The organism is Streptomyces sp. NPDC007971, assembly GCF_042958635.1.
Classification (GTDB): Bacteria; Actinomycetota; Actinomycetes; order Streptomycetales; family Streptomycetaceae; genus Streptomyces.
The window spans coordinates 1-115,343 of record NZ_JBIBJK010000012.1 but is presented as its reverse complement, the minus strand read 5'-3'; the positions used below and the strand labels follow the sequence as shown (position 1 = coordinate 115,343).

At 71.9% G+C, this 115,343-nt stretch carries 88 protein-coding genes, 1 tRNA gene, 1 other RNA gene and 1 pseudogene; 33 read left to right on the top strand and 58 right to left on the bottom strand.

The genetic code is table 11. From position 1 onward, the window contains the following. The first annotated feature begins 9 nt into the window (after window positions 1-9). On the top strand, window positions 10-492 hold the full coding sequence (locus ACFZCP_RS25390; RefSeq protein ID WP_391430229.1) for an Lrp/AsnC ligand binding domain-containing protein: 483 nt from the start codon (window positions 10-12) through the stop codon (window positions 490-492). Window positions 493-579: 87 nt separating this feature from the next. On the opposite strand, the gene ACFZCP_RS25385 is transcribed toward ACFZCP_RS25390, so the two are convergent. Genes ACFZCP_RS25385 through ACFZCP_RS25375 form a run of 3 tightly spaced genes read right to left on the bottom strand, consistent with a single transcriptional unit; the run spans window position 580 to window position 3,353 of the window. After that, complete coding sequence (locus ACFZCP_RS25385) at window positions 580-1,371, bottom strand: S16 family serine protease (RefSeq protein ID WP_391430226.1); 792 nt, start codon at window positions 1,369-1,371, stop codon at window positions 580-582. Between the two features lie 42 nt (window positions 1,372-1,413). Next, a complete protein-coding gene (gene menC, locus ACFZCP_RS25380; protein ID WP_391430223.1) occupies window positions 1,414-2,523 on the bottom strand; it encodes an o-succinylbenzoate synthase in 1,110 nt (369 codons plus the stop codon). Continuing rightward, window positions 2,520-3,353 carry a chorismate synthase gene (locus ACFZCP_RS25375; RefSeq protein WP_391430221.1) on the bottom strand — a complete coding sequence of 278 codons (834 nt, stop codon included), beginning with the start codon at window positions 3,351-3,353 and terminating at the stop codon, window positions 2,520-2,522. The genes menC and ACFZCP_RS25375 overlap by 4 nt, the downstream gene beginning before the upstream one ends. A 195-nt stretch (window positions 3,354-3,548) precedes the next feature. Here ACFZCP_RS25375 and ACFZCP_RS25370 point away from each other — a divergent pair, with 195 nt between their 5' ends. Further along, on the top strand, window positions 3,549-5,102 hold the full coding sequence (locus ACFZCP_RS25370; RefSeq protein ID WP_391430219.1) for a helix-turn-helix domain-containing protein: 1,554 nt from the start codon (window positions 3,549-3,551) through the stop codon (window positions 5,100-5,102). Between the two features lie 16 nt (window positions 5,103-5,118). On the opposite strand, the gene dapE is transcribed toward ACFZCP_RS25370, so the two are convergent. The 4 genes and pseudogenes from dapE to ACFZCP_RS25350 form a co-directional block, all read right to left on the bottom strand. Further along, entirely contained in the window at window positions 5,119-6,183 is a 1,065-nt protein-coding gene (dapE, locus tag ACFZCP_RS25365) for a succinyl-diaminopimelate desuccinylase (RefSeq protein ID WP_391430217.1), read from the bottom strand. A gap of 352 nt (window positions 6,184-6,535) precedes the next feature. After that, window positions 6,536-7,177, bottom strand: coding sequence for a helix-turn-helix domain-containing protein (locus ACFZCP_RS25360; RefSeq protein WP_362693249.1), 642 nt, complete (start codon window positions 7,175-7,177; stop codon window positions 6,536-6,538). Window positions 7,178-7,838: 661 nt separating this feature from the next. After that, window positions 7,839-9,632 (bottom strand): DEAD/DEAH box helicase family protein, encoded by a 1,794-nt coding sequence (locus ACFZCP_RS25355; RefSeq protein WP_391430215.1) that lies wholly within the window; start codon window positions 9,630-9,632, stop codon window positions 7,839-7,841. Window positions 9,633-9,968: 336 nt separating this feature from the next. Beyond that, window positions 9,969-10,625 (bottom strand): annotated as a pseudogene (locus tag ACFZCP_RS25350) (MFS transporter); the annotation flags it as partial. Between the two features lie 92 nt (window positions 10,626-10,717). Between ACFZCP_RS25350 and ACFZCP_RS25345 the strand changes: the two are divergent. Continuing rightward, a tRNA-Cys gene (locus tag ACFZCP_RS25345) sits at window positions 10,718-10,789 on the top strand. A gap of 387 nt (window positions 10,790-11,176) precedes the next feature. Here the strand turns inward: ACFZCP_RS25345 and ACFZCP_RS25340 are convergent. The 11 genes from ACFZCP_RS25340 to ACFZCP_RS25290 form a co-directional block, all read right to left on the bottom strand. Continuing rightward, window positions 11,177-12,337: an SUKH-4 family immunity protein gene (locus tag ACFZCP_RS25340; RefSeq protein ID WP_391430213.1), complete on the bottom strand. Its 1,161-nt coding sequence runs from the start codon at window positions 12,335-12,337 to the stop codon at window positions 11,177-11,179. A gap of 301 nt (window positions 12,338-12,638) precedes the next feature. Next, window positions 12,639-12,764: a hypothetical protein gene (locus ACFZCP_RS25335; RefSeq protein ID WP_362693228.1), complete on the bottom strand. Its 126-nt coding sequence runs from the start codon at window positions 12,762-12,764 to the stop codon at window positions 12,639-12,641. After that, window positions 12,761-15,070, bottom strand: a complete 2,310-nt coding sequence (locus ACFZCP_RS25330) for a molybdopterin cofactor-binding domain-containing protein (protein WP_391430211.1) — start codon at window positions 15,068-15,070, stop codon at window positions 12,761-12,763. The genes ACFZCP_RS25335 and ACFZCP_RS25330 overlap by 4 nt, the downstream gene beginning before the upstream one ends. Continuing rightward, window positions 15,067-16,797, bottom strand: coding sequence for a 2Fe-2S iron-sulfur cluster-binding protein (locus tag ACFZCP_RS25325; RefSeq protein ID WP_391430208.1), 1,731 nt, complete (start codon window positions 16,795-16,797; stop codon window positions 15,067-15,069). The genes ACFZCP_RS25330 and ACFZCP_RS25325 overlap by 4 nt, the downstream gene beginning before the upstream one ends. Then, window positions 16,794-17,687 carry an FAD binding domain-containing protein gene (locus tag ACFZCP_RS25320; protein ID WP_391430206.1) on the bottom strand — a complete coding sequence of 298 codons (894 nt, stop codon included), beginning with the start codon at window positions 17,685-17,687 and terminating at the stop codon, window positions 16,794-16,796. Before ACFZCP_RS25320 ends, ACFZCP_RS25325 begins: the two co-directional genes overlap by 4 nt. 415 nt (window positions 17,688-18,102) lie before the next feature. Then, window positions 18,103-19,791, bottom strand: coding sequence for a family 20 glycosylhydrolase (locus ACFZCP_RS25315; RefSeq protein ID WP_391430204.1), 1,689 nt, complete (start codon window positions 19,789-19,791; stop codon window positions 18,103-18,105). Between the two features lie 4 nt (window positions 19,792-19,795). Then, complete coding sequence (locus tag ACFZCP_RS25310; protein ID WP_391430201.1) at window positions 19,796-20,641, bottom strand: ABC transporter permease subunit; 846 nt, start codon at window positions 20,639-20,641, stop codon at window positions 19,796-19,798. Continuing rightward, window positions 20,638-21,576, bottom strand: coding sequence for an ABC transporter permease subunit (locus ACFZCP_RS25305; RefSeq protein WP_391430821.1), 939 nt, complete (start codon window positions 21,574-21,576; stop codon window positions 20,638-20,640). The genes ACFZCP_RS25310 and ACFZCP_RS25305 overlap by 4 nt, the downstream gene beginning before the upstream one ends. A 38-nt stretch (window positions 21,577-21,614) precedes the next feature. Then, the gene (locus ACFZCP_RS25300; protein WP_391430199.1) at window positions 21,615-22,907 is read right to left on the bottom strand and encodes an extracellular solute-binding protein; all 1,293 of its coding nucleotides are present in this window, start codon (window positions 22,905-22,907) and stop codon (window positions 21,615-21,617) included. 200 nt (window positions 22,908-23,107) lie between these two features. Then, a complete protein-coding gene (locus ACFZCP_RS25295) occupies window positions 23,108-23,395 on the bottom strand; it encodes a DUF3039 domain-containing protein (protein WP_031478284.1) in 288 nt (95 codons plus the stop codon). Window positions 23,396-23,424: 29 nt separating this feature from the next. Further along, window positions 23,425-23,997, bottom strand: a complete 573-nt coding sequence (locus ACFZCP_RS25290; RefSeq protein ID WP_362693203.1) for a YqgE/AlgH family protein — start codon at window positions 23,995-23,997, stop codon at window positions 23,425-23,427. A gap of 323 nt (window positions 23,998-24,320) precedes the next feature. On the opposite strand from ACFZCP_RS25290, the gene murA reads away from it, so the two are divergent. Then, window positions 24,321-25,661 (top strand): UDP-N-acetylglucosamine 1-carboxyvinyltransferase, encoded by a 1,341-nt coding sequence (gene murA / locus ACFZCP_RS25285; protein WP_391430196.1) that lies wholly within the window; start codon window positions 24,321-24,323, stop codon window positions 25,659-25,661. A gap of 168 nt (window positions 25,662-25,829) precedes the next feature. On the opposite strand, the gene ACFZCP_RS25280 is transcribed toward murA, so the two are convergent. From ACFZCP_RS25280 to ACFZCP_RS25255, 6 genes are all read right to left on the bottom strand, one after another. Further along, window positions 25,830-26,111 carry an HU family DNA-binding protein gene (locus tag ACFZCP_RS25280; protein WP_217784782.1) on the bottom strand — a complete coding sequence of 94 codons (282 nt, stop codon included), beginning with the start codon at window positions 26,109-26,111 and terminating at the stop codon, window positions 25,830-25,832. A 271-nt stretch (window positions 26,112-26,382) separates the two neighbouring features. After that, window positions 26,383-27,798 (bottom strand): malic enzyme-like NAD(P)-binding protein, encoded by a 1,416-nt coding sequence (locus ACFZCP_RS25275; RefSeq protein ID WP_391430193.1) that lies wholly within the window; start codon window positions 27,796-27,798, stop codon window positions 26,383-26,385. 376 nt (window positions 27,799-28,174) lie between these two features. After that, window positions 28,175-30,532 carry a UvrD-helicase domain-containing protein gene (locus tag ACFZCP_RS25270; protein ID WP_391430191.1) on the bottom strand — a complete coding sequence of 786 codons (2,358 nt, stop codon included), beginning with the start codon at window positions 30,530-30,532 and terminating at the stop codon, window positions 28,175-28,177. 60 nt (window positions 30,533-30,592) lie between these two features. Further along, entirely contained in the window at window positions 30,593-31,414 is an 822-nt protein-coding gene (locus ACFZCP_RS25265) for a zf-HC2 domain-containing protein (protein WP_391430189.1), read from the bottom strand. After that, window positions 31,414-31,998 (bottom strand): sigma-70 family RNA polymerase sigma factor, encoded by a 585-nt coding sequence (locus ACFZCP_RS25260; RefSeq protein ID WP_079071569.1) that lies wholly within the window; start codon window positions 31,996-31,998, stop codon window positions 31,414-31,416. The genes ACFZCP_RS25265 and ACFZCP_RS25260 overlap by 1 nt, the downstream gene beginning before the upstream one ends. 270 nt (window positions 31,999-32,268) lie before the next feature. Then, complete coding sequence (locus tag ACFZCP_RS25255) at window positions 32,269-32,862, bottom strand: ABATE domain-containing protein (protein ID WP_391430187.1); 594 nt, start codon at window positions 32,860-32,862, stop codon at window positions 32,269-32,271. Between the two features lie 419 nt (window positions 32,863-33,281). Between ACFZCP_RS25255 and ACFZCP_RS25250 the strand changes: the two genes are divergently transcribed. Next, a complete protein-coding gene (locus ACFZCP_RS25250; protein WP_391430185.1) occupies window positions 33,282-33,716 on the top strand; it encodes an anthrone oxygenase family protein in 435 nt (144 codons plus the stop codon). A 78-nt stretch (window positions 33,717-33,794) separates the two neighbouring features. On the opposite strand, the gene ACFZCP_RS25245 is transcribed toward ACFZCP_RS25250, so the two are convergent. From ACFZCP_RS25245 to ACFZCP_RS25230, 4 genes are all read right to left on the bottom strand, one after another. Then, window positions 33,795-34,106, bottom strand: a complete 312-nt coding sequence (locus tag ACFZCP_RS25245) for a HAMP domain-containing protein (RefSeq protein ID WP_362693181.1) — start codon at window positions 34,104-34,106, stop codon at window positions 33,795-33,797. Beyond that, window positions 34,103-34,465 (bottom strand): hypothetical protein, encoded by a 363-nt coding sequence (locus ACFZCP_RS25240; protein ID WP_362693178.1) that lies wholly within the window; start codon window positions 34,463-34,465, stop codon window positions 34,103-34,105. Before ACFZCP_RS25240 ends, ACFZCP_RS25245 begins: the two co-directional genes overlap by 4 nt. Window positions 34,466-34,769: 304 nt before the next feature. Beyond that, window positions 34,770-34,952, bottom strand: a complete 183-nt coding sequence (locus ACFZCP_RS25235) for a DUF397 domain-containing protein (protein WP_362693175.1) — start codon at window positions 34,950-34,952, stop codon at window positions 34,770-34,772. A gap of 11 nt (window positions 34,953-34,963) precedes the next feature. Beyond that, entirely contained in the window at window positions 34,964-35,767 is an 804-nt protein-coding gene (locus ACFZCP_RS25230; RefSeq protein ID WP_391430182.1) for a Scr1 family TA system antitoxin-like transcriptional regulator, read from the bottom strand. 18 nt (window positions 35,768-35,785) lie between these two features. Here ACFZCP_RS25230 and ACFZCP_RS25225 point away from each other — a divergent pair, with 18 nt between their 5' ends. Continuing rightward, on the top strand, window positions 35,786-36,031 hold the full coding sequence (locus ACFZCP_RS25225; RefSeq protein WP_391430180.1) for an ATP-binding protein: 246 nt from the start codon (window positions 35,786-35,788) through the stop codon (window positions 36,029-36,031). A gap of 18 nt (window positions 36,032-36,049) precedes the next feature. Here the strand turns inward: ACFZCP_RS25225 and ACFZCP_RS25220 are convergent, their stop codons facing one another. From ACFZCP_RS25220 to ACFZCP_RS25205, 4 genes are all read right to left on the bottom strand, one after another. After that, window positions 36,050-36,628 (bottom strand): YciI family protein, encoded by a 579-nt coding sequence (locus ACFZCP_RS25220; protein ID WP_391430817.1) that lies wholly within the window; start codon window positions 36,626-36,628, stop codon window positions 36,050-36,052. 54 nt (window positions 36,629-36,682) lie between these two features. Continuing rightward, window positions 36,683-37,834 carry a uroporphyrinogen-III synthase gene (locus tag ACFZCP_RS25215; RefSeq protein WP_391430178.1) on the bottom strand — a complete coding sequence of 384 codons (1,152 nt, stop codon included), beginning with the start codon at window positions 37,832-37,834 and terminating at the stop codon, window positions 36,683-36,685. A gap of 94 nt (window positions 37,835-37,928) precedes the next feature. Continuing rightward, window positions 37,929-39,302 carry a NarK family nitrate/nitrite MFS transporter gene (locus tag ACFZCP_RS25210; RefSeq protein ID WP_391430176.1) on the bottom strand — a complete coding sequence of 458 codons (1,374 nt, stop codon included), beginning with the start codon at window positions 39,300-39,302 and terminating at the stop codon, window positions 37,929-37,931. A 302-nt stretch (window positions 39,303-39,604) separates the two neighbouring features. Further along, window positions 39,605-40,576, bottom strand: a complete 972-nt coding sequence (locus ACFZCP_RS25205; RefSeq protein ID WP_362693160.1) for a LysR family transcriptional regulator — start codon at window positions 40,574-40,576, stop codon at window positions 39,605-39,607. An 84-nt stretch (window positions 40,577-40,660) separates the two neighbouring features. Here ACFZCP_RS25205 and ACFZCP_RS25200 point away from each other — a divergent pair, with 84 nt between their 5' ends. After that, on the top strand, window positions 40,661-41,911 hold the full coding sequence (locus ACFZCP_RS25200) for an MFS transporter (protein WP_391430173.1): 1,251 nt from the start codon (window positions 40,661-40,663) through the stop codon (window positions 41,909-41,911). A 60-nt stretch (window positions 41,912-41,971) separates the two neighbouring features. On the opposite strand, the gene ACFZCP_RS25195 is transcribed toward ACFZCP_RS25200, so the two are convergent. From ACFZCP_RS25195 to ftsE, 6 genes are all read right to left on the bottom strand, one after another. Then, entirely contained in the window at window positions 41,972-42,658 is a 687-nt protein-coding gene (locus ACFZCP_RS25195) for a hypothetical protein (RefSeq protein WP_391430171.1), read from the bottom strand. 123 nt (window positions 42,659-42,781) lie between these two features. Next, window positions 42,782-43,150, bottom strand: a transfer-messenger RNA (tmRNA) gene (ssrA, locus tag ACFZCP_RS25190). A 109-nt stretch (window positions 43,151-43,259) separates the two neighbouring features. Then, window positions 43,260-43,802, bottom strand: a complete 543-nt coding sequence (gene smpB, locus ACFZCP_RS25185) for an SsrA-binding protein SmpB (RefSeq protein WP_094217738.1) — start codon at window positions 43,800-43,802, stop codon at window positions 43,260-43,262. A 59-nt stretch (window positions 43,803-43,861) separates the two neighbouring features. Further along, window positions 43,862-45,052: a S41 family peptidase gene (locus tag ACFZCP_RS25180; RefSeq protein WP_391430169.1), complete on the bottom strand. Its 1,191-nt coding sequence runs from the start codon at window positions 45,050-45,052 to the stop codon at window positions 43,862-43,864. A 67-nt stretch (window positions 45,053-45,119) separates the two neighbouring features. Beyond that, on the bottom strand, window positions 45,120-46,037 hold the full coding sequence (ftsX, locus tag ACFZCP_RS25175; protein ID WP_362693148.1) for a permease-like cell division protein FtsX: 918 nt from the start codon (window positions 46,035-46,037) through the stop codon (window positions 45,120-45,122). 43 nt (window positions 46,038-46,080) lie between these two features. Continuing rightward, window positions 46,081-46,770: a cell division ATP-binding protein FtsE gene (gene ftsE / locus ACFZCP_RS25170; RefSeq protein ID WP_031159396.1), complete on the bottom strand. Its 690-nt coding sequence runs from the start codon at window positions 46,768-46,770 to the stop codon at window positions 46,081-46,083. Between the two features lie 242 nt (window positions 46,771-47,012). Here ftsE and ACFZCP_RS25165 point away from each other — a divergent pair, with 242 nt between their 5' ends. Continuing rightward, a complete protein-coding gene (locus ACFZCP_RS25165; RefSeq protein WP_362693144.1) occupies window positions 47,013-47,207 on the top strand; it encodes a hypothetical protein in 195 nt (64 codons plus the stop codon). Between the two features lie 106 nt (window positions 47,208-47,313). On the opposite strand, the gene ACFZCP_RS25160 is transcribed toward ACFZCP_RS25165, so the two are convergent. From ACFZCP_RS25160 to ACFZCP_RS25145, 4 genes are all read right to left on the bottom strand, one after another. Then, on the bottom strand, window positions 47,314-48,237 hold the full coding sequence (locus tag ACFZCP_RS25160) for a hypothetical protein (RefSeq protein WP_391430166.1): 924 nt from the start codon (window positions 48,235-48,237) through the stop codon (window positions 47,314-47,316). 306 nt (window positions 48,238-48,543) lie between these two features. Continuing rightward, window positions 48,544-49,650 carry a peptide chain release factor 2 gene (gene prfB / locus ACFZCP_RS25155; RefSeq protein WP_391430164.1) on the bottom strand — a complete coding sequence of 369 codons (1,107 nt, stop codon included), beginning with the start codon at window positions 49,648-49,650 and terminating at the stop codon, window positions 48,544-48,546. Window positions 49,651-49,988: 338 nt separating this feature from the next. After that, complete coding sequence (locus tag ACFZCP_RS25150; protein ID WP_391430162.1) at window positions 49,989-51,224, bottom strand: protein kinase; 1,236 nt, start codon at window positions 51,222-51,224, stop codon at window positions 49,989-49,991. Between the two features lie 313 nt (window positions 51,225-51,537). After that, window positions 51,538-53,238 (bottom strand): protein kinase, encoded by a 1,701-nt coding sequence (locus ACFZCP_RS25145; protein ID WP_391430160.1) that lies wholly within the window; start codon window positions 53,236-53,238, stop codon window positions 51,538-51,540. A gap of 408 nt (window positions 53,239-53,646) precedes the next feature. Between ACFZCP_RS25145 and ACFZCP_RS25140 the strand changes: the two genes are divergently transcribed. The 7 genes from ACFZCP_RS25140 to ACFZCP_RS25110 all read left to right on the top strand — a co-directional run bounded on the left by ACFZCP_RS25140 (window position 53,647) and on the right by ACFZCP_RS25110 (window position 68,194). Beyond that, on the top strand, window positions 53,647-57,405 hold the full coding sequence (locus ACFZCP_RS25140) for an FHA domain-containing protein (protein ID WP_391430812.1): 3,759 nt from the start codon (window positions 53,647-53,649) through the stop codon (window positions 57,403-57,405). 163 nt (window positions 57,406-57,568) lie between these two features. Beyond that, entirely contained in the window at window positions 57,569-58,951 is a 1,383-nt protein-coding gene (locus tag ACFZCP_RS25135; RefSeq protein ID WP_391430157.1) for an extracellular solute-binding protein, read from the top strand. A 7-nt stretch (window positions 58,952-58,958) separates the two neighbouring features. Next, window positions 58,959-60,299: an ABC transporter permease subunit gene (locus tag ACFZCP_RS25130; RefSeq protein WP_391430155.1), complete on the top strand. Its 1,341-nt coding sequence runs from the start codon at window positions 58,959-58,961 to the stop codon at window positions 60,297-60,299. Beyond that, window positions 60,299-61,210 carry an ABC transporter permease subunit gene (locus ACFZCP_RS25125; RefSeq protein ID WP_391430153.1) on the top strand — a complete coding sequence of 304 codons (912 nt, stop codon included), beginning with the start codon at window positions 60,299-60,301 and terminating at the stop codon, window positions 61,208-61,210. The genes ACFZCP_RS25130 and ACFZCP_RS25125 overlap by 1 nt, the downstream gene beginning before the upstream one ends. Before the next feature lie 154 nt (window positions 61,211-61,364). Continuing rightward, complete coding sequence (locus tag ACFZCP_RS25120; protein ID WP_391430151.1) at window positions 61,365-63,629, top strand: CDP-glycerol glycerophosphotransferase family protein; 2,265 nt, start codon at window positions 61,365-61,367, stop codon at window positions 63,627-63,629. Between the two features lie 125 nt (window positions 63,630-63,754). After that, a complete protein-coding gene (locus tag ACFZCP_RS25115) occupies window positions 63,755-65,965 on the top strand; it encodes a CDP-glycerol glycerophosphotransferase family protein (RefSeq protein ID WP_391430149.1) in 2,211 nt (736 codons plus the stop codon). 6 nt (window positions 65,966-65,971) lie between these two features. Further along, window positions 65,972-68,194 (top strand): CDP-glycerol glycerophosphotransferase family protein, encoded by a 2,223-nt coding sequence (locus ACFZCP_RS25110; RefSeq protein WP_391430147.1) that lies wholly within the window; start codon window positions 65,972-65,974, stop codon window positions 68,192-68,194. 161 nt (window positions 68,195-68,355) lie between these two features. Here the strand turns inward: ACFZCP_RS25110 and ACFZCP_RS25105 are convergent, their stop codons facing one another. Then, window positions 68,356-68,769 carry an Ohr family peroxiredoxin gene (locus tag ACFZCP_RS25105; RefSeq protein ID WP_391430145.1) on the bottom strand — a complete coding sequence of 138 codons (414 nt, stop codon included), beginning with the start codon at window positions 68,767-68,769 and terminating at the stop codon, window positions 68,356-68,358. Between the two features lie 127 nt (window positions 68,770-68,896). On the opposite strand from ACFZCP_RS25105, the gene ACFZCP_RS25100 reads away from it, so the two are divergent. Then, on the top strand, window positions 68,897-69,394 hold the full coding sequence (locus ACFZCP_RS25100) for a MarR family transcriptional regulator (RefSeq protein ID WP_391430143.1): 498 nt from the start codon (window positions 68,897-68,899) through the stop codon (window positions 69,392-69,394). Here ACFZCP_RS25100 and ACFZCP_RS25095 read toward each other — a convergent pair. Next, window positions 69,342-70,976, bottom strand: coding sequence for a glycosyltransferase family 39 protein (locus tag ACFZCP_RS25095; protein WP_391430141.1), 1,635 nt, complete (start codon window positions 70,974-70,976; stop codon window positions 69,342-69,344). The two genes, ACFZCP_RS25100 and ACFZCP_RS25095, sit on opposite strands and share 53 nt — an antisense overlap. A 251-nt stretch (window positions 70,977-71,227) precedes the next feature. Between ACFZCP_RS25095 and ACFZCP_RS25090 the strand changes: the two genes are divergently transcribed. The 4 genes from ACFZCP_RS25090 to ACFZCP_RS25075 all read left to right on the top strand — a co-directional run bounded on the left by ACFZCP_RS25090 (window position 71,228) and on the right by ACFZCP_RS25075 (window position 76,230). Then, entirely contained in the window at window positions 71,228-72,499 is a 1,272-nt protein-coding gene (locus ACFZCP_RS25090; RefSeq protein ID WP_391430138.1) for a glycosyltransferase 87 family protein, read from the top strand. Window positions 72,500-72,543: 44 nt separating this feature from the next. Beyond that, the gene (locus tag ACFZCP_RS25085; protein WP_391430807.1) at window positions 72,544-74,154 is read left to right on the top strand and encodes a glycosyltransferase; all 1,611 of its coding nucleotides are present in this window, start codon (window positions 72,544-72,546) and stop codon (window positions 74,152-74,154) included. A gap of 77 nt (window positions 74,155-74,231) precedes the next feature. After that, a complete protein-coding gene (gene galE / locus ACFZCP_RS25080) occupies window positions 74,232-75,212 on the top strand; it encodes a UDP-glucose 4-epimerase GalE (RefSeq protein WP_391430136.1) in 981 nt (326 codons plus the stop codon). 10 nt (window positions 75,213-75,222) lie between these two features. After that, window positions 75,223-76,230, top strand: a complete 1,008-nt coding sequence (locus tag ACFZCP_RS25075) for an ADP-ribosylglycohydrolase family protein (RefSeq protein ID WP_391430134.1) — start codon at window positions 75,223-75,225, stop codon at window positions 76,228-76,230. Between the two features lie 223 nt (window positions 76,231-76,453). On the opposite strand, the gene ACFZCP_RS25070 is transcribed toward ACFZCP_RS25075, so the two are convergent. Next, window positions 76,454-77,080: a TetR/AcrR family transcriptional regulator C-terminal ligand-binding domain-containing protein gene (locus ACFZCP_RS25070; RefSeq protein WP_391430132.1), complete on the bottom strand. Its 627-nt coding sequence runs from the start codon at window positions 77,078-77,080 to the stop codon at window positions 76,454-76,456. Between the two features lie 201 nt (window positions 77,081-77,281). Between ACFZCP_RS25070 and ACFZCP_RS25065 the strand changes: the two genes are divergently transcribed. The 4 genes from ACFZCP_RS25065 to ACFZCP_RS25050 all read left to right on the top strand — a co-directional run bounded on the left by ACFZCP_RS25065 (window position 77,282) and on the right by ACFZCP_RS25050 (window position 83,029). Then, window positions 77,282-78,196, top strand: coding sequence for an ABC transporter permease (locus ACFZCP_RS25065; RefSeq protein WP_391430130.1), 915 nt, complete (start codon window positions 77,282-77,284; stop codon window positions 78,194-78,196). After that, window positions 78,189-79,061, top strand: a complete 873-nt coding sequence (locus tag ACFZCP_RS25060; RefSeq protein WP_362693093.1) for an ABC transporter ATP-binding protein — start codon at window positions 78,189-78,191, stop codon at window positions 79,059-79,061. The genes ACFZCP_RS25065 and ACFZCP_RS25060 overlap by 8 nt, the downstream gene beginning before the upstream one ends. A 102-nt stretch (window positions 79,062-79,163) precedes the next feature. Continuing rightward, complete coding sequence (locus ACFZCP_RS25055) at window positions 79,164-81,368, top strand: CDP-glycerol glycerophosphotransferase family protein (RefSeq protein WP_391430127.1); 2,205 nt, start codon at window positions 79,164-79,166, stop codon at window positions 81,366-81,368. Then, window positions 81,365-83,029, top strand: coding sequence for a glycosyltransferase (locus ACFZCP_RS25050; protein WP_391430125.1), 1,665 nt, complete (start codon window positions 81,365-81,367; stop codon window positions 83,027-83,029). The genes ACFZCP_RS25055 and ACFZCP_RS25050 overlap by 4 nt, the downstream gene beginning before the upstream one ends. A gap of 236 nt (window positions 83,030-83,265) precedes the next feature. On the opposite strand, the gene ACFZCP_RS25045 is transcribed toward ACFZCP_RS25050, so the two are convergent. The 3 genes from ACFZCP_RS25045 to ACFZCP_RS25035 all read right to left on the bottom strand — a co-directional run bounded on the left by ACFZCP_RS25045 (window position 83,266) and on the right by ACFZCP_RS25035 (window position 90,345). Further along, window positions 83,266-84,741, bottom strand: a complete 1,476-nt coding sequence (locus tag ACFZCP_RS25045) for a hypothetical protein (protein ID WP_391430123.1) — start codon at window positions 84,739-84,741, stop codon at window positions 83,266-83,268. After that, a complete protein-coding gene (locus tag ACFZCP_RS25040) occupies window positions 84,722-85,189 on the bottom strand; it encodes a GtrA family protein (RefSeq protein WP_391430121.1) in 468 nt (155 codons plus the stop codon). The genes ACFZCP_RS25045 and ACFZCP_RS25040 overlap by 20 nt, the downstream gene beginning before the upstream one ends. A 197-nt stretch (window positions 85,190-85,386) precedes the next feature. Continuing rightward, window positions 85,387-90,345: an NAD-glutamate dehydrogenase domain-containing protein gene (locus ACFZCP_RS25035; protein WP_391430119.1), complete on the bottom strand. Its 4,959-nt coding sequence runs from the start codon at window positions 90,343-90,345 to the stop codon at window positions 85,387-85,389. 829 nt (window positions 90,346-91,174) lie between these two features. Between ACFZCP_RS25035 and ACFZCP_RS25030 the strand changes: the two genes are divergently transcribed. Next, a complete protein-coding gene (locus ACFZCP_RS25030) occupies window positions 91,175-91,741 on the top strand; it encodes a DJ-1/PfpI family protein (protein ID WP_362700966.1) in 567 nt (188 codons plus the stop codon). Between the two features lie 79 nt (window positions 91,742-91,820). Here the strand turns inward: ACFZCP_RS25030 and ACFZCP_RS25025 are convergent, their stop codons facing one another. Both ACFZCP_RS25025 and ACFZCP_RS25020 read right to left on the bottom strand, forming a co-directional pair. Next, the gene (locus ACFZCP_RS25025; RefSeq protein ID WP_391430117.1) at window positions 91,821-92,489 is read right to left on the bottom strand and encodes an HAD family hydrolase; all 669 of its coding nucleotides are present in this window, start codon (window positions 92,487-92,489) and stop codon (window positions 91,821-91,823) included. Window positions 92,490-92,781: 292 nt separating this feature from the next. Further along, window positions 92,782-93,294 (bottom strand): DUF6912 family protein, encoded by a 513-nt coding sequence (locus tag ACFZCP_RS25020; RefSeq protein WP_391430115.1) that lies wholly within the window; start codon window positions 93,292-93,294, stop codon window positions 92,782-92,784. Between the two features lie 331 nt (window positions 93,295-93,625). Here ACFZCP_RS25020 and ACFZCP_RS25015 point away from each other — a divergent pair, with 331 nt between their 5' ends. Next, a complete protein-coding gene (locus ACFZCP_RS25015; protein ID WP_391430113.1) occupies window positions 93,626-94,126 on the top strand; it encodes an Rv3235 family protein in 501 nt (166 codons plus the stop codon). A gap of 337 nt (window positions 94,127-94,463) precedes the next feature. On the opposite strand, the gene secA is transcribed toward ACFZCP_RS25015, so the two are convergent. Continuing rightward, window positions 94,464-97,274: a preprotein translocase subunit SecA gene (secA, locus tag ACFZCP_RS25010; protein WP_362700976.1), complete on the bottom strand. Its 2,811-nt coding sequence runs from the start codon at window positions 97,272-97,274 to the stop codon at window positions 94,464-94,466. Between the two features lie 253 nt (window positions 97,275-97,527). On the opposite strand from secA, the gene ACFZCP_RS25005 reads away from it, so the two are divergent. Both ACFZCP_RS25005 and ACFZCP_RS25000 read left to right on the top strand, forming a co-directional pair. Beyond that, the gene (locus ACFZCP_RS25005; protein WP_391430110.1) at window positions 97,528-98,100 is read left to right on the top strand and encodes a GNAT family N-acetyltransferase; all 573 of its coding nucleotides are present in this window, start codon (window positions 97,528-97,530) and stop codon (window positions 98,098-98,100) included. Window positions 98,101-98,201: 101 nt separating this feature from the next. Next, window positions 98,202-99,404: a DNA glycosylase AlkZ-like family protein gene (locus ACFZCP_RS25000; protein ID WP_391430108.1), complete on the top strand. Its 1,203-nt coding sequence runs from the start codon at window positions 98,202-98,204 to the stop codon at window positions 99,402-99,404. 4 nt (window positions 99,405-99,408) lie between these two features. Here ACFZCP_RS25000 and ACFZCP_RS24995 read toward each other — a convergent pair whose 3' ends face one another. The 7 genes from ACFZCP_RS24995 to mtnA form a co-directional block, all read right to left on the bottom strand. Then, entirely contained in the window at window positions 99,409-100,155 is a 747-nt protein-coding gene (locus ACFZCP_RS24995) for a response regulator transcription factor (RefSeq protein ID WP_361117909.1), read from the bottom strand. Between the two features lie 204 nt (window positions 100,156-100,359). Next, the gene (hpf, locus tag ACFZCP_RS24990; protein WP_391430804.1) at window positions 100,360-101,052 is read right to left on the bottom strand and encodes a ribosome hibernation-promoting factor, HPF/YfiA family; all 693 of its coding nucleotides are present in this window, start codon (window positions 101,050-101,052) and stop codon (window positions 100,360-100,362) included. 313 nt (window positions 101,053-101,365) lie between these two features. Further along, a complete protein-coding gene (locus tag ACFZCP_RS24985; protein WP_391430105.1) occupies window positions 101,366-102,235 on the bottom strand; it encodes a ComF family protein in 870 nt (289 codons plus the stop codon). A gap of 423 nt (window positions 102,236-102,658) precedes the next feature. Continuing rightward, window positions 102,659-104,500, bottom strand: coding sequence for an LpqB family beta-propeller domain-containing protein (locus ACFZCP_RS24980; protein ID WP_391430103.1), 1,842 nt, complete (start codon window positions 104,498-104,500; stop codon window positions 102,659-102,661). After that, window positions 104,490-106,694, bottom strand: a complete 2,205-nt coding sequence (gene mtrB, locus ACFZCP_RS24975; RefSeq protein ID WP_391430101.1) for an MtrAB system histidine kinase MtrB — start codon at window positions 106,692-106,694, stop codon at window positions 104,490-104,492. Before mtrB ends, ACFZCP_RS24980 begins: the two co-directional genes overlap by 11 nt. 1 nt (window position 106,695) lies before the next feature. Next, window positions 106,696-107,385: a two-component system response regulator MtrA gene (gene mtrA, locus ACFZCP_RS24970; RefSeq protein WP_391430099.1), complete on the bottom strand. Its 690-nt coding sequence runs from the start codon at window positions 107,383-107,385 to the stop codon at window positions 106,696-106,698. 898 nt (window positions 107,386-108,283) lie between these two features. Then, window positions 108,284-109,426, bottom strand: a complete 1,143-nt coding sequence (gene mtnA, locus ACFZCP_RS24965; protein ID WP_391430096.1) for an S-methyl-5-thioribose-1-phosphate isomerase — start codon at window positions 109,424-109,426, stop codon at window positions 108,284-108,286. Between the two features lie 140 nt (window positions 109,427-109,566). Between mtnA and ACFZCP_RS24960 the strand changes: the two genes are divergently transcribed. From ACFZCP_RS24960 to ACFZCP_RS24940, 5 genes are read left to right on the top strand one after another with little or no spacing between them, the layout of a single operon-like run. Then, window positions 109,567-110,922, top strand: a complete 1,356-nt coding sequence (locus tag ACFZCP_RS24960) for a hypothetical protein (protein WP_391430094.1) — start codon at window positions 109,567-109,569, stop codon at window positions 110,920-110,922. Window positions 110,923-110,926: 4 nt separating this feature from the next. After that, on the top strand, window positions 110,927-111,709 hold the full coding sequence (locus ACFZCP_RS24955; protein WP_391430092.1) for a DUF4129 domain-containing protein: 783 nt from the start codon (window positions 110,927-110,929) through the stop codon (window positions 111,707-111,709). Continuing rightward, entirely contained in the window at window positions 111,706-112,902 is a 1,197-nt protein-coding gene (locus ACFZCP_RS24950; protein ID WP_391430090.1) for a DUF4350 domain-containing protein, read from the top strand. The genes ACFZCP_RS24955 and ACFZCP_RS24950 overlap by 4 nt, the downstream gene beginning before the upstream one ends. After that, the gene (locus ACFZCP_RS24945) at window positions 112,902-113,891 is read left to right on the top strand and encodes an AAA family ATPase (RefSeq protein WP_391430801.1); all 990 of its coding nucleotides are present in this window, start codon (window positions 112,902-112,904) and stop codon (window positions 113,889-113,891) included. The genes ACFZCP_RS24950 and ACFZCP_RS24945 overlap by 1 nt, the downstream gene beginning before the upstream one ends. Next, a complete protein-coding gene (locus tag ACFZCP_RS24940; protein WP_391430088.1) occupies window positions 113,891-115,201 on the top strand; it encodes a DUF58 domain-containing protein in 1,311 nt (436 codons plus the stop codon). The genes ACFZCP_RS24945 and ACFZCP_RS24940 overlap by 1 nt, the downstream gene beginning before the upstream one ends. The last annotated feature ends 142 nt before the right edge of the window (window positions 115,202-115,343 follow it).

Sequence of the window (115,343 nt, the reverse complement as noted above, 5' to 3'; positions counted from 1 at the left end):
GAGGCGGGCGTGGCGATCGATCGACTGGACGGGCGCATCATCGTGCTGCTGGCGCGTGAGCCCCGTATCGGCGTGCTGGAGATGTCGCGGCGGCTCGGGGTCGCCCGGGGGACGGTCCAGGCGCGGCTGGACCGGCTTCAGTCGAATGGGGTCATCCGGGGATTCGGGCCCCAGGTGGACCCGGCGGCCCTCGGCTACCCGGTCACCGCGTTCGCGACGCTGCAGATCCGGCAGGGTCAAGGCCCCGATGTCCGGGCGCACTTGGCGACCGTGCCGGAGATGCTGGAGCTGCTGACCACCACGGGCAGCGGGGACATGCTGTGCCGGCTGGTGGCCCGCTCCAACGCGGATCTCCAGCGGGTGATCGACCGGGTCGTCGGCTTCGACGGCATCGTCCGGGCCTCCACGGCGATCGTCATGGAGAACCCCGTTCCGCTGCGGGTCATCCCGCTGGTGGAACAGGCCGCCGCGGATGCCGGCGAAGGAACCTGACCGACCCGGGGGACGCGCGCGTGCCCTTCCGGGAGTACCCGGGAGCACCTGGGAGTACCTGGGAGTACCTCTGCAGCCGGTGGTCGGCTAGCAGCTCGGGACCGGGCCCTTGCCCTTCTCCAGGGCCGTCAGGGCGTTCACCGCGCCCTTCAGCGTGGTCACAGGGACCAGTCGCAGGCCCTTGGGCAGCTCGGTCTTCGCGTCGGCGCACTCGTCCTTCGGCACCAGGAAGACGGTGGCCCCGTCGCGCTTCGCGGCCTGCGTCTTCAGGGCCACGCCGCCGACCGCGCCGACCTTCCCGGCGGCGTCGATCGTGCCCGTACCGGCGATGGTGCGCCCGCCGGTGAGGTCGCCGCCGCTGCCGTCGCCGTCCAGCTTGTCGATGATCCCCAGGGTGAACAGGAGCCCCGCGCTGGGCCCGCCGACATCGGCGAGCTTCAGGTCGGCCTTCACCTTGTCCGGGCTCAGGCCCAGGTACTTCAGCGCCGCCTCGGTCGCCGCGTCCTGGGACTGCTGCATCTGCTCCGTGTTGTGCTTCTCGATCTCCTTGATGCTGTTGCCGCTCGGGTAGACCGCGTCGCGGGGCATCACGGCCCGGTCGGTGCGGAACCAGTTGTCGACCACGTCCCGGAGGGAGACCCGGGCGTCCGGGCCGGTCGCCTCGATGGTCGTCATCCGCAACTGCCCGCCCGTCCTGCGGGTGGGCGCGCCGGAGACCGTGATCACCGGGGTGCCCTGGTTCTCGCCGAGCACGTTCGCCGTCATCCCCGGCTGTGCCACCGAGAACGGCAGCGGTGCGAACGCGGCCGTGGCGAGCAGGGCCACGACGGGCAGGGCACAGACGGCGACGGCCTGGGGACGCGTGAGACGTGAGAGCACGGAGTCAATCTAACGCGACGGCCCGTTCCGGCCACCGGCCCCTCACCCGGCGTACAGGTCCCGTCGCGCCCGGGTGAAACGCCGCAGCGCTTCCGGCAGCGGCTCGGTGCCGATGCCGGGCGTGGCCGGGACCGGGAGGTGGCCATCCTGAAGGACGAAGGGCTCGGTGATGTCCTCGGCGAAGTAACGCGAGGAGGCCGAGGTGTCCCCCGGGAGGGTGCAGCCGGGCAGGGCGGCCAGGGCCAGATTGGGGGCGCGGCCGATGCCCGTCTCCAGCATGCCGCCGCACCACACCGGGACCCCGTGCGCACGGGCCACGTCGTGGACGCGGCGGGCCTCCAGGTAGCCGCCGACCCGGGCGGGCTTGACGTTCACCACCCGGCAGGCGTCCATGGCGATCGCGGACGCGGTGTCGCGCGCGTGGTGCAGGGACTCGTCCAGGCAGACGGGGGTCGTCAGGCGCCGCTGGAGCTGTGCGTGGGCGTGGAGGTTGTTCTCCTCCAGCGGTTCCTCGATCAGCAGCAGCCCGAACTCGTCCAGCCGCGCGAGGTGCCGGGCGTCGGCGAGCGTGTAGGCGGTGTTGGCGTCGACCTGGAGGGGCAGATCGGCGCCGAAGCGCTCGCGGACCGCCCGGACCGGCTCGACGTCCCAGCCGGGCTCGATCTTCAGCTTGATGCGGACGTACCCCTCGGCGAGGTAGCGCTCCACGTCGTCCAGCAGTTCGGGCACGGAGTTCTTGATGCCGACGGAGACCCCGGCGGGCACCCGGTCCCGTACGGCGCCCAGATAGGTCGCGAGCGGCATGCCGTGGGAGCGCAGCTCCGCGTCCAGGACCGCCGTCTCCAGGGCCGCCTTGGCCAGCTCGTGCCCCTTGATCTTCGCCGTCGCGGGGGCCAGCGCCGCCGTGGTCAGGTGCGGGAGGGCAGCCACCCGGGGCAGCAGGAAGTCGCGCAGCACGATCTCGGCGCCGGCCACGAACTCCGGGCAGTACAGCGGCTCGGGGTCGGCGGCGAACTCCGACCAGCCCTCGGCCACGTCCGTGACGACGTGCACCAGGAAGGTGTCCTTCGTCGTCATCGTGCCGAAGGACGTACGGAACGGGGTGACCAGCGGGATCGCCACGTGCACGATCTCGACGCGCTCCAGCTTCACGCGCTCGTCTCCGTCCGGGTGAGCGTGTACCAGCCGTCACGGGACATGCCCGTGGCCCGGAAGCCCTCCGCGAAGGCCTCCGAGAAGACCTCGCGCACGGCGTGGCGCCAGCGCAGCGCGAGGCCGGGGTCGGCGGCGCGCAGCTCCACGATGTCGTCGGGGACGCGGCAGAAGACCTGCCGTTCGGCGAGATCGCGGCGGGCCAGGAAGCCGCCGTCGGGGGCGGTGTGGGTCGCGGGCGCCAGGTCCCGGTCCTGCGTGCCCCAGGAGGCGGAGGGTGCGGTGCCGGACGCGGTGGAGGGTACGGTGCCGGACGCGATGGCGGGTGCCGTCCCCTGCGAGGCCGCGGGCGCCGTGAGGTCCCAGGTCACCGTCAGCCGGTCGCTCTCGTCGCCGTCGTTCACGCCGTCGGCCATGGGGCCGTAGAAGTCGATGAGGTACTCCGTGCCGACGGCGCCCAGCTTGGCCAGGTTGAAGCGGGCGTTGCGGCCCACCAGCGGATCGAAGGTCCAGCGCATGCTGCGCGCGCCGCGACCGAGGGCCCACGCGCGCTGGGCCTGCTTCACCGCGTGCCCGATGCCCCGGTCGGCGGCGGCCACCAGGGAGTACGTGCTGTGCCCGGGCCCGAGCACGGCGACCGACGCCCCGGCGAGGCGCTGCCCGTCGTAGGCGGCGTGCACGGCGCCGCCCGCGTGCACCAGGCTGTGCAGCACCTCGGCCGGATAGGGCGGGGCGGTGCGCGGGGTCTGCCACACGTCGGAGAAGTGGTCGGCCACGGCCGCGAGCCCGGCCACGTCGTGGACAGTGCAGACGTCGACTCCCGCTGTCATGACTCCCGCCCTCATAACACCTGCCGTCGTGACACCTGCCGTCGGGACACCTGCTGTCGGGACACCTGCTGTCGTGACTCCTGCTGTCATGCAGACGAGTCTCGGAGGCCGCCAGGGGGTGTGGGTTGTGCAGGCGGCCAAGGAGTGCGTACGTTCGTTGCACCATCAGCCAAGCCGTCCCTGTCGAGGACTCCCATGGACGCGTGCACTCTCGGCGATCTCCTGGACGTCGTCGGCAGCCCCGCGCTGCGCCTGCACACCGCCCCCGCCGGGCCCGGCGTACCGGTCACCGAGGCGGTGCTCCACGACGGCCGCACCCCGCTGCCCCGGACGCCGGGCGGGCTGCTGCTGGCGGTCGGGGTGCCGGCCGCCGAGGCGGGACCGCTGCTGCGGGCGGCGGCGCAGGCCGGGCTGGCCGGTGTCGTGGTGCGGGGCGCGGACGGGCCCGTCGAGGAGGCGGATGCGTACGGCGTGGCGCTGCTGTCGGTCGCCGAGGACGCGGCCTGGCACCAGGTGCACCTGCTGCTGGCCTCGGCCATCGGGGCGCGGCCCGCCGCCGCCTCCGACACCGGCCTGGGCGATCTGTTCGCGCTGGCCGACGCGATTGCGGCGGGGACCGGCGGGGCGACCGCCATCGAGGACCCGCGGCAGCGGATCCTCGCCTACTCGACCGTCCCCGGGCAGCCGGTGGACGAGGACCGGCGCCAGGGCATCCTCGGCCTGCAGGTGCCGGCCAGCCCGGAGAACACCGAGCAGTACCGGCGGCTGTTCGCGGCCGACCGGCCGGTGCGGCTGCCCGCGCTGACCGGCTCGGGCCTGCCCCGCCTGGCGATGCCGGTGCGGGCCGGCGGGGAGACGCTCGGTTCCGTCTGGGTGGTCGACGACGGCTCGCTCGCCCCGGACGCCGAGGACACCCTCGCCCAGGGCGCCTCCACGGCCGCCCTGCTCCTGCTGCGCGCCCGCGCGGCCCGCGAACTGGCCCGGCACCGCGGCACCGATCTGCTGCGCCGCCTGCTGGACGGCACGGCGGACGCGGCGACGGCCGCCGAGCGCCTCGGGGTCGCGGGCCCGGCCAGGGTGGCCGCCTTCGTCCTGGACTCCGCCGCGAGCGTCCCGGACACCGAGCGCACCGCGCTGCGCCTGCTGGACGTCGTCCGCCTGCAGTGCGAGGCGCGGTACGGGCGGCACGCGTGCGTGCTGGTGGACGGCGTGGTGTACGCGGTGCTGCCGGGCGACGGAGAGCGGCACCGGGGGCTCGCCGAGGACATCGTCGCGCGGGCCGGGCAGGCGCTGCGGGTGCCGGTGCGGGCGGCGCTCGGTGAGGTGGCGCCGGGCGCGGGCGGCCTCGCGGACTCCCGTGCGGACGCGGATCTGGTGCTGCGGGTCCTGGACGCCGCTCTGCCCCTCGCCACGGTGGACGAGGTGCGCCCGCGCGTGACGCTGCTGCGGCTGTCCGAGGTGATGCGGGAGCGGCGGGAGCTGAACGCCGGCGCCTGGCACAGGGTCCTCGCGTACGACGCCGCGAACGGTACGGAGTACGCCCGCACGCTCGTGTGCTGGTTCGACGCGGGCTGCGACATGGCGGGCGCGGCCAGGTCGCTCGCCGTGCACCCCAACACCTGCCGCTACCGCCTCAAGCAGCTGCAGCAGCACGCCGGGGTCGACCTGGACGACCCCGACGAACGGCTGGTGCTGTGGCTTCAGCTGAGAACGCTCGCCGGGCTCGGGCCGGCCACCACCCCCGCCTGAACCGGGCCGAGCACGCTCACCGGGCTCGGCCCAGCCACCGCCCGAGCCGCTCCTCGCACCGCTCCAGGTGCTCGACGGGGACGTACTCCCCCGCCGTGTGGGCGAGCGACGGATCGCCGGGTCCGTAGTTGAGCGCGGGTACGCCGAGCGCCGCGAACCGGGCCACGTCCGTCCAGCCGAACTTGGGCCGGGGCTCGGCCCCCAGCGCGCGTACCAGCCCGCCGACCCGGTCGAGATGAGGCGGCGCACCCGCGACGACCTCGGTGACGCGGACCTCGTACTCCGGGAAGAGCCCGCGCACGTACGCCTCCGCCTCCTCGGCGGAACGACTGGGCGCGAAACGGCAGTTGACCGTGACGACGCACTCGTCGGGCACGACGTTCCCGGCGACCCCGGCCCGCACGGCGACCGCGCTCAGCCCCTCCCGGTACTCCAGCCCGTCCACGACGATCCGCTCGGGCGTGTGCTCGTCGAGCCGCTGGAGCACCCGGGCGGCCTTGTGCGCGGCGTTGACGCCCTGCCAGGCGCGGGCGGTGTGCGCGCGGGCCCCCTCGACGACGACGTCGGCGGTGAGGATGCCCTGGCAGCCGGCCTCGACACCGGCGCCGGAGGGCTCCATCAGGATCGCCAGACCTGCCTCTTCGAGCAGCCCCGGCCGCGCGGCCGCGATCCGGGCCAGCCCGTTCCGGTCGCCTTCGACCTCCTCGCACTCGTAGAAGACATAGGTGAGGTCGCGGACGGGCTCGGGCACGGTGGCCGCGAGCCTGAGGCCCACCGCCACCCCGCCCTTCATGTCACAGGCGCCGAGCCCGTGGACCCGGCCGTCGGCGAGCCGGGAGGGCAGGTTCCCGGCGGCCGGAACGGTGTCCAGATGACCGGCCAGCAGCGCGCGTTCAGGGCGGCCGAGGGCGGTACGGGCGACGACGGAGTTGCCGATGCGCTCGACGGCCAGGTGGGGCAGCCCGCGCAGGGCCGCCTCGACGGCGTCCGCGATCCGCCGCTCCGCTCCGCTCTCGGAGGGGAGGTCGACGAGGGCGCGGGTGAGGGCGACGACGTCGGAGGTGAGATCGAGGGCGGTCACGCGGGGTCCTTGTGCGGTGCGTCGCGCTTGTTCTCCGGCCTCCGGCCGGCTGTCCACTCTCTCCACCGTGCCGCTCCTCCGCATCGGGCTTGTACGGCCTTCGATGATGCGGAGGGGAATCCGGCACGGGGTGGGGGGAACGGCCAAAGGCCGGAGGCACTCATTGGCGAGACGGCCAAGGACGTGTTTGCGACGGCACCTTGGTGGCGGGGGGAGCGAGAACACCACAAGGCACAAAGCACAAAGCGCAAAGCAAAGGCCACAGGCCACAAGGCACCCGCAAACGCACCCGCACCCGCGCTGGGCAAACGGCGCCCCTCGCCCCTAACAGAACGCCCCTGACACAACGCCCCTAACGCAACGCCTCCGCGACCTCCCTCGCGGCATCCACCACCCGTGGCCCCACCCTCTCCGGCACGGAGTCCGCAAGCATGACCACCCCCACGCTGCCCTCGACCCCGGTGACCCCGACGAGCGGCGCCGCCGCCCCGCTCGCCCCGGCCTCCAGCTCTCCGTGCGTGAGCGTGTAGCCGGGATCGGTCGACGGCGACAGCCGCGCGGCGAGGATCGCCCTGCCCGCCGCGCCCCGGTCCAGCGGGTGCCGGAAACCGGCCCGGTAGGCGACGTGATAGTCCGTCCACGTCGGTTCGACCACGGCGACGGCCAGTGCCTCGGTCCCGTCCACCAGCGTCAGATGCGCCGTCGCCCCTATGTCCTCGGCCAGCGAACGCAGCGCGGGCAGTGCGGCCTCGCGCACCAGCGGGTGCACCTGGCGGCCGAGGCGCAGCACCCCGAGCCCGACCCTGGCTCGTCCGCCCAGGTCACGCCGTACGAGCGCGTGCTGCTCCAGCGTGGCGAGCAACCGGTACACCACAGTCCGGTTCACGCCCAGTTTGTTGGAAAGCTCGGTGACGGTCAGCCCGTGGTCCGTGTCGGCCAGCAGCTTGAGGACGCGCAGTCCCCGGTCGAGCGTCTGAGAGGTCTCCGCGGTCACGACGCCCACTCCTTTGGTGGTGAGGTCGGCGTCCCCTGAGCGGCAGATGCGTCACCGAGTCCCGTCGGCGACGCGCTTCAGAGGCCGCCGATCGGCAGGACGGCCCGGCGGCTCCGGGCCTTGTCGCTTCACGGCTGCGCTCCGCGGCGGCGCTGCCACGGGGCGTGTGCGTAGCGGGACAGTAGCGAAGGCGGTTCGCTGAGCGGAAGTCTTCGTCCAGAATCCGGGCAAGGCCAGATCCGGCCTGCCTGCATTCGTCCGATTAAACACGCCCCCAAGAACATGAAGCCCCAGGATCATGGGGGGGTCTGGAGCAAAGCCAGACATGACGGAATCCGACCCGCAGGACACCCCACCAGGACCGAAACGGAAGACGCCCCACCGAGGCCGGACCGCAGGACACCCCACTCGGGTCCGCGGTGGAAGACCCCCCACCGAGGTCCAAGGCAAAGCCCCGCAGCGGGGTCCAAGGCGAAGCCCCATGACGGGGACCGAGACGAAGCCCCATGACGGGTCCGAGGCGAAGCCCCGCAGCGGGATCCGAGGCGAAAGGCCCCGTGCGTGACGGGGTCCGGGGCGGAGCCCCGTGGCGGTGGACTCGTGTCCGACCGAGACGGGTGGGCGGGTGGGAAAGAAAAGAAGGGCCAACCCCAGCGAAGCGTCACCGCATCCGCGTAGCCCACTCCTGCACCTTGGCGATCCGCTGCCGCAACTGCCCCGCCGTCGCCTCGGCACTCGCCGGCCCCCCGCACACCCGCCGCAGCTCGGTGTGGATCACCCCGTGCGGCTTGCCGCTCTGGTGGACGTACGCGCCGACCATGGTGTTGAGCTGCTTGCGCAGCTCCATCATCTCCTTGTGGCTGACCACCGGCCGCCGCTCGGCGGGCAGCTCCAGCAGGTCGGCCTCGGTGTCCGGCTTCTTGCGGCTGTGCGCGATCTGCCGGGCCTGCCGCTTCTGCAGCAGCATCTGCACCTGGTCCGGCTCCAGCAGCCCCGGAATCCCGAGGTAGTCCTGCTCCTCCTCGCTCCCGGGGTGGGCCTGCATGCCGAACTCGGCGCCGTCGTAGAGGACCCGGTCGAAGACGGCGTCGGACTCCAGCGCCTCGAAGGGCAGCATGTCCTGTTCGCCGGTGTCCTCGTCCTGCTGCTTGTTCGCCTCGTCCATCTCCTTCTCGGATTCGGCGTACGGGTCGTCCTCTCCCTCCTTCTTCGGCTTGTCGAGGGCGTGGTCCCGTTCCTTCTCCATCTCGTTGGCGAAGGTCAGCAGGTCGGGCACGGTCGGCAGGAAGACGGACGCGGTCTCGCCGCGCCGCCGCGACCGTACGAATCGCCCGACGGCCTGCGCGAAGAACAGCGGGGTGGAGATGGTGGTGGCGTACACCCCGACCGCGAGCCGGGGCACGTCGACGCCCTCGGACACCATCCGCACCGCGACCATCCAGCGGTCCTCGCTCGCGCTGAACTCGTCGATCCTCTTCGAGGCGCCGGCGTCGTCGGAGAGGACGAGGGTGGCCCTGGTGCCGGTGATCTCGCGGATGAGCTTGGCGTAGGCGCGGGCGGAGTCCTGGTCGGAGGCGATGACGAGCGCTCCCGCGTCCGGGATGCCCTTCCTGACCTCGGTCAGCCGCTGGTCGGCGGCGCGCAGCACGCTCGGCATCCACTCGCCGCGCGGGTCGAGGGCGGTGCGCCAGGCCTGGCTGACCGCGTCCTTGGTCATCGGTTCGCCGAGCCGGGCGGCGATCTCGTCGCCCGCCTTGGTGCGCCAGCGCATGTTGCCGCTGTAGCTGAGGAAGATCACCGGCCGGACGACATGGTCGGCGAGCGCGTTGCCGTACCCGTACGTGTAGTCGGCGGAGGACCGCCGGATCCCGTCCGTCCCCTCCTCGTACGTGACGAAGGGGATGGGGTTGGTGTCGGACCGGAACGGCGTACCGGTCAGCGCGAGCCGCCGGGTCGCGGGCTCGAACGCCTCCAGGCACGCCTCGCCCCAGGACTTGGAGTCACCGGCGTGGTGGATCTCGTCGAGGATGACGAGGGTCTTGCGCTGCTCGACGCGGTTGCGGTGCAGCATCGGGCGCACGCCGACACCGGCGTAGGTGACCGCGACCCCGTCGTAGTCCTTGCCGAGCGGACCGGCGCTGTACTCGGGGTCGAGCTTGATCCCCACCCGGGCCGCGGCCTCCGCCCACTGCTTCTTCAGGTGCTCGGTCGGCGCGACCACGGTGACCTGCTGCACGACGTGGTGGTGCAGCAGCCAGGAGGCGAGGGTCAGCGCGAAGGTCGTCTTGCCGGCGCCGGGCGTGGCGACGGCGAGGAAGTCGCGCGGCTGCTCCTGGATGTACCTCTCCATCGCCCCCTGCTGCCAGGCACGAAGCTTGCTGGCGGTGCCCCAGGGCGCGCGGCCCGGGAAGGCGGGGGAAAGGTGGTGGGAGGAGGAAGCGGCGGTGGTAGTCACGGTCTCCGTGGTCAAGGGGTCGGTTCCAGGGGGGCCGCGCGGTGCCCGTCGGTCGGGGTGGTGCTGGGTGACGGGCGGGCGGCTCGGCTACGTATGACAACCGGGCCACCCTACCGGCGCCCCACCCCCGTCAACGCCCGGACGAGGCCGGGTCCCCCGCGGGTGGGACCCACGTCACAACTGCCGCTGCCGCCCCACGACGACCGGAACGCCGGCCGGCTCCCCGGAGGCCACATCGATGACCAGGTCGTATGCGGCGTACCGGTCGACGGCGGCGGTATCGGCCCCGGGAGAGCGCGCAGGACGGACACGTCCGGAACCGAGCGGAGGGACCCATCACCCCCGAGCCGACCGCTCCCGGACGCGTCCGGTCACCCACGCCCCCGCCAGCGCGACCCCGGCCATGGGCAGGAACACGGCCGCGAAGGCCGCGGGACGGGTGCCGTCGGCGCCCGCCGCCGATGTCGCCGTCGTGCTGCCGCCGCCCAGGGCGGCGAAGGCCGCGCCCGTCACGGCGAGCAGGACGACATTGGAGAGGGCGTCGGAGATCTGCAGCACGGAGGGAGACGGCGAGGGCGAGCCGGATGCGGCGCCGGTCGAAGGAGACGGATCCTGTGCTGCCCGCCACGGGCCCTGCCGTCCGCTGCCGTATCCGGGGCAGTGCGAGCGCGAGCGGGAGGACGACGAGGACGGGGATGCCGAGAAAGACCCACCGCCGGCCGAGGTGCTCCGTCACGGCTCCCGAGGCGAGTGGGCCGACGCGGACGGTCCGACCCATCCGGCGGCGAAGGCCGCCATGATCGCGGGCCGCAGCCGCTCGGGGTAGGCGCGCCCGACGACGACGTACAGCGCGACGATGACCAGCCCGCCACCGAAGCCCTGCACGGCTCGGCCCAGGATGAACACTCCCATCAGCTGCGCGGTCCCGGCCACCACCAGCCCCGCCGCTGTCGGTGGCCCCACCGCCCCTGCGACCTTGGTCGTACGCCCCGCCTTTCGTGAACGGCGTATGGCAGTCCCGTTGCAGCGCCCCCGTCGGCCTTGAGCCCCTTCCCGCCGGCGCCGTACGGTCGTTCCACGAACACGGCCGTGTGCCCGAGTGGTTGAGGGGCTCGCCTGCAAAGCGAGTTACGTGGGTTCGAATCCCGCCACGGCCTCTGTCTGCCTGACCAGGCACAACGGCGGGGCGGCGCTCCCTGAGGGGGTGCCGCCCCGCCGTTCGTCCGTCTCATTTGCCGTCACGGTCTCGTGCGCCGGCAGGGTCTCGTGCGCCGTCCCGGTCGGGACTCGGCCGGTGGCTGGCCTGCGGAGCACAGTCCTTCGTCCGGGCAGAACATGACCCACGTGGAGTTGTAGCCGGTGCGCACGGTCGCCGGGTTCGGTGTGGGGCCGTGGTTGATGTGGGACCCCGAGTCCGGTGTGGCGGTGAAGCGGACCGTCGTTCCGACCTCGAAGCTCGCGGTGCGGGAGTGGGTGCGGGAGCGGGTGCCCTGTGGGTGTGCCGTGCGTGTGCCACCCGTCCCGGCCTTGTGGCGGGCGGTGCTTCAGAGCACCCCGCCCGCTTCGTCCTGGAACAGCTCCGTCCAGTAGTGCCAGTCGGTGTCCGGGTGCTGGGCGGTGGGGTCTATGGACGTCAGGGTCTGGATCATGGCCGCGGCCAGTTGGTCGTAGGCGGCCGTCGTCAGTTCGTTGCCCAGATGTTCGTCGATGGTGCGCTCGTGGTGGAGGAGCCAGAGCGTGAAGGCGAGGGTGGAGACGTCCGTGTTGAGCGGGTAGAGCGTCGCCTCGGGCTCGCTGAAGGTGAGGACCGCGCCCGTTCTGCCGTCGACCACCAGGCTGTTGTCCTCGACCAGGTAGCCGAGGCGGATCAGGTGGTCGGCGTGGGCGGGGAGGTCGTCCAGGGGGTAGTCGTCGGCCCGTTCGCCGGTGAAGTACTCGGTGAGGGTGGGCAGCGGGACGTCTGTGTCGGTGTGGAAGAGGACCGCCTCCTCCGGCAGGCCCGTCTCGCGCAGGAAGCGGCGGGTCGGCTCGTGGGTGAGCGTGGCCGGGAAGTCGACCTCCTCGAAGCGGGCCACCCGCCCCTGGCCGAACTCCTGGTCAAGGATTCGGGCGGGGACGTCCAGGGTGAGGCCGAGGGCCGTGCCGGGGCCGGCGATGAGGGCGAGCGGGCGGATCAGGGCCGCCGCCTTCCAGTAGGGCGGGACCTTGCCGTCCGTGCCCTCCTCGAAGAGCGCGAGCAGGCGCCGGGAGGCCTCCGTCACCGTCCTGGGGCCGTGCTGGCCGGCCAGGGAGGAGAAGCGGCCGCGCAGCCCTGCCAGTTCTTCGGTGACCGCGGCGAAGCGCAGGAGGGTGTCCAGGGAGGGGGCGAAGGGGCGGGCGTCGGAGGGAGCGAAGAGGTAGGCCGTCGTGATCTCGCCGGTGTCGCCGTCGAGCAGGATCGACTCGCGCTCCATACCTGCCGGGCCGAGGAGTTCGCCTATCACCAGGCGGCCGCGCAGCTCCTCCGCCAGGTGGAAGGGGCCGTCCGTGGCGTCGCCGAGGGTGCGCAGGCCGTGCTCGCGGAGCGGGGAGAACGTCAACAGGGGGGAGTCCGCGGGCAGTCCGGGGGCGGCGAGCAGGCCGCGGGTCGGCGCGTGCGTGACGTAGCGGTCCAGTTCCGCCTCGGTCAGCATGATCGCCGGAACTCCGGCCTCGGTCCTGCTCATCGCTCCCCCGCGGTCTTCCTCGGTGCGTCAATCCCTGGGCGGGGCATGCCTTGCCGGCCTCCGGCTTCCCGGCGGAAGCGGCCGTCCCCCCACTGCCCAGAACACTACGCCGCCCCACTGACAACGCCCGTGGATGAAAGACGCCCGCGAAGACACTCCCGTTCCACACCGGGGACGCTTCCTCGCCGGGACCGACTCCTCCGCCAGAGCCACATCCTCGCCGGGACTGATTCCTCCGCCAGGCGATCTTCGTCGGCGGAGAGTTCCCGCGTGGGAGTTCCTCAGGTGAAGCGGGAGTTCCTCAGGTGAAGTAGATCCCGCCCAGGACCACGGCCAGGGCCGCCACGAGGAACAGCAGGATCCACACGAACAGCTTGCCGAAGCTCGGCGGGGGTTCGTAGCGGGGCTCTTCGGGGGGCGTGGTCACGGGGTCGTCACCACCGCGGCCTGGGGGCGGATCGGCAGGCGGTTGACCGGGCGGCCCGTCGCCGCGCGGACGGCCGAGGCGATCGCCGCGGGGGACGTCACGACCGGTACCGCGCTGACCGACTTGGCGCCGAAGGGGGCGATGACGTCCCGTTCCTCGACCAGCTTCACGATCCGGATGTCCGGCGCGTCCAGGGCGGTCGGCAGGGCGTATCCGGTCAGGTCGGGGTGGCGGACCAGGCCGCGCGGCGTACGCAGGTTCTCGGTGAGGGCGATGCCCACGCCCTGGGTGACGCCCGCCTCGATGCGCGCGGCCAGCTGCGCCGGGTTCAGCACCCGGCCCACGTCCTGGGCGACCGCCAGCTCCACGACCCGGACCGAGCCGAGCTCGATGTCCACGTCCACCACCGCGCGGATCGCGCAGAAGGCGAGGCTGACGAAGGCGTCGCCCTGGCCCTCCGCGTTCAGCGGCTCGGTGGGATGGGGGCGGCACTGGGCCGTGGCCCACAGCTCCTTGCCCTCCATCGCCTCGGTGACGGTCGTCGACAGCACACCGTCGTACGAGGTGATCTTGCCGTCGGTGATCTGCAGCAGCTCGGTCGACATGCCGAACTTGTGCGCGAGGGGCTGCAGCAGTTGGGTGCGGACCATCTTCGCCGCGCGTTCCACCGCACCGCCGGAGACCCAGGTGTGGCGGCCTCGGCACCCTCCGCCGGCCGACGGCTGATCGGTGTCGACCGGTGCCACGTGCACCTCGTCGATGCCGAGCGTCTCCTGGACGATCTGGCGGGCGAGGGTGGTGAACCCCTGCCCGGTCTCCACGGCCGCGCACAGCACGGTCGCCACGCCGTCGTGGACCTTCACGGTCGCCGTGGACACCTCGTCGGTGCCCTCCGGGCCGAGCATGTGCACCATGCCGAGGCCGTAGCCGACGCCCCGGCGCACCGCGCCCGGTTCGCCCGCGCCCTCGGGGCCGCCGGGCAGCAGCCAGTCCTCCTCCGGGGTGTCCTTGGGCAGGGCCGGGAGGGGGAAGTCGCGGACCGCCTGGAGCAGTTCGGCCACGGGAGCCGGGCACGTCACGGTCTGGCCGATGGGGAGGACGTCGCCGGTGGCGAGCGCGTTGCGCAGGCGCAGTTCGGCCGGGTCCTCGCCGAGTTTCTTCGCGAGCTTGTCCATCTGCGCCTCGTAGGCGGCGCAGACCTGCATGGCGCCCTCGCCGCGCACGTGGCCGGAGGGCGGGTTGTTGGTGCGTACGGCCCAGCCCTCGATGAAGGCGTTCGGGACGACGTACGGGCCGCACGCGAAGGAGACGGCGGCGGCCAGCGCCTCCGCGGAGGTGTCCGCGTACGCGCCCGCGTCCAGCAGGATCTGTGCCTCGACCTTCACCAGCCGGCCCTCGGCGTCGGCGTGGTGGCGGTAGCGCAGGAGGGTCGGGTGGCGGTGGACGTGGCCGAGGAAGGACTCCTCGCGGGTGGCCGTGAGCTTCACCGGGCAGCCGGTCCTGAGCGCGAGCAGGCCGAGCGGGAGCTGGAAGCCCTGGTCCTCGCGGTCGGCGGTGGCGCCGGGCACCCCGGTGACGACGATCTTCACCCGATCAGGGGACAGGCCGTAGCAGGCCGCGGCCGTGTTGCGGTCGGCGTGCGGGTCGGTGGAGGCCAGGTACAGCTCCACGCCGCCGTCGGGACGCGGCACCGCGAGGCCCGCCTCGGCACCGATGGGGGCCGGGTCCTGACGCCCTATGCGGTACAGGCCCTCGACGACGACCTCGCCGACCGCGTCCGGGTCGCCGTGGCGCAGCGGGATGTGCCGGATCAGGTTCCCGTCGGGGTGCAGGGGCTCGGCCTCGAAGGCCTGCTCCGGGTCGGTGACGGGTTCGAGCACCTCGTACTCGACGATGACGGCGGCGGCGGCCATCCGTGCGGTGTCCGGGTGGTCGGCGGCGACGGCCGCGATGGGCTCGCCGTGGTGCCGTACGACCTCGGAGGCGAACACCGGGCGGTCCGGCGTGCCCCGGCCGTGGCGGGGGGTGCCGGGCACGTCCTCGTGGGTGATGACGGCCCGTACGCCGGGCATCTCGCGCGCGTGGGTGGTGTCGATGGACACGATGCGCGCGTGCGCGTGCGGGGAGCGCAGCACGGCCGCCCACAGCAGGCCCTCGGCCCACAGGTCGGCCGCGTACGGGAAGGTGCCCTCGGTCTTCGCGCGGGCGTCGGCGTGCGGCAGGGGGGCGCCGAGGCCGTGGGGCAACGGGTCGGCGGCGGGGGTTGCTTCCGCGGCGGTGGTCGCGGTGGCCGTTTCGTTGCTCACGCCTGGCCTCCGTCCTGGCCGTAGTGCTGGTCGTGCGGTCCGGGTGTACCGAAGGTACCGGGGCTGTCGAAGACCCCGGGTGTCTCGAACGCCGACGGGTTGACGCCGCCGGAGCCCGGGCCCGCCTGGTGCGGGATGCGCGCCTCGTCGCCGTCCGCCCCGTCGGCGGCGGTGTGCGTGTCGCGTTCGGCGACGACCTCCCTGACGGCGTCCAGGACGCCCCGGTAGCCGGAGCAGCGGCACAGGTTGCCGCACAGGGCCTGCCGGGTCTCCAGTTCGGTCGGCGCGGGGTTGCCCTCCAGCAGGTCGTGCATGGTCATCGCCATGCCCGGCACGCAGAAGCCGCACTGCACGGCACCGCACCGGGCGAGCGCCCGCTGGACGTCGGAGGGCTGTCCGTCGGCGGCCAGGCCCTCGACGGTGCGGACCTCGCTGCCGGCCGAGGTGACCGCCGGGACCAGGCAGGACGCCACCAGGCGCCCGTCCACCTGGACGTTGCAGGCGCCGCACTCGCCCTGCGAGCAGCCGTCCTTGGCGCCGGCGAGGCCGAGCCGCTCCCGCAGCACGTACAGCAGGGACTCGCCGATCCAGGCGTCGGTGACGGGGCGGTCGGCGCCGTTGACGCGCAGGACGTAGGAGGCGAGGGGGTGCTCGTCGTTCAGGAGGGCGGCCGCCGGGGCGTGGTCCTCGGGGGCGTCGTGCTCCGTCGCCGCCGGGTCGTCCGGCGTGTCGTGGGCCGCGGGTGCGTCCGCCGGGCCGCTGTCGGCTCCGGGCGTGTCCGGCGGAGCCGCCCTGTCGTGCGCCGCGGCCGGGTCGGCCGGGTCCGGCGCGTCGGACGTGACCGCCTCCTGCGCGGCCCGGGGCGCGGGCTCGGGCTCGGCGGTGCCGTCGTGGCCTGCCGGGGCGTCGGAGGGGCCTTCAGGGGCCTGGGCGGGGCTGTGGCCGTGGGAGGCGGGCGTCGCGTGCTCGTCCGTGCCGGGCGCGGGAGCGTCCTCGGGCCCGGGCGCCTGCCCGTCCGGGATCGCGGTGTACGTCCCCTCGGGCGTGAACTCCCGGTGCGCGGGCGCGCCGGGTGCCGCGGAGGGGTCGGCCGGATGCGTGCCGGGGCCGGGGCGGGCGGGCGCGTGGCCCGTCGGGCCCGCCTCGGCGGGCCCGCCCTGGTGCGGCGCCGCCTCGGGTGGTGCCCAGGCCTGGCCCGCGCCGTGCGTCGCCCAGGGCGCGGGCGCGCCACCGGGGAGGGTGGCCGGCGGGGTGCCGCCCCACTGCTCGACCAGCGCGGACGTGGTGAACTCGCCCGATTCATCCGGAAGGTCGCCCTCGGCGACCGGGATGGACCACTGTCCGGTGACGTCGTGTCCGGGAGCGGGCGGGGCCGCGGGCTCCTCGAAGGTCCACTGCTGGGTGGCGGCGGGGTGGTACGTGAACCGGTCGTCCGCCGTCTGCTCCTGGGGGACGGCGTTCGGGTCGGGCCACTGGTGGCCGTCGGCGGGCATCGCCCAGGTGCCGGTGGCGGCCGGGTCGGCCGTCCCCTCGGTCGCCGCTATCCGCGGCGGCACATAGCCGTGGCCCGGCGCGGCCAGGGGGCTGTCACCGGACAGCAGGGCGTCGATGCCGCCCTCGGGGAGCTTGACGAACGCGGTGGCACCGTCGTCGTAGTCGCCCTGGGGCAGCGGGTCCCAGCGGCCGCCGCCACGGGGCGTGCCCTCTCCGTGCTGGTCGTCGGTCACGACAGCGCCCTCCCCAGTGCTCGTCGGGCCAGCGCGGCGACGGTGCGCCGCAGGTGCAGTACGGCGGGCGGAAGCGGGGCCACCGAGCCGTCCGGCTCCGGGGCCGGGTCGGGGATGCAGGCCGCGGCGACGTACTCCCCGAAGGCGTTCAGCGCCTCCGGGACCAGCGCGCGGTCGTTGTCCCAGTCGATGAGTCCGGCGACCCACTGCTCGGCCTCCAGGGGCCTGAGCGGCATCGGCGCTATGGCGCCCACCGCGCAGCGCACCCCGCGCCGGGCCGGGTCGAGCACCAGCGCCACGGAGGCCACCGCGCGGCCCGGGCCGGTGCGGCCGGTCGCCTTCAGGAAGACCTGCGGGGCGTGCAGCAGCGGGACGCGCACGTAGCCGATGAGTTCGCCGCCGCGCAGCATCTCCACCCCGGCCAGCAGGTGCGACACCGGGATCTCCCGGCCGGCCCCGTCCGGGCCGGCGATGATCAGCGTCGCCTCCAGGGCGGCCAGCACCGGCAGCGCGTCCCCGGTGGGGGCGGCGGTGGCGATGTTGCCGCCCAAGGTGCCGGCGTTGCGGATGTGCGGGGGGCCCGCGGCGCGCGCGGCGGCGGCGAGCGCCGGGATCAGGGCCGCGAAGTCGGGGCGGCCCATGCGCGCGTGCGTGAGTCCCGCGCCGAGCAGCGCGTGGCCGTCCTGGTACTGCCAGCCGCGGATCTCGCTGATCCGCCCGAGTCCCACCAGGGCGGCGGGCCTGAGCTGACCGGAGTTGACGGCGGCCATGAGGTCGGTGCCGCCCGCGACGGGGACCGCCGTGGGCATGGCGGTGAGGGCCGCCACGGCCTCGTCCAGGGTCGTGGGCAGGGTGACGGCCTGCGCCGCCTGCGGTGTGTGCGTGGTCAAACCGGCTGCCCCTTCCCGCTGCCCCACCTGGTCCCACCTGTGTGGCCGTACGGTACGTGCTCACAGGGCGGACGTGGCAACTCTGGCACATCTTCGCAAGGGCCGAACGCGGGGGTCCGCTAGGAGGCATTCGCCCGCCTCGCCAGCGAGACAGTCCGTTTTCGCACGTCATCACCACTACGAACGAATTGCCACTCATCAGGGACCCTATTGGGGTTTTTCCGCTATCTGTTCTACAGGTCTCCCCGGGCCTGTCCCGGATCTTTCCCGGGCCCCTACCGGGCCTCCCCCGGACCTTCCCCGGGCCCGCACCGGCCCGCACCGGCCCTCCCCCGCGTCTCTCCCGGCTCTCCCCGGACCTCCCCGGCTCTCCCCCGCGTCTCTCCCGGCCCTCCCCCGCGTCTCCACCGGGTCTCTACCGGTTCGGGGGAGGCCCCTGGAGCGGACGCCCGAGCACACCCGGCCGACGCTGCCAGGGCCGGGGCCCGGCGGGTGGCCGGTAGGCGACGCCGAGGGCGTCAAGTCGCCGGTAGTGGGCGGTCATCCGGTGCTCGAAGTCCGCGAAGTCCCGCTCCTCGGGGGCGGGCAGACTGCTCCAGGCGACCTCGGCGAAGGCCGCGAGCCGGGGGAACGTCTGGTAGTCCACGCGTGCGGCGTCCTCCATCACCTCGGTCCAGACGTTGGCCTGGGTGCCCAGAACATGCCGGGCGTCCTCCTCGCCGAGTTCGGGCGGAACGGGCTCGAACCGGTAGACGTCCTCCAGGGTGCGCACGAAGCCGATCGGTACCGGCTCGTCCTCGCCCGGGGCCTGCCGGTGGTCCAGATAGACGTACTGCTCCGGGCACATGACGACGTCGTGTCCGGCCCGCGCGGCGGCGACACCACCCCCGTAGCCGCGCCAGGAGGACACCGCGGCACCCGGCGCGAGGCCGCCCTCCAGGATCTCGTCCCAGCCGATCAGGCGGCGCCCGCGCGCGGCGAGCCACCGGTCGAAGTGCCCGATGAACCAGGACTGCAGCTCGTCCTCGTCGGCGAGGCCCAGATCCGTGATGCGCGTCTTCGCGGTCACCGACTCGCTCCACTGGTCCTTGCGGCATTCGTCGCCGCCGAGATGGACGAACGCCGAGAACTCGGCGGCATCCGCCGGGAACAGCTCCAGAACCTCCTCCAGAACGCCCTCGTAGAAGCGCAGGGTGGTGTCGGTGGGGGCGAGTACGTTCGAGGAGATCCCCCAGGTGTCCAGGACGGGGAGGGCGGTGGTGTCGACGACGTCGGTGTTGCCGAGTTCCGGATACGCGGCGATGGCGGCCTGCGAGTGGCCCGGTACGTCGATTTCCGGGACGACGGTGATATGCCGCTCGGCGGCGTAGGCGACGATCTCCCGGATGTCGTCCTGGGTGTAGTAACCCCCGTGCGGCTTCTCCTCCCACAGCGGCGAGGCCCGGTGACCGAATTTCGTCCGCGCCCGCCAGGAGGCGACCTCGGTCAGCTTCGGGTGGCGCCGGATCTCGATCCGCCAGCCCTGGTCGTCCGTCAGGTGGAAATGGAAGACGTTGAGTTTGTGCGCGGCCATCAGGTCCAGGTAGCGCAGAACGCCTTCCTTGGGCATGAAGTGCCGGGCGACGTCGAGCATGAGGCCGCGCCAGCGGAAACGGGGGGCGTCGTGGATGGTGACGGCGGGGAACTCCCACTCCGTCCGGCCCGTGACCGGGGCCCGCCGGAATGCCTCCGGCCCCAGGAGCTGACGGAAGGTCTGCGCGCCCCAGAACAGGCCGGCCTCGCTCGCGCCGTCGATCGCGACGAGATACCCGTCCGCGCACAGCCGGTAGGCCTCGGGGCTGCCGAGCCGGTCCGCGAGCGAGGGGACGATGCGCAGCAGAATGCGGTTCCCGCTGTTGAGGTGGGGCGGCAGCGGGAGTCCGGTCGCCGCGCCGACGGTGGAGCGCAGCCACCGCGCGACCCGTTCGGTGCCCTCGGTGGCCTCGATCCCGGTGTCCGCGTCGATGACGTATCCGGTGCCGCCGCCGGGCAGCGAGGCCGAGAGGCGGCCCGGCGCCGGGATCAGCGCCACGTCGGGTTCCGGGAAAAGGGGCTTGTCGCTCATGACCTCAGTCCTTTACCGCTCCGCCCAGTCCCGAGACCAGGCGCCGCTGTACGAGTACGAAGAAGACCAGCACCGGAATCGTCATCACCGTGGACGCGGCCATGACCCCGCCCCAGTCCGGCTCGTCCGGTTTGTAGAACACCAGCAGGGCCATCGGCAGGGTCGACTGTGAGGTGTCGCTGATGATGAAGGACTTGGCGAACAGGAAGTCGTTCCAGGCCGAGATGAAGGAAAACACGCTCGTGGCGACCAGACCGGGCAGGACGAGCGGGAAAAGGATCTGCCAGAGGAATCGCCCGCGGCTCGCCCCGTCCAGGTACGCGGCCTCCTCCAGGGCCTGGGGCACCGCTTTCACGAACCCCCGCAGCATCCAGATCGCGAAGGGCAGCGAGAGGGCGATGTGGGGCAGGATCAGCGACCCGAGGGTGTTCAGCTGACCGGCGTCCCGCATGAGGAAGAACAAGGGGATCGTGAGGGCTTCCACGGGCACCGTCTGGGCCACCAGAAACATGATCAGCAAAGTGGTCCGAAAGCGGAAACGGAATCGCGCGACGGCGGTCGCGGCGAGAAACGCGATCACCGCGGAGGCGGCCACGACGGCACCCGCGACGATCAGGCTGTTGGCGAAGTAACGGCCGAATTCCTGCTGTCCGAAGACCCGCCGGAAGGAGTCCAGGGACGGCGAGAGCGTCCAGGGCCGGGGCCGGTCGGACGCGATCTCGCCGGCCGGTCTGAAGGCGCTGAGCACCATCCAGTACAGCGGGAAGGCGACGGCGGCGGCGATCAGCAGGGCAAGGGCCTCTGCCGCCAACCGCCACGGCCGCTGCACACGGACCCGGAGAAGGTTCACAGTTCCTCCCCCTGACGGCGCAGCACCCGCAGGTACACCAGGGTCACGGCGAGCAGGATCAGCACCATCACCACGCCGATCGCCGAGCCGAGGCCGTACTGGGAGGACGCGAACGCCTTCTGGTAGGCGTACACGTTCAGCACCAGGTTCTGGCCGGCGATACCGCCGCCGTTCGTCATGACGTAGATCTGTGTGAAGACCTTGAAGTCCCAGATGACCGACTGGATGGTGACCACGGTGAGGATCGGCCGCAGCATCGGCGCGAGCACCGAGCGCCAGATCCGCCACTGCGAGGCACCGTCCAGGGCCGCGGCCTCCAGCACCTCGGACGGTACGGCGCGGATCCCCGCGTAGACCGTCACCATCACGAAGGGGAAGGAGCACCAGACCACTTCGAGCAGGACGAGGAGGAAGGCGCTGTAGCGCCCGTACGTCCACGAGTGGTCGCCCAGCCCCAGGACCCGGTTGACGGGCCCGAAGTCCGGGTCGAACAGGAGCAGCCACACCGTGGAGCCGGTGACGGCCGGGGTCGCCCAGGCGCCGAGCGCCGCCAGCATCAGCGCCAGCCTGGGGACGGCCCGCACGCGCGTGAGCAGCACGGCGAGCGCACAGCCGACGGCGAGGGTGGAGACGACACAGGCCGCGGCGAACACCACGGTGGCCAGCAGCACCTGCCAGAACTGCCCGTCCGAGAACAGGTCCGTGTAGTTCCCGGCCCCCCGGAAGGCGGCCGGCTGCCCACCGCTGACCTGGGCCTGGGTGGAGCGGAAGAGGGAGATCAGCCCGAGCTGGTAGACGGGGTAGACGAGCAGCCCCCCGAGGACGAGGAGCGCGGGCGCCAGATAGAGCCAGGGCGTCCAACCCCCCGAGGGGCGCGGGGCTGTGCCATGTGCAGCTCCGCCGCGTGGGCGCGAGGAACCACGAACGGCCCGCACCCGCCCACGGTCGAGCACCCCCGAGCCACTGGGCGCCGTCACCCCGCGGACCCGAACGCATCGTCCATCTTCCCGACGGCCTCCCCCGCGGCGGCATCCACACTCTTCTTGCCGCTGACGACCTCCTGGAACATCGTCGGCAGCACGAGCGAGGAGTCGATCTGCGACCACGCGGGCGAGGCGGGGACGAACTCGGTGCCGGAGGCCAGGGTCCGCACGAACGGCTTCACGAAGGGCTGGCGCGCCGCCGCCCGGTCGCGGACGTCGGTGAAGGTCGGCAGGAAGCCCATCGCGTCGAACAGGGCGGACTGCGTCTCCTTGGAGGCGAGCCGCTCCATGAGGTCCACGGCGAGGGTGCGGTGGGCGGTGCTCTTCAGGACGCCGATGTTGTTGCCACCGGCGAAGGCCGGGGCGATCGAGCCGGGGGCCACGCCCGGCAGCGGTACGACCGCGTACTTGCCCTTCACCGCGCCGGCCTCCACGGCCGCGTGGCTGAAGTCGCCACCGATCGCCATCCCGGCCTTGCCCGCGGCGAACGCGGTCACCGTGTCGTTGCCGCCCATGCCCGCGCACTTGGCGGCGGGACAGTTGTCGGCGGAGAAGAGGGACGTGTACGCCCTGATGCCCTTGCGGGCGGCGGCGCTGTCGAGCGCCGAGGTGTAGGAGCCGCCCTTGCCGGTGGCCAGTTCGCCGCCGTTGGCCCAGATGAACGGCAGGGCGCCGTAGGTGTAGGCGCCGCCCACGACCAGGCCGTACAGGTCCGGTTTCGCGGCCCGCACCGTACGGGCGGTGGTGGCCAGCTCGGCCAGGGACCGCGGGGGTTTCAGGCCGAGTTCGCGGAACACGTCCGTGCGGTAGTAGAGGGCGCGGACACCGACGTAGAAGGGCGCGCCGTAGACCTTGTCGTCCACGGTGACCGACTGCCGGGCGGTCGGGTCGGTGTTCCGCGCCTCGTTCCAGGCGGAGAACTCCCTGGTGACGTCGAGAAGTCCGCCGTCGTGGACGTAGCCGGCCGTGTCGGTGTTGCCGTACTCGATGACGTCGGGGGCGGACCCGGGGTCGTTGAAGGCGGCCTTGACGCGCTGGGCGCGGGTCTCGACCGGGATGTACTCGACGTCGACCTTCGTGTCCTTGTGGGCCCTTCGGAAGTCGGTGACGACCGTGTCGACGACCTTCTTCTTCGGCTCGTTGCCGACCTCCTGGAAGAGCCAGACCCTCAGGGTGCCGGTCTTCTCGTCCCTGTCGGAGGCGGAGTTCGAGGAGGACTGCGGGGCGCAGGCGGTGGCGACGGCCAGGGTGAGCAGTGCGGCGAGTGGAACGGACAGCTTCATGGAGCGTTCCTCCGGAGAGTTAGTGCGTTGCAACATCTGCAATGACTGTTTCGCTCTGCACAACACCTGGAGGCTATGGACAACATGAACATGCCGACAAGAGGTCTCGACCACTCTGTGACCAGAAAGCACAAAGGCCCCCGGGACGCGCCTCGACGCGTCCCGGGGGCCTTGCGGTGTTCAGGCGGGCGGGGACTCCCCTACTTCTTGTCGCCGCCCTTGCCCTTGTCGTCGCCGCCGGCGCCCATGGACTCGTAGATCTCCTTGCACATGGGGCACACGGGGTACTTCTTCGGGTCCCGGCCCGGGACCCACACCTTGCCGCAGAGCGCCACGACGGGGGTGCCGTCGAGGGCGCTCGCCATGATCTTGTCCTTCTGGACGTAGTGGGCGAAGCGCTCGTGGTCGCCGTCACCGTGGGACACCTGTGGCGTCGGCTCTACGAGGGTGCCCGTACCAGTCCCGCGCTCGGGCTCAAGAGTGCTCATATCAGCAAGAGTACTGAAGCTCACAGGCATCAGTTGAGCGACGGGTCGTCCGGATAGGTGGCCACCATCGCCAGCTCGTTGCGCTGGCGGCGCAGGACCTCCCGCCACAGTCGCTCCGGGGCCGGCGACGAAACGTCCCCCGGCTCGGACTCGACGACGTACCAGGCGCCCTCCACCAGCTCGTCCTCCAGCTGGCCGGGGCCCCAGCCGGCGTAACCGGCGAAGATCCTCAGGGAGCCGAGGGCCGAGGCGAGCAGCTCCGGCGGGGCCTCCAGGTCCACCAGACCGATGGCGCCGTGGACCCGCCGCCAGCCGAGCGGGGTCCGGTCGCCGGCCGCACCGCCCGGGATGACCGCGACGCCGAGCGCGGAGTCCAGCGAGACGGGGCCGCCCTGGAAGACCACGCCGGGCTCGCCGGCGAGATCGGCCCAGCCCTCCAGGATGTCGCCCACGTCCACCGGCGTGGGGCGGTTGAGGACGACACCGAGCGAGCCCTCCTCGTCGTGGTCGAGAAGGAGCACCACCGCACGGTCGAAGTTCGGGTCCGCCAGGGCGGGCGTGGCCACGAGCAGCCGCCCTGTGAGCGAGGACACCTCGGTCATGCCAGACATGATCCCGCATCTTCCCCCGGAGTGGGGGGCCAATCGGGGTGCGGGAGTGAACGCAGCTCGAATCGGGTGGTGCGGCCCGGCACGACCTCGCGCAAGAGCGGCGACGGGCGTGACGGACCGCCTTCCGGCACACGCCCGGCGGCCGGTGACCCCATGTGCCCGTTTGGGAACGGTTCGTGTTGTGACACATCTATGACGCGGCTGGGTGGTACTCGGGCCTACGGGCGGAGGGGCAACGGCGACTACGCTGTCTCTCCGGCCCCCGCGCTAAGTGATCGGCCGACCCCTGCCCGACTCATCGGAACGCGAGATTCATGACCGTCAACGACGATGTCCTGCTTGTCCACGGCGGAACCCCGCTGGAGGGCGAGATCCGTGTCCGCGGTGCGAAGAACCTCGTACCGAAGGCCATGGTCGCCGCCCTGCTGGGAAGCGGGCCGAGCCGCCTGCGCAACGTTCCGGACATCCGTGACGTGCGTGTCGTACGCGGCCTGCTCCAGCTGCACGGGGTGACGGTCCGTCCGGGCGAGGAGCCCGGCGAACTGGTGATGGACCCGACCCACGTCGAGAGCGCGAACGTCGCTGACATCGATGCCCACGCGGGTTCCAGCCGCATCCCGATCCTGCTCTGCGGACCGCTGCTGCACCGTCTCGGCCACGCCTTCATCCCGGGCCTCGGCGGCTGCGACATCGGCGGCCGGCCCATCGACTTCCACTTCGACGTGCTGCGGCAGTTCGGCGCGACCATCGAGAAGCGCGCGGACGGCCAGTACCTGGAGGCGCCGCAGCGGCTGCGCGGCACGAAGATCCGGCTGCCGTACCCGTCCGTCGGCGCGACCGAGCAGGTGCTGCTGACGGCCGTACTGGCCGAGGGCGTCACGGAGTTGTCCAACGCGGCCGTCGAGCCGGAGATCGAGGACCTCATCTGCGTACTGCAGAAGATGGGCGCGATCATCGCCATGGACACCGACCGCACGATCCGCATCACCGGTGTGGACAAGCTCGGCGGCTACACCCACCGTGCCCTGCCGGACCGTCTGGAGGCGGCGTCCTGGGCCTCCGCGGCCCTCGCGACCAGCGGCAACATCTACGTCCGCGGCGCCCAGCAGCGCTCGATGATGACGTTCCTGAACACCTACCGGAAGGTGGGCGGTGCCTTCGAGATCGACGACGAGGGCATCCGCTTCTGGCACCCGGGCGGCCAGCTGAAGTCCATCGCGCTGGAGACGGACGTGCACCCCGGCTTCCAGACCGACTGGCAGCAGCCGCTGGTGGTGGCCCTCACGCAGGCGACGGGCCTGTCCATCATCCACGAGACGGTCTACGAGTCCCGCCTCGGCTTCACCTCCGCGCTGAACCAGATGGGCGCGCACATCCAGCTCTACCGCGAGTGCCTGGGCGGCTCCGTCTGCCGCTTCGGCCAGCGCAACTTCCTGCACTCGGCCGTCGTCTCGGGCCCGACCAAGCTGCAGGGCGCCGACCTGGTCATCCCGGACCTGCGCGGCGGCTTCTCCTACCTGATCGCGGCGCTCGCGGCCGAGGGCACCTCCCGCGTCCACGGCATCGAGCTGATCAACCGCGGCTACGAGAACTTCATGGAGAAGCTGGTGGAGCTCGGCGCCAAGGTCGAGCTGCCCGGCAAGGCGCTCGGCTAGGCGTCACGAACGACGAATGGGCGGCTCCCCTGATGACAGGGGAGCCGCCCTTTTCGGCGTCTTCGGCCGGAGCACGGCCCAAAGGAGCGCGGGGAACTGCGCGGCCGGCCGCAACCGGCCCGCAGTCACCCACCGCGTTCAGTGGGCCGGCGCTCCAGAGCAGAGCGCTTACTTGCCCTTGGCCGCTTCCTTGAGCTTCGAGCCCGCGGAGACCTTCACGCTGAAGCCGGCCGGGATGTTGATGGGCTCACCGGTCTGCGGGTTGCGCGCGGTACGAGCGGCACGGTGGGTGCGCTCGAAGGTCAGGAAGCCGGGGATGGTGACCTTCTCGTCGCCCTTGGAGACGATGTCGCCGACGACATCGGCGAACGCGGCCAGAACGGCGTCGGCGTCCTTCCGGGTCACCTCGGCGCGGTCGGCCAGCGCGGCCACCAGCTCACTGCGGTTCATGTTCTTACTCCCGTGTTCTTCTTGCCGTTGAGGCGTGAGGTGTGATCGATGCCGATGCGCTCGCGCCCAGGGACGCATCCTGCCCCTACCTGCGGCGGGAAAGCCAATCCGGCACCCGTAGGAGTCGTGAGAACACCCTGGGGAGTCACACGAAAAGCGCCTGCTCGGCCGTCACCCTAGAGGGCGCCCGCCGCCACGTGGTTCCGCGACGCGCCGGTGCAGGGGCCGCCGTGGCGATCCTCACAGCCCCTGCACAGTACGTCACAGGCGCCTAGGACGCCGCTCCGGCCGCCTTCGCGGCCTCGCGGACCGCACCGGCCACGGCGCCCGCGACCTTGTCGTTGAAGACGCTCGGAATGATGTAGTTCGGGTTCAACTCGTCCTCGGTCACCACGTCGGCCAGGGCCTTTGCGGCGGCGAGCATCATCTCGGTGTTGACCGTACGGGACTGGGCGTCCAGCAGGCCGCGGAAGACACCCGGGAACACCAGCACATTGTTGATCTGGTTCGGGAAGTCGGAGCGGCCGGTGGCCACAACAGCCGCCGTCTGACGGGCGATTGCGGGGTCGACCTCGGGGTCCGGGTTCGCAAGCGCGAACACGATCGCGCCGTCCGCCATGGCGGCCACGTCGTCGCCGTCGAGGACGTTCGGGGCGGAGACACCGATGAAGACGTCGGCGCCGCGCACGGCCTCCTTGAGGGTGCCGGTGAGGCCCTCGGGGTTGGTGTTGTCGGCGATCCAGCGCAGCGGGGAGTCGGCCGGGGCGTCCACCAGGTCCTCGCGGCCGGAGTGCACCACACCGTGGATGTCGGCGACGACGGCGTTCTTCACGCCCGCCGCGAGCAGCAGCTTGAGGATGGCCGTACCGGCCGCGCCGGCGCCGGACATGACGACGCGGATGTTCTCGATCCCCTTGCCGGCCACACGAAGTGCGTTGGTCAGGGCGGCGAGGACGACGATCGCGGTGCCGTGCTGGTCGTCGTGGAAGACGGGGATGTCGAGGGCCTCGCGCAGCCGGGCCTCGATCTCGAAGCAGCGGGGCGCGGAGATGTCCTCCAGGTTGATACCGGCGAAGCCGGGGGCGATCGCCTTGACGATCTCGACGATGGCGTCGGTGTCCTGGGTGTCCAGGCACAGCGGCCAGGCGTCGATGCCGGCGAAGCGCTTGAAGAGGGCCGCCTTGCCCTCCATGACGGGCAGCGCAGCCTTGGGGCCGATGTTGCCGAGGCCCAGTACGGCGGAGCCGTCCGTCACGACCGCAACGGAGTTGCGCTTGATGGTGAGGCGGCGGGCGTCCTCGGGGTTCTGGGCGATCGCCATGCAGACGCGGGCCACACCGGGCGTGTAGATCATGGAGAGATCGTCACGGTTGCGGATGGGGTGCTTGGACTGCATCTCGATCTTGCCGCCGAGGTGCATGAGGAACGTACGGTCGGAGACCTTGCCGAGCGTGACGCCCTCGATGCCGCGGAGCTCCTCCACGATCTCCTCGGCGTGCGCGGTCGAGGTGGCGGCGATGGTGACGTCGATGCGGAGCTTCTCGTGGCCGGACGCGGTGACGTCGAGGCCCGTGACCGAGCCTCCGGAGGACTCCACGGCGGTGGTGAGCTGCGAGACGGCCGTTCCGCTCGCCGGCACCTCCAGCCGGATGGTCATCGAGTAGGAGACGCTGGGCGCCGTTGCCATGGCCGACTTCCTCTGCTTTCACCGTGTCGCGAGTTGTGCCGTCCGATCGTCGCACCTACCCCTGAGTACGCGGTAGTCGCCCCGGATTGCGGACGTTTTGTTCACGGCAGGCGCATGGTTTCGGAAATCCACTTCCACCATACGAGAGTCGATCGGCCGAGGAAAGAGGCTGTCCGGGCAAAGCAAGAGGCCCACGTCACATGCGTGACGTGGGCCTCCCACACGTTCATGACACCGACCCGCCATGCTCGCCTCGCGGCAAGGGGTCCCTCTGAGGGACGAAGGTTGGGCCCGGGGGCTTGGATCGAGCCGGTGCCACACCAAGGCTAACAAACGGATCCCGCAGGACCATTCCCGTCGGGCGAGTTCACAGGAATCAGTCCCGCAGCAGGTCCGGCACCCCCGTCGCGTCGGGCTCGTCCCGCTCGCCGGAGACGACCGTCAGCTGCTGGGTGGCCCGGGTCAGCGCCACGTAGAGCACGCGCAGACCGGCCGGGGACTCGTCCGCGATCTCCGCCGGGGACACCACGATCGTCGCGTCGTACTCCAGGCCCTTGGCCTCCAGGCTGCCGAGCGCGACCACCCGGTCGCCGAGCCCGGCCAGCCAGCGCCGGGCCTCCGCGCGCCGGTTCATCGCGACGACCACGCCGACGGTGCCGTCCACCTGGTGGAGGAGCTGCTCGGCCGCCGCGCGCACGGTCTGCTCCAGGGAGTCCCGGACGACCGTGAAACGCGGCTCGACGCCGGTGGACCGTACGGCGGACGGCGCCTGGGAACCGGGCATGGCCAGGGCCAGGACCCTGGCCGCCAGCTCGGCGATCTCGGCCGGGTTGCGGTAGTTCACGGTGAGCTGGAAGCGGCGCCGGGGGCGGCTGCCGAGGGCCTCGTCGCGGGCCTCGGCCGCCTCGTCCGGGTCGGACCAGGAGGACTGGGCCGAGTCGCCGACGACCGTCCAGGTGGCGTGCCGGCCGCGGCGGCCGACCATGCGCCACTGCATCGGCGTGAGGTCCTGCGCCTCGTCCACGATGACGTGCGCGTACTCGGTGCGCTCCTGGGCGAGCCGCTCGGCCCGCTCGCGCTGGGTCTCCTCGCGCACCGGCATCAGCTCCTCCAGGCCGGTGAGGTGGTCCAGCGGGTCCAGCTCGCGCTTCTTCTTCGGCCGGGCCGGGGCGCCGAGGATCGACTGGAGTTCGTCGAGCATGGCGACGTCGTGCACCGAGTGCCCGTCCCGCTTGAGCGAGCGGGCGACCCTGCGGACCTCGCCGGGGTTGAGGATCCGGCGCGCCCAGCGGCCCAGGCGCCGCTCGTCCGCCATGGCGGACAGGACCGCCTTCGGGGTCAGCTCGGGCCACCAGGCGTCCACGAAGGCGATGAAGGCGTCCTCGGTGGTGACGTCCTCGTCGAAGGAGGAGCGCAGCTCGGCGGCCAGCTCCGGGTCGGTGTGCCGGGTGGCGCCGCCGGACTTGGCCCACAGGGCGTCCAGGAGCAGCTTGCGGGCGCGCGGCCGGAGCAGGTTGACCGGCGCGGTGCCGCCGAGGGCGGTACGGCGGATACGTTCCAGCTCGTCGGCTTCCAGTTCGAGGCGGCGCCCGAAGGCGACGACCCGGAGCCGGGTGGGCGGGCCGGCGGGGGCCTGGGACGCGGTGTCGCCGTCGTCGTCGAGCGTCAGCTGCCCGGCGGGGGCGCCGCCGCCCCGGCCCAGCTCCAGCGCGCCCCGGGCGGCCTTGCGGAGCACCTTCAGCATCCGGTACGAGCCCTTGGCGCGGGCCACGGACGGGGAGTCGTAGAGCGTGGCCTCCACGCCGTCGACGAGTGAGCCGATCGCGCGGATGGCGACCTGGCCCTCCTCGCCGAGCGAGGGCAGCACGCCCTCGGTGTAGGCCACCAGCAGCGGGGTCGGCGAGACGATCAGGATGCCGCCCGCGTAGCGTCTGCGGTCCTGGTAGAGCAGGTAGGCGGCGCGGTGCAGGGCGACGGCGGTCTTGCCGGTGCCGGGACCGCCCTCGACGTGCGTCACGGAGGCGGCGGGGGCGCGGATGACCAGGTCCTGCTCGGCCTGGATGGAGGAGACGATGTCCCGCATGGTGTGGCTGCGGGCCTGGCCGAGGGCGGCCATGAGGGCGCCGTCGCCGATGGCGGCCAGCCGGCGGCCGTCGAGGAGGGCCGTCAGCTCGGGGCGCATCAGGTCGTCCTCGACCCCGAGGACCTTGCGGCCCTTGGACCGGATGACGCGGCGCCGCACGACCCGGCCCGGATCGACCGGGGTGGACCGGTAGAAGGGGGCGGCGGCGGGTGCCCGCCAGTCGATGACCAGCGGGGAGTAGTCCTCGTCGAGCACGCCGATCCGGCCGATGTGCAGGGTCTCGGCGATGTCGGCGGTGTTGTCGGGCCGCACCGCGCCCTCGGCGGGCTCGACGGCCGTGTACGCACCGTCGGGGCCCTTCTTCCCGTCCTTGCCGAGGAGCAGGTCGATCCGTCCGAAGAGGAAGTCCTCGAACTCGTTGTTGAGCCGGTTGAGGTGGATGCCGGCCCTGAAGACCTGGGCATCCCGCTCCGCGAGCGCGCCCGGCGTGCCGACCTGGCCGCGCTTGGCCGCGTCGTTCATGAGGAACTCCGCCTCGTGAATCTTTTCCTCAAGGCGCTGGTACACCCGGTCGAGGTGTTCCTGTTCGACGCTGATCTCCCGGTCCCGGACCGAGTCGAGCGCGGTTTCCTGCTGAGCCTGAGCGGCCACCGGGCCCCCTTCTGACGTGCTGGGCAGCCGTCAACCGTACGCGAAGGGGACCCGTAGAGGCTACGCGTTCACTTCGACGAGCGTCTTCCCGTCGAAGGTCACCACCTGGAACTTGTCGATCTCGCTCGGCTTCAGGGCCGTGCCGCCGCCGATGTACAGCGGGTTCTTGGCCTCCTCGGTCTTGGCGTCCGCGAGGCCGTAACCCCATTTCGGCACGGACCAGGAGCCCAGCGTCTGGCGCTCTCCGTTCTTGGCGACGGCGACCAGGGAGCACTTGAGCGGACCCTTGACGCCCTTGAGCTGGAGGACCGTCGAGGTGCCCCAGTTCTTCTCGCCCATGGCGACGGTCGCGGAGGCACCGGTGGTGCTGTCCGTGCCCGAGACCTTCGTCGGGAGCTGGTCGAAGGTCGTCTGGGCGGTGGCCGCCAGCGGTGTGGCCGTCTGCCCCGAGTTGCCGCCGCTCGCCGCCATGACGGCGATCGGGCCGCCGATGATCAGCGCGGCCGCGGCCGCGACCAGGTAGAAGCCCTTGCGCCGCTTCGTGGCCCGGCGCTCGGCGACCTCGTCGACCAGTTTCTCCATGAGCCGCGGGCTGGGCCTTGCGGACAGCGACTCGCCGATCGCGGGCGTGCTGCCGGAGCCCGGCAGATCCGCGAGGGCGGCCAGCATCGGCTCCATCCCGGCCAGCTCGTCCAGCTGCTGCGCACACCATTCGCAGCCCGCGAGGTGCGCTTCGAAAGCGGTGGCCTCGGCATCGTCGAGGATCCCGAGGGCGTAGGCGCCGACGGTCTCGTGCTCGTTCGGGGCCTGTGATCCCTGCATGGAGCCAGACATACCCGAACCACCCGTGCCGAACCCTTGCATACCCCCGTACCCGCTCATCACGCCGTCACCCCCCGCTCCTCCAGTGCCAGCTTCATCGAACGCAGGGCGTAGAACACCCGGGAGCGGACGGTTCCGCTGGGTATGCCCAGAGTTTCCGCCGCCTCGTTGACGGTACGCCCCTTGAAGTACGTCTCGACGAGTACTTCCCGGTGGGCCGGGGTCAGGTCGTCGAGCGCGTCAGACAGCGTCATCAGCCACAGCGCCTTGTCGATCTCGTCCTCCGCGGGGATGACCTCCAGCGGCGACGGATCGACCTCCTGCGGCCGGGCCTGCCGGCTGCGGTGGCCGTCGATGACGATGCGACGAGCGACCGTCACCAGCCAGGGGCGTACCGATCCGGTCGCCCGATTGAGCTGACCGGCGTTCTTCCAGGCACGGATGAGCGTTTCCTGCACGACGTCCTCGGCGCGCTGCCGATCTCCGGCGACCAGCCTGAGGACATACGCAAGCAGAGGTCCGGCGTGCTCGCGGTACAGCGCACGCATCAGCTCCTCATCCGGTTCCGAGGGCTGTGAGGACATGCGATGTCGGGCCCTCGTTCCACGTTCATTGGCCACGGCCGCATCCTTGCGCACGCCCACCTCCGGTGTCCGGGGGTTCCCCCAGTCGGTCGCTCGCCCACCCGTACGCACGGGGGCGGCGTGGCGTTCAATGTGACCCGAGAGTTTTCTTGCAGGTGACGTGACGAGCGGGACATGCGCGCACATTCCAACCGCATGATCTTTACATTTCCGACACATCGCCGGAGGCCGGCCGAGCTGCCCGCCCGGGGTCGGCGACAAACCGAGTGTTGCCGAAATCACGTCGACTCTCTCGCGGGCGCAATCCGACCAAGGACCCGAACCGGACATTCAGGCTCGGGCGAGAGCGGCCCTCCTCCGGTGCCGGGCCACCCGCTCACGGTTCCCGCAGACCTCGCTGGAGCACCAGCGCCGCCGGCGGCCCCGTGAGGTGTCCAGGTACACGAGGGGGCAGTCGTCCCCTTCGCACTCCCTGACGGCCGCCCGCGCCACGGGATCGGTGAGCAGGTCCACCGCGTCCCGCGCGACGACGGCGAGCAGCCCCGCGCAGCCGGGGTCCCGGGCCAACTCCCGCACCAGCGTGCCGTCCTCGCCGCGCACCGCGCACGGGGCCGGCGGCGCGACGCGGGCGACCTCGTTGACCCGCCCGAGCGCATGATCGTACGACCGCGCGTCGGACGGGTCGCAGCTGCGCAGCAACTGTCCGACGTACCCGCGCAGTTCCCGGAACCCCACCAGCCAGGAGGCCTCGGCGTGGCCCAGTGACGTGCCGGGCGGCACCAGTCCGGACCCGGCGATCCACGCCCGCAACGGCCCGACGGCGTCCAGCCGTTCGACCGGGTGGGTGGTCGCGAGGAGATCCAGACAGATCCGTCCGGCATCGAACCGCAGCTCGTACGGGGCCGTGGCCGTACCCAGTGCCATGTGCCTGTCACCGCCTAGGGTCACCAGCGTGGGGATCCGACAGGGAGGGGGATCCGACAGGGGTGGGGATTCGCTTCCTCTCTCACAGTGCCTGCCCACGCACCCGTTCGAAACCCCTCGTACCGCTTGGAGCACGCACCTTCGAGCCGTGCCCCGGGCCCGCGGCCGGGCACTGCGGTGTGGACGCCCACGCATGCGGGCGCGCGCTTCGGCCATGGGCGGGGCAGGGGGTGCTCCGGTTGTCTGAAGGCATGACGAACACGACGAATGCACGGGATGCACGGGGCGCACGGGGCGCACGGAATGCACGGGACGCACGGGACCCACAGGGCGCACGGAATACGCGGGAAGCACGGGAAGCGGGGGAAGCACGGGGCACCCGCGGCAGCACGGTCGTCCTCGGCGCGGCCACGGTCGCCATGGGCCTGATCGCCGGGGTCTTCTACATCTTCGCCTGCGCGGTGATGCCGGCGCTGGCACGCAGCGACGACCGGACGTACGTCGAGGTCATGCGCGACATCAACGTGGTGATCCAGAACCCGGTGTTCCTCCTGAGCTTCATGGGGGCGCTGGTCCTGACGGGGATATCGGCGTGGCAGCTGCGGGGTGCGGCCCCCGCCCGCTGGATCTGGGCGGCCCTGGCGGCGTACGCCCTGGTCTTCCTCGTCACGATGGCGTTCAACATCCCGCTGAACAACGCCCTGGCGGCGAAGGGCTCCCCCGCGTCCCTGCGGGAGCACTTCGAGGGCCCTTGGGTGGCGTGGAACGTCGTACGGGCGGTCCTGTCGACGGTGGCACTGGGGTGTCTGACGCGAGCGCTCCTGGTGCACGGGCGATTCGGTCGGCCTTCGTGACACGGCACCGCCCTGCCCTGCCCTGCCCTGCCCTCCGGAAGTCCGCTCCAGCAGTCGCATGGGGCCGCCCCGTTTCCTTCAGCGCAGGCATCGGGCGGCAACGGAGTCCAGCAGTTCGCCACGCACTTTCTCCGGAAGCGCCCGCCCGGACTTCTCACTGCGCACGAGCAGTTCGATATTGGTCCGCAGCGAGGTCAGCGGAGTCCGCAGCTCATGCCCCGCGTCGACGACGAGCCGCATCTGCCGGTCCCGGGAGGTCGACAGAGCCTCGGTCATGGCGTTGAAGCTCTGAGACAGGCGGGCAATCTCGTCATCGCCCTCCACCGGAATACGAATGGCGAGATCCTCCGTCCGCGCGATGTGTTCCGCCGCACCGGTCAACCGCTTCACCGGGCGCAGGCCGGCACGGGAAATCCAGATACCGGCCGTACCCGCTCCAGCCACCCGACCCCGGACACGCTCAGAAGAAGGATCGCCAGGCTGTACAGCGGCTGGTCCACGGCGCGCGACGACTGCGCGATCGAGACGGCGAAGTTGCCCCGGAGGCCGGGAGGCAGGTCCGGACTGGACGTCGCTACGCGCATGTCCTCGCCGCCTTCCGTCCTCGCGTCGTGCAGGGACTCGGGCAACTCACCACGCGCGACCGCGAGATCGGACTCCTCGACCACGATGCGGTCAGTGCCGGGAGCCGCGCACACCGTCCCGTCGGAGGTGACGAGCTGGATCGTGTACGGAGTGCCGTTTGCCACCTGGCGAGACATCCGTTCCGCACAGGTTCAGCAGCTGGCGCACATAGCCGGCGGAGGCCTGGACGTTGCGGAGATTGGAGTTGAGCTGGTCGGACAGTTGCTGACGGGTGGCGACCCAGGATGCCCCGCGATACGGCGCCGCACGAGGTACCGGTCCCCGACTGTCTGCTCCCGGCCGTACGACCCGGTTGCGCACCCGTCCGGCGCCCAGGCGGGTCCGTGGACGCCGGGCACGGGCTGCACCTCGTGCGGGCACCGGTGGTACACGACCGCTTGCACGAACTTCTACGCCGACTCGGTGTGCTCAGCGTCCCGCTTCCGCCGCGTACGGCAGGAAGTCCGCCCAGGTGGAGGGGGTGAGGATGAGCTGGGGGCCGGGGCTGTTCTTCGAGTCGCGGATGTGGATGGCCGAGGGGGTGGTGGCTATTTCGACGCAGTTGGAGGCGTCGCCACTGTAGGTGGACTTGTGCCAGGTGGGTTCGGGCATTGCGGGTTTCCTCACAGGTGTCGGGCGATGCGCTCGATGAGGTCTCGGGAAGCCTCAGGGGTGAGCGCACTCGCCTCCATGTGGTCGACCACTGCACGGTACTTGCTCAACTGAGCTTCGCCATCCAGGAATTCGCAACCATGATGAGTGTCCAGCTGCACGGTATCGAGCTGGCGCACCTCTCCAGCGACGTAGTCGACGCCCTGGCCCGTGCCGTGAAAGCTTGCCTCGCCGAAGGGGATGACCCGGATGGTGATGTGGGGGAGTTCACTCATGGCAACGACGTGCTTGAGCTGAGCGGCGGTTACGTCCCGGCCGCCGAAGCCCATCCTGAGTGCCGCCTCGTGAATGGTCGCGGTGTAGGGGGTGGGATTGTCCCGGTGAAGGATGCCCTGCCGCTTGATTCGGTGGGTGAGCCGGTGCTCGATCTCGTACTGCTGGAGCCGCGGGAAGACCGTGCGGAAGAGTGCCCGAGCGTGGTCGGTGGTCTGGAGCAGGGCGGGGATGTGGATGACGAGGGCCACCCGCAGCTCGGCTGCGTAGTGCTCCAGTTCGGCCAGGTCGATCAGCCCGGCGGGCAAGTGGTCGCGGTACTCGTCCCACCAGCCGGACTTGCGTCCGCCGGTCATCGCGGCCAGGGCCTCGACCAGTGCCGTGTCCGCGCAGCTGTAGGTGCGGGCAAAGGTGCGCACGCGGTCGGCACTGACGGCGTAACGGCCTGACTCGATGTTGCTGATCTGCGCCTGCTTGACGCCAAGCAGGCCCGCAGCGGCAGTGGACGTAAGTCCGAGCTGGTCACCAACGCCTACCGGCATACCAACGGCCCCGCCTCTTTGCGGCTGACCGCCCTCGCGGACGGTCGGCTCCGGGTCGGGGTCTGGGACAGTCATCCCCGGATCCCCGCCCCTTTCGGCGAGCCGCCCTGGGACCGCGTACCGCTCACCCCGGCGGACGCCGAGAAGGGGCGCGGGCTGCACCTCGTACAGCGGTACGCCGATGCGTGGGGCGGCCTGGCCCTCGCCGACAGCCCGCTGGACCGCGGTGCCGGCAAGTTGCTGTGGTTCGAGGTGGGTGGGTGACGGGCGGAGGCCCTCAGGTCATGACGGGCGCCCGCCGAACTGCCAGTTGTGCACCTCGATGTCGGCGTACCGGTCCGCGGTCAGGAGGGCGCGTGCCGTCTGCGGGTCCGGTGCCCGCAGCAGCGCCGCCGTGCCGAGCCAGGCGGCGCCGTCGTCGGACAGCAGCGGGCCGTAGGCGATCAGCTCGTCCCGGTCGGGCGGTGGCGCGAGGTCGGCTGCTGCTCCCGTGCCGAGGCCGAGCACCAGGTAGCGGTTGCCGTCGGCCGGGCCTCCCGGGAAGTCCCACATGGTGCGCCCGAGCGTGTTGCGCCACCGTCGCAGCAGCACGTCCCGGTAGACGCCCGCCTGGTGGTTCGGCTCGTCGAAGGCGAACGCACGGGCGGCCGCGGGGTCGGGCAGATCGAGGATGTGGACGCTTCCGGTGGGCGTGTCGCCGTCGTCGGCCAGGGTCGGGCCCCGGGCGATCATCTCCCGCGCGTACCGGTCCATGGAGGACCAGTGCTCTTCCAACAGCTCGTCCCGCAGTGCCACGGAGCCGGGCCGGTCGCGGTGGTAGCAGAGGAACTCCGTGTCCGGAGGATCTCCCCGAGGGGACACTCCGGTCGAGCGGGTTTCCTTGTCCTGCACGTCCGCGCCCTGCACGTCCGCGTCCTACGCGTCCGCGTACTTCGCGTCCGCCGCCGGGTCCAGGGCCAGCCGGTACCCCCGCTTGACCACGGTCTGGATCAGCTTCGGCGCCCCGAGAGCCGTGCGCAGGCGGGCCATCGCCGTCTCCACCGCGTGTTCGTCGCGGCCCGCGCCGGGCAGTGCGCGCAGCAGGTCGGCCCGGGCCACGACCCATCCCGGCCGCCGCGAGAGCGCCCGCAGCAGGGACATGCCGGCCGGCGGCACCGGCTTCAGCTCGCCGTCCACCAGCACCGCGTGCCCCCGGATCTGAACCCGGTGCCCGGCGATCGGCAGCGCCCGGGCCCGCCCCGGCAGTTCCTGGCACAGCAGTTGGACGAGCGGCCCGAGCCGGAACCGCTCCGGCTGTACCGTGTCCACGCCCCGGGCCTGCAGGGGAAGCGCGGTGACGGGGCCCACGCAGGCGGGCAGCACGTCGTGGCCGAGTGCGGCGAGCAGCTCGCCGAGCAGCCCCCGCTGCTCGGCCCGCGACAGCAGCGAGGCGGCGGCCGGCGCGCTGGTGAAGGTGAGGGCGTCCACGCCGCGCGAGACGACGGCGTCCAGCAGGCGGTCGACCGGGCCTATGTCCTCCGGCGGCATCCAGCGGTACACGGGCACCAGGACGACCTGCGCTCCCCCGGCCCGCAGCGCCTCCACGAACCCCGGCAGCGGTTCCCCGTGCAGCTGTAGGGCGATCCGGCGTCCGTCGACGCCCTCCTCCAGCAGCCGGTCCAGCACCTCCGCCATGGACTCGCTCGACGGCGACCACTGCTCGGTCAGCCCGGCGGCGCGGACGGCCCCCTTCACCTTGGGCCCGCGGGCGAGCAGCTCGACCCCGCGCAGGCGCCCGAGCAGCTGCTCCCCGAGACCCCAGCCGTCGGCGGCCTCGATCCAGCCCCGGAATCCGATGGCGGTGGTGGCCACCACCACGTCGGGGACGTGATCGATGATCTGCCGGGTGGCGGCGAGCAGTTCGCCGTCGTCGGCAAGGGGCACGATGCGCAGCGCGGGCGCGTGCAGGACCGTGGCGCCGCGCCGCTGGAGCAGCGCGCCCAGCTCGTCGGCCCGGCGCGCGGCCGTCACGCCCACGGTGAACCCGGCGAGGGGTCCCTGATCGGGTTGCTGCTGTTCGTCGTACATGGCTCTCCTACCTGGCCCGCATGCCGAACGAGCCTGTCAACGGCGCGTGACAGGCTCGGTTCGGCTCGATGTCGTCGGTGTTACCGATGCGACGTCACACCTCGGCGTAGCTCAGCTGCGCCTTCGCCTCGGACGCGGCGGCGGTGGTCTCGGGCTGCGCGGCCGGGCGGCGAAGGTATACGGCCCAGGTGACCACGAAGCAGGCGCCGTAGAAGGCGAGGAAGGCCACGAACGCTCCGGTTCCGGTGCCGTAGGAGAGGAAGGACTGGCGGAAGGCGAGGTTGATGCCGACACCGCCGAGTGCGCCGACCGCTCCGATGAGCCCCATGGAGGCACCGGACAGCCGCCGGCCGTAGGCGGCCGCCTCCTCCCCGTGCAGCCCCTCGGCCACGGCCTTGGCCTGGAAGATGCCCGGGATCATCTTGTACGTCGATCCGTTGCCGAGTCCGCTCAGCACGAACAGCACGACGAAGACCGACACGAACAACGGTAGCGACTTCTGCATGCTGGCGAAGACCAGGCAGACGGTGGCGGCGGCCATGCCCACGTAGTTCCACAGGGTGATGCGTGCTCCGCCGTACCGGTCCGCGAGCCGGCCGCCGACGGGCCGGATGAGGGAACCGAGCAGCGGGCCGACGAAGGTGAGGTAGGCGGCCTGCAGCGGGGTGCGCCCGAACTGGTTGGTCAGGACCTGGCCGAAGGCGAAGCTGTAGCCGATGAAGGAGCCGAAGGTGCCGACGTAGAGGAAGGCCATGATCCAGGTGTGCGCGTCCTTCGCCGCGTCCTTGGCGGCGCCCGTGTCGTTCCTCACGGAGGCGAGGTTGTCCATGAACAGCGCGGCGAGGACGGCGGCGACGAGGATCAGCGGGATGTAGATCCCGAGCAGCACGCGCGGCCCGCCGTTCGCCCCGATGATCGCGAGGGCGGCCAGCTGGATGACCGGGACGCCGATGTTCCCGCCGCCCGCGTTGAGCCCGAGGGCCCACCCCTTCTTCCTCAGCGGGAAGAAGGCGTTGATGTTGGTCATGGAGGAGGCGAAGTTGCCACCGCCGATGCCGGCGAGGAGACCGACGAGGAGGAAGGTGGAGAAGGACGTCCCCGGCTCCATGACCACGAACGCGGCGACGGTCGGCACGAGCAGCAGACCGGCCGAGATGATCGTCCAGTTCCGCCCGCCGAAGACCGCGACGGCGAAGGTGTAGGGCACCCGCACGACCGCGCCGACGAGCGTGACCATGGAGGTCAGCAGGAACTTGTCGGCGGGGGTGAGCCCGTACTCGGGCCCCATGAAGAGGACGAGCACGGACCACAGGGTCCAGATCGAGAAGCCGATGTGCTCCGAGAACACCGAGAACCAGAGGTTGCGGCGGGCGGTCTTCTCCCCGCTCGCCTTCCAGAAGCCCTCGTCCTCCGGATCCCAGCGCTCGATCCAGCGGCCGCTGCGACGGGTTGGGGATCGGCCTGTCATGACGCCTCCACGGTGCTCCGGTGCTCGGTCTGCCCACGAGGGCCTGGCCCCGAAGGTAGGAAGAGCGCGTTTCCTGCCTGTGGCTGTGAGTGACCGGAAGGGAACGTTGCTCTCACGCGCGGGGCGGGACGCCGGTGAGGGAACCGGCCGAGCATCGGTGAGGGAACCCGGCGGGGCATCGGTGAGGGGCCCCGCGGGACAGCGGTGACGGAAGCGGCGCGGCATCGGTGACGCAGCCGGCGGGGCGGCAATGACGGAAGCGGCGGGCGGTGCGGGCCGGGCGGGCGGGTGTCGGGGGTATGTCAGGTGGGGAGGCTCATCGCCTCTTCGTCGGCGGCCGGGAGCCATGAGTCCGCGGGGCGTCGCAGCCACCCCTGGGCCCCGGCGGTCTCGGTCGCGGCCCTGCGGAGTGCGGCCAGTGCGGGATGGACCAGCCCCTTGCGCCAGACCAGGGACACGGGCGACAGCGGAACCGGGTCGACGAGCGGCCGCAGCACCGTGCGGGGCATGGACGGAAAGTCCACCACGGCGAGGACCGGATGCCGCGTCTTGGCCATGATCCGCTCGAACTCCTCGTCCCCGACCGCGAGCGGAAGGGGCGGGGCGAGCCGGATGCCGCGCCCCTCGAAGAGGCGCAGGGCGAGGTCGGTCCACTCCCGGGTGCGCGGGTTCCCGGCGCCCGCGTACACCGTCTCCCCCGCCAGGGCGGCCAGCGGTACGACCGGCCGGGCGGCCAGTGGGTGGTCCTCGGGCAGCACGACGGCCATCGGCTCGTGGCGCACCGGCAGCTGCTCCAGGCCGGAGCGCAGGGCCGCCTCCAGGCCCGCGAAGCGCCCGAAGGAGGCGTCGAGCCGGCCGGCGAGCAGGTCGGCCGCGGCTCCGGTCAGGCCGCTCTCGTAGCGGGCCATCAGCTCGCAGTCGGGGGCGAGTTCCCGGGCCCGGTGCAGCACACGGCGGCCGGTGACCAGGCCCGCGGAATTGAGGTCGACCAGCAGCGGCCGGGCCTGGCCGAAAGCGGCGAGCAGGTCGTCCTGGGCGGCGAGCACCCGCCGGGCGTGCGGCAGCAGCCGCTCGCCGTCCACGGTCAGCGTCACCTGCCGGGTGGTCCGTACGAACAGCTCGGCGCCCAGCTCCCGCTCCAGCCGCCGCACGTCCCGGCTGAGCGCCTGCTGGGCGACGTACAGGCGGGCCGCGGCCCGGGTGAAGTGCAGCTCCTCGGCGACGGTGAGGAAGGCGCGCAGCAGGCGGGGGTCTATGGCGGCTGGGACAGGCATGGCGGTGAATTTACAACGCGGACGCGTGAATCGTCGCCCAGAAGGTGTTGGACCGCATGATCCGTTCCGGGTGACCGTGGAGCCATGCCGCAACAGACCGCCGAACACAGCCGGATACCGGACGAGCAGCAGCAACGCACCGGATACCGACGGCTCTTCTCCCTTCCCGGTGCACGGGCCTTCACCGCCGGCAACCTGATCGCCCGCCTGCCCATGGGCATGTTCGGTGTGAGCGCGGTCGTGATGATCGCCGCGTCCCGCGGCTCGTACGCCCTCGCCGGTGCGGTCACCGCCACCGGGCTCGCGGCGACCGGGCTGGCCGGCCCCTGGATCGCGCGGCTCGTCGACCGGCACGGGCAGGCCCGCGTCGCCGTACCGGCCACGCTCACCGCGGTGCTCGGCAGCCTCGCACTGCTGCTGTGCGTCCACTACGGCGCACCCGACTGGACCCTGTTCGCCGCGTACGCCGCCACCGCGGCCACCCCGAACATCGGCGGCCTCTCCCGCGCCCGCTGGGCCCACCTGCTGCGCGAGGACCCCGGCGCGCTGCACACCGCGAACTCCTTCGAGCAGGCCGCCGACGAGCTGTGCTTCATGCTCGGCCCGGTGCTGGCCTCCTTCCTGACCGGCACCTTCTTCCCGGAGGCGGGCACGCTCACCGGGGCCGCGCTGCTGCTGGCCGGGATGCTGCTGTTCACCGCGCAACGGGCGACCGAGCCGCCCCCGCAGGCCCGTTCGAAGGCGCCGTCACCACTGCGCAGCCCGGGGATCCCGCCGCTGCTGGCCTGCTTCGTGGCGACCGGCGCGGTGTTCGGTTCGATGGAGGTCGTCACGATCGCCTACGCCGACACGCAGGGGCACCGGGCGGCAGCCGGTGCCGTCCTCGCGCTGCAGGCGGCCGGTTCGTGCGCGGCGGGCCTGCTGTACGGGGCGCTGAGACCGGCGGGCCTGCGCCTCGCCCAGTGCCTGCCGGCCATGGCGGTGCTGATGACCCTGCCGTGGCTCGCGGCGACCGCCGCCGGTTCCCTCGTGGCCCTGGCGGGCGCGCTGCTGGTGGCGGGCATGGCGACCGCGCCGACGATGGTGACCGCGATGACCCTGGTGCAGAAGTGCACCCCGGCCGACCGCCTCAACGAGGGCATGAGCCTGGTCGTCACCGCCCTGCTCACCGGCATCGCCTGCGGCTCGGCGGCGGGCGGCTGGGCGGCCGAGCACGTCTCCCCCGCCGCGGCCTTCGCGGTCCCGGCCGGCGCGGCGACCGTGGCCCTGCTCATCAACTCGGCGTCCACGGCCGTGCGTTGGCGCGGCCGCCGGTCGATCCCGCAGCCCAGGTAGGTCACCGTCCGGACCGAGTCCGCCGGCAGCCCGCGTAGGTCACCGTCCGGACCGAGTCCGCTAGCAGCCCAGGTAGGTCACCGTCCGGTCCGGGCCGAGTTCGTCGGCGAGGCGGGCGGCCAGCTGCGCGCCCTCGGCCTCCAGGCGGGCGCGCTCGGCGTCGTGGCGCAGGTCGTCCCGGTCCCTGGTCCAGGCGTCCATGGCCTCGTCCACGGCCGCCGCCCAGGCGTGGAAGCCGTCCACCAGGGTCTCGGACAGGCCGAGGGCGACTGCGGGGTCGTCCGGGGCGAAGTCCCCGATGCCGTCGGCCCGCAGCGGGTACCACTTGTACTCGCCCCGGACGGTGATGTGCACCGGGTGCGACGGCAGCGGGTGGCCGTGGGCCTCCAGGGTCCAGTGCAGGCGGTCGCAGCCCCAGCACACGAACTTCGCACTGCTGTGGCGCTCGTCCCAGTAGCGCACCGCCCAGCGGGGGCCGAGGTGTGCGGCCACCTCCCGGGCGGCCTCGACGCCCTGTCCGACGTGCTTGCGCAGGGCCGGGCGGGCGGTGAATCCGCCGGGCGGCCGTGCCTCGGACCAGGACCTGAGCCGGTCGGCGAGCCGGCCGGGGAGCCCGAGGGAGTCGATCTCGACGCCCGTCGTGAAGTCGTCGGGGCCGGGGAGCCCGGGGGCGTTCGTCCCGAACAGCGGGGACGGCCCGTCGTGCGCGCGTACGAGGAGGTGCCGGGGGCCCTTGTCGCTGTCCACCGTGGAGGTGCTCCGTTCCGTCCGTCTGCGCCGTCCGCTGTGACGTCCGGCCATGACAAAGGCCCCGCCGCTCGTCGCGACGGGGCCTGTGCCCACATGGGGTCTGAGGGCAGTGCCTCCAGATGGTGGAGATGGCGGGAATCGAACCCGCGTCCAACGGTGCGGAATCAGGGCTTCTCCGTGTGCAGTTCGCTGTGATTTTCTCAGCCCCGGCGATCACGCGAACAAGTCGCCGACGGGCTCAGTCACTGTTAGATTTCCCTCTTCACCCCGTGACCGGGATCAAGGTTTAGTCCCCTAGCTGATGCCAGGATCCGGGTCGGGAACAGCCCCGGGCTGACACTTCGCAAGTCGCTACTTAGGCAGCGAGGGCGAAGGAATCGCGCTTGGTGTTGGCGATTATTTTTTGCGACATATGGTTTACGAGATCATTGCCGCTTCCTCGACACGCTTCCCCTGCTTCGACAGCCGCTGTCGAAACCGATCATCCCCATGTTGATTTTTCAATCCCTCCGGAGAGGGGGTGTGCACCCTCTGTGGAGTGCGGTGCCATCGTACGTGAACAACGCACGCCGATGCCAGCTTATTCCCGGCGGCCCGGCTAGACGCCGCGCTGCTTGCGCTTCGCCGCCGCGATCGCACGGTCCGACTCACGCCGGTCCTGCTTCTCCCGCAGGGTCTGGCGCTTGTCGTACTCCTTCTTGCCCCGTGCGAGCGCGATCTCGGCCTTCGCGCGGCCGTCCCTGAAGTACAGGGCGAGCGGCACGATGGTGTGCCCCGTCTCCTGGGCCTTGGACTCCAGCTTGTCGATCTCCTCGCGGTGCAGCAGCAGCTTGCGCTTGCGGCGCGCGGAGTGGTTGGTCCAGCTGCCCTGGTGGTACTCGGGGATGTGGGCGTTGTGCAGCCACGCCTCACCCCGGTCGATCTGGACGAAGCCGTCGGTCAGCGAGGTCCGGCCCTCACGCAGCGACTTGACCTCGGTGCCGGTGAGTACGAGCCCGGCCTCGTAGGTGTCGACGATCGCGTAGTCGTGCCGGGCCTTCTTGTTCTGGGCGACGATCTTGCGCTTGCCGCCCTTCTCGCCGTCCCTGGCCTTCGCGGCCCCGCCGCCCTGCTTGGGCTGGGACTCCTTCGGTACGTACATTCCCTTGCTCATAGTGCCGACCATTTTCGCACCATGGAGGGGGTGAGTGGGAAGCGCATTTAAGGGTGCTGGGAGGGGTCGCCGAGTCCGGTCAGGACCGTCTCCGCCCGAGGGAGGGCCTCCTGCGGGCCGGTGTCCAGGTCCGGGGTGAGGCCGCGGCCGTCGACGGCGTGTCCCGAAGGGGTGCGGTAGTGGCCCACGGTCAGCTCGGCCACCGAGCCGTCGGGCAGCTCGGTCGGCATCTGGACGGAGCCCTTCCCGAAGGTGCGGGAGCCGATCACGACCGCGCGGCCCCGGTCCTGGAGGGCGCCGGTGAGCATCTCGGCCGCGCTCATGGTGCCGCCGTCGACCAGGACGACCAGGGGCCGGACGGTGTCGCCGCCGCCGGCGGCGTGCAGGGAGCGCTGGGCGCCGTCGACGTCGTAGGTGGCGACCAGGCCGCCGTCGAGGAAGGCGGAGGCCGTGGCCACCGCCTCGGTGACCAGGCCGCCCGAGTTGCCGCGCAGGTCGAGCACGATGCCGGCGCCGGCCGGGGCCTCGCGCACCGCGGCCCGGACGGCGTCCCCGGAGCCCTTGGTGAAGGCGGCGATACCGATGACGGTGACCCGGCCGGGGAGCCTGCGGACGGTCACGGAGTCGGTGGACAGGCGCGCCCGGTGCAGGGTCTCGGTCCAGGCGCGCGTGCCGCGCTGCAGGCCCACCGTGACCGTCGTACCGGCGGGCGCGTCCTCGGCGTCGCCGCGCAGTAAGGACACCACCTCGGTGACCGGCCGCCCGTCGACCTTCTCCCCGTCGACGCTGCGCAGCCGGTCCGCCTTGCGGATGCCGGCGTCGGCCGCCGGCGAGCCGGGCTGCACCTTCGTGACCTGGATACGGCCGTCCCGCTCGCGCCGGGCCCACAGGCCGACGCCGGTGTACTGGCCGTCCAGGGCCTCCTGGAACTCCTGGTACTCGCCCTCGGAGTACACGGCGCCCCAGCGGTCCCCGCTGCGGCTGACGGCCCGCTCGGCGGCCTCCATCGGCGACTTCCCGTCGGCCATGGCCTCGGCGGCGGCCTTCTGCACGTCCTCGTGCCGGGGAGCCGGGCGCTCGGCGCCGGCTGGCGTCCTGCGGCCGGAGGGGTCCGCCGGGCCGCTGTCCGGGAAGGAGCCGGTGGCGGCGCCGGCGACCAGGACGCCGGCGAAGACCAATGTCAGGGCGGCCCCGCGGCGGGTGCGGCGGGGCGGGCAGAACAGGTCTCGGCCTGACATGGGCGTGAGTCTAGGACAACGCGAAGGGCCGCACGGGCGGATGCCCGTACGGCCCTCTTGGCATGCGTCACACCTTCAAGTACTTGCGCAACGCGAAGAACGCGGCAAGGGCGGGCATCAGCACACTGGTGGCGAGGATCAGCGGGAGCTTGGTCAACACCGCGTCCCAGCCGACGAAGTTGATGAGCTGGAGCTTGGTGGCCAGGGCCATGCCGTGGTCGATGGTGAAGTACCGGCCGATCACCAGGAACACGCAGGCCAGGCCGCCGCCGATCAGGCCCGCGACCGCCGCCTCCATGATGAACGGCGCCTGGATGTAGAAGCCCGAGGCACCGACCAGGCGCATGATCCCGGTCTCGCGCCGACGGCTGAACGCGGAGACCCGCACCGTGTTGACGATGAGCAGCAGCGCGACGATCAGCATCATCGCCATCACCAGGAGCGCCGCCCGGTTCATCAGGCCGAGCAGCTGGAAGAGGTTGTCCAGGATGCCCTTCTGGTCCTGCACGGACTGCACACCGTCACGCCCGTTGAACGCGGACGCGATCACCTGGTACTTCTTCGGATCCTTGAGCTTGATCCGGTACGACTCCTGCATCTGGTCCGGCGTGAGCGAGCTGGACAGCGGGGAGTTCCCGAACTGCTCCTTGTAGTGCTTGTACGCCTGATCCTGCGACTCGTACGCGACCTTCGCGACGATCGGCATCTTGTGCAGGTCGGAGAGGATCTGCTTCTTCTGGTCCTCGGTGACCGCGCCCTTGGCGCAGTTCACGTCCGACTGTGCATCGCTCTTGTTGCACAGGAAGATCGAGACGTTGACCTTGTCGTACCAGTAGCCCTTCATGGTGCTCACCTGGTCGCTCATCAGCAGCGAGCCGCCGAAGAGGGACAGGGACAGGGCGACGGAGACGATGACGGCGAAGGTCATCGTCAGGTTGCGGCGGAGACCGACACCGATCTCGGACAGGACGAACTGGGCGCGCATGGCCTCGGGTTAAGCCTTTCCGTGGACGTACTCGGGGGGCGGGTCAGTGCTGGTAGCCGTAGACGCCGCGGGCCTGGTCGCGGACGAGGCGGCCCTTTTCCAGCTCGATGACGCGCTTGCGCATCTGGTCCACGATGTTCTGGTCGTGCGTCGCCATGATGACGGTGGTGCCCGTCCGGTTGATCCGGTCGAGCAGCTTCATGATGCCGACGGAGGTCTGCGGGTCGAGGTTGCCGGTGGGCTCGTCGGCGATGAGCAGCTTGGGCCGGTTGACGAAGGCCCGCGCAATGGCCACGCGCTGCTGCTCACCACCGGACAGCTCGCCCGGCATCCGGTCCTCCTTGCCGCCGAGCCCGACGAGGTCGAGCACCTGGGGCACGGACTTGCGGATCTCGCCGCGGGACTTGCCGATCACTTCCTGCGCGAAGGCCACGTTCTCCGCGACCGTCTTGTTCGGCAGGAGCCGGAAGTCCTGGAACACCGTCCCCAGCTGGCGGCGCATCTGCGGCACCTTCCAGTTGGAGAGGCGTGCCAGGTCCTTCCCCAGGACGTGCACCTGGCCGTGGCTGCACCGCTCCTCGCGGAGGACGAGCCGCAGGAAGGTGGACTTTCCGGAGCCGGAGGACCCCACGAGGAAGACGAACTCGCCCTTCTCCACCTCCAGGGAAACATCCCTGAGTGCGGGGCGGGTCTGCTTGGGGTAGACCTTGGAGACATTGTCGAATCGGATCACGGATGCACCACGGGTCGCCGGGGGTAGATGAGCGTGACCATACGCGAACCGGGCGCTCCGGCGCAGTGCCCGGTTGCGGTTGGATGACACTTGTGCCTTTTTGTACGCCCACATCGCATCGGGGACCGCCCTTTCACCGGCGCCCCGCGCAGGCTCGGCGGGAACCTGGCAGAGTGGAGGGGGAACGTTCGCGTTCCCGGAAGCGTTGTACGGCTGATGGCCGGAGCAAGGAGGGCGACCGCATGACGTACGACCGGTTGGTGTGCGCGAACTGCGCGGCGCCCGTGAACGAGGGCCGGTGCCCGGTGTGCCGGGCCAACCGCGAGCGACTGCAGCAGCAGGAGAGCTTCTTCGCGGGCCTGAACCCGATGGCGCTGATCGCGCTGCTGGCGATGCTGATCGCCGCGGTGGCGCTGCTGGCGCACCAGACCGCGTAGGAATACCGGAAGAGCCCGGCAGGAACGCCGGAAGGGCCCGGAGCGGAGATGCTCCGGGCCCTTCGGCGTCGCACTGCACGTACGCAGCGTGGCCGTGTGGCTACGCTCAGGCGGCCGCGCCGCCCCGGCCGTTCGCCAGGCGGGGCAGAACCCGGAAGCCGATGCCGCCGGCGATCATCGTCGCGGCGCCGATCAGCAGGAACATGGTCTGTCCGGCACCGGTCTCGGCGAGCTGCTTGTCGCCACCCTGGGCCGAGGTGTCCGAGCCCGTGTCGGTGAGGGCCGAGGAGCCCTCCTCCTGGGAGGCGTTGTTGTTGCCGCCGTCGGGGGTGGTGTTGCCGTTGCCGCCGGTGCTGGAGCCGCCGCCGTTGCCGCCGTTGCCGCCGCCCGTGCTGCCGGAACCGCCGTTGTCACCGCCGGTGCTGGAGCCGCCGCCGTTGCCGCCGTTGCCGCCGCCCGTGTTGCCGGAGCCACCGTTGTCACCGCCGGTGGTACCGCCGCCGTTCGTGTCACCGCCGGTCGTGGTGTCACCGCCCGTGGTCGTGCCACCGCCGGTCGTGTCACCGCCCGTGGTGTCGCCGCCGGTCGTGGTGTCGCCACCCGTGGTCGTGCCACCGCCGGTCGTGTCACCGCCCGTGGTGTCGCCGCCGGTCGTGGTGTCACCACCGGTGGTCGTGTCGCCGCCCGTGGTGTCGCCGCCGGTCGTGGTGTCGCCACCCGTGGTCGTGTCACCACCCGTGGTGTCACCGCCCGTGGTGTCGCCGCCGGTCGTGTCGCCGCCCGTGGTGTCACCGCCGGTCGACGTGCCGCCGGTGGTGTCGCAGATGCCGATGGGGTCACAGCCCCCGTCGGTACCGCCGTTGGTACCGCCGTCGTCGTTTCCGTCCGTGGTCACACCGAGCTTGATCGGGCCCGCCTGGACATCGAGGTCCAGCGCGGAAGCCGCACCAGCGGCGGTCAGCGAGGCGCCCGCCGCGATAACGGCGCTCGCGGCTATCCGAGCGACCCGGATCCGCGTCTTCTTCGTCATATGGTTGCTACCCCCAGTAGCTGTTCGTCAATGAGGCGGCGTGCGGGGCTTGCCGTGATCGACGGAGGCAGCCGACGAGACCGGATTCGATGTCCGAGTCATCCCATTCCCCCCGGTTCACATGCGCCCCAGAGATACGCATGCCACCCTGCACCCTTCCCATTTTTCAAAGCAACGTCAAGGCCGTTGCGCGCGCAATGTCCTCTGGGGCGGTGTTTGGCGGGACTTGGAGCCTGTGAGTGTGATGTAAAACCCAGACAAATGACAACTGCCGCCACTCGGGCGGCAGTTGTCATGTCGACAAAGTTACTTCTCCTGCTGCTTGCGCCAGCGAATGCCGGCCTCCAGGAACCCGTCGATCTCGCCGTTGAAGACGGCCTCGGGGTTGCCGACCTCGTGGTCGGTGCGCAGGTCCTTGACCATCTGGTACGGGTGCAGCACGTACGAACGCATCTGGTTGCCCCAGGAGTTGCCGCCGTCGCCCTTGAGGGCGTCCATCTTGGCCTGCTCCTCCTGCCGGCGCCGCTCCAGCAGCTTGGCCTGGAGGACGTTCATCGCGGTGGCCTTGTTCTGGATCTGCGACCGCTCGTTCTGGCAGGAGACGACGATGCCGGTGGGGAGGTGCGTGATGCGCACGGCGGAGTCGGTGGTGTTGACGCCCTGGCCGCCGGGTCCGGAGGACCGGTAGACATCGATGCGCAGTTCGCTCTCGTCGATCTCGACGTGGTCGGACTGCTCCACGACGGGAAGCACTTCCACACCCGCGAAGGAGGTCTGCCGGCGGCCCTGGTTGTCGAAGGGCGAGATGCGCACCAGTCGGTGGGTGCCCTGCTCGACGGAGAGGGTGCCGTAGGCGTAGGGAACCTGGACGGCGAAGGTGGTGGACTTGATGCCCGCCTCCTCCGCGTACGACGTCTCGATGAGCTCCGTCTTGTAGCCGCGCTGCTCGGCCCAGCGCAGGTACATGCGCTGCAGCTTCTCCGCGAAGTCGGCGGCGTCGACACCGCCGGCCTCGGCGCGGATGTTGACGAGCGCCTCACGGGAGTCGTACTCGCCGCTCAGCAGCGTCCGGACCTCCATCTCGTCCAGCGCCTTGCGCACACCGGCCAGCTCGGCCTCGGCCTCGGCACGGGTGTCCGGGTCGTCCTCCTCCTCGGCCATCTCGAAGAGCACGCCGAGATCGTCGATCCGGCCACGCAGCGCCTCGGCCTTCCTGACCTCCGCCTGGAGGTGGGAGAGCTTGCTGGTGATCTTCTGCGCCTCGTCCGGGTTGTCCCACAGGGACGGCGCGGCCGCCTGCTCCTCGAGCACGGCGATGTCTGCCCTCAACCGGTCAAGGTCCAGAACGGCCTCGATCGACTCCATGGTCGAGGAGAGGGACTTCAGCTCTTCGGATACATCGACGACTGCCACGCCTCCAGCGTAACGGCTCCACCGACCACCGCGGGCCGACCGGGGAGCGCCCGCAGGTACGGCCGACCGGCGGCCCCCTCGGGGGCGGGGTGCCCCGGGGGTGGGCGGAGCGGCCGACGGCCCCTTCGGGGGTGGGGCCCGGAGGTGGGCGGAGCGGACGGCGGCCCCTTCCGAGGCGGGGCCCGGGGGTGGGCGGAGCGGCCGGTACGAAAGCCTCGGGGCGGCCGGAGCCCAGGCCGGACGCCTTCCTGCCGACCGGGCAGGGTGGGCCGAGTGAGCCCGGTGAGCACGGTGAGACCGGTGAGCCGAGTGGGCCCGGTGGGCGAAGGCGGGAGGGGTCAGGGTCCCGACGTGCTGTGGGTGTCCTGTGGAGGCTGGTCGTCGTCCCCCGACGTCGCCGCCCACGCACCGACCCCGACCGCCGCGGCCAGCACCACCCCGGCAACCGCCAGAGTGATCCTGCGGCGCCGGGCGACAGCGCGGTGCCGCGCCGACCCGGGCCTCGGCGCACCCGACGCCCGCGGCACCCGCGCCGTCCCCCGCGCCCCGCCCGCCAGCTCATCGGCCGCGGGCACCCTCATCGACGTATGCGTGTCCCGGTTGGAGTCCGGCTTCGCCCCCGGCACCAGGGAGACCGCACCGCGCCGCCGCACCTGTTCCCCCGGCTCGGCGGGCGACGACGCCTCCTGCGGGCCCTCGCCCTCCTCGGCGGCCTCCGTCTCCGGCTCGTCCACGTCCAGCGGCGGCATTCCCGCCAGCATCGGCAGCTGTTCGCGCAGCCGTGCCCCCAGCTCCGAGGCCCGCAGCCGCGAGGCCGGCGCCTTCGCCAGGCACTGCACGACCAGCTGCCACAGCTCGTCGGGGATGCCGGGCAGCGGCGCGACGGTCTCCGTGACGTGCCGCCGCAGCACCGCGCCGGGGTGCCCCCCGCCGAACGGGGTGAAGCCCGCGAGCAGCTCGTACAGGACCGTCGCCAGGGCGTAGATGTCCACGGCGGCCCGCGGGGGCAGCCCTTCGACGATCTCCGGGGCCAGATAGTCGGGCGTGCCGATGATCTTCGTGGCCCGCGTCCGCTTCGGCGAGTCGATCAGCTTGGCGACGCCGAAGTCGGTGAGCAGTGCGGGATGCGCGCCGCCCGGGCCGAGGGGTCCCTGCATGTCCAGCAGGACGTTCTCGGGCTTGACGTCCCGGTGCACGACTCCGGCGGCGTGGGCGGCCGCCAGCCCGTCGGCGACGTCCGCGACGATCGCCACGGCCGCCTCGGGGGCGAGCCTGCGCTCACGCTCCAGCCGGGTGCGCAGGTCGGTGCCGCGCACCAGGTCCATGACCAGGGCGAGGTCGTTGCCGTCGACCACCAGGTCGCGCACCGAGACGACGTGCGGGTGCTCCAGGCCGAGCAGCGCGGTGCGCTCCTGGACGAACCGCCCCACGAGCTCCTGGTCGGACGCGAGATCCTCGCGCAGCAGCTTGATGGCGACGGGACCCTCCGGTCCCTCGCCCAGCCACACCGTGCCGGCGCTGCCCCGCCCCAGGATCTGGTTCGCGGTGTACCGGCTGCCGATCTTCCGTGCCAAGACTGCTCCTACAGACGCGTGTTGTCGCTGCTGCGTCATTCCGGGGACCCAGACGCTCAGCGGCTACCGCCGCGGGCTCCCGGAGCCCCAGCCGACGGACCAGAACCCCCAGCCGACAAAACTACGCGCCGAACGAGCCAACCTTCACTGCGGAGACGGAAATCACCCGCCAGGTGTCGACAAATATCCAAAGCAGCAGTCCGATTGCGCGGCAGCGGCCGGCTGCCGCGCCTGCGGCCGGCTGCCACGTCTGCGGCCGGCTGCCGCGCCTGCGGTCAGTTGCCTCGCCCGCGGCCGACTGCCACGTCCGCGGTCAGTTGCCGCCGCCGGAGGAACTGCCCAGCTCCTTGACCCAGTGGCTCACCGAACCCACCAGGTTCTTGACCTCGTGCCAGTAGCCCCTGCCCTCGCCGACCCAGGTGTGCAGCGGGGTCAGCTCCCAGACCAGCCAGCTCGCGACGAACAGGATGATGATCACGAAGAGGCAGCCCTTGAGGCAGCCGAGTCCGGGGATCTTCATCGGGTTGGCGCTGCGCTGGCGCGGCGCCCGGGGCTCGCGCGCGGGCCGCTGCGGCTCCGGGGCGGGCGGCGCGTACCGCTGGGGCTGCTGCGGCGGGGCGTACTGCTGGGGCTGCTGCGGCGGATGACCGTATCCGGCCGGCTGCTGCTGGCGTCCGCGCGGCTGCGGGCGCTGCGAGCGCGCCTGCGGTGCCTGGCGCGGCTGCTGCTGGGGCCGGGCGACCTGCCGCTGGGGGCGGCGGCGCAGCGGGTCCTCGTCGGGGTCGAGGTACTGGATCTGCGTCTGCTCGTTGCGGTCGCGGGCGGCGCGCAGCTGGTTCTGCCAGGGGTGCGGCTGCTCGGGCTGCTGTCCCTGGCCGCCGGGCGGGCCCGGCGGCACCGGCGGCATGACCGCCGTCGGGTCCGCCGCGCCGGTGCTCGGCAGCACGGCGGTGGGGTCGGCGGCGCCGGCGGGGCCGCCGGTGTGTGGCAGGAAGCTGGTGGCGGCGTTCGGGTCGTGCCCGCCGTAGGCCCCCTGCGGCGCGTTCGTCGGCAGCACCTGGGTGGGGTCGGCGGCGCCGGGCGCGCCGGGGACGGCGGCCGGGTCCGGGTCGGGGGCCAGCAGGGCGCCGACGCCCTCGGCCGCGGTGATCTGGGCGGCGCCCGCGTGCACGCCGATGCCCTCGGCGACCACCCGCAGGGCGCGCGCGAGGTTCTCGGCGCTGGGCCGTTGCTCCGGGCTCTTGCGCAGGCAGCGCTCTATGACCGTCCACAGCGGGTCCGGGACGGTGGAGGGGCGGCGCGGCTCGGCGCTCAGGTGCTGGTGCAGGACTTCGAGGGCGGTGCTGCCGGAGAACGGCGGGCGTCCGGTGACCAGCTCGTACAGCAGGATGCCGGCGCCGTAGATGTCGACGGCGGAGGTCTGCGGGCGGCCCTCGGCGGACTCGGGCGCCACGTAGGCGGGCGTGCCGACGAACTCGTGGGTGCGGGTCAGGCCCGGGGAGTCGGCGAGCCGGGCGATGCCGAAGTCGGTCAGCATCGGGTGCATCCGGCCGTCGTCCTGGCTCAGCAGCACGTTGGCGGGCTTCAGGTCGCGGTGGACGACGCCGTCGGCGTGGCTCGCGGCGAGCGCGTCGGCGATCTGCGCGGTCAGCAGGGCCGCGGCGACCGGGGTGAAGGGGCCGTTCTCCCGCAGGTAGCGGTGCAGGTCGGGGCCGTCGACGAGGTCCATGACCAGGGCCAGCAGCTCGCCCTCGACGACCAGGTCACGGACCCGGACGACGTTCGGGTGGGTGAGCCGGAGCAGCACGGACCGCTCGCGCAGGAAGCGCATCACGATGTCCGGGTCGCCGGCCAGCTCTTCCTTCAGGACCTTGATCGCGACCGTCTCGCCGGGCTGGCCTGCGACGGCCGCCTCGGCGCCCGCGGTCTCGCGCTGGCGGGCACGCCAGACGGTGCCCGTGGCGCCGCGTCCGAGCGGCTCCTCGAGCAGGTACTTGCTGCCGACTGGCCGCACGTCACGCGCTCCCTGCTGCTTATGGCTGCTTGCTTGCCTGGATTCCGGTGTTCCGGCCCACTCTAGTGCCGGTCCACTGGGCACTACGTATGCGTTCCCGACGATGTTCGCCGGTCTTCCCGGCCGTGCCGGTCCGGGTTCACGTCCGCATTCACGTCCAGGTTCGAAGGAAAGACGCTCACCTCGGTCTCCTGGTTGCCGCACCCCGCACGTGACCGATCTCAACTGATCATCCGTGCAGTATTGGTCAGGCACTTTTAGGGGCAGAGCTGACCAATCAAGATCACTTGACACCGGGTCGTGGGCGCGTTGTCAGTGACAGGTGCGAGGATGCGTGCAGTACTGGCCGACGTGCTCGTGCGGGGGTGGGGGATGTCCGCGCCCGGGCAGAAGGGACCGCTGACGGCGATGCAGATCCGGCTGACCGTCATAGACCCGCTGGGCCCGTCCGTGCAGCGGGGACGTGCCGCCGGCCGCGACGTGCTGGTGACGGCGCCCACGGGCACGGACCTGGCCGCGGTGGCGTCGGCGCTGGCCGCGACGGTCACCGGAGAGGGCGCCGCGGGCCGCGAGTCGAGCGGCGCGGCGGTCGTGCTGCACGCGGGTGCCGAGCGGCTGGACACCCGCCGCTGCATCCTCGGCGAGCCACCGCTGGTCGACGGCGCGGTGCTGTCCCTGGGCGCCCCGGCGGCCCCCGAGCCGCATCCCGAGCTGGACGACGCCCCGACCCAGCTGCACGTGGTCGCGGGTCCGGACGCGGGCGGGGTCCATCTGCTGCACGGCGGCCGGATCACGGTCGGCCGCTCCGCCGACGCCGACGTCCCGCTGGACGACCCGGACGTCTCCCGCCTGCACTGCGCGGTCACGGTCGCCGCCGACGGCCGCGTCTCGGTGGCCGACCTCGGCTCCACGAACGGCACGGCCCTGGACGGCACACCCGTGGACGACCGCCCGGTGCGGTTCGCCCCGGGCGCGCTGCTGAGGATCGGCGAATCCGCCCTGAGGGTTACCCCGTCCGGGGGTCCCGGCGCCCGGGTGCGGACCGTGCCGGACGGGGAGGGGTGCGTGCGCGTCACCCCGAACGGCGGGGCGGCCGGGGAAGCCGGTGGTTTCGCGGGCGGCCCGCAGCCGGACACGGACACCGGTGCCGGTGCCGCGGGGCACGCGCGCGTGGAGGCCGCCCCGGGCACAGGTGTCCCGGGCCCCTCCGGACCGACCCACCATGCCTACGGCGCGGCCGGCTGGGGATCCTCGGGCGGGGACGCCGGGGCTCAGGAGCACCGCCGCGGCGAGCAGCCGACGGTGCCGGGCCAGGCCGGGGCGCCGCACATCGAGAGCCGGGGCCCGGGCGCGGGGACCCGGGGGCCGGCAGCCGGTGGGCCCGCCGGCCGTGACGGCGCGCACGCGGGGGACACCCACGCGGGGCGCCACGGCGTCGGCGGCCCGGGCGGCGCGCCCGGATCGGCGCAGGCCGCATACACCGACGGCTCCGACAGCTCCATCGGCTCCACGTACACCGACGGCTCCGGCGGCTCCACATACGCAGACGGCTCCGGCGGCTCCGCATACGCCGACGGCTCCGCGCGCTTCTCCGGGCCGGACGGCGCTTCCCCCGGCTCGGGGACGGACGGCGCCGGCAGCAGCAGCCGCAAGGGCACGCCCCTGCGCGGCATCGACGTTCCTCAGGGTGCCCGTCGGCGGGGCGGGCTCGGCGCATGGGCCCGGCGGCTGGCCGGCGGGCGTGGCGAGCAGCCGGCCCCCGCACCGCAGGAGTACGGCGGTGAGGCCGCCGGCCCGGCAGGCCCACCGGTGACCGTTGCCCGGCAGCAGCCCGAGACCTGGCCGGACCCCGCCGCCCTGCTGCTGACCGCGCTGGGGCCCGGGCCCCGGCTGTGGGAGCGCGGGCCGGGACACCCGGAGGCGCTGACCGTGCGGCTCGGCACGGCGGACCGGAGCACCCCGGACGGCTCGGGCGTGCTGCCCGCCGTGCCGGTGACCGCCGCCCTGCGCGAGGCGGGGGCGCTGGGCCTGGCCGGTCCCCGCCCCCGGCTGTCGGGGCTGGCCCGCGCGGTGCTGGCCCAGCTGGCCGCACTGCACTCGCCCGACCTGCTGGAGATCGTGCTGATCAGCGCGGACCGCTCCCGCCCGGAGGAGGAGCGCACGGCCGAGTGGTCCTGGCTGGGCTGGCTCCCGCACGTCCGGCCGGGCCACGCCCAGGACTGCCGTCTCCTGCTGGCCTACGACCGCGAGCAGGCGGCGGCCCGCACGGAGGAACTCCTGCGCCGGGTGGAGGAGTACGCGGCATCGGACCGCAGCACGGCCGAGCCGGTCCCGACGCGCACGCCTGCGGCGGGCACACCGGTCGTCCTGCCCGCACAGGTGGCGGATGCCCCCGCGCGAGCGGGCACGGTGCCCCCGGCCGGGGCCGCCCCCGTGCACGGCGCGGCGGAGCACCTCGCGACCGCGGACGGCGGCCGCCCCGGAGCGGAGACGTCCGCCGCCCACCCGGCCGCCCCGGCCCCTCGCCCCGGCACGGTCGCCGGTTCCCCCCAGCACGCTTCCTCCCGTCGTCCCTCCTGGGCGCGCGAGGGCGCCGGGCTGGGCGGTCCGGGCGGCTTCCCGGGGCCGTACACCGTGGTCGTCGTGGACGGGGACCCGGGCGGTGCCGCCCTGCGGGAGGCCGTGGCGCGGCTGGCCGTGGCCGGGCCGCGGGCCGGGATCCATGTGGTGTGCCTGGCCGAGACCGTGGCCGCCACCCCGGCCTCGCCGGTGGCGCAGACGTACGAGGCGGCCTGTGCGGTCGCGCCGACCTTCCGGCACTGCGGAGCCGCCGCGCTGCTCAGCGGCGACGTCGCCGGCACCCTGCACCTGATGCGCGTCGCGCCCGGGGGTCCCGTCGGCCCCGGTGCGCTCGCCGCCGTCGACGCCGTCTCCCCCGCCTGGGCGGAGCGGTTCGCTCGGGCCCTCGCACCGCTGCGCCCGGACGGCCCCGTCGGCGAACGGCACGCGCGGGTGGCCGTGCCGCTGCCCCAGTCGGCGCGTCTGCTGGACGAACTGGGGCTCGCGCGGGCCACCCCGGCCTCGCTGATGGCCCGCTGGGCGGACGCGGCCGACGACGGCGAGTCGCTGGGCGGGCGGGCCCGGGCGGTGCTCGGTGCCGGACCGCGCGGTCCGCTCACCGCCGACCTGGTGGCGGACGGCCCGCACCTGCTGATCGAGGGGCCTCCCGGCAGCGGCCGTACGGAGCTGCTCCGTGCGGTGGTCGCCTCGCTGGCCGCGGCCGAGCGGCCCGACCGGCTGGGCATGGTGCTGATGGACGGCCGGGACGGCATCGGCGCGGGGCGCGGCGAAGGGCTGCGCGTCTGCACGGACATACCCCATGTGACGACCCATCTCATCGCCAACGACCCTGTCCGCATGCGGGATTTCGCCCAGTCGCTGAGCGCCGAGCTGAAGCGGCGCACCGAGCTGGTCGGGCGCGCGGACTTCACCCAGTGGCACACCGGCCGGGAGGTGTCGGGCCGGATGGTCGCCCAGCGCACGGCCGGCGGCCGGCCGGCCGCGCTCGGGACCGGCGACATAGAGGCACCTCCGAGCACCACGCTGCGGCTGCGGCCCGGCTCCGCCGCACGGCCGCACGCCGAGGCCGCCCCGCCGCTGCCCCGGCTGGTCGTGGTCGTGGACGACCTGGACGCGCTGGTCTCCCCCGCGCTCGGCTCACCGGGCCGGCCCGCCGCCGGATCGGTGATGCGGGCGCTGGAGGCGGTGGCCAGGGAGGGCGAGCGGCTCGGCGTGCACCTGGTGGCGGCGTCCGGGAGCGGTGGCCGTACGGCGGAGACGGAGCCGGCCAGGATGGCCACCCTGCGCATCGTGCTGGATCAGCCGTCCGCCGGGCCGGACGAGTCGGCACCGGGGCGGGGCAGGCTGACCTACCCGGACGAACGGGTGGTCGCCTTCCAGGGCGGCCGGGTGACGGGCCGTATCCCGCGCACCGCGACCCAGCGGCCCACCGTCGTTGTGCTGGAATGGCAGCGCATGGGCGATCCGCCGGCCCGCCGTCCCGTCCGCGAACTGGGCAACGGCCCCACCGACCTGGCCCTCCTGGCGAGCGCGGTGGAGCGTGCGGCCCGCGAGGTCGCGGCGGCGCAGGTGCCCTCGCTGCTCTGACCGGAACCAGCCGGGATCCGTAGGCATACTCCCCTGATCACGAGCCGGTCACGATGGGCCGCCGGACGGCGCAGGCGCCCTTGCCGCCCTTGTGGGGCCCGGCGTACACCGGACCGCACGGACAGTGTTCCGAGTTCGACGGAGAACGACGAACGGGGAAGTGATGCAGAGCAACAGCAGCACGATCCGGACAAACAGGGCCGTCTCCACACTCGCCGCGCTGCTCGCGGGAGCCCTCGCGCTCACCGCCTGCTCCAGCAGCGACCACAAGAAGGACAGCGGCGGCAGGAGCGGCGGGGCCACTGCCCCCGGCTCCACGCTCACCCTGCCGAAGCTGAACGGCGCGAGCCTGGAGGTCGCCGCCGTCTGGACCGGCACCGAGCAGACGAACTTCAAGAAGGTCCTGTCGGAGTTCGAGAAGCGCACCGGCGCGAAGGTGACGTTCGTGCCCGCCCAGGACCCGATCATCAACTTCCTCGGCTCGAAGATCGCGGGCGGTCAGCCGCCGGACGTCGCGCTGCTGCCGCAGCCCGGGGCGATCAAGCAGGCCGTGGACAAGAAGTGGGCCAAGCCGCTCGGCCCGGACGCGCTCAAGGAACTGCAGAAGAACTACTCGCAGGGCTGGCAGGACATCGGCAAGGTCGGCGGCAAGCAGTACGGCGTCTACTACAAGGCGGCCAACAAGTCGCTGATCTGGTACAACGCCAAGGCCTTCGAGAACGCGGGCGCCAAGGAACCGAAGACCTGGCAGGAGCTGCTGACGGCGGCGCAGGCGGTGTACGACTCGGGTGTCACCCCGTTCTCGGTCGGCGGCGCCGACGGCTGGACGCTGACGGACTGGTTCGAGAACGTCTATCTGTCCCAGGCGGGCCCCGAGAAGTACGACCAGCTCGCCCAGCACAGGATCAAGTGGACCGATCCGTCGGTGAAGCAGGCCCTGACCACGCTGGCCCAGATCTGGGGCAGGAAGGACTACGTGGCGGGCGGCGCGGACGGCGCCCTGCAGACCGAGTTCCCGGCCTCCGTGACCCAGACCTTCACCGGCGGCGACCAGCCGAAGGCGGCCATGGTCTACGAGGGCGACTTCGCGCAGGTCAACATCGGTGACACCAAGGCGAAGGTGGGCACGGACGCGAAGGTGTTCCCGTTCCCGGCGGTGGGTTCGTCCGCACCGGTGGTCTCCGGCGGTGACGCGGCGGTGATCCTCAAGGACTCCAAGGCGGCGCAGGCGCTGGCCACCTTCCTGGCCTCCCCGGACGCCGCGATCGTCCAGGCCAGGCTGGGCGGCTACCTCTCGCCGAACAAGAACGTGCCGGACTCGGCGTACCCCAACGCCGTGCAGCAGAAGATCGCCAAGTCGCTGGTCGCGTCCGGCGACGACTTCCGCTTCGACATGTCCGATCAGGCCCCGCAGGCCTTCGGCGGCACCCCCGGCAAGGGCGAGTGGAAGGACCTGCAGGACTTCCTGAAGAACCCGAAGGACGTGGCGGGCGCCCAGGCGAAGCTGGAGAAGGACGCGGCGGCGGCCTACGGGAACGGGAGCTGAGCCGGCGATGGCGCCGGCAGCGGCGGCCGGGGCCGCACCGGGCCCCGCCGCGCCGAAGAGCCGCAAGAGCGTGACCGGCACCCGCAAGGCCGTGGCAGCCTTCTTCCTGCTGCCGGCCCTGGTGCTGCTCGGCGCGCTCGTGGTCTACCCGATCGGGTACTCGGTCGTCCGCAGCTTCTCCAGCGACTCCGGCGACGGCTTCGCCGGCTTCGACAACTACAAGGCGTTGTTCACCGACGACGGCATCCGGACGGCGCTGAAGAACAACATCATCTGGGTGGTGTTCGCGCCCACGGTCTCCACCGCGCTCGGCCTGGTCTTCGCGGTGCTGACCGAACGGGTGCGCTGGGGCACGGCGTTCAAGCTGGTCGTCTTCATGCCGATGGCGATCTCCATGCTGGCCGCCGGGATCATCTTCCGGCTGGTGTACGACCAGGACCCGGACAAGGGCGTGGCCAACGCGGTGTGGGTGGGCGTCCACGACACCTTCGCGCAGGCGTCGGCGTTCCCGAAGGCACACCCGGGCCGCGAGTCGCCCCTGAAGCCCGACGGGGGCGGCTTCATCACCACGGCCCCGGTGCACACCGGCCGGGCCGTCACGCTCCCGCTGGTGGGCGTCGCCCCCGACCAGATGCCCGACGGCGCGAAGAAGGCCGTGGCCGCCCGGCCGGAGCCGGGGAAGATCACCGGCACCACCTGGCAGGACTTCACCCGCGGCAAGGGCGTCGGCAGGCTCGGCGCGCCCGACCCGTCCGAGCTGGGCTACGCCGGGATGCGGATCGAGGCGGTCAGGGACGGCCAGGTGGTCGCCACCGCCAAGGCGGCCGGGGACGGCACCTTCACGTTGCCCGCGCAGGCCGACGGGGCGCTGCTGAGGCTTCCCGCGGGCAACTTCAAGGAGCCCTACAACGGCGTCGACTGGCTCGGCCCGTCGCTGGTCACCCCGGCCATCATCGGGTCGTACGTATGGATGTGGGCGGGCTTCGCGATGGTGCTGATCGCGGCCGGGCTCGCGGGCGTGCCCCGGGAGCTGCTGGAGGCGGCGCGGGTCGACGGTGCCACCGAGTGGCAGGTGTTCCGCCGGATCACCGTGCCGCTGCTGGCACCGGTTCTCGCGGTCGTCACCGTCACGCTGATGATCAACGTCCTGAAGGTGTTCGACCTCGTCTACATCATCGCGCCGGGCTCCTCCCAGGACGACGCGAACGTGCTGGCCCTGGAGCTGTACCGGAAGGGCTTCTCGGAGGGCCGGCCGGGCATCGCGAGTGCCATCGCGGTGTTCCTGCTGCTGCTCGTGATCCCGGTGATGTGGTTCAACATCCGCAGGCTGAGGCGGGAGGTGCGGTGATGACGACCACGGCGGAAAGCACCGGCAAGGCGGCCCCGGCCGGTACGACGCCGAAGGCCCGGCAGTCCCTCGGATCGAGGATCACCGAGCGGCTGAACGGCGGGCTGGTCCGTGTCTTCCTCGTTCTCGTCGGCCTGTTCTGGCTGGTCCCCACCATCGGCCTGCTCATCTCCTCGCTGCGCGCGCCGGGGGACATGAGCGCGAGCGGCTGGTGGAAGGTGTTCTCCCAGCCGTCCCAGCTGACCTTCGAGAGCTACCAGAAGCTGCTGGAGAACAGCGACATCACCAACTCCCTGGTCAACACCGTGCTGATCACGGTCCCGGCGACGGTCCTGGTCGTGGTGATCGGCTCGTTGGCGGGCTACGCGTTCGCGTGGATGGAGTTCCCGGGCCGGGACTGGTGGTTCCTGGGCGTGGTCAGCCTGCTGGTGGTGCCCGTGCAGGTGGCGCTGATCCCGATCGCCGAACTGTTCGGGAAGATCGGCCTGTTCGGGACGATCCTCGGGGTGGTCCTCTTCCACGTCGGCTTCGGCCTGCCGTTCGCGGTGTTCCTGTTGCGGAACTTCTTCGCGGAGATCCCACGGGAGCTGCTGGAGGCGGCCCGCCTCGACGGTGCCGGCGAACTGCGCCTGTTCGCCCGGGTGGTGATGCCGCTCGGCGGACCCGCGATCGCGAGCCTCGGCATCTTCCAGTTCCTGTGGGTGTGGAACGACATGCTGGTCGCGCTGGTGTTCACCAAGTCCGGCTCCCAGCCGATCACGGTCGCCCTGCAGACCCAGGTACGGCAGTTCGGGAACAACATCGACGTGCTGGCACCCGGCGCGTTCATCTCGATGGTGATCCCGCTGGCCGTGTTCTTCGCGTTCCAGCGGCAGTTCGTGTCCGGGGTGATGGCGGGCGCGGTCAAGTAGTCGCAAAAAGGGCATCTTTCGGGGGGCGGGTCTTCACCGGCCCGTCCCCCGGCGTTCGCCGGGCATCCCCCACATGCCGTACGAACCGTAACCAAGTCACTCCATCGGCCGTTGCCGGGCAGAACGCCCGCGCCGACCGACCCATGGATGTCCCTTGCCCAGGTTCAGTGTCATTGTCCCCGCGTACATGGTCCAGGCGTACCTGTCCGAGTGCCTGGATTCGGTGCTCTCGCAGTCGTACCCCGATCTCGAACTGATCGCCGTGGACGACTGCTCGCCGGACGCCTGCGGCGCGATCATCGACGAGTACGCCGCCCGCGACGCGCGGGTCAAGGCGGTGCACCTGCCCGAGAACAGAGGGCTGGGCCGCGCCCGCAACGCGGGGACGGCCGAGGCGACGGGCGACTACTTGCTCTTCCTGGACAGCGACGACACGCTCACCCCGGACGCGCTGCGCGCGATCGCCGACCGGATCAAGGAGACCGGCGAGCCGGACGTCCTGGTCTTCGACTACGCGCGCACGTACTGGAACGGCGAGACGGCCCGCAACCAGTTCGCCGCCCAACTGAGCCAGCAGGGTCCCGCGCCGTTCCGGCTGGAGGACCGCCCGGGGCTGCTGCGGGTGCTGATGGTCGCCTGGAACAAGGTCTGCCGGCGCGAGTTCGTCGAGCAGCAGGGCTTCGAGTTCCCGGCCGGCTACTACGAGGACACGCCCTGGACGTACCCGGTACTGATGGCCGCGGAGTCGATCGCCACCCTCGACCGGGTGTGCGTGCACTACCGGCAGCGCCGGGGCAGCATCCTTTCCACCACCAGCCGCAAGCACTTCGACGTGTTCGAGCAGTACGACCGCGTCTTCGCGTTCGTCGACCGGCGTCCCGAACTGGCCCGCTGGCGCCCGGTGCTGTTCCGCCGCATGGTCGACCACTTCACGACGATCTTCACGAGGAAGAACCGCCTGCCCCGCGGCGCCCGTGCCGAGTTCCTGCGCATGGCCCGGTTCCACTACCGTCGTTACCACACCGAGGGGGCCGCGGTGCCGCTGCGCACCCGGCTCCGGCACACCCTGGTCCGCCTGGGGCTGCACCGCAGCTACCGGGCCCTTCAGCTGGCCATGGCCCTGCGCCGGCGCACGCTCAAGCTCGCCGTCAAACTCGCCCGGGCCCTGAAGGCGGCGGCGCTCCAGCTGCACTACCGCATCCAGCTGCGCCTCCCGCTGCGCGCCGACCGTGCCGTCTTCGGCGCCTACTGGGGCCGCGGCCACAGCTGCAACCCGGGTGCGCTGGAGGCCGCGTTCCGCCAGTTCGCCCCGCAGGTGCGCACGGCGTGGATCGCCCGCCCCGAGCACCAGCAGACCCTCCCGCCGGGCCCGCGCCGGCTGCGCCCGGGCACGGCCGCCTACTGGACGGCGCTGGCGCGCTCCAAGTACCTCGTCAACAACGTCAACTTCGACCGCCGGCTGAAGAAGCGCCCCGGCCAGGTCTTCGTCCAGACCCAGCACGGCACCCCGCTCAAGCACATGGGCCTCGATCTGCAGGAACACCCGGCGGCCGCCGCGGACATGGACTTCGAGGAGCTGCTCAAGGGCGTCGACAAGTGGGACTACGTCCTGTCCGCCAACCGCCACACCACGCTGACCTGGGAGCGTGTCTATCCGGGCGGCTACACCACGCTGGAGTACGGCTACCCGCGCAACGACGTCTTCCAGACGGCCACGTCGGACGACGTGGCCCGGATGCGCTCGCTGCTCGGCATCCCGGAGGGCGCGGTCGCGATCCTGTACGCCCCGACCCACCGCGACTACCGCCGCACCCAGCAGCCCTCCCTGGACCTGGAGCGCATGCTGCGCCGTCTCGGCCCCCGCTTCGTCGTCCTGGCCCGCGCCCACTACTGGCACGGCGGTCCGCTCGCCCGCTCCAGCGCCGAGCGGATCATCGACGTCAGCGGCCACCCGAGCGTCGAGACCCTCTGCCTCGCCTCGGACGCGCTGGTCACCGACTACTCGTCGCTGATGTTCGACTACGCCAACCTGGACCGGCCGATCGTCGTGCACACCGCGGACTGGGACGCCTACGAGGCCGCCCGGGGCACCTACTTCGACGTGCGCGCCTTCCCGCCGGGGGCTCTCGCCCGCAGCGAGGACGAGCTGATCGACATCTTCGCCACCGGCCACTGGCGCGGCTCGCGCTCCGCCCAGCTGCGCGCGGCCTTCCGGGAGCGGTTCTGCCCGTACGACGACGGACACGCCGCCGAGCGCGTCGTACGGCATGTCGTGCTGGGCGAGACGCAGGCGCGGCCGGGGTTCGTTCCGCTCGCCGAGCGGCGGCCGGTGCCCTCGGCCGCCTCCGGGCTCGCGCGCTCCCCGCTCGCCACCGTGCCGCAACCTTCCGGTTCCCTCCCCGTCACCGAGAGCCGCTGAACAGCGTTGGTCCCCACGGGAGTTCCCATGCCCCTCAGTACGACGCGGCCCACTCCGGTCCGGCCGTCCACCTGGCGTCCCGCCGGACGGCCCACTCGCGTCCGCAAGACAACAGAAAGAGCAGAATGCCCCGCTTCAGCATCATCGTCCCGTCCCACGGGGTCGCTGGTCGGCTGTCCCAGGCGCTGGACTCGGTCCTCGGCCAGTCCTTCGGCGACCTGGAGCTGATCCCGGTCCACGACGCACCCGACGCCCCGGCCGCCGCGGTGGCCGCCGCCCACGCGGAGCGGGACTCCCGGGTGACACCGGCCGTGTCACCACCGTCCGCCGGGCTGAGCGGAGCGCGCAACGCCGGGCTGCGGGTGGCGACCGGCGCGTACGTGCTGTTCCTCGACGGCGACGACCTGCTCCTGCCGGGCGCGCTGGCGGCGCTGGACGCGCGCCTGAGGGAGACCGCAGGGGTCGACGTGCTCTACGCCGAGCACGAACGGGCGCCCTGGTGGGAGGGCGAGCCGACGAACCCGGCCGCCGCTCTGCTGGCGAAGGCACCGCAGGACGCCTTCGCGCCGGAGCGGTTCCCCGAGCTGACCGGCGTGCAGCTCCCGGCGTGGGGCGCCGCCTACCGGCGCGCCTTCCTCGCCGAGCACGAACTCGTCTTCCCGGACAGCCACTTCACGGACCTCGGCTGGGGCGGGCTGACCACGATCGCCGCCCGGCGGATCGCGACGCTGCGCCGAGTCGTCGTACGGCACCGGCTGCGCCGGCAGGGCAGCCGGCTCAATCTGCCCGGAGCGCACCAGCACGCCCTGCTGGACCAGGTGGAGCTGGTGCTGACCCGGGCGGCCGGGGCGGGGCTGTCCGCCGAGCGGATCCGGGCACTGTTCGGGCAGCTGTTCACGCAGGTGCTCAGGACGGCGTCCCGGCCGGAGCGACTGCCCTCGGGGCACCGGGCGTTCTTCCGCCGGGCCGGCCGCCTGTACCGGGCGCACCGGCCCGCGGGGTACCGCGCGCCGGGCGGCAGCCTGGGCGTGCAGCACCGGCTGCTGGCGGCCGGCGCCTACACCGCGTTCCGTGCGCTGCGCGGCGCCAACCAGGCCGCGGCGAGAGCCGCCGAGGGCCTCCCCCGGCCGCACACGCTGCGCACGCGGCTGCGCTACGCCCGCGATCTGCGCCGTCCCCTCGATCCCGGCCTGGCCGTGTTCTGCGCCTACTGGGGCCGCGGCTACGCCTGCAACCCGGCCGCCATCCACGCCAAGGCCCGCGAACTCGCCCCGCACATCCGCGCGGTGTTCCTGGTCGAGGCCGACCAGGCCGCGGCGATGCCGAAGGACGTCGACTTCGCGGTGATCGGCTCGCACCGCTCCTGGGAAGTGCTGGCCCGCGCCACGTACCTGGTCAACAACGCCAACTTCGCCGAGGGCGTCGTCAAGCGCCGGGGCAGTGTGCATCTGCAGACCCAGCACGGCACCCCGCTGAAGACGATGGGCGTGGACCAGTCGACGTACCCGGTGGTGGCCGCGCAGTCCGGCAGCTACACCAAGCTGCTGAGCCGGGTGGACCGCTGGGACTTCAACCTCTCCTCCAACCGCTACTCCACCCAGATGTGGGAGCGCGCCTTCCCCGGCTCCTACGAGCATCTGGAGTACGGCTATCCGCGCAACGACGTCTACTACACGGCGACCGCCGAGGACGTCGCCCGCATCCGGCGCGAGCTGGGCGTGCCCGACGGCGCGACGGCCGTGCTGTACGCGCCGACCCACCGCGACCACCACACGGGCTTCGAGGCCGGGCTGGACCTGGAGGCGTTCTGCGCGGCGGCCGGCGAGGACGTGGTCGTGCTCCTGCGCGCCCACTACTTCTACGACCGGGGGCGCGCCGGGGCCGCGGGCCCGGCCGCCCGGATCATCGACGTCACCGGGCACCGCTGCGCCGAGGACGTGTGCCTGGCCGCGGACGCGCTGGTCACCGACTACTCCTCCATCATGTTCGACTACGCGAACCTGGACCGGCCGATCGTCGTCTACGCCGACGACTGGGAGGTCTACCAGGAGACGCGGGGCGTCTACTTCGATCTGACGACCGAGCCGCCGGGTCCGGTCGTGCGCACCCCCGAGGAACTGGCCCGCGTCTTTTGCGACGGCTCCTACGCGGGACCGGAGGCCGGGGCCCTGCGGGCCGCGTTCCGCGAGCGGTTCTGCCAGTTCGACGACGGACACGCCGCCGAACGCGTCGTACGGCGAGTGCTGCTCGGCGAGCCGCCGGAGGCGATCGCGCCGGTGATCCCGCTCGCCGAGCGCATCCCCGCCCCCGCCGCCGCGACCCTCGTCAGGAGCTGACCCGCCGTGCCCCGCTTCAGTGTCATCGTCCCCTGTTTCAAGGTGCAGGGCTTTCTGCGCGAGTGCCTGGACTCGGTGCTGCTGCAGTCCTTCGGCGACCTCGAACTGATCGCCGTGGACGACTGCTCGCCCGACGGCTGCGGCGCGATCCTGGACGAGTACGCCGAGCGCGACCCCCGGGTGAAGGTGCTGCACCTGCCGGAGAACGTCGGCCTCGGCCGGGCCCGCAACGCCGGCCTGCCGCACGCCACCGGTGACTACCTGTTCTTCCTGGACAGCGACGACACCCTCACCCCGGGAGCGCTGCGCGCCATGGCCGACCGGCTGGCGGAGACCGGCGACCCGGACGTCCTGGTCTTCGACTACGCGCGCACCTACTGGTGGGGCGGCACCCGGCGCAACGTGCTCGCGCAGGTGCTCGCCGACGCCGGCGCGGACACCTTCACGGTCGCCGACCGGCCGCAGATCCTGGACCTGCTGATGGTGGTGTGGAACAAGGTCCACCGGCGCGACTTCGTCGAGGAGCACGGCTTCACGTTCCCGCCCGGGTACTACGAGGACACCCCCTGGACGTTCCCGGTCCTGCTCAGCGCCCGCCGGATCGCCGCCCTGGACCGGGTCTGCCTGAACTACCGGCAGCGCCGGCAGGGCAACATCCTGTCCACCACCAGCCGCAAGCACTTCGACATCCACGACCAGTACGAGCGGGTCTTCGCCTTCGTGGAGCAGCGCGAGGAGCTGTGGCACTGGCGGCCGTATCTGCACCGCAAGATGGGCGAGCACTGTCTGGACATCCTCGCCAAGCCGGACCGGCTGCCGCCCGCGGACAAGGCGGAGTTCTTCCGGCGTACGGCTCAGATGTTCCGCAGGCACCGGCCCGAGGGCGCCCTCGTGGACGGTGAGATCGCCCTGCTGGAGGGCGGTTACGCCGCCTACCGGCTGCGGCGCAGGGCCGTGCTGGCCGGTCGGGAGGCCGGTCGGCGGGCGGTGCAGACACACCGGACGGCCGCCGCACGGGCCCGGCGCGGCTGGGCCGGGCTGCACACGCGGCTGCCGCTGGACCCGCACCTGGTGGTGTACTCGGCGTCCTCGCACCAGGGCGTGCTGGGCGATCCGGCCGCCGTCCACCGCAAGGCGGCCGAGATCGCGCCGCAGCTGCGCGGCGTGTGGGTGGTCCGGGACGAGGAGACCGCGGCGCAGCTGCCGCCGGACGTCGAGCACGTGGTCGTGGGCTCCCGGCGCTATCTGGAGGTCACCGCGCGGGCGGGATTCTTCGTCAACGACGTCAACTGGCCCGGCTCGCTGGCCAAGCGGCCCGGCAGTGTGCACATCCACACCCACCGGGGCACCCCGCTGAAGTACATGGGCGCCGATCTGCTGGACAAGCCCGGCGCGCGGCTCGGCTTCGACGTGCCGCAGATGCTGCGCCGGGCCGACCGCTGGGACTACAGCCTGGTCGCCAACCGCCACTCCGAGCTGGTCTGGGAGCGGGCCTACCCCTGCCACTTCACGTCGGTGCGCACCGGCAGCCCGCGCAACGACGTGCTGGTCGGCGCCGCCGAGGGGGCCGGCTCGGCCTTCCGGGTGCGGCACGGCATCCCCGAGGACCACCGGGTGGTGCTGTACGCGCCGACCCGCCGGGACTACCGCCGGGGCGGGCTCGTGGACCGGATCGACCTGGCCCGGTTCGCGGCCGACCTGGGGGAGGGCCACACCCTGGTGGTCCGGCTGCACCCGACGCTGGCGGCCGGTCCCGCGCGCGGCATGGGCCTGGCCGAGCTGGCCCGGCGCGGGACCGTGGTCGACGCGACGGACGAGCCGCACGTCGAGGAGGTGATGCTCGCCTCCGACGTGCTGGTCACCGACTACTCGGCGCTGATGTTCGACTACGCCAACCTGGACCGGCCGATCGTGGTGCACGCCGACGACTGGGCCGCGTACACCGCGAGCCGGGGCGCCTACCTGGACATCACGGCGGAGGCTCCGGGCCATGTCTCGCGGTCCTACCGGGAGCTGGCGTGGCTCTTCGCGTCCGGCTCGTGGCGGGACGAGGAGTCCACGCGGCTGCGGGCGGACTTCCGGGCACGGTTCTGCGAGTACGACGACGGGCTGGCTGCCGAGCGGGTCGTGCGCACGCTGCTGCTCGGCGAGTCGATGCCCGCCGACGATCCGGGTGCCGCGCGGATCCCCGGGCAGACCGTCACCGGTGATCTGCTGGCCTCGACATGAGGCCGGCGGACCACCGGTAGAACGTGCGAGCGCGGGTGAGACCCGCGATCACCGCTGAGGCGGGGTCCGGCCCCCGGGCGAGACCGGGACCGGCCCCGGGTGACGCCGGGTCCGGCCCGCCGGTGGGACCGGGGGCCGGCCTCCTGCGGGGCCTGGCGGTCCTACTCGATGACGAGGTCGACCTCGATGTTGCCGCGGGTGGCGTTGGAGTAGGGGCAGACCTGGTGAGCGGTCTCGACCAGCTTGCGGCCGGTCTCCTGGTCCACGCTCTCGGGCAGCTCGATGCGCAGCGTCACCTTCAGGCCGAAGCCCTCGCCCTGCTTGCCGATGCCGACCTCGGCGGTCACGGCGGCGTCGCTGACGTCCACCTTCGCCTGGCGGCCGACGAGGCCGAGGGCGCTGCCGAAGCAGGCGGCGTAACCGGCGGCGAAGAGCTGCTCGGGGTTGGTGCCCTCGCCGTTGCCGCCCAGCTCCACCGGCGGGGCCAGCTTGAGGTCGACCTTGCCGTCGGAGGAGACGGCGCGGCCGTCGCGGCCGTGGGTGGCGGTGGCGACAGCGGTGTAGAGCGCGTCCATGGAAGACCATCCCTCTCGGAGTCATCTGCGGTCCGGCGGCTCCTGTCCGGCCGCCTTCACGACCTCAAGTAGAGCACACAACTCAGTTGTACACAACTTAATGACTTGCCGGAGCTATCCTGGGGGCATGACCGCCTCGCCGACCCCCCGGACCACCACCGCGCCCGAAGCGGACTGGCTCCGCCTGGACAGCCAGATCTGCTTCTCCCTGCATGCCGCGTCCCGCGCCTTCAACGGCGTCTACCGCGTGCTCCTCAAGGACCTCGGGCTCACCTACCCGCAGTACCTGGTGATGCTGGTCCTGTGGGAGCAGGGCGACCTGCCCGTCAAGAGGCTCGGCGAGCATCTGCGCCTGGACTCCGGCACGCTGTCACCGCTGGTCAAGCGGCTGGAGGGGGCCGGTCTCGTGCGGCGCGAGCGCAGCACGCACGACGAGCGGTCGGTCCAGGTGCAGCTGACCGAGGAGGGCTCGGCGCTGCGCGAGCGGGCCCTGGAGGTGCCGCGCCGCATCCTGGCGGCGACGGGCTTCGAGCCGGCGGAGATCGGCGACCTGCGCGCACGGCTGGACCGGCTCACGACCGCACTGGACGCGGCGGCCCTGGAAGAGGCTCCGGAGCACCACTGACCCGGACCGGCCGGACGTAGAGCCGGACGGTCACATCGTCCTGCACCCACTCCCCGCCGGGGACGAACTCCCGCGCGAGGACGGCGAGTTTGGCCCGCTCGGTGGGGCTGGCCGGCCTCCAGCGCCCGCCGAGCAGATCCCGGTCGGCGACGACCCACACCCTCTTCAGCCCGGCCATCCGGCGGCGCAGGGTGTCCGGGGAGACCTCCCGCCCGTACAGCGTTCCGGAGTCGGCGCCGGTCCGTGCCAGCGCCACGTCCCGGGCCCCCCGGAACGCCCCCGGATAGGCGAGAGCCACGTTCCGCGTCTGCACCGGAAGAAAGAGCACACGGTCCCCGGCCCGCAGTTGCCGCCCGGCGGCCCGGGAGACGGCGGCGAGGTCGTCGGGCCGGTGCGCCGGGCTGCGGTCACCGCGCAGCAGGGGAAGCTGCTGGGCGAGGACGAGCCCGAGGGCGACAAGACCGGTCAGGGTGAGGAGCGGGGAGGGCGCCACCGGGCGCCCTTTTCCCCACAGCCTGCCGACCGCCCCGGCCACCCGCCCCGCTCCGACCGCCCGGACCACCCATCCCCATCCGGCCGCCCGGACCACCCATCCCCATCCGACCGCCCGGACCACCCGCCCGGCTCCGACCGCCCCGGCCACCCGCCCCGCTCCGGCCGCCACCCGCTCGGCTCCCGCCGCCACCAGCACCGGCGCCCCCGACAGGGCGTAGAGCACGTACCGGTCGACGTAGAGCGGCGAGAGCTGCGACACCAGCATCAGCACCACCGGCGGCACCACGGCCAGCGGCAGACAGACCCCCGCGCAGGTCACCTCCCCGCGCCGCCCCAGCAGTCCCGCCAGCCCCAGTACGGCCAGCCCGAGGCACGCCCAGTACACCCCGTCCGTGGGCCCGAGGAACGTCCGCAGCAGCCCTTGCGCCGTCTCCATGGTCGGCTGCCGCAACCACGCCACCTGCGCCGACTGCGCGTTCGAGACCAGGGCCATCGGCAGCAGCGCGAGGCCCACCGCGCCCGCCGCGCACCCCCAGGCCCGCCACACCCGCGCCCGTGCCCGGGCCAGCGCCAGCGTCACCGCGTGGGCGAGCAGCAGCAGGACCGCGAACTCGTGCAGCCAGCAGGTGAGGCCGAGCACGACACCGTAGGCCCACCAGGAACCCCCCTGCACGGCCCGGACGAACTGGAGCGTCGCCCCCGTGGCTCCGGCCGCGACCAGCGCGTAGGAGCGGCCCTCCTGCGCGTAGTGGCCGGCCATCGGCGTGATCGCGTAGAAGAGCCCGGCCCACAGCCCCACACGCGCCCGGACCAGCCGGGCGCCGAGCGCGGCCACCAGACCCGCGGTGACCGCCGCCGCGCACACGGACGGCAGCCTGAGGGCGACCTCGTCGGGGCGGACGGCGAGGACGGCGTGCATGAGCAGGTAGTAGAGGCCGTGCACCGCGTCCACCCCGTGCAGCAGCCGCCAGATCTGCGGCACCGTACGGCGCGAGACCTGGAAGGTGACCGCCTCGTCGCGCCACATCCCGCCGCGGTCGAGACCCCACAGGCCGAGGGCGAGCATCACCAGCGCGGGCACGGACACGGCGGCGGCACGCCGGGCGCGCCACGGGATGCGGCCCGGCGCATCGGGCGCACTCGGCGCACCCCGCGCCTCCTCGGTCGTTGCACCCGTCGGGACGCCGACGGCCGCTCCAGCCGTCCTGTGCGACTGCGGTTTCACAAGAGGCCTGACATTCACCACGGCTCGAATCTTTTGCGATTAGCCAACCTTTTCCGCTCATTGACGGCGTATCGGCATGGATACACCATCCCCGAGCATTAGGCTCCCACGTGATGAACCGTCTCCGTGTCACCCCCGGCCCGGTCCTCGCCCTCACCGTCGTCTGGCTCGCCACCCGTGCCCTGATGCTGTGGCTGCTCGCCCACGGCGGCGAACGCCTGCTCGGCGGGGGGTCGGTGGCCCGTGAGGTGTGGCGGTTGTACGTCCACTGGTACGGCGTGCTGTCGCACGGCGCGTTCCCGGCGCACGACACCACGTGGCAGTACCCGCCCGGCGCGGGCCTGGTGCTGCTGGCGCCGGGCCTGCTGCCGTGGCTGACCTACTTCCAGGCGTTCGTGGTGCTGACGCTGGCCGCGGACGCGCTGGTCACCAGGGCCCTGGTCCGTGCGGGGCGGCGCCCGGGCCGCAGCCTGCTCGGCGCGGCCGTGTGGACCGGCGGTCTGCCGCTGCTGCTCCACATGCCGCTGGTCCGGTACGACGTGCAGGTGACCGCGCTCGCCGTCGTCTCCCTGCTGACGCTGGGGCGTTCTGCGCGCGCGGGCGGCGTGTACGGGGCGCTGGGCGCCCTGGTCAAGGTGTGGCCGGCACTGGTGCTGCTCGGGACGCCCCGGGGGCGTACGACCCGGACCGCATGGGTGTGGGGGCTGGGCGCCGGGGCCGGGGCCCTGGCACTCCTGGCGACGTCGTTCGACAATTCGCTCGCCTTTCTGCGGCAGCAGGGCGGCCGGGGTGTGCAGATCGAGTCGCTCGGCGGTACGGCACTCAATCTCGGCCGGCACGCGGGCTGGCACGGCCGGGTCCGCTACCGGTACGGCGCGATCGAAATGGTCGGCCCGCACGTGGCCGCCGTCGCCACCGCCTCCCTGGGGCTCACCGCGGCCGCCTTCGGGCTGCTGCTGCTGTGGCGGGTGCGGGCGCGGCAGTGGAACGAGGCCACTCCGTTCGACGCGGCGCTGAGTGCGGTGCTGCTGTTCACCGTCACCAGCCGGGTCATCAGCCCGCAGTACATGATCTGGCTGCTCGGCCTGGCCGCCGTGTGCCTGACCTCGCGGTGCACCAGCCAGCGCCCGGTGGCCCTGCTGGTCCTCGCGGCGAGTGCCCTGAGCAGCGTGGCGTTCCCGATGTACTACCGCGAAGTGGTCGACGGCACCTGGACGGGCTGCCTGCTGATGCTGGGCCGCAACGGGCTGCTGGTGGCCGCGGCGGTGCTGTCCTTCGTCCGGCTCTGGCGCTCCGCGCGGCCGCCATCCGGAATGTCCCTTCCGGAAACGGAACCCCGACCGGATTCCGACCGTCTTCAGGACCGAGCCCTAAGCGTCTCTTAACAGGTTGTTACCGAACATTTCTACGCTCCCAACCTGTGGAACTCATGCTCCCGGACCTCTCAGACCCCGAGACGCCCCCTCAGGTCGGCGTCGTCGTCATCGGCTACAACGACGCCGCCCATGTGACCGAGGCCGTGCGCTCGGCGCTCGCTCAGGGGCCGGCGGTCGGCGAGGTCGTCGCCGTGGACGACTGCTCCACCGACGGCAGCGGCGAGTTGCTCGCGCAACTGGCCGCCGAGGAGCCCCGGCTGCGGGTGGTGCGCCGGGAGGTGAACAGCGGCGGCTGCGGCAGCCCGCGCAACACCGGGATCGACACGGTGACGATGCCGTACACGATGTTCCTGGACAGCGACGACGTGCTGCCGCCCGGAGCGGTGGACGCCCTGCTGGCGGCGGCCACCGGGGCGCACGCCGAGGTCGCCGGCGGCCTGTGCGTGCGCAGGGAACTGCCCTCGGGGCGTGAACAGCCCTGGCAGGCGCCCCTCTATGCGGCGCACACCGTCCTCGCCCGCCCCGCCCAGCACCCCCGGCTGACCCACGACACGCTGTGCGTCAACAAGCTGTACCGGACGGGCTTCCTGCGCGAGCACGGCATCCGCTTCCCCGAGGGCCGCTTCCTCTACGAGGACATCGTGTTCACGGCCCGTGTCCTGGCCGCCGCACCGCGCATCGCGCTCGTGCCGGACCTCGTGTACGTGTGGCACGTACGCCGGTCCGCCGAACGGCTGTCGCTCTCCCTGGACCGGGAGCGCATCGACAACTGGAAGGCGCGTACGCAGGCGTGCGAGCTGGCGTACGACATCCTGCTCGGCGCCGGCCAGAAGGAACTGGCCCGGGCGGCACGGGCCAAGTTCCTGGACCACGAGGTGCGCATGTACGCACGCGAGCTGGGGTTGCGCGACGCGTCCTACCAGCGCGCGTGGTGGGCGCACACCCGCGAGTACCTCGCGCGCTACGACGTCGCCGACTGGGAGCCGAACCCGACGGCGCCCGGCCGGCTGCTCGCCAGGGTCGTGCTGGAGTCCCCCGAGCCGTGCGACCTGCCCCGGCTCAAGGAGCTGGCCGCCCGCCCGGCCCGGCTGCTCCCGCCCTACGCCCGCGTCCCCGACGGCACGCCCGTCTGGTCCGCCGACCTCCCCCAGGTCACCCTCACCCCCTTCCTGACCCGCCCGCCCCGCGTGCTGCCTCTCGCCGTGGACGGCGAACTGCACGCACGCGCGCGTGGCACCCGCCTGGATCTGCGGCTGCACGAGCTGTACGGGCGGATGGCCGAAGCCGGTCCGCAGGAGGTGGAGGTGCAGTGGCAGTGCAGGGAGGACGGGCGCACGGCTCAGCGCGCGACGACCGCCTTCGCGCCCTCGGGCACGGACGGCTGGTCGGCCGAGGTGCCCGTCGACCTGACCGCGCTCGGCGCGGGCACCTGGGACCTGCGCCTGACCGTGCGCTTCGCGGACGGCACGCACCGGGACGCCACGGCGCACGCCGTGGCGGGCGCCGGCCGGCTGCGCCGGCACGCCGTCCCCAGCGCCCGGCACGGTGTGCTGCTGGTCCAGCCGTACGCCACACACTCCGGCGCGCTCGCACTGCGCGTGGCCACCGGGCTGCGCGGAGTCGTCAAGATCGCCCGTGGGCGGCTGCGCCGCCTGCTTCACTGAGAAACACCACCCACCGAGCGACATGGGACCGAGAGCCGCCGGCGAGCGCCGGCCGGCCGATGAGGGGACAGCAGTACATGACCTGGCTGATCACCGGCGGCGCCGGATACATCGGGGCGCACGTCGTACGTGCGATGGCCGAGGCGGGCGAGCGGACGGTGGTCTACGACGACCTGAGCACGGGCGTCAGCGAGCGCGTGCCCAAGGAGGTGCCGCTGGTGGTGGGCTCCGTCCTGGACGGCGAGAAGCTGGCTCGCACCCTCGCCGAGCACGAGGTCACCGGGGTCGTCCACCTCGCGGCGAAGAAGCAGGTGGGCGAGTCCGTGGACCAGCCGCTGCACTACTACCGGGAGAACGTGGAGGGGCTGCGCGTCCTGCTGGAGGCGGTGACGGCGGCGCAGGTCCCCTCGTTCCTGTTCTCGTCGTCGGCGGCGGTGTACGGCATGCCGGACGTCGACCTCGTGACCGAGGAGACCCCCTGCCTCCCCCTCTCCCCCTACGGCGAGACCAAGCTGGCGGGCGAGTGGCTGGTGCGCGCGACGGGCCGTGCCACGGGCCTTGCGACCGCCTCCCTTCGCTACTTCAACGTGGCGGGCGCGGCCACCCCCGAACTGGCCGACACGGGCGTCTTCAACCTCGTCCCCATGGTCTTCGAGAAGCTCACCGAGGGCGCCGCCCCGCGCATCTTCGGCGACGACTACCCGACCCCCGACGGCACCTGTGTGCGCGACTACATCCACGTGGTCGACCTCGCCGAGGCCCACGTGGCCGTCGCCCGCGTGCTGCGCTCCACGCCCGGCCACGACCTGACCGTCAACATCGGCCGCGGCGAGGGCGTTTCCGTCCGCGAGATGATCGACCGGATCAACGCGGTCACCGGCTACGGCCGCCCGCCCACCGTCACCCCGCGCCGTCCCGGCGACCCCGCCCGGGTCGTCGCCTCCGCCGACCGCATCGCCACGGAACTGGGCTGGACGGCGAAGTACGACGTCCAGGACATGATCACCTCGGCCTGGGAGGGCTGGGTACGACTGCACCCGGAGGCGGCACGGTCATAGGCTCCCCGCGATGACCGCCACCCCACGCACCGAACACGCCGGGCACTCCGGGCACAGCGAGCACGCCGGGCACTCCGGGCACTCCGGGCACAGCGAACGCGCCGAACGCGCCGTCGGTGCCCTGCTCGGCTCCGCCGTGGGCGACGCCCTGGGGGCGCCCTTCGAGTTCGGCCCCGAGGGCGCCTTCTCGGCCCGCTTCCCGCACCCCGGGCACGGCGGCGAGATGTGCGGGGGCGGCGGCTGGGACCCCGGCGAGGCGACCGACGACACACAGCTGGCGGTCCTGACCGCCGAGTCGCTGCTGGAATGCGGCGGGCTGGACCTCCCGGACGTCTTCCGGCGCTTCCAGCAGTGGGCCGCAGCCGACCCGAAGGACATCGGCCTGCAGACGGAGGCGGTCCTGACCAGCGGCAACCTCTGGGACACGGCCGCGGCCCGGCACTTCGAGGTCAGCCAACGGGCGGCCGGCAACGGGGCGTTGATGCGGGCAGCCCCCTCGGCGGTCCACTTCGCCCGCCACGGCCGTGAGGCCACCATGGACGCCGCCCGCCGCCTGTCCGCCCTGACACACGGTGACCCAGCGGCTTGGGAGGGCACGGCCGTCCTGCACGAGCTGATCCGGATCGCCCTGACCGGAGCGGACCCGCTGCCCGCCCTGCCCGCCACCCTGGGCGCGCTCCACCCCGGCCACCGGGCCCGGTACGCGACCGTCCTCTCCCCCGACTGGCACCCCGACCTGGCCACCGAGTTCAACGGCGCGGTCTGGCCCTGCCTCGGCTCGGCGGTCTGGGCCCTGCGTACGACAGGGTCCTACGAGGAGGCGGTACGCGCGGCGGTCGACCTGGGCGGCGACACGGACACGGTGGCGGCGGTCACCGGGGCGCTGGCGGGAGCGGTGTACGGCGCGGCGGCGGTGCCGGTTCGGTGGGCCGACGTGGTGCATGTGCCGTTGCCCGGGTTCGGGGGGCGGGTGCTGAGGGCGCCGCATCTGATCGAGCTGGCCCGGCGGTTGGCGTAGCGGGTGGCCGCCGCCGCAGCACGGGCCGTCCCCGGCCGCGGGCACACCGTGGCCGATCGCGCAGTTCCCCGCACCCCTGCACGGCGCTTGGCTGCGGGCAGCCATGCCTCCCGCCAGTGCCTGAAGGGCCCGGGGGACACCAGGCGGCGCGGGCGGGCGCAGCGGCATCCAGCCAGAGCGGGCAAGCGCCCCCGCCCGGCCCGGCGGCGGGCACCGCCCGGTCTCACAGCGCCTTCAGTGCCCCCGCCGTCGCCCGGGCCAGGTTCTCCAGGTAGCCCTTCGGGAGTTTCGGGGTGCGGATGACCACCGAGCGCCAGTACAGCGGGCCGGAGATCAGGTCGAGGGCCAGGTCGGCGTCGACCCCGGCCCGTATCTCCCCCCGCCGCTCCGCCGCCGCGACGATCTTGCTGGCAACCCCTTCCTGCCCGTCCCGCAGCGCCTTCTGCAGCGCCTCGGCGATGTCGGGATTGCGGGCGGCCTCCGCCTGCAGATCGGGAATGATCTGGGAGGCGACGGGGTGGCGCAGGGCGCGGGAGGTGACCTCGTAGAGGAGGCCAAGGTCCCCCTCCAGGGAGCCGGTGTCCGGCACGGGCAGGCCCAGTACCGCCATTGCCGAGACCACGTCCAGCACCAGGTGCAGCTTGGAACGCCAGCGGCGGTAGACCGCCGTCTTGCCGACGCCCGCCCGCCGCGCGATGCCCTCGATGGACATGCGGGCATAGCCGACGGCCGCCAGTTCCCCGAAGACGGCCGCGCGAATGGCCTCGGTCACGTCCTCCCGGAGCACGGCGGCCCCGGCGGGGGCCCGTCGGCGCGCGCGCTTCGGGGCCTCGTCGGCGTTCGTCGTCATGCGGACCAGCATAGGGCGTTACGACGAAACGGTTGCGTTCCGACGGTCGATGGTTCTACGCTCACGTTGCGACGATACGGTCCCGTCCCGACGTAAGAGAACATGAAGAGAAGCGTAAGGAAACGCCGGACGACGGACGGGGACCCCCCAGCCCCGGCGGCAGCCGGACGCACCCCCCTCCCCCGAGCGAAAGCAGCGGATGTGAGCCAGGTCCTCCACACACCGCCCCCCACCCAGGTCCCGGCCGACGACGACCTCGCGGCGCTGGCCGCCCGGCACGGCCTCACGGTCAGCGGCGCCCGCCCCTCCCTGCCGGAGTACGTCCGCCAGCTCTGGGCCCGCCGCCACTTCATCACCGCCTTCGCCACCGCCAAGCTCACCGCCCAGTACAGCCAGGCGAAGCTCGGCCAGGTCTGGCAGGTCATGAACCCGCTGCTGAACGCGGCGGTCTACTACTTCATCTTCGGCGTGCTCCTGGGCACCAGCAAGGGTGTGCCGGACTACATCCCGTTCCTGGTCACGGGCGTGTTCATCTGGACGTTCACGCAGAGCTCGATCATGGCGGGCACCCGCGCGATCTCGGGCAACCTCGGCCTGGTCCGTGCCCTGCACTTCCCGCGCGCCTCACTGCCGATCTCCTTCTGCCTCCAGCAGCTCCAGCAGCTGCTGTTCTCGATGACCGCGCTGGTCGTGATCATCCTGTCCTTCGGCATCCCGGTCACCCCCCGCTGGCTGCTGGCGATCCCCGTGCTGGTCCTGCAGTCCGTCTTCAACGCGGGCGTCTCGATGATCATGGCCCGGTGGGGCGCCAAGACCCCGGACATCGCCCAGCTGATGCCGTTCGTGCTGCGCACCTGGATGTACGTGTCCGGTGTGATGTGGAGCATCAGCAAGCTCACCAAGAAGGACCACCTGCCGCACCTCGTCACCGTCGCGCTGGAGACCAACCCGGCCGCCGTCTACATCGACCTCATGCGGTACTCGCTGATCCACAGCTTCCACGGCAAGCAGCTCCCCCCGCACGTGTGGGCGGCAGCCACCGGCTGGGCCCTGCTCGCCGGGATCGGCGGCTTCATCTACTTCTGGAAGGCTGAGGAGACGTACGGCCGTGGCTGAGCAGACACCCGCGAACAACGCGAACATCCCCACCGTCGTCGCCGACGGCGTCGACATCGTCTACCGGGTCAACGGGACCGGCGCCGGCCGCGGCACCGCCACCGCCGCCCTCAACCGCATGCTGCGCCGCAAGCAGGCCGAGCAGGCATCGGGCGTGCGCCGGGTGCACGCGGTGAAGAAGGTGTCGTTCATCGCCTACAAGGGCGAGGCGATCGGCCTGATCGGCACCAACGGCTCCGGCAAGTCGACCCTGCTCAAGGCGGTCGCCGGCCTGCTCCCGGTGGAGAACGGCCACATCTACACCCACGGCCAGCCCTCACTGCTCGGCGTCAACGCGGCCCTGATGAACGACCTGACCGGCGAGCGCAACGTCTACCTCGGCGGCCTCGCCATGGGCATGTCCCGCGAGCAGATCAAGGAGCGCTACGAGGACATCGTCGACTTCTCCGGGATCAACGAGAAGGGCGACTTCATCACCCTTCCGATGCGCACCTACTCCTCCGGCATGGCCGCCCGGCTGCGCTTCTCCATCGCCGCCGCCAAGGACCACGACGTCCTGCTGATCGACGAGGCGCTCGCCACCGGCGACCGCAAGTTCCAGGTACGCTCCGAGGAGCGGATCCGTGAGCTGCGGCAGCACGCGGGCACGGTCTTCCTGGTCAGCCACAACAACAAGTCGATCCGTGACACCTGCGAGCGGGTGCTGTGGCTGGAGCGCGGCGAACTGCGCATGGACGGGGCGACCGAGGACGTCCTGAAGGAGTACGAGGCCTTCACCGGTGACAAGAGCGACAAGGCGAAGAAGCCGGCGCCGAAGCAGGCGGCACCGAAACCCGAGGCTCCCAAGGTTCCTCTTCCTTCGTGAGCCCCTTCTTACCTCAGGCGCGGTTATCCCTTTCATACGTCTAGTGACAGTATGTTATGAAAGGTGGCCCCTTGAGACGACGAGCCGAAGGAGACCCCAGCGATGCCCCAACTCAGCATCATCGTCTACGGGCCGAACGCCCAGGGGCATCTGACCGAACTGCTCGACTCGCTGGAAGCCCACCCGCTTCCGGACGCCGAGGTGATCGTCGCCGGAGTCGGCGACTGGGCACGGGAGACGGCCGAGGGCCACTCCCCCGAAACGGTCGTGGTGCCCCTGCCGGACGGCACCGGTAACGCGGCGGCCCGGGCGGCGGGCGCCGCCCGGGCGTCCGGCCGCTGGCTGCACTTCGTGCACGCCAAGGACGGCCTGCCGGCCGGAGCGTCCCGGCTGATCGCCGAACGCACCGCCGAACTCGACGACACGGGCGCCACCGTCGACGTCCTCCTCCTCGGCCACTCCACCACCACCTGGCAGAGCGCCTCCACCCCCTCCCGCGACGGCCGCCTCCTGGCCGGCGCCGGCCGGGCCGACCTGGTCCTGGACGAGGCGGCCGACCTGCTGCGCCTCACTCCGCTGCTCGGCACCCGCGCCCTGCGCGCCGCCTTCTGGCAGGCGCACCAGGAGCAGCTCACCACCGACGACGAGCCCTACGCCGCCCAGGCCGCCCTGCTGCACGCCGGCCGTGTCGCCTGCCTGAACCAGGTGGCGTACGAGGACCGCAAGCTGCGCCCCGAGAGCCTGCCGCAGCTCACCTTCGAGGACCGGTTCGCGCTCATCGACCGCTACGAGTCGCTGCTGGCACTCGCCAAGGACCGCCGCGCCGCCCGTGCGGTGCTGTACGACCTGATGGTCCGCGACCTGGTGCGCACCTTCGCCGGCGAGAACCTGCCCGACGCCGTGGCCCGCGAGTTCTTCCGCCGCGCCTCCCTGGCGGCGGTCCGCTGGCGCCCCGAGGGCCACCAGCGCCCGGCCGGCATCGAGGGCGTCCGGCACGCCCTGCTCGAAGAGGGCGCCTACACCCGCTACCGCGCCTTCCAGGCCGCCAACCGCGGCCGGCGCGCCGCCAGGAAGACCGTAAGGACCCAGAAGCGCCAGATCGGCGCGAAGCTGCGCGACCAGCAGTACCGCAGGGCGCTCGGCCGCCCCGTCGACCCGAACCTGGCCGTGTTCGCGGCCTACTGGGACCGCGGGGTCTCCTGCAACCCGGCCGCCGTCGCCGGCAAGCTCGCCGAACTCGCCCCGCACATCCACAGGGTGTGGGTGGTCAACAAGGAGAACGCGGCCCTGCTGCCGCCCGGCACGGACCACGTGGTCCCCGGCACCCGCCGCTACTGGGAGACGCTGGCCACCGCCAAGTACCTGACGAACAACGTCAACTTCCCCAACGCGGTGGTCAAGCGCCCCGACGCGATCCATCTGCAGACCCACCACGGCACCCCGCTCAAGCGCATGGGCCTGGACCAGATGGAGCACCCGGCCGCCGCCAAGGGCCTGGACTTCGCCGCGCTGCTGGCCCGCATCGACAAGTGGGACTACAGCGTCAGCGCCAACAGCCACTCCACCCGCATGTGGGAGCGCGCCTACCCGGCCCGCTTCACCTCCCTGGACTACGGCTATCCGCGCAACGACGTCTTCTACAGGAGCGACGCGCAAGCCGTCCGCGCCGCCCGCGAACGCCTCGGCATCGCCCCCGGGCGCACCGCCGTCCTCTACGCCCCCACCCACCGCGACTACGAGGCCGGCTTCACCCCCCGCCTCGATCTCGCCGCGCTGGCCGACCGCCTCGGCGAGGACACCGTCCTGCTGGTGCGCGCCCACTACTTCTACGGCGGCGCCGCCTCCCCGCTGACCGGACTGCGCCGCAGCGGCCGGATCATCGACGTCTCCTCCTACGACCCCGTCGAGGAACTGTGTCTGGCCGCCGACGCGCTGGTCACGGACTACTCGTCGATCATGTTCGACTACGCCAACCTCGACCGCCCGATCGTCGTCTACGCCGACGACTGGGAGACGTACCGGACCACCCGGGGCGTGTACTTCGACCTGACGGCCGAGGCGCCGGGCCGGGTGGCCCGCACCCAGGAGGAGCTGACGGAGATGTTCCTGTCGGGCGCCTGGCGGGACGAGAGCGCGGCGAAGGCGCGGGCCGCGTTCCGGCGCCGGTTCTGCGAGTACGACGACGGGCGCGCAGCCGAGCGGGTCGTACGGCGGGTCTTCCTCGGCGAGCCCGAGCAGGCACTGCCCCCGGTGATCCCGCTCGACGAACGCACCCCCGCCCCGACCCCCGAGGAGGCCACGGCATGACGACCCCCGACGTCACGGTGACGGTCATCGTCTACAACGACGCGGCACGGCTCCCCCGGGCGGTAGCCTCCCTGCGGGCCCAGACCCACGCCAACATCGAGATCGTCATCAGCGACGACCACTCCACCGACGACACCCCGGCCGTCGCCCGGCAGCTGGCCGCCCAGGACCACCGCGTCCGCTACCTGCGGCTGCCGGAGAACAGCGGTGGCTGCAGCGCCCCGCGCAACCGGGCCATCGAGATCGCCCGGGCGCCGTACCTGATGTTCCTCGACAGCGACGACGAACTCCCGCCCCGCGCGGTCGAGTTGCTGCTGGCCGCGCACCGTGAGCGCGAGGTGGACTTCGCCATGGGCGCGGTGCGGCGGGTACGGGTGGACAACGGGCGCCGCACGACCTGGATGCCGCATCTGGTCGCCGACCGCCGCACGGTGGAGGGCATCGAGTCCGACCCCCGGCTGCTCTTCGAGCACCTGTCGACCAGCAAGATGTACGCCCGCGCCTTCCTCGACCGCCACCAACTCCGTTTCCCCGAGGGCATCCACTACGAGGACCAGCTGTTCTCGGCGCAGGCATACTGCCTGGCAAAGGCGTTCACGATCATCCCGGACCCGGTGTACGTCTGGTACATCGAGCCGTTCGCGGCCGCCGCGTCGGCCTCCATCTCCAACCAGCGGCACAAGATCTCCAACGTCGCCGACCGGGTGCACGTCCAGCGTCTGATCGACGACTTCCTGGTCAGCAGCGGGCACGCCGGGCTGCGGGAGGACAAGGACTTCAAGTTCCTCAAGCACGACTTCCGGATGTACGCGGGTGATCTGCCCTACCGGGACGACGCGTGGCTGGAGTCCTTCGCCGAGATCATGAACCCGTACCTGGAGACGCTGGCCGAGGGAGCCTACGCCCGCCTGCCCCGCCAGGAACGGATCGTCCTCCAACTCCTGCGCGACGGCCGTCTGTCCGACGTCCGGCAGGCGGCACGGGGCCTGGGCCACCCGGTGGCGCCGAGGCACGTCACCGCCGACGAGTCCGGCGCCACGTACTGGGGCGACATCGTGCCCTCCGGCGACCGGGCCCGCCGCGAACTGGACGTCTGCGACCTGGAGCTGGACACCCGGCCGTTCCCCAGCGCCCACTTCCGGCACGAGATCACCGAGCTGACCCCGGGCAGCGGCGCCACCCTCACCCTCGCGATCCGCACCTACGACCCCGGGCTGCGGCTGCCGGTGGGCCCGCAACGCGCGAGTCTGGTCCTGGCCCCGTCCCGCCGCCGTATGACGGTCCCCTTCCGCCTGGACCCGGTGAGCCCCGGTGTCTTCGAGGGCCGCGTCCAGCTCGATCTCGCGACGGCACAACTGTCCGTGCAGGGCTTCGACGGGGTGCGCCACCCGTTGCTCCGGCTGGAACAGCAGGGACTCGCGCACTCCGGGCTGCTCCTGGCGCCCCTCGACTTCCCGAGCGTCACCGCCCGTGTCGAGTACCGCTCGGGCGCAACCCCCCACGAGGTCACCGTCGAACCGGAGGGGCGCAATCCAGGCCGCCTCCAGATCCGCTGGCGCCCGGTGGGCGTGACGGCCCGCGTCATCCGCCCGGTGGTCCGCAAGATGGCCCGCCCGAAGATCCGCAACGCAGCACGACTGGTGGCGAGTGTTCTGAGGTAATCGCCGGCCGGTTCTTCGACTGCGGGTGCGTGAGGGCCAGGCAGTCGCAGGACCGGCTGGTCGACTGCGGGGGCGATCGCCGAGCGCCGGGTCTTCGGCTGCGGGCGCGATCGCCGAGCGCCGGGTCTTCGGCTGCGGGCGCGCGGGGGCTGATCGCGCAGTTCCCCGCGCCCCTTCGGTGCGCTCCCAGCCACGCACGGACACCCGGCACCCGGCACCCGGCGGTCAGCCCCGGCTCACCGCTCCACTTCGTACAGCACCTGCCCCCGCGGCCCACCGGCCACCCGCCGCAACCACGGCTCAGCAGAACCCTTCGCCCCCACAACCCACCGCACGCCGTACTCCCGCGCTATGGCCCGCCTCGCATCCCCCGACGTCCCCGCAGCGAAGTACCGCTTCACCGCCGCATCCCGCCTCCCCGCATCCGGCAGGAACACATCGGGATAGCCGGGCGCCACGGTGTACGCCCCGTACGCGGGGATCTGCCGCGCCGGCATCGTCCGGGCCATCACCACATCCCCGTCCTTCACCCACGGCGTGATCCAGTGGTACCCCACCCACGGCTCCCGGTACTTCGCCGCGACCGCACCGGGCAGCGCATCGCGCCCGACCACGTACCCGAGCGTCCCCACCTGCGTCCACGCCCCGACGGCCAGCGCGGCGCCGAGCACACACGCCCAGCCGGTCCGCACCGCCCGCTTCCCCGCCGACACGACCTCCAGAGCGGCGGCGAGCTGGGCCGGGATCAGCGCGGCGGGCAGGGCGCGGCCCCAGGAGTAGTGCCCGGTCAGCCCGCCCGCGGCGAACATCAGCGCGCCGAGGAGGAAGAAGAGGACCAAGGGGTCCCAGCGGTCCCGCCGACAGCGCATGCCCAGGGCCACGACCCCGAGCAGTGCCAGCCCGAACCGGCCGGCCAGGTCGTCGTAGAGCGGCCGGTGGATCGCTTCGAGGTCCGTGCCCGCGGAGAAGAGCGCGAAGAAGTCGTAGTACGGCCAGAGCCCGAGCAGGACCACGCCCACGACCAGTGCGGCGCCGAGCCGCAGCAGCACCGCCCGGCCCGGTCGCGCGGCGATCACCATGGCCAGCGCGCCGAGGGTCGCCACGACCCCGGTGAACTGGTGACACAGCAGGATCAGCCCCCACAGCAGGCCGAGCCCGAGCCACTTCTCCCAGCCGGTCTCCTCGCGCAGCGCACGGGTGAGCCATGCCCAGAAGTGGAAGGAGAGGCCGAGCGCGAGCACGCTCGGGTAAGACACCGTCAGCGCGAGCGAGTCGAGGCCGAGGAAGCCGCTCCAGTCGAACAGCGCAGGGCCCCACAGGAGGACCAGGCTCAGCAGCGCCAGAGCGGGCGCGGCACGGTGGGCGCTGAGCGTGCGGACGTACCGCCACACGCCGGTGACCAGCAGTCCGAGCGCGACGAACGCACCGATCCGCAGCACGACGAAGACGGAGAGGCCGGTGAGTTTGGCGAGGCAGCCGAGCACCAGCATCCACGGCGAGTAGTACGGGCTCGGCGTGTCGGCGTCGACCAGCGGGTTGCCCGGGTGCAGCAGGCTGTGCCGCAGCCGCTGCACGGTCGCCGCGTGCATGCCGAGGTCGCCCACCCAGGGCAGGCGGACGATCACCAGGAGGAGAAGGACCACCACGAGCGCGGCGGCGGCCTGGGGCAGTGCGCGGCCGGCGCTCGTGGTGCTAGGCGAGATGGCGCGCATCCTGCTGGAACACCCATGTGCGGTAGACGAGGAAACGGAACGCGGAGGCGAGCACGATCGACAGCGCCTTCACCGCATTCGATTCGAGCACGCTGTGCAGACCGAGACCGTGATACCCGACCCAGAACAGGCCGATTTCCATCACCACACCGATACCGCTGAAGACGAAGAACAGCACGATCTGTCGGCGGGACCGCGAGGCCCGGTCGCGATAGGCGAAATAGCGGAAGCCCAGGTAATTGGTCGCCATCGCGATACAACTGGCCAGGACCGTCGCGGTCATCGCCTGCCACCGCAGGCCGTGCAGCAGCAGGTTGAAGACGAGGAAATTGACGAGGACGCCGCTGCCGCCGACGACCCCGAACTTCACGACTTCCAGCACGACGCGCGTGACCGGCCGTTCCGGAGCCGGCGCGGGAGGCGCCGGACGGGTCTCGGTGAGGTTCACTGTCACAGCCCAGACCCTAGCCGAAACACCCCGATTAGCAGGAAACGGTAAATTCACCGCACGGTTTTCCCTAAACGTCGGCAAGCCGTCGGCAAGTCGGGGGCAAGACGGCGCGGGAATGGGGCAGGGCAGGGCCGGGGCAGAACTGAGGGCGCCCCGGGCCATGACCGGCCCGGGGCGCCCTCAGTGCCCTACGGCTACGAATGCGAGCGCAGCAGCGTCCGCATCGTACGCATCGCCACCGACAGGTTGGCGAGGTCGAAGGAGTCCGAACCGCGGATCTCGTCCAGGGTGGTGCGCGCCCGGCCCAGGATCGCGCCGTTCTTCTGCTCCCAGGCCTTGAACCGCTGCTCGGGCGTCGACGTGCCGTTGCCGGCCGCGAAGACGTCCGCGGTGAGCGCCGCGTGGGCCGCGTAGAGGTCCTCGCGGATGGAGGCGCGGGCCATGGACTGCCAGCGGTCCTCGCGGGGCAGCTCGATGATCCGGTCCATGAGCTGGGTGATGCCGAGGCGGTCGGCGAGGTCGTAGTAGACCTCGGCGACGTCCAGCGGCTCCTTGTTGGTGCGGTCGGCCACCGAGACGATGTCCAGCGCCGGGAAGGCGGAGGAGAACCCGGCCACGCGGGTGGCCAGTTCGTCCGGGACACCGGCCGCGGACAGCTCGTCGTACACGTGCTGGTACCACTCCAGGTCCGCGCCGCGCAGCAGCTTGGGCAGCTCCTGCCAGACCCGCTCGACGCGCTCGCCGAAGAACTCGACCGTCTCCGCGAGCTCCAGCGGCTGCGGCCGGTTGTTCAGCAGCCAGCGCGTGCCACGCTCGACCAGACGGCGCGAGTGCAGCCGGATCCGGGTCTGGACGTCCGCGTCGACCCTGTTGTCCAGCTCCTCGACCGCGTCCCACACCGGCGCCGAGCGGAAGATCGCGCGGGCCGCGGTCTGGGCGCGGACGATCTCCTCCAGCGAGGCACCGGTCTCCTCGCGCAGGCGGTGCAGATACGTCGTACCACCCGTGTTGACCGTGTCGTTGACCAGCACGGTCGTGGTGATCTCGCGGCGCAGCGGGTGGCTGTCGACCGCGTCCGCGAAGCGCTCGCGCAGCGCCGTCGGGAAGTAGGCGTGCAGCAGGCTCCGCAGGTACGGGTCGTCCGGCAGCGAGGTGTGCAGCAGCTCCTCGGCAACCGTGATCTTCGTGTACGCCATCAGCACGGCCGTCTCCGGGCCGGTCAGGCCCTGCCCCTGGATCAGCCGCTCGCGGATCTGGCGGTCGGCGGGCAGGAACTCCAGCGCCCGGTCCAGGTGGCCCTCGCGGACCAGGTGGCGGATGAACCGCTGCTGCGCGTGCAGCATGTCCTTGGACTGGGCGAGGGCGTTGGCGAGCGCCGTGTTCTGCGCGTAGTTGTTGCGCAGCACCAGCGCGCCGACCTCGTCGGTCATCTCGGCGAGCAGCTTGTTGCGCTGCTTGACGGTCATGTCGCCGTCCGCGACCAGGCCGTTCAGCAGGATCTTGATGTTCACCTCGTGGTCGGAGGTGTCCACGCCGGCGCTGTTGTCGATCGCGTCGGTGTTGATCCGGCCGCCGTGCAGCGCGAACTCGATGCGGCCGAGCTGGGTCAGGCCCAGGTTGCCGCCCTCGCCGACGACCTTGACGCGCAGGTCGGCACCGTCGACGCGGATGGCGTCGTTGGCCTTGTCACCGACGTCCGCGTTGGACTCCGCGGACGACTTCACATAGGTGCCGATGCCGCCGTTCCACAACAGGTCCACCGGCGCCTGGAGGATCGTCTTCATCAGGTCGGCCGGGGTCATCTTGGAGATCTTCTCCTCGATGCCCAGCGCCTCGCGGATGTGCGCGTTGAGCGGGATCGCCTTGGCGGTGCGCGGGAAGATCCCGCCGCCGGCCGACAGCAGCTCGGTGTTGTAGTCCGCCCAGCTGGAGCGGGGCAGTTCGAACAGGCGGCGGCGCTCGGCGTAGGAGGTGGCCGCGTCCGGGTTCGGGTCGATGACGATGTGCCGGTGGTCGAAGGCGGCGACCAGGCGGATGTGCTCGCTCAGCAGCATGCCGTTGCCGAACACGTCACCGGACATGTCGCCGATGCCGACGACCGTGAAGTCCTCGGTCTGCGTGTCCACGCCCAGCTCGCGGAAGTGCCGCTTCACGGACTCCCAGGCGCCGCGGGCGGTGATGCCCATGCCCTTGTGGTCGTAGCCGGCCGAGCCGCCGGAGGCGAAGGCGTCGCCGAGCCAGAAGTTGTACTTCTCGGCGACACCGTTGGCGATGTCGGAGAAGGTCGCGGTGCCCTTGTCGGCGGCGACCACCAGGTAGGTGTCGTCGCCGTCGTGCCGGACGACGTCCTGCGGCGGCACGACCTCGCCGGCGACCATGTTGTCGGTGATGTCGAGCAGCGCCGAGATGAACGTCTTGTAGCTGGCGATGCCCTCGGCCAGCCAGGCGTCCCGGTCCACGCTCGGGTCCGGCAGCTGCTTGGCGACGAAGCCGCCCTTGGCACCCACCGGCACGATGACGGTGTTCTTCACCATCTGCGCCTTGACCAGGCCGAGGATCTCCGTACGGAAGTCCTCACGCCGGTCCGACCAGCGCAGACCGCCGCGCGCGACCTTGCCGAAGCGCAGGTGCACGCCCTCGACGCGCGGTGAGTACACCCAGATCTCGTACGCCGGGCGCGGCGCGGGCAGGTCCGGGATGGCCTGCGGGTCGAACTTCATGGACACGTACGCGTGCGGACCGCCGCCGACCGTCTCCTGGAAGAAGTTCGTGCGCAGGGTCGCCTTGATGACGGTCAGGAAGGAGCGCAGGATGCGGTCCTCGTCCAGGCTCGCCACCTGGTCCAGGGCCGCGTCCAGCTCCTCCAGCAGCGCGTCGACGATCTCCAGACCGGCCGTCTGGCGGTCCGGGGACATCCGTGCCTCGAACAGCGAGACGAGGAGCCGGGTGGTGTGGACGTTGTTGCGGAGGGTGTCCTCCATGTAGTCCTGGCTGAAGGTGGAGCCGGCCTGCCGCAGGTACTTGGCGTACGCGCGCAGCACCGTCGCCTGCCGCCAGGTGAGGCCGGCGCTCAGCACGAGGGCGTTGAAGCCGTCGTTCTCCGCCTGGCCGGTCCAGGTCGCGGCGAACGCCTCCTGGAACCGCTCGCGGCCGTCGTCGCCGAGGTAGTCCCCGTTGCCGCCGCCCAGCGCCTTGGGCATGCGCAGGCCGAAGTCGTAGATCCAGGCGAGGGTGCGGTCCGAGCAGCGCAGCTCGTACGGGCGCTCGTCCACGACCTCGACGCCGAGCCGGCTGAGCACCGGCAGCACCGCGGACAGGGAGACCGCGTCGCCCTTGCGGTAGATCTTGAAGCGGCGCTCGCCGGGGGCCGCGCCCACCGGCTCGTACAGGCTCAGCGCGAAGTCGTTGCCCTTCTCCTCGCTCAGCCGCTCCAGGTGCACCAGGTCGGCGACCGCCGCGCGCGGCGTGTGGTCGGCCTTGTAGCCCTCGGGGAAGGAGTTGCCGTTGTTGTAGCGGCGCAGCAGCTCGGCGGCGCGCTCCTCGCCGCACTCGGCGTTCAGCGCCTCGGCGAACCCGTCGGCCCAGGAGCGGGCGGCCTCGACCAGGCGGGCCTCGATGCGGTCCTTGTCGGCGTCCGACAGCTCGGGCAGCTCGGTGCCCGGGGGGACGCGGACGACGAAGTGCAGCCGGGAGAGAATCGATTCGGTGTTCCAGGCGGTGAAGTCGACGCTGATGCCGCCGAGCTCCTCCTTCAGGATGTCGATGATCCGCAGCCGGACACCGGTGGTGTAGCGGTCGCGCGGCAGGTAGACGAGGGCCGAGTAGTAACGGCCGTACTCGTCCTGGCGCAGGTAGAGCCTCAGCCGACGGCGTTCCTGCAGGTAGAGGACGCTCGTCGCGATGGCCTGGAGCTCGGCGGCCGGGGTCTGGAACAGCTCGTCGCGCGGGTAGGTCTCCAGGATCTGGAGGAGGTCGCGGCCGTCGTGGCTGTCGGGCGAGAAGCCGGCGCGCTCCAGGACCTCGTCGACCTTGCGGCGGATGACCGGGACCCGGCGGACCGACTCGGTGTACGCGGCGGAGGAGAACAGGCCGAGGAAGCGGCGCTCGCCGACGACGTTGCCGTCCGCGTCGAACTTCTTGACGCCGACGTAGTCCAGGTACGAGGGCCGGTGCACGGTGGCGCGGCTGTTGGCCTTGGTCAGCACGAGCAGCCTGTGCTCGCGGGCCTTGGCGCGGGCGTCGGCGGGGAGCCGCTCGAAGGAGGGGCTGACCGGGTGCTGGTCGTCCTCTGCGTGCTGCGGGTCCGAGCGCAGTATGCCGAGACCGGTGCCGGGCACGGCGGCGAGCGTGTCGTCGTCGCGCAGCTCGTACTCGCGGAAGCCGAGGAAGGTGAAGTGGTCGGTGGACAGCCAGCGCAGCAGCTCGCGGGCCTCCTCGACCTCGGCCGCGGGCAGATCGGCCGGCAGGGCCTCGCTCTCCAGACCGCCGCCGATCCGGGACGCCGCGTCCCGCATCTTCTCCCAGTCCTCGACGGCCTCGCGGACGTCGGACAGGACGCGCAGCAGGTCGGCGGTGATCTGCTTGAGGTCGGCGCGGTCCGTCTCACGGTCGATCTCGACGTGGATCCAGGACTCGACGTGCGCGTCGTGCGGGAGGTCACCGCCGGCGGGCGCGGCGGGCAGCACCTCGATGAGCTTGCCGGTGAGGTCGCGCCGGACGACGATCTGCGGGTGGATCACGACGTGGATGCCGCGGCCCTGCCGGGTCAGCTCGTTGGTGACCGAGTCCACGAGGAAGGGCATGTCGTCGGTGACGACCTCCACCACGGTGTGGCTGCAGGTCCACCCGTTCTCTTCCACGGTCGGGGTGTGCACCCGGACGTTCGCGGTGCCCTGGGGGCGGTGCTCGGCGAGCCGGTAGTGCGAGACCGCGGCACCGAAGACGTCGACCGGGTCGCGGTCGGCCAGGTCTTCCGGCGCGGTGTGCAGGTAGTAACGCTGGAGGAACGCGAGCACGGACTCGCTGTCGAGAGTGCCGGCCGTACCCTCGCCCGTCGTCCCGGTCGGTAGGTGCCCCCCGACCGGGCTGTTCTCAGCTACCCGGGCGGCCCGTTCGAGCAGCTCGGCCTTGGCTTCGTCCAGCTTGGTCTGCATTGTCCTCTGGCTCCTGTCGCGCGCCGTTGCGTGACGTAGAAGGAAAAACGGTCTCTTCCCCTCCGGCTCGACGCCACGGCCCGGGGTGTCCGGACCGATTCGACGGTATGCCGCGAGGTGAGATGAGCGGGGGGTATTCGGCCATTCTCGGCACGTCCACGGGGTGTGACGCTGCTCTCGGCACCGCCGCGTCCCGGGCCGTGCCCGGCTTCCCGGGGGCTTCCGCGCCCCCGTCCTGCCCGCAAAGATCAGCGACCGCCGCCCGGTCACGGAGGTGTTCCGTGCAACCCGGGCGCAGGGCAGGGGCAGGAGCGCCCCCGCGAGATATCGCGCTGATCACGCCACCAAGGCTATCGCTCCTCACCCCGGGCCCGTCATGAGCCGTATGTGTACAAAACAGTGGGGAGAACTTTGACGTTCTGCACAGCGCCGGGGAGGCGTCCGGTGGCGTATCAGGTCACCCCGGGGCGTGAACGGTCGCGTCCGGTTCACCCATCCCGCCACACCCGATCCACACCCGATCCACGTACCTGGCCACACCCGATCCACGTACCTGGTCGCAGCCGGCCCGTTCACCTGGTCGCGAGCCGGCGCGCACCCGGCCACGCCCGGTCCGCGCACCCGGTCCGCGCACCCGGTCGAGTCCTGTCGCACGTCCGGTCACAGCCCGTCCGGTCACAGCCCGTCCACACATCCGGTCGCGCCCGAGGCCTTCGGGCCACACCCTGAAAGCGACGGGCCCTCTTGGCAAGCACGCCCGGCCGAGGCACGTTGCCAGGACAGTGCCCATCCCCCGCCGAGGGGCCGTGCCCGTGCAGGAGGAGCCGACATGCCCGCGAAGATCCTCATCATCACCGGCGACGCAGCGGAGTCCCTGGAAGTCCTCTACCCCTATCAGCGCCTGCGCGAGGAGGGCTACGACGTCCACATCGCGGCCCCCACCCGCAAGACACTCCGGTTTGTCGTCCACGACTTCGAACCCGGTTTCGACACCTACACCGAGAAGCCCGGTTACACCTGGCCCGCCGACCTCGCGTTCTCCGAGGTCGACCCCGGGGACTACGCGGCTCTCGTCGTCCCCGGCGGCCGGGCGCCCGAGTACCTGCGCAACGACCCCGAACTGCGCAAGATCCTCAAGGCGTTCTTCGACGCGGACAAGCCGGTCGCCCAGATCTGCCACGGTCCGCTGCTCACCGCCGCGATCGACAGCCTGCGCGGGCGCCGGGTCACCGCCTACCCGGCCCTGGAACTCGACATGCAGTCGGCCGGAGCCCACTTCGAGGACTCCGAGGCAGTGGTCGACGGCACCCTGATCTCGGCCCGTGCCTGGCCGGATCATCCGGCCTGGATGCGCGAGTTCCTCACCGTACTGCGGGCCAAGGCCCCGGTGACATGACCGCACGGCGCGGCCGCCGCTAGGCGGCGCCGCCCCCTGCCCGGCCCCGGCACAGAGCGCCTCATACTCCCGCCCACGGCTACGCCGCTATGCGCTGGGCCTCCGCCACTGCCTCGGCCAGCGTGTCCACCACCGGCACCCCGACCTCCTCCAGACTGGCCCGGCCGTGCGAACCACCGGTGTACAGCACAGCCCGGGCTCCCACATGCCGCGCCGCAACCGCATCGTCCGCGGCATCGCCGATCACCACGGTCCGCGCGGCCTCCACCGGCCCGCTCATCGCCTCCAGATGCCGCACCATGTGCTCGGCCTTGCTGCCTCCGGACGGCCCCGTACGCCCGTCGACCCGCATGAAGTGCCCCTCGATCCCGAAGCCGCGCACCAGCGGCACCAGCTCCTCGTGCCCGTACATGCTCAGCAGCGACTGGCTGTGCCCCGCCGACCGCCATTCCGCCAGCAGCTCGGCCGCCCCCTCGGTCAGGCCGCAGCGGACGCGGTGCTGTATGTAGTGCCGGTGGAAGACGCCGTCCATCCGCTCCCACTCGGCATCCGTCGGAAGCCGGCCGAGCAGGCGCTCGTAGAACTTCGGCACCGGGACGCAGTACAGCGTCCGGTACTGCTCCAGTGTGATCGGCGCCAGCCCCAGCTCGGCGAAGGCCGCGTTCGTCGCCCCGATGATCGCGTCGTTGTCGTGGAACAGCGTGCCGTTCCAGTCCCAGACAATGTGCGCGCTTCCGTGCATCCCCATGCGAAAAACCGTACCCGCCCCCACTGACAATCACGTCACGTCGGCGATCCGGCCAGGACCCGGAACAGGGCTCGGCCGGAAGAGGACCCGGCCGGGCCAGGCCAGGGGCGGGCCAGGGGGCGGACCGGGGTCCGGCTCGGGATCCAGCGCGCGGCTCGGTCGGGCCAGGGATCGGACGGGCCGGAGCTTGGGCCAGGGCGAGGTCGAGCCCGAGAAGGGACGGCCGGAGTCGGGTCGGGCCCGAGAGGGGGCGGCCGGAGCAGGGACAGCCGGAGTCGGGGCCGGCGTTCGGTCAGGCGAGGTCGACCAGGTGGGGGATCTCCTGCGTGGCGTACCACAGCAACTCGTGGTCGTCGGCCCCGTCCACCACGAACTGCGCGTCGTCGTCCCCGCCGTCGGCCGCTCCCAGCGCCTGCGCCGCCGCGGCGACATCCTCCTCCGCGTCATCGGCGTCGACATGCACCGCGGCCGCCTTGGCGAGCTTCACCGTCCCGGCCACGGTCACCTCCCCGAGCGCCGCCGGATCGAGCCCGCGGTCCGGGTCGGCCGTCGCGGTCCCGTCGGCCACGTCGACGGCGACCACGACCCGGCGCCGCACGGCACCCGGATCGGCCGCCAGCAGCCGCAGCGAGGCCTGAGCGGCCCGGCTCAGCGCCGCGTACTCCAGTTCCTCGATGTCGTCGGAGAGGTACCACTCGCGCAGCGCGGGTGTGACGGCATACGCGGCGAAGGGGCCGCTCCCCAGCTCGCCCGTCTTGTGCGCCTCGGCGAGCCCGGGAAGGGTCAGGGGGACGTAGACGCGCATGGCTGGCCGCTCTTTCCTGGTCAAAGGCTCCGCTGAGGCCCGTTGGAGGGCGGCTGGCGCGTCTCCCGACGGGCCTTCAGGATACGTGCGCCGTCCCCTTTCGGGTTCCCGCCCGCACCCTCGGCCCCGTCCACCACGCGCCCGCATCTCACCCTGTCCGGCCGCTTGTCCGCGGGACCTCCAAGGGCCCGCACCACCCGGATAGGTGAACATGCCGGGGCCCTCACCGCCCGCCCCGTCTTCCTTGCGGCTGCCGTCCCCGCCCCCGTACAAGATCCCCACCAACTAGTTACCGCCCGGTACATTCCGGGCCCGCCGAACGGGGATCCCCATGAACAAGGTCATGAGCCGCACCGCTCACCCCCGCCCGCGCCACCGTCCCCCGACCCGCCAGGACTCGCGCCGCCCGGGCGGCGCACCGCCCCGCAACCCGGTCCGCGGCAGGACCGCCACGGCGCCCGCCACGGCGCCCGCGACGGCCGTGGCGCAGCCGCGCCCCACCGACCTCTTCGCCGACCGTCTGCTGGCCGTCCTCAGCGGCCATCGCCCGGTCCACTGGATGCTCCGGCACACCGCGGGCCGCGCCTACGACGACCTCGCCCGCCTCGCCGAGATGAGCCCCCTGCGCACCCGCGGCCGCCGCCCCGTCGTCCGCGACATCGGCTACTACGTCCCCCGCACCGGCGCCCTGGAGGTCTTCGCCCGCATCTGTGCCGGCGACCGGCTGCGTGCCATGGCCTTCCGCCTGGAACGCGGCGACGACCACCGCTGGCGCTGCACAGCCGTGGAGCTGGGCGGCCCGAGGCCTCCCCGCACACCCGAGGACGACTGAGCCCGACACCCGACGCCCTACCCCTGGGACAGCTCCAGGAAGCCGTCCCACGGCAGCTACGGGCAAGCCGTGCCACTCGGCAAGCCTGAGGGCCTCTCTCGGTGTTTCAAGGGCCCTGGAGGACGCTCAGGCGGCACGGATGGGCGATGGGGCCCGAGGCAGCACCCCGCAGGCGCGGGCGAGCCCCCCATCGCCGCCCAGCCCCAGCACCCAGCACCCAGCACCGGGCACCGGGCACCGGGCACCGGGCACCGGCGTAGCACCGCCCTGCCCCAAGCCGAAGGGCCGGACCTCCCCAAGGAGACCCGGCCCTTCACCACGAACGAAACACCGCAGGTTACTTCTTGCGGCGCCGGCCGCCCTTCGCCTGCCGACGACGCTCGGCCCGCGTCAGCCCGTCGGACTCGGACCGCACCGGCTCATCGTCCTCGAGGTCGCGCTCCACGATGCCGCCCTCGCCGTCCACGGTGGGCGCGGAGAAGTGCAGATCCCGCCGCTGCGGAACGTCGAGACCCTTGGCCCGGATCTCGGGACGCGCACCCGCCTGCGCCGGCACCGTGTCCTGGACGCCCTCCGCCAGCGGCTCGGCCTCCTCGACCGGGACCTCCTCGACCTGCTGCTCGACCTGGACCTCCAGGTTGAACAAGTAGCCGACGGACTCCTCCTTGATGCCCTCCATCATGGCGGTGAACATGTCGAAGCCCTCGCGCTGGTACTCGACCAGCGGGTCCTTCTGCGCCATCGCGCGCAGGCCGATGCCCTCCTGGAGGTAGTCCATCTCGTAGAGGTGCTCGCGCCACTTGCGGTCGAGGACCGACAGCACGACCCGCCGCTCCAGCTCCCGCATGATCTCGGAGCCGAGCTGCGTCTCGCGCGCCTCGTACTGCTCGCGGATGTCGTCCTTGATGGACTCGGAGATGAACTCGGCGGTCAGACCGGCCCGGTCACCGGCCGCCTCCTCCAGCTCCTCGATGGTGACCTTCACCGGGTAGAGCTGCTTGAAGGCGCCCCACAGCCGGTCCAGGTCCCAGTCCTCGGGGAAGCCCTCGGCGGTCTCCGCACCGACGTACGCGTCGATCGTGTCGTCCATGAAGTGCTGCACCTGCTCCTGCAGGTCCTCGCCCTCCAGAACGCGGCGGCGCTCGCCGTAGATGACCTCGCGCTGCCGGTTGAGCACCTCGTCGTACTTCAGGACGTTCTTACGCGTCTCGAAGTTCTGCTGCTCGACCTGCGACTGCGCGGACGCGATCGCGCGCGTGACCATCTTGTTCTCGATCGGCACGTCGTCCGGCACGTTCGCCATCGACATCACGCGCTCGACCATCTGGGCCTTGAAGAGCCGCATCAGGTCGTCACCGAGGGAGAGGTAGAAGCGGGACTCGCCCGGGTCGCCCTGACGGCCGGAACGACCACGCAGCTGGTTGTCGATACGCCGCGACTCGTGCCGCTCGGTACCGAGCACGTACAGCCCGCCGAGTTCCTTGACCTCCTCGAACTCGGCCTTGACCGCCTGCTCGGCCCGCTCCAGGGCGGCGGGCAGGGCGTGGGCCCACTCCTCGATGTGCTCCTCGGGGTCGAGGCCGCGCTGGCGCAGCTCCGCCTCGGCGAGGTCGTCGGGGTTGCCGCCGAGCTTGATGTCCGTACCGCGGCCGGCCATGTTGGTGGCCACCGTCACGGCACCCCTGCGGCCGGCCTGGGCGACGATCGACGCCTCACGCTCGTGGTGCTTGGCGTTGAGCACCTCGTGCTGCACGCCGCGCTTGCTGAGCTGCTGGGACAGGTACTCCGACTTCTCGACGGACGTCGTGCCGACGAGGATCGGCTGGCCCTTCTCGTGCTTCTCGGCGATGTCGTCGACGACCGCCTCGAACTTGGCCACCTCGGTGCGGTAGATCAGGTCCGACTGGTCCTTGCGCACCATCGGCCTGTTCGTCGGGATCGGGACCACGCCGAGCTTGTAGATCTGGTGGAACTCGGCGGCCTCGGTCATGGCCGTACCGGTCATGCCGGAGAGCTTGTTGTAGAGGCGGAAGAAGTTCTGCAGGGTGATCGTGGCGAGCGTCTGGTTCTCGTCCTTGATGTCCACCCCTTCCTTCGCCTCGATCGCCTGGTGCATGCCCTCGTTGTAGCGGCGGCCGGCGAGGATACGGCCGGTGTGCTCGTCGACGATCATGACCTCGCCGTCGATGACGACGTAGTCCTTGTCCTTCTTGAAGAGTTCCTTGGCCTTGATGGCGTTGTTCAGGTAACCCACGAGCGGGGTGTTCACCGACTCGTAGAGGTTGTCGATGCCCAGCCAGTCCTCGACCTTGGAGACACCGTTCTCGTGGATGGCGACGGTGCGCTTCTTCTCGTCGACGTCGTAGTCGCCGGTCTCCTCGACGCCCTTGAGGGGGTTGCCCGCCTCGCCCTTCTTCAGGCGCGTGACGAGTTTGGCGAAGTCGCCGTACCACTTGGTGGCCTGGTCGGCCGGGCCGGAGATGATCAGCGGCGTACGGGCCTCGTCGACCAGGATGGAGTCGACCTCGTCGACGATGGCGAAGTTGTGGCCGCGCTGCACCAGCTCGTCCTGCGACCACGCCATGTTGTCGCGCAGGTAGTCGAAGCCGAACTCGTTGTTCGTGCCGTACGTGATGTCGCACTGGTACTGCTCGCGGCGCTGGGCCGGGGTCATGTTGGCCAGGATGCAGCCGACTTCCAGGCCCAGGAACTTGTGAACGCGGCCCATCATCTCGGAGTCGCGCTCGGCCAGGTAGTCGTTGACCGTGACGATGTGGACGCCGTCTCCGGAGAGGGCGTTCAGGTACGCGGGCAGCGTGCCGACGAGGGTCTTGCCCTCACCGGTCTTCATCTCGGCCACGTAGCCGAGGTGGAGGGCGGCGCCACCCATCAGCTGCACGTCGTAGTGCCGCTGGCCGAGGGCGCGCTTGGCGGCCTCGCGGACGGTGGCGAACGCCTCGGGGAGCAGGTCGTCCAGGCTCTCACCGTCTGCGTACCGCTGCTTGTACTCATCGGTGAGGGCCCGCAGCTCGGCGTCGGAGAGGTCGACGAAGTCCTCTTCGATGGAGTTGACCTGGTCCGCGATGCGGTGCAGCTTGCGCAGGATCTTGCCTTCGCCTGCACGCATGATCTTCGAGAGGACGGACACGGGGGCTGGTCTCCTTGCCGGTCGGGCCTGGGACGGTCGGTTTTCCATTGGACGTACTGAGCAACGGCCATCGTATGCGAGGACCCGGCCACGCCGGGAGGCCTGGCGGCCCGACGGCTGTTTCACCCTGGACAACGGACGGGCCGGGCGGATAGTGCCGCCCCGCGGCAGGGAATTGCGCGAAATGTGATCACGTGGTCACGCTCCGCGAAAAGCGCTGGCGTGGCGCACCCCGCACGCGCAGAATCGGCCGATGGAACCCGTCACGCTCGCCACCGACCGTCTGCTGCTGCGCGCCGTCGGCCCGGACGACACCGAGGCGGTCCACACGGCCGCCCAGGACCCGGACATACAGCGCTGGATCTCCTCGTTCCCCTCTCCCTATCTGTGGGAGCACGCGGAGAGCTTCACCGGGCAGATGGCGCCCGGCGGCTGGGCGAGCGACTCGATGTACACCTTCGGCGTGTTCCTTCCCACCCGGCAGCTGGTGGGGATGCTCAGCATCACGATGCGCGCGCTGGGTGTCGGCGAGGTCGGCTACTGGGCCGCCAAGGAGCACCGTGGCCACGGCTACGTCACCGAGGCCACCCTCGCCGCCTCCCGCTGGGCCTTCACCGCGCTGTCCGTCGACCGTCTGGAGTGGCGGGCCGAGGTCGGCAACCGTTCCTCGCGCGCGGTGGCGGAGCGTGCCGGTTTCACCGTCGAGGGCACCCTGCGCTCGGGCGTCAACAACAAGGGGGTACGCCGCGACTGCTGGGTGGGCTCGCTGCTCCCGTCGGACCTGGGCCTGCCGTCGACGGCACCGTATCTGCCCGCGCGTGTCTGAACCTCCCACGCCCGTCCGAGCCTGTCCGCCCGATCCGCGCCCTGCCGGGTGAAAGCGCAGGTCAGCGCGTACTGTCAGTGCTGCCGTCTATCGTCCGACCCATGACGACCCTTCCGCGCCCCGCCGTCACCCTCACCGCGGACGACGCCCGCCGCATCGCCCTGCGGGCCCAGGGCTTCCTCGGCGCGCCCGACCGGCGCGGTGGCGTGCGAGGGGTACTCCGCCACCTCGGCGCGGTCCAGCTGGACACCATCTCGGTCCTCGCCCGCTCCCACGAACTGGTCCCGTACGCACGTCTGGGCGCGGTCGGCCGCAAGACCGTCGAGGACGCGTACTGGAACCCCGCGTCCGCGGGCCGGTCGCCGGGGCGGCCGCACGCCTTCGAGTACTGGTCGCACGCGGCCTGCATCCTGCCGGTCGAGGAGTGGCCCCATTTCGCCTTCCGCCGCCGCGCCTACCGCAACCGCCCGCACTGGAACCACGAGCTGCCCGACGGCGCCTACGACCAGGTCGTCAAGCAGCTGCGCGCGGAGGGCCCGCTGACGGCCACGGAGCTGGGCGGCGCGAAGAGGACCAGCGAGTGGTGGGACTGGTCCGGCGCCAAGGTCGCCGTGGAGCGCGCGCTGATGTACGGAGAGGTGGTGTGCGTCGAGCGCCGCGGCTGGAAGCGGGTCTACGACCTGGCCGAGCGCGCCGTCCCGGATGCACTGCTGGGCGACGACCTGGCCGACACCGAGTGCCTGCGCCGTCTGGTCCGGCTGGCCGGCGAGTCCCTGGGCGTCGGCACGCGCGCGGACATCGCCGACTACCACCGTCTCAAGGGCGAGCAGGTCGACGCGGTGATCGCCGATTCGGGCCTGGTACCGGTCGAGGTCGAGGGCTGGGGCAGGCCGGCCTGGGCGGACCCGGCTGCGCTCGCGGCCCCGCCACGCGGCCGGCACCGCACCACACTGCTGTCCCCGTTCGACTCACTGATCTGGGAGCGGGCCCGTACGGAGCGCATCTTCGGTTTCACCCACCGCCTGGAGGCCTACGTCCCCAAGCCCAAGCGGGTCTACGGCTACTTCGCGATGCCCGTCCTGGCGGGCGGCCGGCTGGTCGGCCGGGTCGACCCGGCCCGCGAGGGCCGGACGCTGGTGGCCAAGCAGGTCACCCTGGACGGCCCGAAGGCGGTCCCGTCGGTCGCGCAGGCCCTGATCGAGGCGGCGGCCTGGGTGAACTGCACGGATGTCCGCGTGGAGCGCGTGGACGCCCCCGACCTGCGCGAACCACTCGCCCGGGAGCTCGCCCGCGCCCTCGCCTAGCCGGCTAGCGGATCTCCAGGATCTTCTCCCGCATCGCGTAGACCACGGCCTCCATCCTGGAGTGCAGCTGCAGCTTCTCCAGGATGTTGCGCACGTGGTTCTTCACGGTGTTCTCCGAGATGAACAGCTCCTTGGCGATGTCCCGGTTGTTCATGCCCGTGGCGACGAGCTTGAGGACCTCCAGCTCGCGGTCGGTCAGCCGCGGCGCGGGCACCAGCCGCCGTTCGTCGGTGCGCTGGATCATCGACTTGAACTCGGTCAGGAGCTTGGACGCCATGGAGGGGCTGATCTGCGACTGCCCGTCGGCGACCGCGCGAATGGCGGTGGCCACCTCGTCCGTCGAGATCTCCTTGAGGAGATACCCGGTGGCACCCGCCTTGATCGCGTCGTAGAGGTCGGCTTCCTCGTCGCTGATCGTCAGCATGATGATCTTCGCGCTGGGGGCGACCTCCTTGATGGAGGTGCAGGCCTCGATCCCGCCGCGCTTGGGCATCCGCACGTCCATCAGCACGATGTCGGGCAGCAGGTCCGCGGCCTTGTCGACGGCCTCGGCACCGTCGCCCGCCTCGCCGACGACCTGGATGTCCTCCTCGGCGGCGAGCACGATCTCCAGGCCGCGACGGAAGAGGGCGTGGTCGTCCACCACCAGGACCCTGATCGGCTCCTTGCGCGCAGAGCCCGTGTCCGGGCCCATGCCGATGACACCGTCGTCGGCATCCGCGTCTCGCATCGGTCCGAAGGTGTCCGCCATCGTTCCTCCCCCTGAAGGCTGTGGCCTGTGGTCCTGTGCCATCGCCAACCCAAGGCAACGACCCACCGGTTGGGCCGGTGCGGCCATGATTTCATGCCCGGACGTCGCAGCGGTGACGTGCGGGGCGCGAAGTGGTCGCACACCGGTGCCCCTGGGGGCGCACACGCGCTCCAGGGGCACCGGCTCAGCTTCGGGCCGGGCGGGTCAGCCGCCCAGCGTGCCACCTGCCGCGGGGGGCTGCGCCTCGGCGACCATCGGGTCCGTGCTGAGGTGAATGACGCCGTAGTCGTAGGCGTGTCGCCGGTAGACGACGCTCGGTTCCTTGGTCTCGGAGTCGACGAACAAGTAGAAGTCGTGGCCGACCAGTTCCATCTCGTAGAGCGCCTGGTCAAGGCTCATCGGGGAGGCGACGTGCGTCTTCTCGCGGACGATCAGGGGACCTTCGCCCTTGACCTCCAGCGAACCGATCTTCCTGGTCGGCACTCCGTCCGTCTCTTCGTCGTGGACGGGGAGGCCGTTGCCGTTGAGCGTCGCCGCGCCCGGGACATGGTCGGGAACCTCGGCGGCCGAGATCCGCCGTGCGCCGCGGCGCGAGAACCGCTTGTCGTGCTGCTTGCGCAGCCGGGCGTCCAGCTTCTCCGCCGCCAGGTCGAGTGCCGCGTACGGATCGCTGGCCGCCGCCTCCGCCCGGATCACCGGACCGCGGGAGCGGAGCGTGATCTCCACTCGGTCACAGCGGTCGGCCTGACGGGGGTTGGGCTCCTTGGACACCTCGACGTCGAGGCTGATCACCTTGCCGTCGAGCTTCTGGATCTTCTCCAGCTTCAGCTTCTCGGCCACGTGCTTGCGGAACCGCTCGGGCACCTCGGTCTTGCGGCCCTTGACGACGATGTCCACGCAGAACTCCGTTCCCGGATCACTCCGCTCCATCGGCGGAGCAACTCCCTTTTGCACCCGGCTCCGGTGAGCCCCGGAACCTCGGACTCGGTGACTTCCACCTCCTCCTCCCCCATGGGCAAGATCTGCACCCCAGCGCCGCGGTGATTGCGGAAAACCCACGGCACAGCATTCGGATATGAGAGGTGTGGCCTGCGCCTTTCCTCACAACCGAACATATCTCGCCCGGACGGATGTCGTCACCCTCTACTGCGGCGTACCTCCGTTCAGGTGAATTGACCCTCTCGCTACCTGCAACGATGCAGGTTCCCTCTCAGTTCCTGTTTATTTCGAAAGAATCCCGAGGACCGGCGACCACGGCTGCGTGAAGGGCCCCTCCGGCGGCATTCGGTGCCACCCTTTCCGGTGCACCATGCACCCACTTCCCGCTCTCCTCCCGCGCTCCGGCCCATCGTTCCTCCCTTCCTTCCCGAGTTCCACGCCCGTACACGGCCGTTCCCCCATCCCGGTGCGATATGGCCGCTTCGCGCAGGGCTCGTGCCGCCTCCGCGAGGCTCGCCCCCGTCGTGATCAGGTCGTCGACGAGTACGACACGGCCCTCGGTGAGCAGCCGCGCCCCGCCGGCCGTCACCTCCAGCGCACCCGCGAGGTTCTCCAGGCGCCGCCGCGCATCGAGCCCCGCTTGGTCCGCCACGGCCCGCCGCTGCCGCAGCACCGCGACCACCCGGGCCGGTGTCCCGGTGCGCCGCAGCTCCCCGGCCGCCGCGCGCGCCATCCGCCGTACCGGATCGTGTCCGCGTGCCCGGACGGCCCACCGGGCGGAGGGCACGGGGACCAGCAGCACGGTCCCGGGCCCCGTCGGTACCGCCCGCCCGCCACCGCGCCCGGCCGGGCCCAGACCCGCGCGCACCGCCCCCGCCAGAGCCGCGCCCAGGGCTCCCGTGAGCGCCAGGGCACCGCGCTCCTTGTGGGCGAGGAGGAGCTGCCGTACCTGCAGCGCGTAGGGAGCGGCCGCGTGCACCACCGGCAGCCCGGGCGGCTCCGGCAGCGGCCGTACCCGCCGCGGCGGGGCTGCGCCCAGGGCCTCGCGGCACCGCGCGCAGAGCACCGTACGAGGTGCCCCGCAGCCTGCGCACTCGGCCGGCAGCACCAGGTCGGTGAGGTCTTGCCACCACCCCCGCATGCCCACCACTGTGCCAAGGCCCGCGAGGCCCGGCCACCCCTGTGGAAAACACCCTGTGGACAGCGGGGAGCACCGCTCGCCGCGACTCACTCACAGGAGTGACGGGCGTAGGAATCCCGGGGAAACCCGCCCGAACAGGCTCAGCGCCCGAGCAGGTCCAGCGTCCGCGCAGGCTCTACGCGCCTACGCCGGAGCGATCCTCGTGCCCGAGCGGTCCCTGTCCCCGAACCGGCCCCACACGCCAACGCCGAAGCGATCCTCGTGCCCGAGCATCCTCGTTGCCCGAGCAAGCCCGTTGGGCCCCGCCAGGCGGGATCCGGCCCCGTCCTCAGCCCCGATGAGACCGGCCCCCGCGCCTCGGCCCGGGGACACCGGCCCCGTCCGCAGCCCGGGGAAACCGGCCCTCGCAACCGGCCCTCGTCCTCAGCCCGGATAGACCGGCGCCATCCCGTCCTTGTCGACCTTCTGCCACTGTGCCCCGGACGGCAGCCGTACGATCCCGTCGTCCTTCGAGTAGGCGACCAGCGGCACCCGCTCGTCCTCGGAGGCGGCGATCGCCTTCACGCCGGAGAGGGCGGCGGGCGCCGGGCCGTCCAGTGTGGAGCCGTCGACCTGGACGTAGCGCATCTGGTGGACGCCCTCCTGCTCGAGGCCTGCCACGACCAGTCGGCTGTCCCCGGCCCAGGCCATGGCGGTGATCTGCTCCAGATCGGGGGCGGCCGACCGCAGTTCGACGACCGCGGGGTGCTCGCCCGGCTTGTCCTCGCGCTCGATCCGGCCGATCAGCAGGGACTGCTTGCCGTCCTTCTTCTCCACGACCAGGGCGACCCGCACCCCGTCGGCGGCCACCCGCATGTCCCTGATGCGTCCGGGCAGGTCGGGGATGCCGACCTCCACCGGCTTGCCCGCGCCCTGCTCCAGGACGTACAGCTTCGTCGCCCGAGGATCGCGGTCGGCCACCCACAGGTCGCCACGGACGTCCCAGCTCGGCGTGGTCAGCCGGTCGTCGGGGGTCGCCCCCCGGCTGGTGACCACCGCGTCACCCAGCGAACCGCTCGACGCCATCGAGGCCACGTACATCGACTTGCCCTCGGCATCGACCCCGGCCACGGTGTGCTCGTCCCGCGAGACGGCCACCGACTGCAGCTCCTTGCCGCCCTCCTCGCCCAGGGGACCGGGCACCGGAACGGCGCTGGTCCCCGAACTGCCGGTCGGCAACCGCACCAGCCGGTGCTTGCCGTCCAGGAAGTACAGGAACTCGGGGCTCTGGGCCGAGGCGTGCCAGGCGGTGGACTCGGCGCGCTCCGCGGTCAGGGTGCACAACCGTTGCTTGCCGGGTCCCTGCAGTTCGACGGACTCCAGGGTGGGCGTCAGATTCCGGAGCGTGAACAGCAACTGGGTCGCCATCTCCGTGCACTTGGTCGACCCGATGCGGGAGATGTTGCCGCTCAGCGGCACCGTCAGGCCGTTCTGGTCGTCCGGCGTCAGCCCGGACACGCCCTTCTGCAGGGCCGTACCGGTCGGGAAGCTGGACCTGACCACCGGCTCGAGCCAGCTGGTGGGCCCGGCCAGCAGGGACCGCACCACCTGCGTCATCGGGTCCACCTTGCTGCGGACGAACACCGGGTCGGCGACCGCCACGGGCTGTCCGGTCGTCTCGACCCTAGTGCCGGAGGCGAGGTAGTACTTGTTGACGGGCGTGTAGTTGCGCTGGAAGTCCGACTTGCCCATGACGACACCCCGGGGCAGCGAGTCGATGCGCCACTGACCGCTCTTGGCGTCCTTGGTCAGGTGCACCTTCTTGTTGTAGGCCCCGCTCTCGGGCACGTACGCCTGCCGGGCGTCGACCCGGGCGACCCGGCTGCCCGTCAGGACGTAGGTCAGGCTGTCGATCGGGTCCCGGCCGCCGGGCTGCTGGCCGGACACGACGCTCGGCCCGTTCGCGAGGACGGTGGCCGACGCCTCCGGCCGCCAGGTACGGGCCGCGTCGGCGGTCAGGTACTTGCGGGCCGTGTCGTACTGCGGATCGTCGCTCGTCAGTGCTTCAAGGAAGCCCTGCATGATCTCGCTGGGCTGGGCGTCGTCGGCGGGCGGCATGGCGAACACGCGCACCCCGGTGTCCTGCCGCGGCGTGGACTCGACGTCCCGCAGATCCCCGCTGTCGGGCATCGAGGCGCACCCGGCCAGCAGAACGGCCCCGCAGACGGTGTAGGCCACCGCGCGTCCGGACCGGTGCCGGACGCTCCCCTCGCGGTCAGCGCCCACGAATTGCCTCCCCTGGCTCGGTCGAGTCGTCCGCACCAGCCGGATGCCGACGGCTTTGGTGCGTGTCGTCACCGGCCGAATCCGGACGGCTCTGGTGCGTGTCGTCACCAGCCGGGTCCGGAAGGCCCTGGTGCGTGTCGTCACCAGCCGGATCCGGAAGGCTCTCGTGCGTGTCGTCCGCCTGACCGGCGGCAGGCCTGTCGTCGGTGCGCCGTGCTCCGCCCGCGGGCCGGGACACCACGCGCGCGCCGTTGCCGTGGCCGGGCAGAGCGGTCGGGCCGGCGGAGGATGTGACGGCGGCCAGAGACGACGCCATCGGGCTGCGCGGCGGCAGCGACGGCACCTGACCGCCGGGCTGCACCGGAACGGTCGCCCGCTTCTCCTCGCCCCCGCCGGGCAGACCGGCCTCGTCGAGTCCGCGGTTGCGCCGCGAGTCCTTGGGCTCCAGCGGTATCGGCGAGCCCCGCAACGGCTCGTCCGCGGTCCGCGGCAGCGTCAGCCGGAACTGCGAGCCGCCGCCCGGCTCGCCCCAGGCCTGCAGCCAGCCACCGTGCAGCCGGGCGTCCTCCAGGGCGATCGACAGCCCGAGGCCCGTACCGCCGGTGGTACGCGCGCGTGCCGGGTCGGCCCGCCAGAAGCGGCTGAAGACACGGGTCGCCTCGCCGGGCTTGAGCCCGACGCCGTAGTCGCGTACCGCGACGGCGACCGCTCCGCCCGCGGCGGCGAGTTTGACGACGACGTCCCTGCCCTCGCCGTGCTCGACGGCGTTGACGACGAGGTTGCGCAGCACCCGCTCCAGGCGCCGGGCGTCGGCCTCGGCGACGACGGGCTGCTGGTCGCCGACCACGCGTATCTGCGTGCCCTTGCGCTCGGCCAGCGGCTCGGCCCCGGTGACCACCCGCCGCACGACCTCCCTGAGGTCTATCGGCTCGGCCTCCAGGGCCGCCGCACCCGCGTCGAAGCGGCTGATCTCCAGCAGGTCCGCGAGCAGCGACTCGAAGCGGTCCAGCTGGTCGGCGAGCAACTCCGCCGACCGGGCGGTGACCGGGTCGAAGTCCTCGCGGGCCTCGTGGATGACGTCGGCGGCCATCCTCACGGTCGTCAGAGGCGTGCGCAGCTCGTGCGAGACGTCGGAGACGAACCGCCGCTGCATGCGCGACAGGTCCTCCAGCTGCTGGATCTTCAGCTGGAGGTTCTGCGCCATCTTGTTGAAGGCCTCGCCCAGGCGCGCGATGTCGTCCTCGCCGGTGACCTTCATACGTTCCTGGAGCCGTCCGGCGGACAGCCGCTCGGCGATCCCGGCCGCCATCCGCACGGGTGTGACGACCTGCCGCACCACCAGCCAGGCGATGGCGCCGAGCAGGACGACGACGAAGAGCCCGGCGGTCGCGAGCGTTCCCTTGACCAGGCTCAGGGACTTCTCCTCCTGCGTGAGCGGGAAGAGGTAGTACAGCTCGTAGGGGCGGCCGTTGGGGTCGTTGACCTGCTTGCCGATGACCAGCGCAGGCTGCGACTCCTTGCCGTTGGAGTAGACGATCCGGGTGTAGCTCTGGGCGGCCGTCGTACTGCTGTTGATCCGGTCGCGCAGGTCACCGGGCACGCTGGAGGACGGGTCGACGTTCCCGGAGCCGCGGGGGCTGCGCCCGCCGCCGCTGTCGTCGCCCACGGGCAGCGTCACCACGTCGAAGGCGCCCGCACCACCGCTGGAGAGCGACTCCACGAGGTCGCTCATCCACTGGATGACGTTCTGCGACTGCCGTCCGTCGCTGGTGGCGGCACCGTCACCGGTACCGGTCCCCGCGCTGCTGGCAGCCTCGTCGGCCTTCTGCTTGGCCACGGCGAACCCGCCGGTGGCCTGGCTCTGCGACGCCCTCACCTTCGCGTCCAGCAGGCCGTTGCGCACCTGCCCGATCACGACGAAACCGAGCAGCAGGACGACGCCCAGCGACATCAGCAGGGTCGTCGCGACGACCCGGAGCTGGATGTTGCGCCGCCACAGCCGCATGACCGGCAGGAGCGGCCGGCGCACCCAGCGCATGAACAGCCGAAGGACCGGGCTGCCCTGGACCCCGCCCTGCAGCAGCCCACCCTCGAAGAGGCGTCCCCAGCGCGAACCCGCCGCCGTCCGGCCGACAGGCCGCCCCGGCCGGTCCCCGGACCGGCCGGGAGCCGAAGCGGCACTGTCCCCGGACATGTCAGCTCGGTCCGGCCTTGTAACCGACACCACGGACGGTCACCACGATCTCCGGACGCTCCGGGTCCTTCTCGACCTTGGAGCGCAGCCGCTGGACATGCACGTTGACAAGGCGCGTGTCCGCGGCGTGGCGATAGCCCCACACCTGCTCGAGGAGCACCTCACGCGTGAACACCTGCCACGGCTTGCGTGCCAGCGCAACCAGCAGGTCGAACTCCAGCGGGGTCAGCGCGATCGACTGCCCGTCGCGCTTCACCGAGTGCCCGGCCACGTCGATCATCAGGTCGCCGATGGTCAGCTGCTCCGGCGCCGGCTCCTCCGACCTCCTGAGCCGCGCCCGGATCCGGGCCACCAGCTCCTTGGGCTTGAACGGCTTCACGATGTAGTCATCGGCGCCCGACTCCAGGCCCACGACGACGTCGACGGTGTCGCTCTTGGCCGTGAGCATCACGATCGGCACCCCGGACTCCGCCCTGATCAGGCGGCACACCTCGATACCGTCCCGGCCCGGCAGCATCAGGTCGAGCAGCACCAGGTCGGGCTTGGTCTCACGGAACGCGGCCAGCGCCTTGTCGCCGTCGGCTACGAAAGACGGCTCAAAACCTTCACCACGCAGCACAATGCCGAGCATCTCGGCCAGTGCGGTGTCGTCGTCGACGACAAGGACTCGTCCCTTCATAAACGACATCATCCCATTCTCATAACAGCGACAGGTGCCCTGGTGAGGGAGGTCACTGGCCGGTGACGATAGTCGTAGGAACCCGTCACTGTCTGCCCGGGTCCGCCGACGTCGATGTCAGTCACGGATGTCAGTTACCCAGCGCTACCGCCCAGCCACCACGCCGTAGGCGCCAGGGGTCCGCACAGCACCTGCTCGACCAGTTCGAGCACCTCGTCCGGCGCGCAGAACTCGCCCGGGGCGAGGATGCCGAGGGGACCGCGGAGTCCGAGGCGGATCCGAGGCGGGGTGATGAGTGATGTCCTGCGTTGGACACCATCCGAGAGTGGGTGCATTCGACCAGGCATCTCCCGCTCGACAAAGGACCCAGTACCCGCCGAGGGGTGACCTGTACCAACTGCAGCATCCGGTCGACCTGGTCGCCCCGGAAGCCCCTGACACCGTGGTCGCCACGCTCCAGAAGCTTCCAGTAAAGACCGGCGGCCTCTGAGCCACACAGCGAGACGCCCACGGCGCCGGCGTCCCCTGTCACCGCGCCGCCGAACTCACCGGGATCTCCCGCGCGACCGTGGCCCGTTGGGGCAAGAACGCGGAGCAGGGAATTCCAGGCCCGCACCCGTCGACACCGGGAGCGGCCTCGTCCGATTCGAAGAAGCCGAAGCCATCTCGAATCGATCCGCCCCATCGTCGCCGAAGAACTCTTCCCTACCGACGGGAGTTTCTGCATGCAGGAAGGGGCTCTCTACGAATCCGCCAATGAGCGGTGCGCCCTGCATGACGTGTGATTTTTCATCGGGCAGATGTCAGCCGCTGATGTCACGGCCCCTTCCGCTGCGAACCGCCGCTGCTTCGTCTGCGAACCGCCGCAGGTGGAGGGGCCGTTGCCGTCGACCGGCGCGACATCCTCCCACTAACTGATCGTCACCTGGCGCGACCTGGCACACAGCTCCGCAAGAGCCTCGGTCGTCACGGGGGAAACAGCCCCCTCCTCGGTGACGATCGCCGTCACCAGCTCGGGCGGCGTCACGTCGAACGCAGGGTTGTACGCCTGGGCCCCCAGGGGTGCCACCGGAATCCCGCCTCCCACCCCTGTCACCGGCACCTGGGGTGCTGTGATCTCGGTCACCTCGAAGCCGGGGCGCTGCTCGATCTCGATGGCCGCCCCGTCCGGCGTCTCGGGATCCACCGTCGTCAGCGGCGCCACCACGATGAACGGCACATGGTGGTACCGCGCGAGCACCGCGAGCGGATAGCTCCCCACCTTGTTCGCCACCGAACCGTCGGCCGCGATGCGGTCCGCACCGATCAGCACCGCGTCCACCTCGCCCGCCGCGAACAGCGAACCTGCCGCGTTGTCGGTGAGCAAGGTGTACGCCATACCGTGGCGGGCCGCCTCGTACGCCGTCAGGCGAGCGCCTTGCAGCAACGGACGCGTTTCGTCCACCCACAGCCTGCGCAGCTGCCCCGCCCGGTGCGCGGCGAGGGCCACCGCGAGTGCCGTCCCCTCCCCGCCCGACACCAGCGCTCCGGTGTTGCAGTGGGTCAGGATCCGGTGCCCGCCACCCGGCAGCAGCTCGTCCAGCAGTGCCAACCCGTGGGCGCCCATCCGGGCGCTGGCCTCGGCATCCTCCTGATGCAGCGCGCGCGCCGCGGCCAGCGCGGCAGAAGCCGCCGCGACGGGGTCGCCGGTCCCGGCGAGTGCCGTGCGATGCGCGGAACGAGCCTTGCGCACCCCCACGGACAGATTCACCGCGGTGGGCCGGGCCTCTACGAGGGCCAGCGCGGCCTCCTCCACGTCGAAGCCCCGCGCGGCGGCGAGCGCAACGCCGTACGCCCCCGCGATCCCGAGCACGGGCGCCCCGCGCACGGCGAGCGAACGGATCGCCTCCACCAGCGCCGACGCATCCGTACAGACCAGTTCGACCTCTTCGGCCGGGAGCCTCGTCTGGTCGAGAAGGACCAGTACGGGGCCTTCGGGAGGTTCCTCCCATCGGATCGTAGGTATCTCGGTCGGCCGCTTGTCCTCGCGGGGTTGCGCGTACTGATCAGCCATGCGGTCAGTCTGCCCCGGATACGGCGGACAATTGAAGGAATGCAGCGGCTACCGCGGCCGGTCACTCGATGACCACCCCATGGCACGATGTCTGCCAACCTGCCGCCGCGACCGCGGACGGGCACCGTGAAGGAGCTTCGATGACAGACACTCCGGGCTGGGCCTCGCCCGGATCCGCCCCGTCGTCCGACGGGCGGGAACCCGGCGCGTCCGGCCCCGCCGAGCCCGCCGACCGTCCTGGCCCCGCCGAGCCCGCTGCACAGGCTGGCGCGGACCCGCAGGAGCCGGGCGCGAAGTGGTCGAAGGAACAGCCGCCCGCGGGCCAGTGGTCCGCACCCACGGGAGCCCCGAGCCCCGGCCAGGCCCCACCGCCCCCGCCGCCCGGCCCGGGCTGGGGCGGCCGGCCCCCCGGTGGCCCCGGCGGCTACGGAGGCGGCCCCCACGGCGGCCCTCCCGGCGGTTACGGAGCCTGGGGCGGCCGCTGGGGCGGTCCCCCGCCCGCGGCCAAGCCCGGTGTCATCCCCCTGCGCCCGCTCGGCGTCGGCGAGATCCTCGACGGTGCCGTCTCCACCATGCGCACCTACTGGCGCACGGTCCTCGGCATCTCGCTGACGGTCGCGGTCCTCAGCCAGCTGGGCGCGATCCTCGTGCAGGGCTTCGTCATGAACGACTTCGGCACTCAAGTGTCGTTCGACGATCCCCGCACCACCCCCGGTGACGTGTTCCGCGCCATGGGCACGGCCATGGCGGCCGCCGGTCTGGTCGTGCTGATCACCGCGGTCGGCACCATCGTCGCGACGGCCCTGCTGACGACGGTCACCAGCCGCGCTGTCCTCGGCAGGCCGGTCAGCACCGGCGAGGCCTGGCGGGACGCCCGCCCGCAGGTCCCGAAGCTGTTCGGCCTGCTCTTCCTGCTGGGTCTCATGTCGTTCGGCGTGCTGTTCTGCGGCGCACTGCCCGGGATACTCGCGGCCGTCTCCGGAGCCGGCGACGGTGTTGCCGCCGGGCTGCTCGTCCTGGGCACCCTCGGCGCCATGGTCGTCGTGGTCTGGCTGATCGTCCGCTTCTCGCTCGCCTCGCCCGCGCTGATGCTGGAGCGGCAGAGCATCGTGAAGTCGATGAGCCGCTCCGCGAAGCTGGTGCGCGGCTCCTGGTGGCGCATCCTCGGCATCCAGCTGCTCGCGGCGGTCATCGCCGACATCGTCTCGTCGTTCATCGTCCTCCCGTTCACCCTCATCGCGATGGCTGTCAGCGGCGACGGCATGGTGGGCTTGTTCGCCACCGAGGGCCGGCACATCAGCTGGACCTTCCTGATCATCAGCGGAATCGGCGGCGTGATCGGCTCCATGATCACGTTCCCGATCACTGCGGGCGTCACCGTGCTCCTGTACATCGACCAGCGCATCCGGCGCGAGGCCCTCGACCTCGAACTGACCCGCGCCGCCGGTGTCCAGGGCCAGGGCGTCGGCGCTCCCGGCCCCGTTCCCGGGAGCTGATGCGGTGAGCCTGACGGGGGGAGTTCTCCTGGCGGCACCGGCCGCGCCGGGCGCCGCCGGGGCGGCCGTACGACACCTGCTCGGCTCGGTCGGCACGGCCGTCCTGGCGCTCAGCGGCTCCGGCGACGAACCGCCGGTGACCGTTCCGCGCGATCCCGCGCGGGAGGCGGCACGCCGCGAGCTGTCCAAGCGGATGTACCACGAGAACGACCCCAGTCTGCTCCAGCGCGCCCTGAACGCCTTCTGGGACTGGGTCGACGGGCTGCTCCACACCGCCGCCTCCGCAACCCCCGGCGGCACGGTCGGCCTGCTCGTCGTGGTCCTCTTCGTCGTCGCCGTCCTGGCTGCCCTGTGGTGGCGGCTGGGCACGCCGCGCCGCCGGCCCACCTCCGCCCCCACCCTGTTCGACGACCGTCCCCGCAGCGCCGCCGAACACCGCGCGGCCAGTGAGGCACATGCCGCCCAGGGCCACTGGAACCAAGCCGTCCAGGAACGCATGCGGGCCATCGTCCGCTCCCTGGAGGAACGGGCCCTGCTCGACGTCCGCCCCGGCCGCACCGCCGACGAAGCGGCAGCCGAGGCCGGCCGCACGCTCCCGTCGCACACGGACCGACTGCGCTCCGCCGCCCGGGACTTCGACGACGTCACATACGGCGGACGCACGGCGAGCGAGCAGTCGTACCAACGCATCGCCGAACTCGACCGCGACCTGGAACGCAGCCGTCCGGTCCTCACGAACAGCGCCACCAGCACGGCCCACAACACCCACAAGGGGGCCGCCGAATGACCACCGCGGCCACGCTGCCGACCACCTCGACATCGCCCACCGCCCGTCAGGTGTGGACCCGTACGCGAGGCATCGCCCTCGCCGTCGTGGTCATCCTCGTCGCCGCCGTCGCGATCGCAGCCGTCCGCTCCCAGACCCGGCACGGCGAACTCGACCCGCGCTCCGTCGACCCCTACGGCAGCCGCGCCGTCGCCGAACTCCTCGCCGACCGGGGCGTGTCCACGCGCGTGGTGACCTCGCTCGACGCGGCACGGGCCGCCGCGGGCCCGGACACCACTCTCCTCGTCGCCGTCCCCGACCTGCTGACCGCCCGTCAACAGATCCAGCTGCACTCCGCGACAGCGGCCTCCGGAGGACGCACCGTCCTCATCGCCGCCGGCAGCTGGTCCGTCGAGCGGCTCGCCCCCGGGGTCACCGCGGACCCCGCCACCAGCGCGGGCTCGACCCTCGCACCCGACTGCGCCCTGCCCGAGGCGCGGCGCGCGGGCAGCGCCGACACCGGCGGCATCCGCTACACCACCACCCGCCTCGATGCAGTCTCCTGCTACCCCAGCGAGCGCCTCGCCACGCTGCTCCGCGTCCCGGCAGCCTCCGGGGGCGGCGACACCGTCGTCCTCGGCTCGCCCGACATCCTCTACAACAAGCGTCTGGACAAGCAGGGCAACGCCTCGCTCGCCCTCCAACTCCTCGGCTCCCGCCCCCATCTGGTCTGGTACCTCCCCTCCCTGTCCGAGAACTCGGTCACCGACGGCGGCGACCGGAAGAGCATCTTCGACCTGCTCCCGTCGAGCTGGCTCTGGGGCACCCTGCAGTTGTTCATCGCCGCCGCCCTCGCCGCCTTCTGGCGGGGACGCCGGTTCGGCCCGCTCGTGTCCGAACGGCTCCCCGTCGCGATCCGCGCCTCCGAGACCGTCGAAGGCCGGGCCCGCCTCTACCGCAAGGCCAACGCCCGCGACCGCGCGGCCGCCGCTCTTCGCTCCACCACCCGCACGCGCCTCGCCCCCCTCGTCGGCGTCCCCGTGGCCCAGGCGCACACGCCCGAGGCCCTGCTCCCCGCCCTCTCCGCCCACCTGCACGGAGACGGACCGTCCCTGCACGCGCTCCTCTTCGGACCGCCGCCCGGCGACGACGCGGCCCTCATCGCACTCACCGATCAACTCGACGCCCTCGAAAGTGAGGTACGCCGTCCATGATGGACCCGACCACTGACAACGCCGGGAACACAGGGGACTCGGGCGCCGCCCGGGCCTCCCTGGAGGCCCTGCGCACCGAGATCGCCAAAGCCGTGGTCGGCCAGGACCCCGCCGTGACCGGCCTCGTCGTCGCCCTCCTGTGCCGCGGACACGTCCTCCTCGAAGGAGTCCCCGGAGTCGCCAAGACGCTGCTCGTGCGCGCACTCGCGTCCACCCTCGAACTCGACACCAAGCGCGTCCAGTTCACCCCCGACCTGATGCCGAGCGACATCACCGGCTCCCTCGTCTACGACACCCGCACCGCGGAGTTCTCCTTCCAGCCCGGCCCGGTCTTCACCAACCTCCTCCTCGCGGACGAGATCAACCGCACCCCGCCGAAGACCCAGTCCTCCCTCCTGGAGGCCATGGAGGAACGCCAGGTCACGGTCGACGGCACGCCGCGCCCGCTCCCGGAGCCGTTCCTGGTGGCCGCGACCCAGAACCCCGTCGAGTACGAGGGCACCTATCCCCTCCCCGAGGCCCAACTCGACCGCTTCCTCCTGAAGCTGACGGTCCCTCTGCCCTCCCGCCAGGACGAGATCGACGTCCTCACCCGCCACGCCTCGGGCTTCAACCCGCGCGACCTGCAGGCCGCCGGCCTCCGCCCGGTCGCCGGCCCTGCCGACCTCGAAGCGGCCCGCGCCGCCGTCGCCAAGACGACCGTCTCGCCCGAGATCACGGCCTACGTCGTGGACATCTGCCGCGCCACCCGCGAGTCGCCCTCCCTCACCCTCGGCGTCTCCCCGCGCGGCGCCACCGCCCTGCTCGCCACCTCACGTGCCTGGGCCTGGCTGACCGGCCGCGACTACGTCACCCCCGACGACGTGAAGGCTCTCGCCCTGCCCACCTTGCGCCATCGGGTCCAGTTGCGCCCCGAGGCCGAGATGGAGGGCGTGACCGCCGACTCCGTCATCAACGCCATCCTCGCCCACGTCCCGGTCCCCCGCTGATGGCGTTCACCGGACGCGCCGCCCTTCTTGCGGCCCTCGGCTCGATCCCCGTCGGCATCCTGGAACCCGGCTGGACCGGCATCCTCGCGGTCAACGGCCCACTGGCCCTGGCCTGTGCCTGCGATTTCGCACTCGCAGCTCCCGTACGACGCCTCGTGCTGACCCGCTCCGGCGACACCTCCACGCGGCTCGGCGAGACCGCCGACGTCACGCTCACGATCACGAACCCGTCCCGCCGCATGCTCCGTGCACGCCTGAGGGACGCATGGCCGCCCAGCAGCTGGCAGTCCGGCACCGAGATCGAGAGCTCCCGGCACCGCGTCACCATCCCGGCCGGCGAGCGTCGGCGCGTGACGACTCAGCTGCGCCCCACCCGCCGCGGTGACCGCCAGGCCGACCGCGTGACGATCCGCTCCTACGGCCCCCTAGGCCTCTTCTCGCGCCAGGGCGCCCACAAAGTGCCCTGGACAGTACGGGTTCTGCCCCCGTTCACCAGCCGCAAGCACCTGCCCTCGAAACTCGCCCGATTGCGTGAACTGGATGGCCGCACCAGCGTGCTGACCCGCGGCGAGGGCACCGAATTCGACAGCCTGCGCGAGTACGTTCCGGGCGACGACACCCGCTCGATCGACTGGCGCGCCACAGCACGCCAGTCCACGGTCGCCGTCCGCACCTGGCGCCCCGAGCGCGACCGCCACATCCTCCTCGTCCTCGACACCGGCCGCACGTCGGCCGGCCGTGTCGGCGACGCCCCGCGTCTGGACGCATCCCTGGACGCGGCTCTGCTTCTTGCAGCGCTCGCCTCGCGCGCCGGCGACCGCGTGGACCTGCTGGCCCACGACCGCCGGGTCCGCGCCCGGGTCCAGGGCCGGGCGGCCGGAGACGTCCTTCCGTCCCTGGTGAACGCGATGGCAACGCTGGAGCCGGAACTCGTCGAGACCGATGCCCGTGCCCTGACGGCAACCGCACTCCGCGCGGCTCCTCGACGCTCCCTGATCGTGTTGTTCACGACGCTCGACGCTGCGCCGGTCGAGGAGGGCCTGCTGCCCGTGCTCCCGCAGCTCAGCCACCGCCACATGGTTCTCGTCGCAGCGGTTGCCGACCCGCACATCGCGCACATGGCGAAGGCCCGGGGAAACACAGATGCGGTGTACGAAGCCGCTGCGGCAGCGCAGGCACAGAGCGAACGGCAGCGCACCGCGGAGCAACTCCGTCGTCACGGGGTGACGGTCGTGGACGCCACACCGGAAGACCTGGCCCCGGCGCTTGCGGATGCCTACCTGGCTCTGAAGGCGGCCGGCCGACTCTGATCCACCGTTGCCGCCCCATTCGCCTCCCCTTTCGGGGAAAAACCCTGGAACGCAGAAAACCCCCGCATCCAACGATGCGGGGGTTTTCCCAAAATTTGTTCGGCGGCGTCCTACTCTCCCACAGGGTCCCCCCTGCAGTACC

Excerpts from the sequence above, each read along its gene's own strand:
- ACFZCP_RS24940 (WP_391430088.1), top strand. The coding sequence starts at position 113,891 with ATGGCGTTCACCGGACGCGCCGCCCTTCTTGCGGCCCTCGGCTCGATC.
- mtnA (WP_391430096.1), bottom strand. The coding sequence starts at position 109,426 with ATGGCTGATCAGTACGCGCAACCCCGCGAGGACAAGCGGCCGACCGAG.
- smpB (WP_094217738.1), bottom strand. The coding sequence starts at position 43,802 with ATGTACGTACCGAAGGAGTCCCAGCCCAAGCAGGGCGGCGGGGCCGCG.
- ACFZCP_RS25160 (WP_391430166.1), bottom strand. The coding sequence starts at position 48,237 with ATGACGAAGAAGACGCGGATCCGGGTCGCTCGGATAGCCGCGAGCGCC.
- ACFZCP_RS25290 (WP_362693203.1), bottom strand. The coding sequence starts at position 23,997 with ATGACCGAGGTGTCCTCGCTCACAGGGCGGCTGCTCGTGGCCACGCCC.
- ACFZCP_RS25275 (WP_391430193.1), bottom strand. The coding sequence starts at position 27,798 with ATGGCAACGGCGCCCAGCGTCTCCTACTCGATGACCATCCGGCTGGAG.
- ACFZCP_RS25025 (WP_391430117.1), bottom strand. The coding sequence starts at position 92,489 with ATGGGGATGCACGGAAGCGCGCACATTGTCTGGGACTGGAACGGCACG.
- ACFZCP_RS25230 (WP_391430182.1), bottom strand. The coding sequence starts at position 35,767 with ATGCCGGTAGGCGTTGGTGACCAGCTCGGACTTACGTCCACTGCCGCT.
- murA (WP_391430196.1), top strand. The coding sequence starts at position 24,321 with ATGACCGTCAACGACGATGTCCTGCTTGTCCACGGCGGAACCCCGCTG.
- ACFZCP_RS25005 (WP_391430110.1), top strand. The coding sequence starts at position 97,528 with ATGGAACCCGTCACGCTCGCCACCGACCGTCTGCTGCTGCGCGCCGTC.
- ACFZCP_RS25200 (WP_391430173.1), top strand. The coding sequence starts at position 40,661 with ATGCCGCAACAGACCGCCGAACACAGCCGGATACCGGACGAGCAGCAG.
- ACFZCP_RS24995 (WP_361117909.1), bottom strand. The coding sequence starts at position 100,155 with ATGGCGGACACCTTCGGACCGATGCGAGACGCGGATGCCGACGACGGT.
- ACFZCP_RS25315 (WP_391430204.1), bottom strand. The coding sequence starts at position 19,791 with ATGAGCGACAAGCCCCTTTTCCCGGAACCCGACGTGGCGCTGATCCCG.
- ACFZCP_RS25100 (WP_391430143.1), top strand. The coding sequence starts at position 68,897 with ATGACCGCCTCGCCGACCCCCCGGACCACCACCGCGCCCGAAGCGGAC.
- ACFZCP_RS25000 (WP_391430108.1), top strand. The coding sequence starts at position 98,202 with ATGACGACCCTTCCGCGCCCCGCCGTCACCCTCACCGCGGACGACGCC.
- ACFZCP_RS24960 (WP_391430094.1), top strand. The coding sequence starts at position 109,567 with ATGACAGACACTCCGGGCTGGGCCTCGCCCGGATCCGCCCCGTCGTCC.
- ACFZCP_RS25070 (WP_391430132.1), bottom strand. The coding sequence starts at position 77,080 with ATGACGACGAACGCCGACGAGGCCCCGAAGCGCGCGCGCCGACGGGCC.
- ACFZCP_RS25165 (WP_362693144.1), top strand. The coding sequence starts at position 47,013 with ATGACGTACGACCGGTTGGTGTGCGCGAACTGCGCGGCGCCCGTGAAC.
- ACFZCP_RS25265 (WP_391430189.1), bottom strand. The coding sequence starts at position 31,414 with ATGAGCGGGTACGGGGGTATGCAAGGGTTCGGCACGGGTGGTTCGGGT.
- ACFZCP_RS25250 (WP_391430185.1), top strand. The coding sequence starts at position 33,282 with ATGGGCCTGATCGCCGGGGTCTTCTACATCTTCGCCTGCGCGGTGATG.
- ACFZCP_RS25215 (WP_391430178.1), bottom strand. The coding sequence starts at position 37,834 with ATGTACGACGAACAGCAGCAACCCGATCAGGGACCCCTCGCCGGGTTC.
- ACFZCP_RS24985 (WP_391430105.1), bottom strand. The coding sequence starts at position 102,235 with ATGCGGGGGTGGTGGCAAGACCTCACCGACCTGGTGCTGCCGGCCGAG.
- mtrA (WP_391430099.1), bottom strand. The coding sequence starts at position 107,385 with ATGATGTCGTTTATGAAGGGACGAGTCCTTGTCGTCGACGACGACACC.
- ACFZCP_RS25015 (WP_391430113.1), top strand. The coding sequence starts at position 93,626 with ATGAACAAGGTCATGAGCCGCACCGCTCACCCCCGCCCGCGCCACCGT.
- ACFZCP_RS25300 (WP_391430199.1), bottom strand. The coding sequence starts at position 22,907 with ATGAAGCTGTCCGTTCCACTCGCCGCACTGCTCACCCTGGCCGTCGCC.
- ACFZCP_RS24950 (WP_391430090.1), top strand. The coding sequence starts at position 111,706 with ATGACCACCGCGGCCACGCTGCCGACCACCTCGACATCGCCCACCGCC.
- ACFZCP_RS25135 (WP_391430157.1), top strand. The coding sequence starts at position 57,569 with ATGCAGAGCAACAGCAGCACGATCCGGACAAACAGGGCCGTCTCCACA.
- ACFZCP_RS25105 (WP_391430145.1), bottom strand. The coding sequence starts at position 68,769 with ATGGACGCGCTCTACACCGCTGTCGCCACCGCCACCCACGGCCGCGAC.
- ACFZCP_RS25255 (WP_391430187.1), bottom strand. The coding sequence starts at position 32,862 with ATGGCACTGGGTACGGCCACGGCCCCGTACGAGCTGCGGTTCGATGCC.
- ACFZCP_RS25180 (WP_391430169.1), bottom strand. The coding sequence starts at position 45,052 with ATGTCAGGCCGAGACCTGTTCTGCCCGCCCCGCCGCACCCGCCGCGGG.
- ACFZCP_RS25020 (WP_391430115.1), bottom strand. The coding sequence starts at position 93,294 with ATGCGCGTCTACGTCCCCCTGACCCTTCCCGGGCTCGCCGAGGCGCAC.
- ACFZCP_RS25075 (WP_391430134.1), top strand. The coding sequence starts at position 75,223 with ATGACCGCCACCCCACGCACCGAACACGCCGGGCACTCCGGGCACAGC.
- ACFZCP_RS25030 (WP_362700966.1), top strand. The coding sequence starts at position 91,175 with ATGCCCGCGAAGATCCTCATCATCACCGGCGACGCAGCGGAGTCCCTG.
- ACFZCP_RS25055 (WP_391430127.1), top strand. The coding sequence starts at position 79,164 with ATGCCCCAACTCAGCATCATCGTCTACGGGCCGAACGCCCAGGGGCAT.
- ACFZCP_RS25090 (WP_391430138.1), top strand. The coding sequence starts at position 71,228 with ATGAACCGTCTCCGTGTCACCCCCGGCCCGGTCCTCGCCCTCACCGTC.
- ACFZCP_RS25115 (WP_391430149.1), top strand. The coding sequence starts at position 63,755 with ATGCCCCGCTTCAGCATCATCGTCCCGTCCCACGGGGTCGCTGGTCGG.
- ACFZCP_RS25035 (WP_391430119.1), bottom strand. The coding sequence starts at position 90,345 with ATGCAGACCAAGCTGGACGAAGCCAAGGCCGAGCTGCTCGAACGGGCC.
- ACFZCP_RS25130 (WP_391430155.1), top strand. The coding sequence starts at position 58,959 with ATGGCGCCGGCAGCGGCGGCCGGGGCCGCACCGGGCCCCGCCGCGCCG.
- ACFZCP_RS24945 (WP_391430801.1), top strand. The coding sequence starts at position 112,902 with ATGGACCCGACCACTGACAACGCCGGGAACACAGGGGACTCGGGCGCC.
- ACFZCP_RS25370 (WP_391430219.1), top strand. The coding sequence starts at position 3,549 with ATGGACGCGTGCACTCTCGGCGATCTCCTGGACGTCGTCGGCAGCCCC.
- ACFZCP_RS25045 (WP_391430123.1), bottom strand. The coding sequence starts at position 84,741 with ATGCGCGCCATCTCGCCTAGCACCACGAGCGCCGGCCGCGCACTGCCC.
- ACFZCP_RS25295 (WP_031478284.1), bottom strand. The coding sequence starts at position 23,395 with ATGAGCACTCTTGAGCCCGAGCGCGGGACTGGTACGGGCACCCTCGTA.
- ACFZCP_RS25140 (WP_391430812.1), top strand. The coding sequence starts at position 53,647 with ATGCAGATCCGGCTGACCGTCATAGACCCGCTGGGCCCGTCCGTGCAG.
- mtrB (WP_391430101.1), bottom strand. The coding sequence starts at position 106,694 with ATGTCCGGGGACAGTGCCGCTTCGGCTCCCGGCCGGTCCGGGGACCGG.
- ACFZCP_RS25235 (WP_362693175.1), bottom strand. The coding sequence starts at position 34,952 with ATGCCCGAACCCACCTGGCACAAGTCCACCTACAGTGGCGACGCCTCC.
- ACFZCP_RS25340 (WP_391430213.1), bottom strand. The coding sequence starts at position 12,337 with ATGAGCAGGACCGAGGCCGGAGTTCCGGCGATCATGCTGACCGAGGCG.
- ACFZCP_RS25280 (WP_217784782.1), bottom strand. The coding sequence starts at position 26,111 with ATGAACCGCAGTGAGCTGGTGGCCGCGCTGGCCGACCGCGCCGAGGTG.
- ACFZCP_RS25205 (WP_362693160.1), bottom strand. The coding sequence starts at position 40,576 with ATGCCTGTCCCAGCCGCCATAGACCCCCGCCTGCTGCGCGCCTTCCTC.
- ACFZCP_RS25050 (WP_391430125.1), top strand. The coding sequence starts at position 81,365 with ATGACGACCCCCGACGTCACGGTGACGGTCATCGTCTACAACGACGCG.
- ACFZCP_RS25210 (WP_391430176.1), bottom strand. The coding sequence starts at position 39,302 with ATGACAGGCCGATCCCCAACCCGTCGCAGCGGCCGCTGGATCGAGCGC.
- galE (WP_391430136.1), top strand. The coding sequence starts at position 74,232 with ATGACCTGGCTGATCACCGGCGGCGCCGGATACATCGGGGCGCACGTC.
- ftsX (WP_362693148.1), bottom strand. The coding sequence starts at position 46,037 with ATGCGCGCCCAGTTCGTCCTGTCCGAGATCGGTGTCGGTCTCCGCCGC.
- ACFZCP_RS25125 (WP_391430153.1), top strand. The coding sequence starts at position 60,299 with ATGACGACCACGGCGGAAAGCACCGGCAAGGCGGCCCCGGCCGGTACG.
- ACFZCP_RS25375 (WP_391430221.1), bottom strand. The coding sequence starts at position 3,353 with ATGACAGCGGGAGTCGACGTCTGCACTGTCCACGACGTGGCCGGGCTC.
- ACFZCP_RS25085 (WP_391430807.1), top strand. The coding sequence starts at position 72,544 with ATGCTCCCGGACCTCTCAGACCCCGAGACGCCCCCTCAGGTCGGCGTC.